The organism is Streptomyces sp. NPDC102467, assembly GCF_044765445.1.
Lineage (GTDB): Bacteria > Actinomycetota > Actinomycetes > Streptomycetales > Streptomycetaceae > Streptomyces.
This window is the reverse complement of the sequence record NZ_JBIWKA010000012.1, coordinates 56,410-166,406: the sequence shown is the minus strand read 5'-3', so window position 1 is coordinate 166,406 and position 109,997 is coordinate 56,410. Positions and strand designations below refer to the sequence as shown.

General features: G+C 71.1%; 112 protein-coding genes, 3 pseudogenes and 1 riboswitch (1 of these 116 running past the window's edge). Of the genes and pseudogenes, 48 read left to right on the top strand and 67 right to left on the bottom strand.

The window, feature by feature from the left end:
- The 10 genes and pseudogenes from ACIREE_RS25650 to ACIREE_RS25605 all read right to left on the bottom strand — a co-directional run.
- A protein-coding gene (locus ACIREE_RS25650; RefSeq protein WP_404156528.1) for an FMN-binding glutamate synthase family protein crosses the window boundary here: on the bottom strand, positions 1-143 show its 5' end (the start). 1,444 nt of this gene lie to the left of the window's left edge; the window shows 143 of its 1,587 coding nt (coding positions 1-143); the start codon lies at positions 141-143; its stop codon lies beyond the left edge, outside the window.
- 264 nt (positions 144-407) lie between these two features.
- Positions 408-743, bottom strand: a pseudogene (locus ACIREE_RS25645) (PRC-barrel domain-containing protein); the annotation flags it as partial.
- A 225-nt stretch (positions 744-968) separates the two neighbouring features.
- On the bottom strand, positions 969-2,204 hold the full coding sequence (locus ACIREE_RS25640; protein ID WP_404156525.1) for a Gfo/Idh/MocA family protein: 1,236 nt from the start codon (positions 2,202-2,204) through the stop codon (positions 969-971).
- A 6-nt stretch (positions 2,205-2,210) separates the two neighbouring features.
- Entirely contained in the window at positions 2,211-3,053 is an 843-nt protein-coding gene (locus ACIREE_RS25635; RefSeq protein ID WP_404156522.1) for a carbohydrate ABC transporter permease, read from the bottom strand.
- Complete coding sequence (locus ACIREE_RS25630) at positions 3,046-4,035, bottom strand: carbohydrate ABC transporter permease (RefSeq protein ID WP_404156519.1); 990 nt, start codon at positions 4,033-4,035, stop codon at positions 3,046-3,048. The genes ACIREE_RS25635 and ACIREE_RS25630 overlap by 8 nt, the downstream gene beginning before the upstream one ends.
- Positions 4,035-5,333: an ABC transporter substrate-binding protein gene (locus tag ACIREE_RS25625; RefSeq protein WP_404156516.1), complete on the bottom strand. Its 1,299-nt coding sequence runs from the start codon at positions 5,331-5,333 to the stop codon at positions 4,035-4,037. The genes ACIREE_RS25630 and ACIREE_RS25625 overlap by 1 nt, the downstream gene beginning before the upstream one ends.
- Before the next feature lie 210 nt (positions 5,334-5,543).
- Positions 5,544-6,392, bottom strand: a complete 849-nt coding sequence (locus ACIREE_RS25620; protein ID WP_404156513.1) for a carbohydrate ABC transporter permease — start codon at positions 6,390-6,392, stop codon at positions 5,544-5,546.
- Positions 6,392-7,327, bottom strand: coding sequence for a carbohydrate ABC transporter permease (locus tag ACIREE_RS25615; RefSeq protein ID WP_404156510.1), 936 nt, complete (start codon positions 7,325-7,327; stop codon positions 6,392-6,394). Before ACIREE_RS25615 ends, ACIREE_RS25620 begins: the two co-directional genes overlap by 1 nt.
- Positions 7,324-8,577, bottom strand: a complete 1,254-nt coding sequence (locus ACIREE_RS25610; protein WP_404156507.1) for an ABC transporter substrate-binding protein — start codon at positions 8,575-8,577, stop codon at positions 7,324-7,326. Before ACIREE_RS25610 ends, ACIREE_RS25615 begins: the two co-directional genes overlap by 4 nt.
- Positions 8,578-8,768: 191 nt before the next feature.
- A complete protein-coding gene (locus ACIREE_RS25605; RefSeq protein WP_404156504.1) occupies positions 8,769-9,131 on the bottom strand; it encodes a hypothetical protein in 363 nt (120 codons plus the stop codon).
- Positions 9,132-9,323: 192 nt separating this feature from the next.
- Between ACIREE_RS25605 and ACIREE_RS25600 the strand changes: the two genes are divergently transcribed.
- From ACIREE_RS25600 to ACIREE_RS25585, 4 genes are all read left to right on the top strand, one after another.
- Positions 9,324-9,806 (top strand): flavin reductase family protein, encoded by a 483-nt coding sequence (locus ACIREE_RS25600; protein ID WP_404156501.1) that lies wholly within the window; start codon positions 9,324-9,326, stop codon positions 9,804-9,806.
- A gap of 109 nt (positions 9,807-9,915) precedes the next feature.
- Complete coding sequence (locus tag ACIREE_RS25595; protein ID WP_404156498.1) at positions 9,916-10,476, top strand: 2Fe-2S iron-sulfur cluster-binding protein; 561 nt, start codon at positions 9,916-9,918, stop codon at positions 10,474-10,476.
- Positions 10,473-11,465: an FAD binding domain-containing protein gene (locus ACIREE_RS25590; RefSeq protein WP_404156495.1), complete on the top strand. Its 993-nt coding sequence runs from the start codon at positions 10,473-10,475 to the stop codon at positions 11,463-11,465. Before ACIREE_RS25595 ends, ACIREE_RS25590 begins: the two co-directional genes overlap by 4 nt.
- A 31-nt stretch (positions 11,466-11,496) precedes the next feature.
- Complete coding sequence (locus tag ACIREE_RS25585) at positions 11,497-13,593, top strand: xanthine dehydrogenase family protein molybdopterin-binding subunit (RefSeq protein WP_404156492.1); 2,097 nt, start codon at positions 11,497-11,499, stop codon at positions 13,591-13,593.
- A 13-nt stretch (positions 13,594-13,606) separates the two neighbouring features.
- Here the strand turns inward: ACIREE_RS25585 and ACIREE_RS25580 are convergent, their stop codons facing one another.
- Positions 13,607-14,017: an ATP-binding protein gene (locus tag ACIREE_RS25580; protein WP_404156489.1), complete on the bottom strand. Its 411-nt coding sequence runs from the start codon at positions 14,015-14,017 to the stop codon at positions 13,607-13,609.
- Positions 14,018-14,193: 176 nt separating this feature from the next.
- On the bottom strand, positions 14,194-15,732 hold the full coding sequence (gene proP, locus ACIREE_RS25575; RefSeq protein WP_404156486.1) for a glycine betaine/L-proline transporter ProP: 1,539 nt from the start codon (positions 15,730-15,732) through the stop codon (positions 14,194-14,196).
- A 301-nt stretch (positions 15,733-16,033) separates the two neighbouring features.
- On the opposite strand from proP, the gene ACIREE_RS25570 reads away from it, so the two are divergent.
- The 3 genes from ACIREE_RS25570 to ACIREE_RS25560 all read left to right on the top strand — a co-directional run bounded on the left by ACIREE_RS25570 (position 16,034) and on the right by ACIREE_RS25560 (position 20,950).
- Positions 16,034-16,297: a GlsB/YeaQ/YmgE family stress response membrane protein gene (locus ACIREE_RS25570; protein ID WP_404156483.1), complete on the top strand. Its 264-nt coding sequence runs from the start codon at positions 16,034-16,036 to the stop codon at positions 16,295-16,297.
- 204 nt (positions 16,298-16,501) lie between these two features.
- A complete protein-coding gene (locus ACIREE_RS25565) occupies positions 16,502-19,681 on the top strand; it encodes a discoidin domain-containing protein (RefSeq protein ID WP_404156480.1) in 3,180 nt (1,059 codons plus the stop codon).
- 84 nt (positions 19,682-19,765) lie between these two features.
- Complete coding sequence (locus ACIREE_RS25560) at positions 19,766-20,950, top strand: epoxide hydrolase family protein (protein ID WP_404156477.1); 1,185 nt, start codon at positions 19,766-19,768, stop codon at positions 20,948-20,950.
- Between the two features lie 28 nt (positions 20,951-20,978).
- Here ACIREE_RS25560 and ACIREE_RS25555 read toward each other — a convergent pair whose 3' ends face one another.
- The 7 genes from ACIREE_RS25555 to ACIREE_RS25525 all read right to left on the bottom strand — a co-directional run bounded on the left by ACIREE_RS25555 (position 20,979) and on the right by ACIREE_RS25525 (position 28,035).
- Positions 20,979-21,581: a class F sortase gene (locus tag ACIREE_RS25555; RefSeq protein ID WP_404156475.1), complete on the bottom strand. Its 603-nt coding sequence runs from the start codon at positions 21,579-21,581 to the stop codon at positions 20,979-20,981.
- Positions 21,582-21,658: 77 nt separating this feature from the next.
- The gene (locus ACIREE_RS25550) at positions 21,659-22,036 is read right to left on the bottom strand and encodes a sortase-dependent protein (RefSeq protein ID WP_404156472.1); all 378 of its coding nucleotides are present in this window, start codon (positions 22,034-22,036) and stop codon (positions 21,659-21,661) included.
- A gap of 135 nt (positions 22,037-22,171) precedes the next feature.
- The gene (locus ACIREE_RS25545; RefSeq protein WP_404156469.1) at positions 22,172-24,130 is read right to left on the bottom strand and encodes a sensor histidine kinase; all 1,959 of its coding nucleotides are present in this window, start codon (positions 24,128-24,130) and stop codon (positions 22,172-22,174) included.
- Positions 24,117-24,839 (bottom strand): response regulator transcription factor, encoded by a 723-nt coding sequence (locus ACIREE_RS25540; RefSeq protein ID WP_404156466.1) that lies wholly within the window; start codon positions 24,837-24,839, stop codon positions 24,117-24,119. Before ACIREE_RS25540 ends, ACIREE_RS25545 begins: the two co-directional genes overlap by 14 nt.
- A gap of 30 nt (positions 24,840-24,869) precedes the next feature.
- A complete protein-coding gene (locus ACIREE_RS25535) occupies positions 24,870-25,769 on the bottom strand; it encodes a class I SAM-dependent methyltransferase (RefSeq protein WP_404156463.1) in 900 nt (299 codons plus the stop codon).
- A gap of 96 nt (positions 25,770-25,865) precedes the next feature.
- Positions 25,866-26,561: an alpha/beta hydrolase gene (locus tag ACIREE_RS25530; protein ID WP_404156460.1), complete on the bottom strand. Its 696-nt coding sequence runs from the start codon at positions 26,559-26,561 to the stop codon at positions 25,866-25,868.
- Between the two features lie 61 nt (positions 26,562-26,622).
- Complete coding sequence (locus ACIREE_RS25525; protein ID WP_404156457.1) at positions 26,623-28,035, bottom strand: purine-cytosine permease family protein; 1,413 nt, start codon at positions 28,033-28,035, stop codon at positions 26,623-26,625.
- Positions 28,027-28,127: riboswitch (TPP riboswitch) on the bottom strand. Its footprint overlaps the gene before it by 9 nt.
- A gap of 101 nt (positions 28,128-28,228) precedes the next feature.
- Between ACIREE_RS25525 and ACIREE_RS25520 the strand changes: the two genes are divergently transcribed.
- Positions 28,229-28,930, top strand: coding sequence for an aspartate/glutamate racemase family protein (locus tag ACIREE_RS25520; RefSeq protein WP_404156454.1), 702 nt, complete (start codon positions 28,229-28,231; stop codon positions 28,928-28,930).
- A gap of 73 nt (positions 28,931-29,003) precedes the next feature.
- Here ACIREE_RS25520 and ACIREE_RS25515 read toward each other — a convergent pair whose 3' ends face one another.
- Positions 29,004-29,399, bottom strand: coding sequence for a hypothetical protein (locus tag ACIREE_RS25515; protein ID WP_404156451.1), 396 nt, complete (start codon positions 29,397-29,399; stop codon positions 29,004-29,006).
- Between the two features lie 349 nt (positions 29,400-29,748).
- On the opposite strand from ACIREE_RS25515, the gene ACIREE_RS25510 reads away from it, so the two are divergent.
- Entirely contained in the window at positions 29,749-30,522 is a 774-nt protein-coding gene (locus ACIREE_RS25510) for a DUF4097 family beta strand repeat-containing protein (RefSeq protein WP_404156448.1), read from the top strand.
- On the opposite strand, the gene ACIREE_RS25505 is transcribed toward ACIREE_RS25510, so the two are convergent.
- The 5 genes from ACIREE_RS25505 to ACIREE_RS25485 all read right to left on the bottom strand — a co-directional run bounded on the left by ACIREE_RS25505 (position 30,519) and on the right by ACIREE_RS25485 (position 35,400).
- Complete coding sequence (locus ACIREE_RS25505; protein ID WP_404156446.1) at positions 30,519-31,712, bottom strand: alanine--tRNA ligase-related protein; 1,194 nt, start codon at positions 31,710-31,712, stop codon at positions 30,519-30,521. The two genes, ACIREE_RS25510 and ACIREE_RS25505, sit on opposite strands and share 4 nt — an antisense overlap.
- 270 nt (positions 31,713-31,982) lie before the next feature.
- Positions 31,983-32,246 (bottom strand): GlsB/YeaQ/YmgE family stress response membrane protein, encoded by a 264-nt coding sequence (locus tag ACIREE_RS25500; protein WP_404156444.1) that lies wholly within the window; start codon positions 32,244-32,246, stop codon positions 31,983-31,985.
- A 119-nt stretch (positions 32,247-32,365) separates the two neighbouring features.
- Positions 32,366-32,941 (bottom strand): TerD family protein, encoded by a 576-nt coding sequence (locus ACIREE_RS25495; protein ID WP_404156441.1) that lies wholly within the window; start codon positions 32,939-32,941, stop codon positions 32,366-32,368.
- A 66-nt stretch (positions 32,942-33,007) separates the two neighbouring features.
- Positions 33,008-34,054, bottom strand: coding sequence for a hemolysin family protein (locus tag ACIREE_RS25490; protein ID WP_404156934.1), 1,047 nt, complete (start codon positions 34,052-34,054; stop codon positions 33,008-33,010).
- 5 nt (positions 34,055-34,059) lie between these two features.
- A complete protein-coding gene (locus tag ACIREE_RS25485; protein WP_404156438.1) occupies positions 34,060-35,400 on the bottom strand; it encodes a hemolysin family protein in 1,341 nt (446 codons plus the stop codon).
- A gap of 178 nt (positions 35,401-35,578) precedes the next feature.
- Here ACIREE_RS25485 and ACIREE_RS25480 point away from each other — a divergent pair, with 178 nt between their 5' ends.
- The 6 genes from ACIREE_RS25480 (at position 35,579) to ACIREE_RS25455 (ending at position 41,620) form a co-directional block, all read left to right on the top strand.
- Entirely contained in the window at positions 35,579-36,607 is a 1,029-nt protein-coding gene (locus ACIREE_RS25480; RefSeq protein WP_404156435.1) for a sporulation protein, read from the top strand.
- A 117-nt stretch (positions 36,608-36,724) separates the two neighbouring features.
- Positions 36,725-38,476, top strand: coding sequence for an MFS transporter (locus ACIREE_RS25475; RefSeq protein ID WP_404156432.1), 1,752 nt, complete (start codon positions 36,725-36,727; stop codon positions 38,474-38,476).
- Positions 38,473-39,897 carry an amidase gene (locus ACIREE_RS25470; protein ID WP_404156429.1) on the top strand — a complete coding sequence of 475 codons (1,425 nt, stop codon included), beginning with the start codon at positions 38,473-38,475 and terminating at the stop codon, positions 39,895-39,897. The genes ACIREE_RS25475 and ACIREE_RS25470 overlap by 4 nt, the downstream gene beginning before the upstream one ends.
- A 195-nt stretch (positions 39,898-40,092) precedes the next feature.
- Entirely contained in the window at positions 40,093-40,707 is a 615-nt protein-coding gene (locus ACIREE_RS25465; RefSeq protein WP_404156426.1) for a hypothetical protein, read from the top strand.
- A 103-nt stretch (positions 40,708-40,810) separates the two neighbouring features.
- The gene (locus ACIREE_RS25460; protein WP_370443954.1) at positions 40,811-40,888 is read left to right on the top strand and encodes a 50S ribosomal protein bL37; all 78 of its coding nucleotides are present in this window, start codon (positions 40,811-40,813) and stop codon (positions 40,886-40,888) included.
- A gap of 228 nt (positions 40,889-41,116) precedes the next feature.
- Positions 41,117-41,620: a hypothetical protein gene (locus tag ACIREE_RS25455; RefSeq protein ID WP_404156423.1), complete on the top strand. Its 504-nt coding sequence runs from the start codon at positions 41,117-41,119 to the stop codon at positions 41,618-41,620.
- A gap of 24 nt (positions 41,621-41,644) precedes the next feature.
- On the opposite strand, the gene ACIREE_RS25450 is transcribed toward ACIREE_RS25455, so the two are convergent.
- Positions 41,645-43,687 carry a SpoIIE family protein phosphatase gene (locus ACIREE_RS25450; RefSeq protein WP_404156420.1) on the bottom strand — a complete coding sequence of 681 codons (2,043 nt, stop codon included), beginning with the start codon at positions 43,685-43,687 and terminating at the stop codon, positions 41,645-41,647.
- Between the two features lie 221 nt (positions 43,688-43,908).
- Here ACIREE_RS25450 and ACIREE_RS25445 point away from each other — a divergent pair, with 221 nt between their 5' ends.
- Both ACIREE_RS25445 and ACIREE_RS25440 read left to right on the top strand, forming a co-directional pair.
- Entirely contained in the window at positions 43,909-44,655 is a 747-nt protein-coding gene (locus ACIREE_RS25445; RefSeq protein WP_404156417.1) for a hypothetical protein, read from the top strand.
- Positions 44,656-44,754: 99 nt separating this feature from the next.
- The gene (locus tag ACIREE_RS25440; RefSeq protein WP_404156414.1) at positions 44,755-45,192 is read left to right on the top strand and encodes an SRPBCC family protein; all 438 of its coding nucleotides are present in this window, start codon (positions 44,755-44,757) and stop codon (positions 45,190-45,192) included.
- A 205-nt stretch (positions 45,193-45,397) separates the two neighbouring features.
- Here ACIREE_RS25440 and ACIREE_RS25435 read toward each other — a convergent pair whose 3' ends face one another.
- Genes ACIREE_RS25435 through ACIREE_RS25425 form a run of 3 tightly spaced genes read right to left on the bottom strand, consistent with a single transcriptional unit; the run spans position 45,398 to position 46,748 of the window.
- The gene (locus tag ACIREE_RS25435; protein ID WP_404156412.1) at positions 45,398-45,715 is read right to left on the bottom strand and encodes a hypothetical protein; all 318 of its coding nucleotides are present in this window, start codon (positions 45,713-45,715) and stop codon (positions 45,398-45,400) included.
- A 32-nt stretch (positions 45,716-45,747) separates the two neighbouring features.
- Positions 45,748-46,302, bottom strand: a complete 555-nt coding sequence (locus ACIREE_RS25430; RefSeq protein ID WP_404156409.1) for a DoxX family protein — start codon at positions 46,300-46,302, stop codon at positions 45,748-45,750.
- Between the two features lie 59 nt (positions 46,303-46,361).
- Positions 46,362-46,748 (bottom strand): ATP-binding protein, encoded by a 387-nt coding sequence (locus tag ACIREE_RS25425; RefSeq protein ID WP_404156406.1) that lies wholly within the window; start codon positions 46,746-46,748, stop codon positions 46,362-46,364.
- Between the two features lie 552 nt (positions 46,749-47,300).
- Between ACIREE_RS25425 and ACIREE_RS25420 the strand changes: the two genes are divergently transcribed.
- From ACIREE_RS25420 to ACIREE_RS25405, 4 genes are all read left to right on the top strand, one after another.
- Entirely contained in the window at positions 47,301-47,975 is a 675-nt protein-coding gene (locus ACIREE_RS25420; protein WP_404156403.1) for an NAD(P)H-binding protein, read from the top strand.
- Between the two features lie 120 nt (positions 47,976-48,095).
- Positions 48,096-48,920: an aldo/keto reductase gene (locus tag ACIREE_RS25415; RefSeq protein ID WP_404156401.1), complete on the top strand. Its 825-nt coding sequence runs from the start codon at positions 48,096-48,098 to the stop codon at positions 48,918-48,920.
- Between the two features lie 43 nt (positions 48,921-48,963).
- On the top strand, positions 48,964-49,983 hold the full coding sequence (locus ACIREE_RS25410) for an aldo/keto reductase (RefSeq protein WP_404156398.1): 1,020 nt from the start codon (positions 48,964-48,966) through the stop codon (positions 49,981-49,983).
- Positions 49,980-50,393 (top strand): SRPBCC family protein, encoded by a 414-nt coding sequence (locus tag ACIREE_RS25405; protein WP_404156395.1) that lies wholly within the window; start codon positions 49,980-49,982, stop codon positions 50,391-50,393. The genes ACIREE_RS25410 and ACIREE_RS25405 overlap by 4 nt, the downstream gene beginning before the upstream one ends.
- Before the next feature lie 76 nt (positions 50,394-50,469).
- Here ACIREE_RS25405 and ACIREE_RS25400 read toward each other — a convergent pair whose 3' ends face one another.
- A complete protein-coding gene (locus tag ACIREE_RS25400) occupies positions 50,470-51,489 on the bottom strand; it encodes an aldo/keto reductase (RefSeq protein ID WP_404156392.1) in 1,020 nt (339 codons plus the stop codon).
- Between the two features lie 154 nt (positions 51,490-51,643).
- On the opposite strand from ACIREE_RS25400, the gene ACIREE_RS25395 reads away from it, so the two are divergent.
- Positions 51,644-52,243, top strand: coding sequence for a TetR/AcrR family transcriptional regulator (locus ACIREE_RS25395; protein ID WP_404156389.1), 600 nt, complete (start codon positions 51,644-51,646; stop codon positions 52,241-52,243).
- On the opposite strand, the gene ACIREE_RS25390 is transcribed toward ACIREE_RS25395, so the two are convergent.
- Positions 52,230-52,886, bottom strand: coding sequence for a maleylpyruvate isomerase N-terminal domain-containing protein (locus ACIREE_RS25390; protein ID WP_404156386.1), 657 nt, complete (start codon positions 52,884-52,886; stop codon positions 52,230-52,232). The genes ACIREE_RS25395 and ACIREE_RS25390 overlap by 14 nt on opposite strands.
- A gap of 213 nt (positions 52,887-53,099) precedes the next feature.
- Between ACIREE_RS25390 and ACIREE_RS25385 the strand changes: the two genes are divergently transcribed.
- Complete coding sequence (locus ACIREE_RS25385; protein WP_404156383.1) at positions 53,100-54,464, top strand: FAD-dependent oxidoreductase; 1,365 nt, start codon at positions 53,100-53,102, stop codon at positions 54,462-54,464.
- 78 nt (positions 54,465-54,542) lie between these two features.
- On the opposite strand, the gene ACIREE_RS25380 is transcribed toward ACIREE_RS25385, so the two are convergent.
- The 11 genes from ACIREE_RS25380 to ACIREE_RS25330 all read right to left on the bottom strand — a co-directional run bounded on the left by ACIREE_RS25380 (position 54,543) and on the right by ACIREE_RS25330 (position 61,565).
- Complete coding sequence (locus tag ACIREE_RS25380; RefSeq protein WP_404156381.1) at positions 54,543-54,953, bottom strand: hypothetical protein; 411 nt, start codon at positions 54,951-54,953, stop codon at positions 54,543-54,545.
- Between the two features lie 100 nt (positions 54,954-55,053).
- Complete coding sequence (gene msrA / locus ACIREE_RS25375; protein ID WP_404156378.1) at positions 55,054-55,575, bottom strand: peptide-methionine (S)-S-oxide reductase MsrA; 522 nt, start codon at positions 55,573-55,575, stop codon at positions 55,054-55,056.
- 76 nt (positions 55,576-55,651) lie between these two features.
- Positions 55,652-56,299 carry a bifunctional 4-hydroxy-2-oxoglutarate aldolase/2-dehydro-3-deoxy-phosphogluconate aldolase gene (locus ACIREE_RS25370; RefSeq protein ID WP_404156376.1) on the bottom strand — a complete coding sequence of 216 codons (648 nt, stop codon included), beginning with the start codon at positions 56,297-56,299 and terminating at the stop codon, positions 55,652-55,654.
- Entirely contained in the window at positions 56,296-56,559 is a 264-nt protein-coding gene (locus tag ACIREE_RS25365; RefSeq protein ID WP_404156374.1) for an HPr family phosphocarrier protein, read from the bottom strand. Before ACIREE_RS25365 ends, ACIREE_RS25370 begins: the two co-directional genes overlap by 4 nt.
- Positions 56,556-57,656, bottom strand: a complete 1,101-nt coding sequence (locus tag ACIREE_RS25360) for a DgaE family pyridoxal phosphate-dependent ammonia lyase (RefSeq protein ID WP_404156371.1) — start codon at positions 57,654-57,656, stop codon at positions 56,556-56,558. The genes ACIREE_RS25365 and ACIREE_RS25360 overlap by 4 nt, the downstream gene beginning before the upstream one ends.
- 29 nt (positions 57,657-57,685) lie before the next feature.
- Positions 57,686-58,432, bottom strand: a complete 747-nt coding sequence (locus ACIREE_RS25355) for a DUF4310 family protein (protein WP_404156369.1) — start codon at positions 58,430-58,432, stop codon at positions 57,686-57,688.
- 13 nt (positions 58,433-58,445) lie between these two features.
- On the bottom strand, positions 58,446-59,234 hold the full coding sequence (locus tag ACIREE_RS25350; RefSeq protein WP_404156366.1) for a DUF4311 domain-containing protein: 789 nt from the start codon (positions 59,232-59,234) through the stop codon (positions 58,446-58,448).
- Positions 59,235-59,238: 4 nt separating this feature from the next.
- Positions 59,239-59,574, bottom strand: coding sequence for a DUF4312 family protein (locus ACIREE_RS25345; protein ID WP_404156363.1), 336 nt, complete (start codon positions 59,572-59,574; stop codon positions 59,239-59,241).
- A complete protein-coding gene (locus tag ACIREE_RS25340) occupies positions 59,571-59,939 on the bottom strand; it encodes an SFCGS family glycine-rich protein (RefSeq protein ID WP_404156360.1) in 369 nt (122 codons plus the stop codon). The genes ACIREE_RS25345 and ACIREE_RS25340 overlap by 4 nt, the downstream gene beginning before the upstream one ends.
- Positions 59,940-59,962: 23 nt before the next feature.
- Entirely contained in the window at positions 59,963-60,364 is a 402-nt protein-coding gene (locus tag ACIREE_RS25335; protein WP_404156357.1) for a hypothetical protein, read from the bottom strand.
- Positions 60,365-60,410: 46 nt separating this feature from the next.
- A complete protein-coding gene (locus tag ACIREE_RS25330; RefSeq protein WP_404156354.1) occupies positions 60,411-61,565 on the bottom strand; it encodes an amidohydrolase/deacetylase family metallohydrolase in 1,155 nt (384 codons plus the stop codon).
- A 183-nt stretch (positions 61,566-61,748) separates the two neighbouring features.
- On the opposite strand from ACIREE_RS25330, the gene ACIREE_RS25325 reads away from it, so the two are divergent.
- Positions 61,749-62,495 carry an IclR family transcriptional regulator gene (locus ACIREE_RS25325; protein ID WP_404156351.1) on the top strand — a complete coding sequence of 249 codons (747 nt, stop codon included), beginning with the start codon at positions 61,749-61,751 and terminating at the stop codon, positions 62,493-62,495.
- A gap of 76 nt (positions 62,496-62,571) precedes the next feature.
- On the opposite strand, the gene ACIREE_RS25320 is transcribed toward ACIREE_RS25325, so the two are convergent.
- Positions 62,572-62,799 carry a hypothetical protein gene (locus tag ACIREE_RS25320; protein WP_404156348.1) on the bottom strand — a complete coding sequence of 76 codons (228 nt, stop codon included), beginning with the start codon at positions 62,797-62,799 and terminating at the stop codon, positions 62,572-62,574.
- A 118-nt stretch (positions 62,800-62,917) separates the two neighbouring features.
- On the bottom strand, positions 62,918-63,121 hold the full coding sequence (locus ACIREE_RS25315) for a hypothetical protein (RefSeq protein ID WP_404156346.1): 204 nt from the start codon (positions 63,119-63,121) through the stop codon (positions 62,918-62,920).
- A gap of 111 nt (positions 63,122-63,232) precedes the next feature.
- Here ACIREE_RS25315 and ACIREE_RS25310 point away from each other — a divergent pair, with 111 nt between their 5' ends.
- Entirely contained in the window at positions 63,233-63,709 is a 477-nt protein-coding gene (locus ACIREE_RS25310) for a peroxiredoxin (RefSeq protein WP_404156931.1), read from the top strand.
- A 7-nt stretch (positions 63,710-63,716) separates the two neighbouring features.
- On the opposite strand, the gene ACIREE_RS25305 is transcribed toward ACIREE_RS25310, so the two are convergent.
- From ACIREE_RS25305 to ACIREE_RS25290, 4 genes and pseudogenes are all read right to left on the bottom strand, one after another.
- On the bottom strand, positions 63,717-65,783 hold the full coding sequence (locus ACIREE_RS25305; protein ID WP_404156343.1) for an iron ABC transporter permease: 2,067 nt from the start codon (positions 65,781-65,783) through the stop codon (positions 63,717-63,719).
- 3 nt (positions 65,784-65,786) lie between these two features.
- Complete coding sequence (locus tag ACIREE_RS25300) at positions 65,787-66,761, bottom strand: ABC transporter substrate-binding protein (protein WP_404156340.1); 975 nt, start codon at positions 66,759-66,761, stop codon at positions 65,787-65,789.
- 146 nt (positions 66,762-66,907) lie between these two features.
- Positions 66,908-66,991, bottom strand: a pseudogene (fecE, locus tag ACIREE_RS25295) (Fe(3+) dicitrate ABC transporter ATP-binding protein FecE); the annotation flags it as partial.
- A 90-nt stretch (positions 66,992-67,081) separates the two neighbouring features.
- Positions 67,082-67,534: pseudogene (locus ACIREE_RS25290) on the bottom strand (ABC transporter ATP-binding protein); the annotation flags it as partial.
- Positions 67,535-67,799: 265 nt separating this feature from the next.
- Between ACIREE_RS25290 and ACIREE_RS25285 the strand changes: the two are divergent.
- The 5 genes from ACIREE_RS25285 (at position 67,800) to ACIREE_RS25265 (ending at position 72,910) form a co-directional block, all read left to right on the top strand.
- Complete coding sequence (locus ACIREE_RS25285) at positions 67,800-68,291, top strand: HPP family protein (protein ID WP_404156337.1); 492 nt, start codon at positions 67,800-67,802, stop codon at positions 68,289-68,291.
- 245 nt (positions 68,292-68,536) lie between these two features.
- Positions 68,537-70,201: an ABC-F family ATP-binding cassette domain-containing protein gene (locus ACIREE_RS25280; protein WP_404156334.1), complete on the top strand. Its 1,665-nt coding sequence runs from the start codon at positions 68,537-68,539 to the stop codon at positions 70,199-70,201.
- A 210-nt stretch (positions 70,202-70,411) separates the two neighbouring features.
- Positions 70,412-70,792, top strand: a complete 381-nt coding sequence (locus ACIREE_RS25275; protein WP_404156331.1) for a hypothetical protein — start codon at positions 70,412-70,414, stop codon at positions 70,790-70,792.
- Positions 70,793-70,865: 73 nt separating this feature from the next.
- On the top strand, positions 70,866-71,447 hold the full coding sequence (locus ACIREE_RS25270; RefSeq protein WP_404156329.1) for a carbonic anhydrase: 582 nt from the start codon (positions 70,866-70,868) through the stop codon (positions 71,445-71,447).
- 8 nt (positions 71,448-71,455) lie between these two features.
- Positions 71,456-72,910, top strand: coding sequence for a SulP family inorganic anion transporter (locus ACIREE_RS25265; protein ID WP_404156327.1), 1,455 nt, complete (start codon positions 71,456-71,458; stop codon positions 72,908-72,910).
- Positions 72,911-72,969: 59 nt separating this feature from the next.
- Here ACIREE_RS25265 and ACIREE_RS25260 read toward each other — a convergent pair whose 3' ends face one another.
- The 5 genes from ACIREE_RS25260 to ACIREE_RS25240 form a co-directional block, all read right to left on the bottom strand.
- The gene (locus tag ACIREE_RS25260) at positions 72,970-73,380 is read right to left on the bottom strand and encodes a RidA family protein (protein WP_404156324.1); all 411 of its coding nucleotides are present in this window, start codon (positions 73,378-73,380) and stop codon (positions 72,970-72,972) included.
- A 67-nt stretch (positions 73,381-73,447) separates the two neighbouring features.
- Positions 73,448-74,773, bottom strand: a complete 1,326-nt coding sequence (locus tag ACIREE_RS25255; protein ID WP_404156321.1) for an alpha/beta fold hydrolase — start codon at positions 74,771-74,773, stop codon at positions 73,448-73,450.
- Between the two features lie 196 nt (positions 74,774-74,969).
- Positions 74,970-75,737 carry an NPP1 family protein gene (locus tag ACIREE_RS25250; RefSeq protein ID WP_404156318.1) on the bottom strand — a complete coding sequence of 256 codons (768 nt, stop codon included), beginning with the start codon at positions 75,735-75,737 and terminating at the stop codon, positions 74,970-74,972.
- A gap of 168 nt (positions 75,738-75,905) precedes the next feature.
- Entirely contained in the window at positions 75,906-77,060 is a 1,155-nt protein-coding gene (locus ACIREE_RS25245; protein WP_404156315.1) for a S1 family peptidase, read from the bottom strand.
- Between the two features lie 370 nt (positions 77,061-77,430).
- A complete protein-coding gene (locus ACIREE_RS25240; protein ID WP_404156312.1) occupies positions 77,431-78,264 on the bottom strand; it encodes a Cof-type HAD-IIB family hydrolase in 834 nt (277 codons plus the stop codon).
- 134 nt (positions 78,265-78,398) lie between these two features.
- On the opposite strand from ACIREE_RS25240, the gene ACIREE_RS25235 reads away from it, so the two are divergent.
- From ACIREE_RS25235 to ACIREE_RS25215, 5 genes are all read left to right on the top strand, one after another.
- Positions 78,399-79,211, top strand: coding sequence for an alpha/beta fold hydrolase (locus ACIREE_RS25235; protein WP_404156309.1), 813 nt, complete (start codon positions 78,399-78,401; stop codon positions 79,209-79,211).
- Between the two features lie 9 nt (positions 79,212-79,220).
- Positions 79,221-79,988, top strand: coding sequence for an IclR family transcriptional regulator (locus tag ACIREE_RS25230; RefSeq protein ID WP_404156306.1), 768 nt, complete (start codon positions 79,221-79,223; stop codon positions 79,986-79,988).
- A gap of 94 nt (positions 79,989-80,082) precedes the next feature.
- Complete coding sequence (locus ACIREE_RS25225; RefSeq protein ID WP_404156303.1) at positions 80,083-81,105, top strand: Rieske 2Fe-2S domain-containing protein; 1,023 nt, start codon at positions 80,083-80,085, stop codon at positions 81,103-81,105.
- Positions 81,102-81,284, top strand: a complete 183-nt coding sequence (locus tag ACIREE_RS25220) for a hypothetical protein (protein ID WP_404156300.1) — start codon at positions 81,102-81,104, stop codon at positions 81,282-81,284. The genes ACIREE_RS25225 and ACIREE_RS25220 overlap by 4 nt, the downstream gene beginning before the upstream one ends.
- Positions 81,281-82,198: a PDR/VanB family oxidoreductase gene (locus ACIREE_RS25215; RefSeq protein WP_404156297.1), complete on the top strand. Its 918-nt coding sequence runs from the start codon at positions 81,281-81,283 to the stop codon at positions 82,196-82,198. Before ACIREE_RS25220 ends, ACIREE_RS25215 begins: the two co-directional genes overlap by 4 nt.
- Here the strand turns inward: ACIREE_RS25215 and ACIREE_RS25210 are convergent.
- The 4 genes from ACIREE_RS25210 to ACIREE_RS25195 all read right to left on the bottom strand — a co-directional run bounded on the left by ACIREE_RS25210 (position 82,182) and on the right by ACIREE_RS25195 (position 85,377).
- Positions 82,182-83,705, bottom strand: coding sequence for an MFS transporter (locus ACIREE_RS25210; protein WP_404156295.1), 1,524 nt, complete (start codon positions 83,703-83,705; stop codon positions 82,182-82,184). The genes ACIREE_RS25215 and ACIREE_RS25210 overlap by 17 nt on opposite strands.
- 92 nt (positions 83,706-83,797) lie before the next feature.
- Entirely contained in the window at positions 83,798-84,280 is a 483-nt protein-coding gene (locus tag ACIREE_RS25205) for a GNAT family N-acetyltransferase (protein ID WP_404156291.1), read from the bottom strand.
- Positions 84,281-84,370: 90 nt separating this feature from the next.
- The gene (locus tag ACIREE_RS25200; protein WP_404156288.1) at positions 84,371-84,532 is read right to left on the bottom strand and encodes a hypothetical protein; all 162 of its coding nucleotides are present in this window, start codon (positions 84,530-84,532) and stop codon (positions 84,371-84,373) included.
- 440 nt (positions 84,533-84,972) lie between these two features.
- Positions 84,973-85,377: a tautomerase family protein gene (locus ACIREE_RS25195; RefSeq protein WP_404156285.1), complete on the bottom strand. Its 405-nt coding sequence runs from the start codon at positions 85,375-85,377 to the stop codon at positions 84,973-84,975.
- A gap of 209 nt (positions 85,378-85,586) precedes the next feature.
- Here ACIREE_RS25195 and ACIREE_RS25190 point away from each other — a divergent pair, with 209 nt between their 5' ends.
- Both ACIREE_RS25190 and ACIREE_RS25185 read left to right on the top strand, forming a co-directional pair.
- On the top strand, positions 85,587-85,748 hold the full coding sequence (locus tag ACIREE_RS25190) for a hypothetical protein (RefSeq protein WP_404156282.1): 162 nt from the start codon (positions 85,587-85,589) through the stop codon (positions 85,746-85,748).
- A gap of 389 nt (positions 85,749-86,137) precedes the next feature.
- A complete protein-coding gene (locus ACIREE_RS25185; protein ID WP_404156279.1) occupies positions 86,138-87,013 on the top strand; it encodes an SGNH/GDSL hydrolase family protein in 876 nt (291 codons plus the stop codon).
- A 44-nt stretch (positions 87,014-87,057) separates the two neighbouring features.
- Here ACIREE_RS25185 and ACIREE_RS25180 read toward each other — a convergent pair whose 3' ends face one another.
- Positions 87,058-88,308: an alpha/beta hydrolase family protein gene (locus tag ACIREE_RS25180; RefSeq protein WP_404156276.1), complete on the bottom strand. Its 1,251-nt coding sequence runs from the start codon at positions 88,306-88,308 to the stop codon at positions 87,058-87,060.
- A 201-nt stretch (positions 88,309-88,509) separates the two neighbouring features.
- On the opposite strand from ACIREE_RS25180, the gene ACIREE_RS25175 reads away from it, so the two are divergent.
- On the top strand, positions 88,510-90,135 hold the full coding sequence (locus ACIREE_RS25175) for a penicillin-binding transpeptidase domain-containing protein (RefSeq protein WP_404156273.1): 1,626 nt from the start codon (positions 88,510-88,512) through the stop codon (positions 90,133-90,135).
- Positions 90,136-90,174: 39 nt separating this feature from the next.
- On the opposite strand, the gene ACIREE_RS25170 is transcribed toward ACIREE_RS25175, so the two are convergent.
- From ACIREE_RS25170 to ACIREE_RS25160, 3 genes are all read right to left on the bottom strand, one after another.
- Entirely contained in the window at positions 90,175-91,302 is a 1,128-nt protein-coding gene (locus ACIREE_RS25170; RefSeq protein WP_404156271.1) for a glycoside hydrolase family 88 protein, read from the bottom strand.
- Positions 91,303-91,404: 102 nt separating this feature from the next.
- Positions 91,405-92,010 carry a fibronectin type III domain-containing protein gene (locus ACIREE_RS25165; protein WP_404156268.1) on the bottom strand — a complete coding sequence of 202 codons (606 nt, stop codon included), beginning with the start codon at positions 92,008-92,010 and terminating at the stop codon, positions 91,405-91,407.
- Positions 92,011-92,134: 124 nt separating this feature from the next.
- Entirely contained in the window at positions 92,135-92,743 is a 609-nt protein-coding gene (locus ACIREE_RS25160) for a hypothetical protein (RefSeq protein ID WP_404156265.1), read from the bottom strand.
- 269 nt (positions 92,744-93,012) lie between these two features.
- On the opposite strand from ACIREE_RS25160, the gene ACIREE_RS25155 reads away from it, so the two are divergent.
- The gene (locus ACIREE_RS25155) at positions 93,013-95,193 is read left to right on the top strand and encodes an FUSC family protein (protein ID WP_404156929.1); all 2,181 of its coding nucleotides are present in this window, start codon (positions 93,013-93,015) and stop codon (positions 95,191-95,193) included.
- Positions 95,194-95,202: 9 nt separating this feature from the next.
- Here the strand turns inward: ACIREE_RS25155 and ACIREE_RS25150 are convergent, their stop codons facing one another.
- Both ACIREE_RS25150 and ACIREE_RS25145 read right to left on the bottom strand, forming a co-directional pair.
- A complete protein-coding gene (locus tag ACIREE_RS25150) occupies positions 95,203-96,540 on the bottom strand; it encodes a S28 family serine protease (protein ID WP_404156263.1) in 1,338 nt (445 codons plus the stop codon).
- 213 nt (positions 96,541-96,753) lie between these two features.
- On the bottom strand, positions 96,754-97,251 hold the full coding sequence (locus tag ACIREE_RS25145; protein ID WP_404156260.1) for a peptidylprolyl isomerase: 498 nt from the start codon (positions 97,249-97,251) through the stop codon (positions 96,754-96,756).
- 447 nt (positions 97,252-97,698) lie between these two features.
- Here ACIREE_RS25145 and ACIREE_RS25140 point away from each other — a divergent pair, with 447 nt between their 5' ends.
- The 7 genes from ACIREE_RS25140 to ACIREE_RS25110 all read left to right on the top strand — a co-directional run bounded on the left by ACIREE_RS25140 (position 97,699) and on the right by ACIREE_RS25110 (position 103,283).
- A complete protein-coding gene (locus ACIREE_RS25140) occupies positions 97,699-97,887 on the top strand; it encodes a hypothetical protein (protein WP_404156257.1) in 189 nt (62 codons plus the stop codon).
- Positions 97,888-97,965: 78 nt separating this feature from the next.
- Complete coding sequence (locus tag ACIREE_RS25135) at positions 97,966-98,247, top strand: zinc-ribbon domain-containing protein (RefSeq protein WP_404156254.1); 282 nt, start codon at positions 97,966-97,968, stop codon at positions 98,245-98,247.
- Positions 98,248-98,885: 638 nt separating this feature from the next.
- Complete coding sequence (locus ACIREE_RS25130; RefSeq protein ID WP_404156251.1) at positions 98,886-100,562, top strand: sensor histidine kinase; 1,677 nt, start codon at positions 98,886-98,888, stop codon at positions 100,560-100,562.
- Between the two features lie 103 nt (positions 100,563-100,665).
- Positions 100,666-101,085 carry a roadblock/LC7 domain-containing protein gene (locus ACIREE_RS25125; protein WP_404156248.1) on the top strand — a complete coding sequence of 140 codons (420 nt, stop codon included), beginning with the start codon at positions 100,666-100,668 and terminating at the stop codon, positions 101,083-101,085.
- On the top strand, positions 101,082-101,441 hold the full coding sequence (locus ACIREE_RS25120) for a DUF742 domain-containing protein (protein WP_404156245.1): 360 nt from the start codon (positions 101,082-101,084) through the stop codon (positions 101,439-101,441). Before ACIREE_RS25125 ends, ACIREE_RS25120 begins: the two co-directional genes overlap by 4 nt.
- Positions 101,422-102,036, top strand: a complete 615-nt coding sequence (locus ACIREE_RS25115) for a GTP-binding protein (protein WP_404156242.1) — start codon at positions 101,422-101,424, stop codon at positions 102,034-102,036. Before ACIREE_RS25120 ends, ACIREE_RS25115 begins: the two co-directional genes overlap by 20 nt.
- Complete coding sequence (locus tag ACIREE_RS25110; protein ID WP_404156239.1) at positions 102,033-103,283, top strand: cytochrome P450; 1,251 nt, start codon at positions 102,033-102,035, stop codon at positions 103,281-103,283. Before ACIREE_RS25115 ends, ACIREE_RS25110 begins: the two co-directional genes overlap by 4 nt.
- A gap of 37 nt (positions 103,284-103,320) precedes the next feature.
- Here ACIREE_RS25110 and trpS read toward each other — a convergent pair whose 3' ends face one another.
- The 3 genes from trpS to ACIREE_RS25095 all read right to left on the bottom strand — a co-directional run bounded on the left by trpS (position 103,321) and on the right by ACIREE_RS25095 (position 106,976).
- On the bottom strand, positions 103,321-104,391 hold the full coding sequence (trpS, locus tag ACIREE_RS25105; protein ID WP_404156236.1) for a tryptophan--tRNA ligase: 1,071 nt from the start codon (positions 104,389-104,391) through the stop codon (positions 103,321-103,323).
- A 182-nt stretch (positions 104,392-104,573) separates the two neighbouring features.
- Positions 104,574-105,797 (bottom strand): cytochrome P450, encoded by a 1,224-nt coding sequence (locus tag ACIREE_RS25100; protein ID WP_404156233.1) that lies wholly within the window; start codon positions 105,795-105,797, stop codon positions 104,574-104,576.
- A gap of 138 nt (positions 105,798-105,935) precedes the next feature.
- Positions 105,936-106,976 carry an NAD(P)-dependent alcohol dehydrogenase gene (locus ACIREE_RS25095; protein WP_404156230.1) on the bottom strand — a complete coding sequence of 347 codons (1,041 nt, stop codon included), beginning with the start codon at positions 106,974-106,976 and terminating at the stop codon, positions 105,936-105,938.
- Positions 106,977-107,601: 625 nt separating this feature from the next.
- Here ACIREE_RS25095 and ACIREE_RS25090 point away from each other — a divergent pair.
- Both ACIREE_RS25090 and ACIREE_RS25085 read left to right on the top strand, forming a co-directional pair.
- Positions 107,602-108,870 (top strand): cytochrome P450, encoded by a 1,269-nt coding sequence (locus ACIREE_RS25090; RefSeq protein ID WP_404156927.1) that lies wholly within the window; start codon positions 107,602-107,604, stop codon positions 108,868-108,870.
- A gap of 5 nt (positions 108,871-108,875) precedes the next feature.
- Positions 108,876-109,073, top strand: coding sequence for a ferredoxin (locus tag ACIREE_RS25085; protein WP_404156227.1), 198 nt, complete (start codon positions 108,876-108,878; stop codon positions 109,071-109,073).
- Positions 109,074-109,083: 10 nt separating this feature from the next.
- Here the strand turns inward: ACIREE_RS25085 and ACIREE_RS25080 are convergent, their stop codons facing one another.
- Positions 109,084-109,977, bottom strand: a complete 894-nt coding sequence (locus ACIREE_RS25080; RefSeq protein WP_404156224.1) for a universal stress protein — start codon at positions 109,975-109,977, stop codon at positions 109,084-109,086.
- Positions 109,978-109,997: the final 20 nt, after the last annotated feature.

Sequence of the window (109,997 nt, the reverse complement as noted above, 5' to 3'; positions counted from 1 at the left end):
TGGGCGAGGTCGTACGCGCCGGTCAGCGCCACGGCCAGGAACGGACCCGCGGCGATCCACCACCACGGGGATGCCAGCAGCGCGAGCAGCACGCTGCCCACCGCGCAGGCCATCAGCAGACCCACGGTCGCGAAACGCTTCATGTTCCTCGTCCCACCTGAAATCTCATCCGAAATCTCACCTGCAGACCCACCCGCAGTCCCACCCGCGGTCCCCCTTGGATCCGGCCGGACCTGCGACGGAAAGGGCCGGGCCGCACAGAGCGGCCCGGCCCTCTCTCCTGCCACACATGGGACCGGCCGTCAGATCGTGGGACGGCCGGGCGTCGTCGGCCCCGCACCCGGAGTACCGGGTGCGCCGGTGCCGGGCCCGCCGTGCGTACCGGGGGTGCCGGAAGAGCCGGGAGCGCCGTAGTACGTGCCGACCTGCTCGTGATAGCCGGCGTCGCCCAGGTGCTTTTCCTTGTCGAACTCCGGCGCGCTCTTGATCTCGTCCTTGGTGCGCGCCACCTGGATCGTCTTCGCCTCGGCGTCGATACCCGTGATGGTGCCGGCGGGCAGCAGGACCTCCTTGCCGAAGATCCACACCCCCGTGTCCACCACGATGTACTGCGAACCGACGTCGTTGGAGTGCTTGTCCACCTTGCCGATGCTGCCGTCGGTCGCTTCGACCTTGTAGCCCGTCAGATCGGCGTTCGGAGTGTGACCAGCACTGGCCGGGTAGTTCCAGATGTTCTCGGTCATGGTGGTACCTCCGTACATCAGTCGCTGTCGGTCAGGCGATACAGGGCTGCACCGTGCGTCCTGTCCGGCGACTCCACCCGACTATCCGAGCGACCCGCCTCTAAACGGGTCTGCTCGGACATGGCCGTAATGGCGAGAATTACATCGGAGTTGTGTTTCCCGTACACCTCTGACCGGCACTGTTACGCCTGGGTCGACGGGCCGCCGCGTCCCCGGTGCGGTCGCCTACTTCTGCCCGTTCTCGAACCACTCCGCCAGTTCGGCGCTGACGCGGGGCACCGTGACGGGGCGGCCGTCCGCCCGCAGTGACTCCGTCGCCGCGACGCCCGCGGCGACGGCTTCGCGGGCCGCGACCGGGCTGGTGTCCGTCGCCCCACCGCTGCGGACGAAGCGCAGGAACTCCGCGACCAGCATCGGGTCGGAGCCACCGTGGCCGCCTTCGCCGGGCGGCGGCATCGGGACGACGAGGTCGGCGTCGGCCCGGTATCCGCTGCGCCGCTTCCAGACGCGGACCTCGGCGGTCTCCCCGTGGTCGCCGAAGTTCTCGAGGCGGCCCTCGGTGCCGATGACCGTGTAGTTGCGCCAGTAGTCGGGGGTGTAGTGGCACTGCTGGTAGCTGGCATGCACGCCGCCTTCGAGGCGCATCACCATCATCGACAGGTCCTCGACGTCGACGACGGGGTTGAGCCCGGTCAGGGACAGCGGGGGCCAGTTGTTCTCGGGGTCGTACCAGTCGGGCATGACGGCGCCGGGCGCCTGTCCCGAGCGGTCGGTGATGTCGCCGTAGACGGTGAGCCCGCCGAGCGCGCTGACGCGCTCGGTGTAGGCGCCGGCCAGCCAGTGGATGACGTCCAGGTCGTGGGCGCCCTTCTGCAGGAGGAGGCCGGTGGTGTTACGGCGGTCGGCGTGCCAGTCCTTGAAGTAGAAATCGCCGCCGTGGCCGACGAAGTGCCGGCACCACACGGCCTTGACGTCGCCGATCTCGCCGCGCTTGATGAGGTCGCGCATCACCCGCACCACCGGCATGTGCCGCATGTTGTGGCCTACGTACAGGCGGGCGCCGCCGGTGCGCGCGGCCTCCAGGACGCGGTCGCAGCCCTCGGTGGTGATGGCCAGCGGCTTCTCCACGAAGACGGCGACCCCGGCCTCCAACAGGTCGATCGCGAGGGCCTCGTGGGTGTGGTCGGGGGTGATGACGAAGACGGCGTCCAGCTCTTCGGCGGCGATCATCTCGCGGTGGCCGGGGTAGGTGTGGACGTCGTCGCCGAACCACTCCCTGGCCCTGCCGAACATGTCGGGCGAGGTGTCGGCGACGGCCACCACCGCGGAGCCCTCGCCGGGGTGGTGGGCCTCCAGCGCGAGGGTGGCGCGCAGACCGAGGCCGATGACGCCGAGGCGCAGGTCGCGCGTGGGCGTACTGCTGCCCGCCGGGGTGGTGGAGACGGAGGAGGTGTCGGTCACGCGTACTCAGCCCTTCATGCCGGAGAAAGCGATGCCCTGGATGAACTGGCGCTGCATGGCGACGAACACCACGATCACCGGGAGCGTCGCGAGGAGGGACCCGGCCATCAGCACCGGGTATTCGGTCAGGTGAGCGCCCTGGAGGGAGGCCAGACCGGCCGACAGCGGCATCTTCGCCGGGTCGGTGTTGACGATCAGCGGCCACATCAGGTCGTTCCATGACCAGAGGAACGTGAGGATGCCGAGGGCGAGGAGCCCGGGGCGGGCCAGCGGCAGGGCGATCCGCCAGAAGACGGTGAACGGGTTGGCGCCGTCGAGGCGTGCCGCCTCCTCCAGCTCCTCGGGCAGTCCCATGAAGAACTGGCGCAGCAGGAAGGTGCCGAAGGCGGAGAACATGCCGGGGACCACGAGGGCCTGCATGGAGTCCAGCCAGCCGAGGCTCTGCATGATCTGGTACTGCGGCAGCAGGAAGAGCTGGCCCGGCACCATCAGCACGGCGAGGAAGCCGAGGAAGATCGCCCCGCGCCCGGGGAAGCGGATGCGGGCGAAGGCGTAGGCCGCCATCGAGCAGAGCACCAGTTGGGCCGCGGTGCGCAGCAGCGCCATCACGACGGTGTTGATGAACTGCTGTCCGAACGGGACCCCGTCGAAGACCTTCTTGTAGTTCGAGAAGTCCCAGTGCGAGGGCAGGATCGTCGGCGGTACCTGTACGGACTCGCCGAAGCTCTTGAAAGAGGTGAGCAGCTCCCACACCAGGGGGAAGACAGTAATGACCGCGCCCAGGGTGAGCAGGACATGGGCGGGCCACATCCGGCCCTCGCGGCTCGCGCGCCGCGTCGACTCACGCATAGTGGACCCACCTCTTCTGCAACCGGAACTGAACGGCTGTCAGCGCCATGATCAGGACGAACAGCACACAGACGATGGCCGCTCCGTAGCCGCGCTGGTTGTCGAAGAACGCCTTCTGGAAGAAGAGCATCACGACGGTCTGGCCCTCGCCGTAGGCGGGGTTCTGGAGCGAGTTCTGCGTGTTGGCACCGATGATCAGATACACCAGGTCGAAGACCTGGAGGGACTGGATCACCGAGAGCACGGTGGTGAAGAACAGGGTGGGGCTCAGCAGCGGCAGGGTGACCGAGAAGAACTGCCGCACCCGTCCCGCGCCGTCGAGCGCCGCCGCCTCGTAGTAGTCGCCGGGGATGCTCTGGAGCCCGGCGAGCAGCAGGATCATGTTGTAGCCGACGGTCATCCACACGCCGACGATCGCGACCGCGAAGCGGATGGTGTGCGGGTCGGAGACCCAGTAGGTGCCGTCGATGCCGATCGAGGACAGCGCGTGGTTGAGGATGCCGGCGTCGCCGTTGTAGAGCCAGCGCCAGACCACGGCGACGGCGGCGGGCATGGTGACCACGGGCAGGAAGTAGAGCGTGCGGTACACGCCGGTGCCGCGCAGGCCCTTGATGTTGAGCAGTACGGCGAGCGCCATCGACAGCGGGATGCCGAGCAGCACCAGTCCGGTGTAGATGCCGGTGTTGCCCAGGGAGTGCCAGAACTCCGGGTCGCTCACGAGCGTGCGGTAGTTGGTCAGGCCGATCCAGCTGGTCCCGCCGAAGGCGCCCCACTCGGTGAAGCTGTAGTACAGCGTCTGCACCACGGGCCACAGGTAGAAGACCGTGAGACCGAGACCGGCCGGGGCGATCAGTGCGTAGCCCCACCACTTGTCCCGGTGCCGGAAGCGGCGCTCGCGTCGGCGCAGCGCCCGCTGGTCCAGCGTGTCCGGCCGGCTGCGCTGTGCCGGTACGGCAGTGTCCGTACGCACGTCGAGGCTCATCAGGACCGGCCCTTTCTCTCCTGCGCGAGCAGCAGGTTCATCGCGTCGGTCAGGGAACCGGTGGCGCCCTTGAGGCTCTCGTCGCCGCTCCACGCCTTGGCGAGCCACATCTGTTCCTTGTGCTGCCAGGCCGAGCTGTTGGCGGAGCCGGGGAAGGGCACCGCGTAGTCGAGTGCGTCCAGGTGCACCTGGAGGTCGAAGCGCGGCATTCCGGCGGCCCACGGTTTGGCGGTGCCGTTGCGGGCCGGGATGGCGGTGCCGTACTTGCCTTGGAGCAGCGAGGCACTCTCGCTGCCGAGGAACCTGACGAACTCGCGGGCCAGTTCCGGGTGGGGCGTACGGGCGTAGACGACGTTGGCCAGGCCGTGCAGGACGGTGGCGCGCCGGCGGCCCTTGGGCATCGGCGCGACGTCCACCTTGGCCCGCAGTTCGGGGTCGGCGTAGAACGTCGCCGCGTTGTAGGACGCCTCGTAGGTCATGGCCAGCGTCCCCGACTGGAACATCTGAGTGGGGTCCGTGTCGGTCATCTGCTGCAGGGACGGCGAGGCCCGGTAGCGGTGGATCAGGTCGATCCAGAGCTGCAGCCCTTCCCGGGTGTGCTCGTCGGAGTACCCGGAGTGCCGCTTGTCCTTGGAGATGACCCAACCCCCGGCCTGGGGTATCGAGTTGTAGTAGTTCTCCTGCGCGCGGACCGGGGCTCCGACACCGTAGATGCCGCGTTTGCGGTCGGTGAGCCGCTGGGCGTTGGCGATCAGGTCCTGCCAGGTCCAGGTGTCATCGGGGTAGTCGACCTTGGCCCGGTCGAAGAGCTCTTTGTTGAACCACAGGGCGACGGTGTCGAAGTCCTTCGGAGCTCCGTACTGGGTGCCGTTCCAGCGGTAGAGCGACATCAGGTCCGCGGGGAAGTCGCCGGGCCGCAGCACGGCGTCGGCCCCTTCGGTCTCCAGGGGCAGGAGTTGTCCCGCGTCCGCGTAGAGGCCGAAGTTGGGGCCGTTCATCCAGAAGACGTCCGGGGCGGAGCCGCCGGTGCACGCGGTGCGCAGTTTGGTCCAGTACGTCCCGTTCGGAGTGAGCTGGACATCGACACTGACCCCGGGCCGGGTGCGCTCGAACTCCTTGGCCGCCCGCTTCATGGCGGGCAGCTGGTAGACGTCCCAGACGCCGTAGGTGATGCGGCCGCGCCGGGAGTCGCCGCCGGACGAGGCCGATGGTGACGCGGAGGAACTGCAGCCGGACGCGAGCGGGGCCGCCGCGAGCGTCGTGGCGGCAGCCGCCGTGAGGAGGGAACGTCTGCGCACGCGGGGCCTTCCTGGGTCGGACCGGGGCCACGGCCCCGCCCGCGCGGGAGAAGCCGTGAAGCCACCAGTGGTCGATCCGGGGGGCGCCGCCCCACACCGGAATACCCAGACGCTATTTGCTCGAAGTTGACGCGTCAATGGCTGTTTGAATCAACTTTACGCATTCGATGCCCAGGTCGCGGCGCGATGTCCGGGCAGTCGAACAGCCGCTCAGTCGATTCCCGAGCGCTCCACCCCCGCCACGATCCACCGCTGGAACAGCAGGAACACCACGAGCAGCGGCACGATGGACACCGCGGCCGCGATGAACAGCTCGTGCAGGCGCACCACTTGGGACGTGCTGAACGAGGACAGGGCCACCTGCACCGTCCACGCGTCGCGGTCCTGGCCGATGACCAGCGGCCACAGGAACGCGTTCCAGGCGCCGATGAAGACGATGGTGCCGACCGCCGCGAACACCGGCCGGGCGTTCGGCACCACCACGAGCCAGTACGTGCGCCAGTAGCCGAGCCCGTCGACCCGGGCCGCGTCCTCCAGCTCCCCGGGGAAGCCGAGGAAGTACTGCCGGAAGACGAAACAGGCGAACGCGGAGAACAGCGTCGGGACAATGAGCCCGCGCAGGGTGGAGACCCAGCCGAGCGACGACACCAGGACGAACGTCGGCACGAACGTCACCGCCGCCGGGACCATGAGCGTGCCGAGGATCGCGTAGAAGACCTTGTTCGCGTGCCGGTACGGGATGCGGGCGAGACCGTATCCGGCGAGCGAGGCGAGCAGCAGGGTGCCGAGGGTCGTCGCGACGGCGATGAGCGCCGAGTTGAGGAGGGAGCGCGCGAAGGGGACCGAGGTGTCGCCGAACAGCTCGCGCAGATTGCCCCACTGCACACGCGAGGGGAAGAACGTCCAGTCGGGCGAGGTGATGTCCTGCTCCGTGGCGAGTCCGTTGCGGACGAGCAGGTAGAAGGGGATGAGGAAGAGCGCCGCCAGGGCGATCAACAGGACGAGCCGCACGGCTCGCCCGGCGCGGACGAGGGCGTCGCCCTCCTGGATGGGCGGCATCAGTCCGCCTCCTTCCTGCCGAGGCCGAACCACCGCGCCTGCCCGATCGTCACCACCGCGATGATCAGGGCGAGCAGCACCGCTCCGGCGCTGCCGAGGCCGAGGTTCTGACCCTGGCCGAGGGCCGTGTAGTAGAGGTAGACGAGCGGCGGGCGCGCATAGGGCGGGTAGCCACGGGAGTCGGAGAGCAGGTTGTAGAACTCGTCGAAGGCCTGGAAGGCGTTGATGACGAGCAGCAGCACCACGGCGACGGAGGTGGCGCGCAGCTGGGGGAACGTGATGTGCCGGAACACCTGCCAGCCGGGCCGGGCCCCGTCGACGGCCGCCGCCTCGTACAGCGTCGGGCTGATCCGTTGCAGGCCCGCCAGGAAGAGGATCATGTAGAAGCCCGCCTGGAGCCAGAGCCGTACGGTGACGATGACCAGCCAGTACCAGGGCGGGTCCGTGGTGGACAGCCAGGCGACCGGGTCCGAACCGGCGTACCCGAGCAGCGTGTTGGCGAGCCCGAACCGCACTCCGCTGAAGAGCGACATCTTCCAGATCAGCGCGGCGACGACGTAACTGCAGGCCGCGGGGAGGAAGAAGACCGAGCGGAAGAACGCCTGGGCGCGCTTCAGCCGGTTGACCATCAGGGCGAGCGCGAGCGAGGCGGCGTAGGTCGTCGGCACGATGAACAGGGTGAAGACGCAGAAGGTCAGAAGGCTGCTGCGGAACGCGTCGTCCCGCAGCAGCGCGAGGTAGTTGTCGAGGCCGACGAAACGGTCGGGGGTGACGGTGTTGTGGGCGTCGAAGAAGCTCAGCCAGACACTCCAGCCGAGCGGGACGTACGTGAACAGGCCGAGGCCGAGGACGAAGGGGCCGACGAAGACCCAGAACCACCACGTGCGGCTGCGTTCGGCCCGCCGTCCCGGCGCGTGCGGCTGCGCGGCGCTCACTTGGACGTCACGCGGGCCAGCTCCGCGGACACCTTCCGCACGACTCCCTTCAGTTCGCTCTCCGGGTTCGCGCCGTTCTTGATGACGCGGCTGAGGGCGTCCTGGTACGCGGTCTGGGCCGCCGGGGTCCACAACAGCGGCTGCGCGTAGCCGTGTTCGGTGGTGAAGCGGACGGCGTCGGCCGCCGCGCCGTCCTTGAGCCGGTCCGCCTTCTTCGCGAGCGAGATACGGGCCGGGATGTGGAAGCCGTACCCGAGCGCGAAGTCCTCCTGGTAGTCGGTGCGGTCGATCCACAGCCACTTCAGGTAGTCCTTGCCCGCCTGCTGGTGCGCGCTGCGCGTGGAGACCGCCGCGGAGTACGCGCCGACCGGCACCGACGGAGCGCCGTGCGTGCCGTCCCCGGGGAACGGCAGCACGCCGAAATCGTCGCCGAGTGCCTTCTGGATCGCGGGCAGCGCCCACAGCCCGGACCACTGCATGGCGGTGAGCCCCTGGGTGAACGCCGACGGGTCCGACCAGTCGGTGGGCGCGCCGAGCAGCAGTGACTTGTCGGCGTACAGCTGGTGCAGCTTGCCGAGGGCGCGGGCGGCCGCCGGGTCGTCGAAGCCGACCTTGCCGTCGTCGGTGACGAACGAGAGACCGGCGGCGTAGAGCGGGGTACCGCCGAGCGCGCCGGCTCCCGCGTCGTTGCCGAGGAAGAGGCCCTTGACCTTTTTACTCGTCAACTTCTTTGCCGCGTCGACGAGTTCGTCCAGGGTCCCGGGCGGCCGCACTCCGGCGTCGTCGAGCAGGCTCTTGCGGTAGAAGAGCATCTGCATGTCGATGACCTGCGGGATGCCCCAGATCTTGCCGTCGTACGTCTTCGGGGCGAGCACCGCCGGGTTGAAGTCGTCCTTGACGCCTTCGAAGAGGTCGGTGAGGTCCGCCACCTGCTTGCCCTGGATCTGGTCCAGGGTGGGGCCGTTGACCTCGAAGACGTCGGGGCCGGACTTGGTGAGCAGGGCAGCGGCCGTCTGCTGGTCGTAGTTGCCCGGCCGCCACTGGACGCCGACCCGTGCCTTCTTGTAGGCGCCGGCGTACTTCTTCACGGCCTGCTCGGTGCCCTGCTCGCCGTACTGGTGGTACCACTGCGACAGTTCCGGTCCGCTGCCGGATCCGCCCGCACCGTCGCGGCCCGTGTTGGACCCGCAGGCGGTGAGCAGTCCGAAGGCGGCGCCGGTGGCGAGCAGTCCCCTGCGGCTGATGGTCATGTCGGTTGTCCCCAGTCTCCATCGGCCGGGCGCTCTCGTGTCTGCCCGGCGGTCTCGGTGCGGTGCGAACCTCGTGTGTCTGTCCCGACGGCCCAACGATCAACCCTGCACGGGGTTTTCGACAGAAGTGATACGGGCGTGTGTCACCGTGGGCGGACCGCTCCGGCCCACGGCAGGGCGCCCGGCACGTCTCAGTTCCGCGTGCCGGGGAACCCGGGGTCCTGTGGCCGGCCGAGCACCACCTCCGCCTCGTCCGCGACGAGCCGGACCTCGCGCACGTTCCAGACCCGCCCGGTCATCGGGGTGCCCGCGGCCGTGGTGTGGGCCGCCACGGCCAGGGCGAGGTCGCCCCGGTCGGAGACGAGGAGCTCTGCCTCGGCGGTGACGTCGTCGGAGAAGTGCAGGGCGATGCCGATCGGTACGGGATCGGCGCCGAAGCCCGCCGGATCGGGCAGGTCCCCGATCCGGCAGCGGGCGCCCGCGAAGAGGTGGGTGTGGGCGCACTCGGCCGGGAAGGAGCCGTCGCGTGGGGAGCCGGGGCGCGGATCAGGCATGGGGGACCTCCGGGATGTGAGGGATCCAAAAGATTCAAGGGATGCGAGGGATGCGAGGGATGCGACGAAAGAAGTCTGCCCATCGGCCGGCGCGGTTCGGTCTCGCGGACGCCCCGCCGGCGCGCAGGGGCAGGCACATGGCCGCACATCGCATCACAGGGCAGGGATCCCCGCCCGGGACAGGAGGAAACCGTGGCTGACTTCGACGCTTTCACCGCATTGGCCGACTCCCCCATCCACGTCGTCACCACGGCCGCCCACGGGGAACGCGCGGGCTGCCTGGTCGGCTTCGCCGGCCAGTGCTCCATCGAACCCGTCCGGTTCGTCGTCTGGCTGTCCAAGGTGAATCACACCTACCTCCTCGCCCGGACGGCGCAGACCTTGGTGGTCCACCTTCTCGACCGCCGGCAGCACCGTCTCGCCGAGCGGTTCGGGGCTCTCTGCGGCGCCCGGCACGACAAGTTCGCGGACCTGGACTGGTCCGAGGGGCCGGGCGGGGCGCCTGTCCTGACGGACGCGCTCGCCTCGTTCGCGGGCCACATCCGCGACCGGTTCGACGGTGGCGACCACGTCGCGTTCCTCCTCGACCCGGACCGCATCCGTGCCTCCGCGACGGACCGGGGACCCGCGCTCTCGCTGCAGGACACGCTCGGTATCACCGCCGGACACCCGTAGACGCCGTCTCGACGCCCCCTCTCGGCGTGCCGCTCGGTGCTGTCTGGCACAGGCTGAGTACGCGCCACGTCCATCTCAGCCGACGCGTCACCTGAGGGAGCAGTGCACGATGCCCACCGATGCCTTCCATTCGGAAGTGTCTCTGACGGTCAATGGCAGCCCGTACTGCCTCCCTCTCGACCACCGCGCGACGGTGCTGGACGTCCTGCGCGAGCAGCTCGGTCTCACCGGCGCCAAGAAGGGCTGTGACCACGGCCAGTGCGGCGCCTGCACGGTGCTCGTCGACGGGCGGCGCGCGAACAGCTGCCTCATGCTGGCCGTCGCCCACGAGGGCGCCGACATCACCACGGTCGAGGGGCTGCGCGGCGCGACCGAAAACGACGCCGCCGACGCCGCCGACACCGACGCGCTGCACCCCCTCCAGCAGGCCTTCCTGGAGCGTGACGCCTTCCAATGCGGGTACTGCACGCCGGGGCAGATCTGTTCCGCCGTCGGCGCCATCGCCGAGGCCGCCGCGGGAGACGCCTCCCACGTCACGCTGCCCGGCGCGGCCACCGGCGCGCCCGTGACACTGACCAGGGACGAGATCCGCGAACGGCTCAGCGGCAACCTGTGCCGCTGCGGCGCCTACCCGCACATCGTCGAAGCCGTCGAGGACGTGATCCGATGAAGCCCTTCAGCTTTGTGCGCGCCCGCACCGTGGAGGAAGCGACCGCGGCCCACGCGGGCCGGCCGGGCTCCCGGTATCTGGGAGGCGGCACCAACCTCGTCGACCTGATGAAACTCGGCGTGGAACAGCCGCAGACCCTGATCGCCGTCGACGATCTGCCCCTGGACTCCGTCGACGAACTTCCCGACGGATCCCTTCGCGTGGGCGCCACGGTGAGCAACAGCGGCCTCGCCACCCATCCCCTGGTCCGGGACCGCTACCCCGTGCTGGCGCAGGCCCTGCTCGCCGGTGCGTCGGGCCAGTTGCGGAACATGGCCACGACCGGCGGCAACCTGCTGCAACGCACCCGCTGCCCCTACTTCCAGGACACGGCGAAGCCCTGCAACAAGCGTGAGCCCGGGTCCGGGTGCGGCGCGCGCGACGGTGTGCACCGTGATCACGCGGTCCTCGGCCACTCGGCGCAGTGCATCGCGACGCACCCCTCCGACCTCGCGGTCGCGCTCGCCGCGCTCGACGCCCGGGTGGAACTGCGGGGCGCCGCGGGCCCGCGCTCCCTGCCCGTGACGGAATTCCACCGGCTGCCCGGCGACCGCCCCGACCGTGACACCGAGATCGAGCACGGTGAGCTCATCACCGGAGTTCTGCTGCCTCCCACGGCCGCCGGGCTGCCCTCCGCGTACCGCAAAGCACGCGACCGGGCGTCGTACGCGTTCGCCCTGGCGTCCGTGGCGGTGGTCCTCGACGTGCGGGACGCCGTCGTCCACGATGCCCGTATCGCCTTCGGCGGTCTCGCTCACCGGCCCTGGCGCGCGCTCCGTGCCGAGCAGGAGCTGGTGGGCGGTCCCGCCACCGACGACGCGTTCCGGCGGGCTGTCGACGCCGAACTCGCCGCGGCGCTGCCGCTGCGGGACAACGCCTTCAAGGTTCCTCTCGCCCGCAACCTCGCGTGCGACGTGCTGCGGCGCCTGGCCGGCGCCCCCGCCTCCTGACTCGCCGCCTCCGCCCACAGGGAGAGACAACATGCCGGACACGGTCAGCGCACTCGGTTCGCCCGCCGGGCGCAGGGAAGGCCCCGCCAAGGTGACCGGGACCGCCCGCTACGCGGCGGAACACACGCCCACCGGTTGCGCCTACGCATGGCCGGTCCCGGCCACGGTGGCGCGCGGCAGCGTGACCGGCATCGACGACGCGGAAGCCCTGGCGCTGCCCGGTGTCGTCGCGGTCCTCACCCACCGGAACGCGCCGCGGCTGACCGAGCCGGACGACGCGACGCTCGGCGTGCTGCAGGACGCGCGGGTCCCGCACCGGGGGTGGTACGTCGCTCTCGTCGTCGCCGACACCCTGGAAACGGCGCGCGAGGCGGCCGCCGCCGTGCGGGTCACCTACGCCGAGGAGCCTTTCGAGGTGACCTTGCGCGCCGATCATCCCGATGCCCACGTGCCGGAGGACGAAGACGGCACCTCCGGGGAACACGTGCGCGGCGACGCCGACGCCGCGTTCGCCTCCGCGGCGGTCCATGTCGATGTCCGCTACCGGGTGCCACCCCTGCACAACCACCCCATGGAGCCGCACGCGGCGACCGCCAATTGGCAGGACGGGCGGTTGAGCGTCCACGACTCCAGCCAGGGCAGCACCACGGTGCGCGACACCCTCGCCGCCCTGTTCGCCCTGCCGAAGGAACAGATCACGGTCGTCTCCGAGCACGTCGGCGGTGGCTTCGGCTCCAAGGGGACGCCCCGCCCGCACGTGGTGCTCGCCGCCATGGCTGCCCGGGAGACCGGACGGCCGGTCAAACTCGTCCTTCCGCGGGGGCAGTTGGCTGCGGTGGTCGGCCACCGCTCGCCCACCCTGCACCGCGTGCGGCTCGCCGCCACCGCGGACGGCACGCTGACCTCCGTGGTGCACGAGGTCACCGGGCACACCTCCCGCATCAAGGAGTTCATGGAGACGGGCGCCGCCGCCACGCGCGTCATGTACCCCTCGCAGCACGCCAGGACGACCCACCGTGTGGTGCCCCTGGACGTGCCCACACCCTCCTGGATGCGGGCCCCCGGCGAGGCGCCGGGCATGTACGCGCTGGAGTCCGCGATGGACGAACTCGCCGTCGCCCTGGACATCGACCCCGTCGAACTGCGCCTGCGCAACGACACCGGCACCGAACCGGACAGCTCCAAGCCCTTCAGCAGCAGGCACCTCGCCGAGTGTCTGCGCGAAGGCGCCCGGCGCTTCGGCTGGTCCCAGCGCGACCCGCGGCCCCTCTCACGCGCCGAAGGCACCGTGCTGATCGGCAGCGGCGTGGCGGCGGCGACCTACCCGACGCTCGCCTCGCCGAGCCGGGCGAGCGCCCACGCCCACCCGGACGGCAGCTTCGAGATCCGGGTCAACGCCACCGACATCGGGACGGGCGCCCGTACGGTCCTGGCCCAGGTCGCCGCCGACGCGCTCGGTGTGCCGCTGGACCGGGTGCGTACGGAGATCGGCGACAGCGACCTGCCGGCGGCGCCGCTCGCGGGCGGTTCCTCCGGTACGGCGTCGTGGGGGTGGGCCGTCCACGCGGCCTGTACGCGACTTGCCGAGAGCCTGGCCGAGCGGCAGGGGCAGCCGCTGCCGCCGGAGGGCATCAGCGCGAAGGCCGACACCAAGGGCACGGCCGACGCGGACAGCGACTACGCCCGTCATGCCTTCGGCGCACACTTCGCGGAGGTCGGTGTCGACACCGTGTCCGGCGAGGTCCGGGTACGCCGGCTGCTCGGCGTCTACGCGGCCGGGCGCATCCTCAACCCCCGCACCGCCCGCTCGCAGTTCATCGGGGCGATGACGATGGGTCTCGGGATGGCGCTGACGGAAGGCAGCACGATGGATGCCGCTTTCGGCGACTTCACCGAGAAGGATCTGGCCGCGTACCACGTGCCGGCCCACGCGGACGTGCCCGACATCGAGGCGTACTGGGTCGACGAGGACGATCCCCATATCAACCCCATGGGCAGCAAGGGGATCGGTGAGATCGGCATCGTCGGCACGGCCGCCGCCATCGGCAACGCCGTCCATCACGCCACCGGGGTCAGGCTGCGCGAACTGCCCCTCACACCCGACCGGATCCTGAACGGCGAGGTGTGAGGGACGATCGGCCTCAGGTGATGTACTCCGGCCGGAAACACGCGGTGACGTCCTTGCCGCGCGGGCACGGGTAGGCCCGCCAGGTGTCCGCCAGCGCGTCGATCAGGAGCATGCCGCGCCCGCCGAGCGCCTCGTCGTCCGGCTGCCGCGGCTCGGGCGGGCGCGGCGAGGAGTCGTGCACGGTGACATGCAGGCAGTCGCCGTCCCAGGTCAGCACCAGCTGGGCCGCGCTGCGCGCATGCACGTGCGCGTTGGTGACCAGCTCCGACACGGCCAACAGCACCGCGTCCACCGTGTCAGGCGCGCTCTTCAGCCACCCCAGCGACGCGAGATGGTCGCGGGTCCAGTCCCGGGCCGCCTTCACCCCGCTGCTCACCGGCAGCGAACGGGCCCACCCCACGGCACGCAGGGAGGAATCGTCCATCGTCGTGGCTCCTAGTCTGTCGAGGGTCCCCCTACGTCTGCCCTCGAACCGCGCGATGAGACGACCCCGTCAGGGGTGAGTACCCTCGAACCGCGCGATGAGACGACCCCGTCAGGGGTGAGTACCCTCGAACCGCGCGATGAGACGACCCCGTCAGGGGTGAGTACCGCGCCGCGTCACTCTTTCCGTTCGGGTTTGTTCGAGCGGTCGCGGCCGCCGAGGGGATGCCACAGCCGCAGCCAGACGTCGCGGGCATGCCGGCCGGCCTCCGTACGACTGCGCGCGACGAGCGCGCGGGCCTCGTCGGGGGTCTCCACCATCGGCCCGGATCCGCGCAGCGGACGGCCCGCCGTCTCGTGCAGGAAGAGTGTCGACACGAACCCGATCGCTCCGGCCACCATCAGATAGAACGCCGGCACCAGCGTGTTGCCGGTCGTGTCGACCAGGAACGAGGCGACCAGCGGCGTGGTGCCGCCGAAGAGGGAGACCGAGATGTTGAAGGCGATCGACAGAGCGCCGTAGCGCAGCCGGGTGGGGAACAGGGCCGGCAGGGTGGCCGCCGCCGTCCCTGCGAAGCAGACCAGGAGGAGGCCGAGGATCGCGCAGCCGAAAGCGGGCAGCAGGATGCCGCCTTCCCTGATCAGCAGGAACGCGGGGACGGCGAGGACGATCATCGCGATGCTGCCGCCCATGAACAGGGGGCGTCTGCCCCACCGGTCCGAGCTGCGGCCGACGACGGTGATCGTGAGCACCACCAGCAACATGGTCCCGAGGACCAGGAGTTGTGAGGTGGTGTCGCTCTCCCCCAGCGTCACGGTCATGAAGGTCGGCAGATAGGACGTCACCATGTAGTTCGTGACGTTGTAGAGCAGCACGAGCCCCATGCAGATCAGCACGGCCTGCCAGTGGCGGGTGAAGATCTCCTTGAGCCGGCCCTTTCCGGACTGCCGGGCCTCCTCGACGGGGTCGCCGTCGTCGCCCTCCCCCGTCTGCCGCTCGGCCGCCTCGTTGGCCGCCTCCTTCTGGAACGCGGGGGTCTCCTCCAGCTTCAGCCGCATGTACAGGCCGATGAGGCCGAGCGGTCCTGCGACGTAGAAGGGGATGCGCCAGCCCCAGCTCTCCAGTCCGTCGGAGCCCAGGGTCAGCGTCAGTACGGTGACCAGACCGGAGCCGAGGGAGTAGCCGATGAAGGTGCCGAAGTCGAGCCAGCTGCCGAGGAATCCACGCCGCTGGTCGGGCGCGTACTCGGCGATGTACGTCGTGGCGCCCGCGTATTCGCCGCCGGTGGAGAAGCCCTGGACCAGTCGGCACAGGAGCAGCAGCAGCGGCGCGGCGAAACCGATCGAGGCGTACGACGGCAGGAACCCGACCGCGAAGGTGCTGGCCGCCATCATGATCATGGTCGTGGCCAGGACCTTCTGCCGGCCGATGCGGTCACCGAGCGGTCCGAAGACCAGGCCGCCCAGCGGGCGGACCAGGAACGCCGCGGCGAACGTGGCGAAGGTGGAGACCACCTGGGCACCGGGGGAGCTGGAGGGAAAGAAGACTTTTCCGATCGTGCCCGCCAAATAGGCGTAGACGCCGAAATCGAACCACTCCATGGTGTTGCCGAGTGCGGCGGCGGTCACCGCGCGCCGGACCGTCGGCCGGTCCGACACCGTCACGTCCTCGGGGCTGAGGGATTTCTTGCGCTGCCGCAAAAGAGTGCGCGCCATGCGATCCGTCGCCGACCTGGACGTGCGTGTCGCCTTCGGCTCCCGTACCCGGGGCCGTTTGGGCGTCTCGCGCGGAAAGCCTTTCACCATCAGGCTTTTCTCTCCCTGTGCTGGTGCCGCTCTTGGCCGTCAGCCCTGAAAGTCGTCTCGGCGCAAAATTAAGCCGGGCGCATGGGACCGGCAACTTCTCCGGCGCGGATGACGAAGGGTGAAGAAGACCTTCGTCCCGGTGTACGAGGCCGATACCGGGAAAGCCGGGAAAGGGGGAACACACACTCAGCAGAATGGAAAGGACGAACTCGTGGGCATCATCGCCTGGATCCTGATCGGACTCATCGCGGGAGCGATCGCCAAGGCACTCACTCCGGGCAAGGACCCCGGCGGCTGTCTCGTCACGATGCTGATCGGCATCGTGGGAGGCCTCCTCGGCGGCTGGCTGGGGAAGGTGATCTTCGGCGTCCACTCCATCGACGGCTTCTTCAGCCTGTCCACGTGGATCGCCGCGATCGTCGGTTCGGTGATCGTGCTGCTGATCTACCGCCTGGTGACCGGACGCTCGCGCTGACACAGGTACCTACACGCCGGCAGGCCGTGCAGAACCGCTCATGATGCGGCTTCGCACGGCCTGCGGCATGTCTGCGGCATGTCGGGGGTCAGTACAGCGCGGCGGCCGGGGCGTCGAGCATGCCGTGCCGACGCGCGCCCGCGTGGCGACCTCGTCATCCACCCCTGTCACACCCGTTGACGCATGTTCGTACGCCGACGAAGAATGACCGGCACCCCTTGTGACAACGTTGTCCACAGAGAAAGGCCATGTCCCGTGCCGTTCATACCCCTCCCGGTCGACCGCCGGCGTTTCCTGCAACTCCTCGGCGTCACCGGCGCCGTGGCCGCTCTCCCGGCGGCCGTCGGCACCTCCGTGGCACGGGCGGACGGCCGCGCCGGCACCCCTCCCGACTCCGTCGCCGCCACGTACTACCGCGTCCTGCTCGACCACACGCACTGGTCCGAGACGCAGTGGGACGACGCCAAGGGCTATTACACGGACAAGGACTTCGGATTCGCCGTGGTTCTCGGCAACGCCGTGCTGCTGACGCACGGCACCTACGACAGCGACAAGGCCGGCATCGACCGCGAGACGCTCAAACGCCGCACCCTTGCCACGATCCGCCACTTCGCCGCCTCGAACCGACTGACGGGCGGCGCCCAGTGGGGCCGCAAACTCTTCTTCGACACCACGTTCCAGTCGTACTTCATCCTCGCCGCGCGCCTGCTGTGGGACGACCTGGACGCCACGACACGTACCGCCGTGGACACCATCACCCGTGAACAGGCCGCATATGCAACGGGGTTGGGCACCGGCGACGACCCGGACTCCGGGGACTGGACGCCGAACGGGCTGACCGGCGGCTACGTCGGGGACACCAAGCTCGAGGAGATGGGCCTGTACGCGCAGACGCTCGCGCCCGCGCTGGCCTGGGCCCCTGACGACCGGCGCCGCTCCGCCTGGGCCTCCGCCTACGGCACCTGGTCGCGCAACGAGGCCGGGCTTCCGCCGGCCGACCTCGCCAACCCCGCGCGCGTGGACGGCGTCCCGGTCTCGCGCAACACGGCCCGCAACCTGTACGACACGTTCATCGTCGAGAACCACGGCTCCTTCGGGCCGCACTACCAGGAGGAGTTGTGGCGCACCTCGGGCCGCAACTCCGCGCACTTCCTCGCGGCCGGACAGCCCCTGCCCGAGGTGCTGACCAAGCAGCCCAACGCGCAGCCGCTGTGGCGCACCCTGCTCGGTGTGATGAGCGACGCCGGTGAGCCGCTGATGCCGATGGTGAACGACCGCGAGCACCTGTACGGCCGCGACGTCATCCCGCTGGCCTTCCTCGCCCAGGTGACCGGTGACCGGGCCGCGGCCCGTGCGGAGGAAGAGCTCGCCGCGCGCCTGGAGGCGTACCAGGCGTACCCGCCGGAGTACCGTCTCGCGAAGTTCTCGGGCGAGCCCAAGTACGAGCCCGAGGCCCGCGCCGAAATCGCCATCAGCTATCTGCTGCACGTGTGGGCGGCCGCCGAAGGCCGCCAGGTGAAGCCGCTGACGCGGACCGAACTCTTCACCCGGGCCGCGGGCGTCACCGACTTCGGCACCGGCCCCGGCCTCGTCTCCCACCAGACGCCCGCGGCGTGGGCGGGTGTCGTCACCAAGCCCGGCTTCGTGAAGTTCACGTGGCAACCCGCCCACGACGACTGGCTGTTCCGGCTCAGCGGCGGCACCCCGATGTTCCTGCCCTCGACCGCCGCGAAGGTAGCCACCAGGACGGTGCGCCTGTACGAGTCCGTCCGCGACGGCTTCGACGGCAGCGCGACCGTGCTGCGCCTCGACACCGGCTACGCCGGATACACGACGCTGCCGACGGGCGCCGTCGTCTACGCGAGCACCGGAACTGCCGCCGCCGAGGGGCACCTTGAGGTCCACAACCTGACCATGCCGGGTGTGGCGGGTCTGGACGGCGCCCGCTCCTACCGCTTCGAGGAAGGACAGGTCTCGGTCCGGGCCAAGGACACCGCCACACCCGTCCCCACCACCGGCCGCGTCGACGAACTGACCTTCACCGCCACCGAGGTACGGCACGTCCGCATGCTCGGTGTGCGGCCCGATCCGACGTACGGCTACTCCCTGTACGCCTTCGAGGTCCGCGGCGGGGCCGACGGGACCGACCCGGCCCGCGGTCGTGCGGCGACGGCGTCCTCCGCCGACTCCGGCAAGGGCCCGGCCCTGGCCGTGGACGGCGACGCGGCGAGCCGCTGGGCCGTCGCCAAGGCCGAACGCGCCCGCGCCGACAGCTGGTGGGCCGTGGACCTCGGCTCCGCCCAGGAGATCGACGGCGTCACCCTGCGCTGGGAGGCGGCCGCCGGCCGCGCCTACCGCGTCCAGGGCTCGGCCGACGGCGAGCACTGGAACGACCTCGCGGCCTGGCCGACGCCGGCGGTGAGCAGCCGCGGCGGATGGCTCGACATCGACGGCCGGGCCGGGCTGGTCGTCCGCGGCGGCGAACACCCGATCGCGGTCTACGACGACACGATCGTGCTGGCCGACGGACCGGCCGGGCCCGTTCTGGTCGAGGGCCTTCCCGGTGCCTCGGCCACGACGCTGCGTGCCCTCGCGCGCCAGGCGGCTCCCCGCGCGGACGACGACGCCGTGCGCGCCGCGCTCACCGACGATCACCTGAGCCTGTTCAACCTGTCGGACCGTTCGGTGACCACACAGGTCGACGTGGCGCAGACGGGCGCGCGCAGGACGGTCTTCGAGGGCGTGCAGACGGTGACCCGGGACGGTATCGCCTACACGACCGAACTCGACGCCGCCGCGGCCCGACTGCTCGCTCCCCGGTTCTCCCTCACCGCCTTGTCGGGGCGGACGGTGCCCACGGGGCTGCGCGTCGAGGTCGTCGACGGTGCGACGCTGCGCCTCTCGGGCCCGGCCTGCCGCCTGCGCGTCGAGGCGCAAGGGCACAGCGCCGTCGCGACGGTACGGTCCGGTCGGGCGACGACGGTCACCCTGCGAGGCGCCGCCCGCCACCCGCACGACGATCTGGCGCTCGGCAGGAACGTCTTCCCGACCACTCCCCTGCCTGCGGGCATGTCCGACCCGGCCGCCGCGGTCGACGGCGATCAGGACACGGCGTGGACCCCGGGCCCCGACGGCCGTCTCGTCGTCGACCTCGGGGCGGAGCGAGCGCTACGGACCGTAGAGGCCGAGTGGAACCACGGCGACGCCCCCGCGGCGCAGGTCGAGTTGAGCCGGGACGGCATCGCGTACCGGAGCGCGGGCAGCGTCGGCGGTCATGGCCGCGTGCGCCACCTCGCCGTCACCGGCACGGCTCGCTACATCTCCTTCAAGGTTGCCGGGGCGGCCCGGTCCGGCACGCGGCTCGTCCGGCTGTCCGTGCAGTGACCGATCCCGCTCCTGTCGGTCCGCGCGCCTCGGGTGCGCGGACCCCGACGGGTGGTTCTCTCCCTCGGGGTTAGCATGCGTCGCATGCCGGACGCACTGCCTCTCCCGACGCCGTTCACCCCGCGGACCGCACCCGCCGCGATCGAGGATCTGCGCGCACGGCTGCGCGCGACGAACTGGCCGGACGCGCCCGAGGACGCCGGGTGGTCGCTGGGCACCGACATCGCCTACCTCCGCGAGCTGGTCGCCTACTGGGCGGACGGCTTCGACTGGTCGGCTCAGGAGGCTGCCCTCGCCCGGCTGCCCCACTTCCGTGTCCGGCTCGGCGGCCTGGGCATCCACTACGTGCACGCACGGGCTGTCGCGCCGACCGGCCCCGTCCTGCCGCTGGTTCTCAACCATGGCTGGCCGGACTCGTTCTGGCGCTACTCGAAGGTCGTCCCACTCCTGACGGATCCCGGGGCACACGGCGCCGACCCCGCCGACGCGTTCGACGTGGTGGTGCCCGACATGCCGGGCTACGGCTACTCCGACCGCCCCACGGGGCCCCCGCTCAACTCGATCGCTGTCGCCGGACTGTGGGCCGAGCTCATGGAGGTACTCGGTTACGAGCGCTTCGGTACCGCGGGCGGCGACGTCGGCAGCCACGTGAGCCGCTACCTCGCGCTCGACCATCCCGAGCGCGTCGTGGCCGTCCACCGCATGGACGGGGGCCTGCCCGCCTTCACCGGGGACCCGGCCGAGCTCACTCCGGAGGAGCGTGCCTGGTTCCAGGACGTCGGCGTCTGGGGCGGGAGCGAGGGCGCTTACGCCGCCATGCACCGCACCAAGCCGCAGACCGCCGCCGTCGGACTCACCGACTCGCCTGCCGGACTCGCCGCGTGGATCGTCGAGAAGCTCCGGTCATGGAGCGACTGCGACGGCGATGTCGAGCGCAGCTTCACGAAGGACGAGATCCTCACGAACGTCACGCTCTACTGGTTCACCCGCACCATCGGCTCGTCGATGCGGATGTACCACGCGAACGGCGCGATCGACCCCGCGCAGCTGGCCCGCAGGGTCGAGGTGCCGTCCGGCTTCTCGCTCTTCCGCGGTGACATCGTCCGCCCGCCGCGCGCCTGGCTGGAGCGCATGACCAACCTCGTCCACCTCACCGAACCCGCCCGCGGCGGCCACTTCGCGCCCTTCGAGGAACCCGAGCTCTACGCGCAGGAACTGCGGGCGTTCTTCCGCCCCTACCGGACGGTGGGAGCGGGGACAGCAGGCTGAGGTCGGCGCCTCCCTGAGAAACCGGGGCTCAGGGGCGCGCGAGTTCGGCGTACACGATGAGGTTGTCGACGGGGTGGCCCTGCGGGTCGAACGCGCCGTCGCAGGTGATCAGGCGCAGGGCTCGATCGTTCGTCGACCCGTAGACCTTCTGCGTCGGGAAGGCTTTCTTGCTGACCGACTCGGTGGCCGTGACGGTGAAGTGGGCCGTGCTTCCACGGGAGTTGCGTACGGCGATGTCCGCGCCCTTGTGGAGCTCGCGCAGGTCGTGGAAGACGGCTTTGCCGAACCTCGTGTCGTTGTGCCCGATGATCACTGCCGCGCCGCGTTCGCCCGGCACCGCTCCTCCCGTGTACCAGCCGGCGGTCATGCCCTGCTGTGCGGGCGGGACCTCGACCGTGCCGTCCTGGTTCAGGCCGAGCGGGAGGAGTGCGCTGTCGACGCCGATGGAGGTGATGGTCACCCGGTCGGGGTCGGTGGACACGGTGCGCTCGGGCGCGGGGGCACGGCTGACGGGTGCGGTGGTGCCGGCGTCGCCGCTGATCCGGGCGCCGCTGCCCGATGAGCACGCGGTGAGCGAGGCGAGGAGGACGAGCACGGGCAGAGCGACCGCACGCCACGTCGGCTGGTGCACAAGAAACTCCAGGTGCAGGAAGGAGGGACGGCGCCGCCCGGGGGACGGGCGGCGCCATGAAGAGGCAACCGGCTTGCTCAGTGCTGCGACGAACGGCGGCGCAGCACGATCGTGCCCGCGCCCGCGAGGAGCGCCGCCGCGGAGAGCGAACCGACGAGCGCGGTGGAGGTGGACGTGCCGTCGGACGCCGGGCGTTCGCCCGCGGCGACCCCGCCGCGCGGCGCCTCCGCGGCGGCGGCGGCACGCTTGCGCGCCGCGGCGCGGTCCCGCGCCGGAGCGGGGCTCTGGTCGGCCTTCCCCGCGGCGGCGCGGTCGCTCGGCACCGGCGTGGGCGTGGAGTCGGAGGCGAGCGCGGTACCGGTCGGGACCAGCACCCCGGCGGCCACCGCGGCGGCGACAGCGGCGGTGCGCAGGGACAGCCGGTGGGCCGGCCTGTGGGACAGTCGGTGGGACATGGTGGTGACTCCAATGCCTGGTCGCTCACGGCCGGTCGGCCGGGAGACGCCGATCGCCGGGCGGCAGCCCTTGATCGACGGAGTCAGGCTCGCGTGGAGGTGTGAAGAAGCTGTCAGACCGCTGTGGTCATCCCATCAGGACGGGTCCGCGGCGGCGCGGCCCGCGAGCGGCAGCCGCAGCGCGAACACCGATCCCTCGCCCTCCGTGCTGGCCGCCGTCGCCGAACCGCCGTGCGCCTGCGCGAGTTTGCGTACGATCGACAGGCCGAGGCCGCTGCCTCCGGTACGCCGGTTGCGGGACTTCTCCGCGCGCCAGAAACGGTCGAACACGTGCGGCAGGTCCGCGGCGGGGATGCCGCTTCCGGTGTCGGCGACCTCCACCACGACCTCGTCACCCGAGTCGGTCACGTATGCCCGCAGGGTGACCGTGCCGTCCGGGTCCGTGTGACGTATCGCGTTGGACACCAGATTGGCGACCGCCTGCCGCAGCCGTACCGGGTCCGCCGTCAACTGCGGTACGGGCGTGCCTGATTGTGTGACGGACAAGGTCACGCCGACGGTCTCGGCGCGCACCTGGTGGGCCGCCGCGACCTGGCCGAGCAGCTCCTCCACGTCCACCGCCCGCGGGTGCAGGCGCAGCGCGTCCGCGTCCGCCGCCGCCAGATCCTGGAGGTCGTCGATGAGGTGCTGCAGTTGCAGGGCCTCTTCGAGGAGCGACTCGATGAACGCCGGATCGGGGTCGGCGACTCCGTCCTGCGCGGCCTCCAGCCAACCGCGGATGGTGCTCAGCGGCGTACGCAGCTCATGCGCGACGTCGCTCACCATCGCCTTGCGCTGTTCTTCCAGCCGCGCCCGGTGCGCCGACATGTCGTTGAAGGCCGCCGCGAGCCTGCCGATCTCGTTGTCCGTGGTCACCGGCACCGGCTGCGTCTCCTGGCCGTCCTTCAGCCGCTGGGCCGCGCCGGTCAGTGCGTACAGCGGTCGCACCAGGCGGGTACCGGCGATCACGGACGCCCCGACGGTCAGGGCGAGGACGAGAGCGGCGACGCCGGCGATCTTCGCCGTGTTCAGGGGAGACAGGTCGAATCCGGGGACGGTGGCGCCACCCTGGTCGCCGATGAACAGGAGCGCGGGTGCGGCGACGTACGAGGTGAGCTGTTCGCGACGGGCCGTACTCACGCAGGAGGCGACCGCGCGGTCGTCCTCGACCTCGGTCTCGGCCGGAACCGGGATCGGCGCCGCGTCGCGGGCCGCCGCGGCCTTCTGGGCCCTTTGATCCAGTACCGGGCGCGGTCCTTGCTGCCAGGTGAGGTCGAGGGCGAGCTCGACGCTGTGGTGGTCCTGCCGCTTGAGGCAGGAGTTGGTGAGGCGGCTCAGGGAGGTGAGCGCCTTGCCCTCGGTCGTCGTCGGCTCGTCGAGGGCGCCCGTCGCGCAGGTGAGGTATCCCCGCTCGGCGGCGCCGGAACCGACGGCCTCCACCCGGGGACGCCCGCTGGGACCGACCACGATGTCGGCGGTGATCCCGACCGCGCGCAGGCATGACGTGTTCCGCTCGGCGAGGTTGTGCAGCGTCGACCGCTCGGCGGCGGGGAGCCGGAACGGGCCGACCGCGCGTGCGTCGATCCGGTCGCTCGTCGCGGTCCGGGTCGTCGCGGTTCGGGTCGTCGCGGTCGGCGTCCCCGTCCCGCCCGAGGCGAGCGCCGTGTCCACGGTCAGCGGGTCGACGGTCGCGGAGGCCTGCGCGGGCAGCGTGTCCGGTGTGGTGTGCCCCGCCGAGTCGGCGAGCGGAGCGCGCGCCTGGGTCGTCACGGTGATGTGGCGTCCGGTGGAGCGGGCCAGGTCGCGCACGGTCGTTTCGACCCCGTCCCACCGGGGGTGCGTCGCGGCGTACCCGAGAAGGGTGTCGTAGATCCTCGTGTCGTCGGCGAGGTTCTGGCCCTGCTCCTGCTTGATGGCGCCGGACGTGGTCTGCACGGCGAGCCAGGCCGTCGCCGCCACGGAACAGGTGGCGACCAGGACGGAGACGGCCAGCAGCCGTCCGCGCAGGCTCTTGCGCAACGGCGGCCGGTCGGCGGCAGTCCTACGCCGACGCATCGCGGGCGCCCTTCGCCGGGTCCATCAGCTTGTAGCCGACGCCGAACACGGTGAGCAGGCGGACCGGGCGGCGCGGTTCCGGTTCGATCTTCTTGCGGAGGTTCATGACGTGCACGTCGACCGTGCGGTCGCCTATGTACCGGTCGAATCCGTGCAGTTCGGCGAGGAGCAGCTGACGGCTGAAGACCCGGCCGGGTTCGGCGGCCATCGCCGCGAGCAGCCGGAACTCGCCCGGCGTGCACTCCACCGAGGCACCGTCGACCGACACCTCGTGCCGGTCGGGATCGACGACCAGCGAGCCGACCCTGAACTCCGGGGAGCCGGGCGCGGCATGACCGCCGCGGTGGGTGCGGCGCAACAAGGTACGGACCCGGGCCATCAACTCGCGCGGGCTGTACGGCTTCGTCATGTAGTCGTCGGCCCCCAGATCGAGGCCGAGCAGCAGATCGTCCTCGGTGCTGCGGGCCGTCAGCATCAGCACCGGAATCTCCCGCGCCTCCGCCCGCAGCACCCGCACCACGTCCAGGCCGTCGGCCCGGGGCATCATCACATCGAGGACGAGGAGGTCGGGTTCCCTGTACCGGATCTCCTCGATGGCCTGCCGCCCGTCCCGTACGACGGTGACGGCGTGGCCTTCCCGCTCCAGATAGCGGCGGACCAATTCGGCCTGTTTCTCGTCGTCTTCGGCGACCATGACATTTGCGCACACCTCGCAGAGCGTAAGCGAGACGCGCTGCGGTCAGGAACCGGCTCCGGCGGGGCGGCGGGCGATCCACAGCTGTCGCGTCGAGCGCACCTCGAGGTCGGCGCGGTGGCGCACGTCCTGCGCGCCGCCGTCCAGGAGGGTGTCGAGCGCCTTGAGGTCGGCGGCTTCGACGAGGCCGTCGACAGCGTCGCGGATGCGGCGCAGGGTGAGGTACGCATAGCGTCCGGCTCTCTCGCGCAGCGGGCTGTCGGCGGCGGCCGGGCGCAGTTGCCCGGTCTGTTCGTACGCGATGTCGAAACCGGCCGCCGCCAGTCTGGTGCCCCAGTCGGATCCCAGGTGGGGCACCTGTTCGGCGTGGAGCGAAGTGAGCGCCGTACGGCATCGGGCTTCCAGGCCCGGCCGGTCGGGCACCGCGTCGTCGGGCAGGAAGTAGGGCATCCCGTCCAGCTCGGCGACGGCGAGGAGCCCGCCGGGGCGCAGCGCGGCGAAGATGACGTCCATGGCCGCGGCGGGGTCGTCCAGGTGGTGCAGGGAGGCCGAGGCCCAGACGAGATCCGCGTCGCTGACGCCCGGGAGGCTCTTCCCCGCGTCGGCCCGCACCGGGTGCACGCGCGCGGCGAGGTTCTTGCCGGCGGCGGTCCGGGTCAGCTGTTCCAGCATGGGGGCGGAGCTGTCGACGGCGGTGACCCGGGCGTCGGGGAACTGCCGCAGCAGGGCGAAGGTGCCGGTACCGCTGCCGGCGCCGAGGTCCACGATGTGCCGGACGCCGCCTTCCGACAGGTCCGCGATCTTGCGGTGCACGGAGTCGAGGTAGGGCGCGAACATCTCCGCATCGAGGTCCAGGATCTCGACGAGGTCGTCCGGGGGCTGTTCCATGCCGTGGGCGTGGGCGTGGGAATCACGGTCGTGACCTGCGGATACGTGGTGCGTCATGAGATCAACGGTACGTACGTACGCCCGCAACGCATAATATTTTGCTTATAACGCAAGAAGGTTCCCCTGCCTGAGGCCCGGCGCGCAAAGTCCGGGTCACGACGTGCCGGCGAGCTCGACGAGGTGCCCGGCCGTTCCGGCAGGGTCGACCAGCTGGTGCAGGTGGGCGCCGGGCTGGTGGGCCACACGCCAGCCGCGGTCGCGCGCTTCGGCGGCCAGGTCCTCGTACGGCGGGCCGAACAGGAGGTAGGAGCACGGGTGGTCGTCCCAGCAGTCGGGGACCGGGATGTGCTGCTCGTAGTAGGACAGCGGCAGCATGGGCTGCTCCTCGACGACCGTCCGCCGTACCGCCGGATCGGCGAACATGGGGGCAACGTCCGCCTCGTCCCACCAGTCGGTCCAGCGCGGCAGCCTGCCGTTCACCGCCTTGGGGCGGAGAAACTCCAGCAGTTCGGGCGAGGCGACCGGGGTCGGCCCGGTCCGGGCCGGCAGCGCCGCGTCGACGAAGATCGAGCCGGTCACGCGGCGGTCGAGGCCCGAGCGGATCGCCGGGAGGAACAGGCCCGCGTTGCTGTGCGCCACCAGCACGACGGGGTCGGCGGCGGGGAGCTGCCGCAGATCGTCGCGGACGGCATCGACGACGCCGGGCCAGAACGGCGGCGCCCCCGCGCCGACGTGCACCAGGGACGGCACCCGTACCCGGTATCCCGCCGCGGTCAGCTGCGCGGCCACGGGGTGCCAGGTCGAGGGGCCCACCGACGGACTGTGTACGAGGACGAAGACCGGCTGCATGGGACGAGCGTGCCGACCGGGCCGTGGAAGCCGCGACCGACTTGGCCGACAGCAGAACGGCTCAAACCACCGCTCGCCGCAGCCTGATCGGCGCGTAGACGACGAGCGCGGTGCCGAAAGCGACGTAGTAGCCGAGGTCCGCGCCGTGGAGCGCTTCGGCCACGGGGCCGACGTAGAGGCTCGTGTTCATGAACGGGACAGTGGCGGCGAACGCCGCAAGGAACGCCAACAGGGCGGGCAGGAGCGGCTGTTGACGCCTCTGCTCCTCAGCGAGGTCGAGGGGGGCGCCGCGTCGCGCGCGGGCCCGGGCCAGCCAGTCGACGAGGACGACCGCGACGAAGCCGGGGATCCAGTACCCCACGAACAGGAGGACGTTCTGGAAGCGGGCGGCGGTGTCGGCGGCATGCATCCACAGCACCAGCGGGTACCCGAGGAGCGCGGCGAGTCCGGCGGCGAGCGGGCGTGGCAGGCGGGCGCCGATCACCTGGAGAGCCAGTGAACCGCTGTAGTCGTTCATCGCGTTGCTGCACAGCGCGGCCAGCGCCACGGCGAGGAGCCCGAGGGAGCCGATCACCCCGCCGCCGAGCAGCGTGTCGACGCCCTGCGCGGTCTGGTCGGTGAAGACCGAAGCGCCCCAGAGTCCGAGCGCCTGCACGGCGGTGAAGGAGACGACGACGCCCGCCAGCGTGCACCAGAACATGCGGGCCCGAGAGGTGGCGCGTGGCAGGTAGCGGCTGAAGTCGCTGGCGTACGGCGCCCAGGAGATGGCCAGACTCAGCGCGATGGTGGTCGTCAGGGCGAACGCGCCGAGACGGTCGGCGCCCTGCGCGCTCCCGTGGCCCGCGGGGGTGACGCCGGCGTGCGCCAGACGCAGCGCCAGGGCCCAGAAGGCGACCGCGAGGACGGCCGTCATCCACTTCTGCAGGCGGTGGATCGCCTCATAGCCCAGCGCGCCGAACGCACCCTGGGCGGCCATCATCACCAGTGCCCCCAGCCAGAACGGCCAGCCGCAGAGCCGGGCGAGCGCGTCTCCGCCGAACAGGCCGATGAGCGCGTCCCAGGCGATGGACGACAGCCATTGCAGAACGCCGGGTACCACGACTGCCCGGCCGAACGCCAGCCTCGCCAGGGGCAGTTGGCCCGCCCCGGTGCGGCTGCCCCACGTGCCGAGGTACGCGGTGGGCACGGCGCCGAGCAGGGTACCCAGGACCACGGCGGCCAGCGCGGTGGCGAAGTCCAGGCCCAGAGCGACGCCGACCGTACCGGTGAAGACTCCGCTCATCGTCAGGTTCGGCGCGAACCACACGGTGAAGAGCCGTCCGGCGCCGCCGTACCGGTGGTCCTCCGGGACGGGGGCGATCCCCCGCGCTTCCGGCCGCCAGTCCCCCGGCGCGGCGGGCATCCGCCCGTCGAAGGCGCCCGCGCCGTGCCGCTCGGCGGCTCGCGGGTCCGTGGAAGCGTGCGACATCGACATCGCTGACATCCCTCCGCCAGTGTTAACTGGTTCAGGTTCTACGGGTGTGATCTCAGCCCCGTCGCTGTCGCGGGGCACCCCGTGTCGGGCAGTACCGGTGCGAACAGTAGCCGCTCCGTCGGTGTGCGGTGGCGGCGCCCCCTCGTGCGGGCTCTGCGTGCGGGCTTCCCGCCGCCGCGCATAGGGTCGTGCGATGAAGACCATCGGGTTGATCGGCGGAATGAGCTGGGAGTCGACCGCGGAGTACTACCGGCTGCTGAACGAGCTGACCCGGGAGCGGTTGGGCGGACTGCACTCGGCGCGATGCGTGGTGTACTCCGTGGACTTCGCGGAGATCGAGCGGTTGCAGATCGAGGGCGGCTGGGAGCAGGCCGGTGAGATTCTCGCCGCGGCCGCCAGGTCCCTGGAGGCGGCCGGCGCCGACCTGCTGCTCCTGTGCACCAACACGATGCACAAGGTCGCCGATCAGGTGCAGGCGGCCACGGCCGTCCCCCTGATCCATCTGGCCGACGCGACGGCCGACGCCGTACGCGCGGCCGGTGTCCAGCGGGTCGGCCTGCTCGGCACCGCGTTCACGATGGAGCAGGAGTTCTACCGCGGCCGCCTCGAACAGGGCGGGCTCGACGTGCTCGTCCCCGACGACGCCGGGCGGGCGCTCGTCCACCGGGTGATCTACGAGGAGTTGTGCCTCGGCGAGGTGCTCGACGCGTCACGCGTCGCGTACCAGGACGTCATCGCCCGGCTCGTCGACGCCGGCGCTGAGGGGATCGTCCTGGGCTGTACCGAGATCGAGCTGCTGATCGGTGCCGGGGACAGTCCGGTCCCCGTGTTCCCCACGGCACGGCTGCACGCCGAAGCCGCCGTGCGGGCCGCGTCGGGCGACGGCGCGCCCTGAGCTCCTGTCCTTGAACGGCCCCGGCGGCCCCGGGGCAAAACCCTGTCCGTACGGACGGCCGGTGTCTCCCGGTTCAGGAAGCCGGCTCCCCCAGCTCTTCCGGAGCCGAGGCCCAGCAGGCCTCGATGGCGTCCGTGACGGTGTCGTGCAGGCCGCCCGCAAGCCGGCCCGCGCCCTCGGCGTGCAGCGCGGGGCGCGTGGCGGGGCTCGCGACGACGGCCAGGAAGCCTTCGTCCGGCAACGCCTCCGCGTCCAGGCTCGTCCGGACGAACTGCCGGACCCCGCCGGGCTCACAGCGCCCGGCTCCCCCGAAGTCGACCACGAAAAGCCGCTGCCCGGTGCCTGTCATGCGCGCCAGCAGGCCGCACAGTTCGGTGGCGGCGACGCCGTCGAACTCTCCGACGACCTCGACGACCAGGACGCCCCCGGCTTCCCAACGCGCCGGGAAACTCGCCCGCGCTCGCTCCATCCTCGACCCCTCAGCCCTGCGGGCCGCGCACCTGTCGCAGCCCGTGTGCGGTGCGCCTACCCAGGGCCCGGCGAGGCACGCCTCCCCTTCCTTCGGGCCGGATATCGGTGAACAGCAGCACCAAGAGGCGACAAAAGCGGCTTCCCACGTTTCGTCCGCACCGTGCAGGGGACTTCGTGCGGCGGCGGCTTACGCCCGAGTCCTTCCCGGGAGGGTTCGGCAGTGAGCTCGCCGCCCCGCTCTCCGCCGATCCGGCGGAGAGCGGGGTCCTTCACGGGTTGTTGCGGTGAGCCCACCGCGCCCGTCGCTCGGTGGGCTTGCCGGGCGCGGTACGGGGCAATCGAGCGGCATGAAGGCAGCGACGAAGAGATCTGCCCGGTACGTGGCCGTCGGGCTGGCGACGATCCCTCTCCTGGCGGCGTGCGGCGGGGCCGGCGGCGACGGTCGAACGCCCGCGGACGGTGCCGGGTCTGCGGCTTCGAACCTACGGCTGACCATCACCACGGACAACGGGGTGCGCCTGCGGCCCGCGGACGACGACCAGGTGGGCGTCGACCCGGCGGTGGCCCATCACTGGTCCCGGCAGGGCCGTACCCAGGTCCTGGATCTGTCGTGCAAGGGCCGCGACCATCCGGACCGGGAGTGCCCCCGCATGCCGGAGATCGACGTCCCCGCCGGCACGTCCGTGACGGTCACCGCCCGCAACGCCGGCATCGACGTCGCCGGAGTGAGCGGCCCTCTCGACCTGACCACCGTCAACGGCGATGTGGCGTTGGCCGGTTCGGGCCGGGGCGACGCCACGGTGCGGCTCGTCACCCGCAACGGCTCGGTGCGCGCGACAGCCGTACACGCCGCGGCACTGCGGGCCCGTACGGTCAACGGCGACGTCACACTCGGCTCCGCCACCGCCCCGCGCCGGCTCTCCGCGCGGACCGTCAACGGCTCGGTGGACGTCTCCGTTCCGCACGACTCTCCCGCCTACCGGGTGACCGCGGCCACGGACAACGGCCGTCCGATGATCACGGTCCCGGACGGTGGCGAGAACACCGGCCGGTCCGGCCAGACCGACCGGACCATGGAACTCACCACGGTGAACGGCGACGTGCGGGCCGCCCGCGACTAGGACATCTCCGAAATCTCCGGCTCGGGCCGGGGCCGCAGGCTCAGCACCAGTTCCCGGGGCAGACCGTGCGTGTCGTGCAGATAGTGCAGGTCCTCTTCGTCCAGCGTGCCCTGGAAGCGAGGACGGGCGAGCACCTGCCGCCCCCGCCGGAGCAGCCCGCCGAACCGGCGTTCCTCGTCGAGGAGCACCCTGCGCACCTCGTCCGGGTCCGTGGTCTGACGGAAGTGGTCCAGCGTGTGCGACACCAACTCGGCCGGGAGATCGCCGAGTTGACGCGAGGGGTCGTCACGCCACAGGACCGTCAGGGCGCGGCGCACCAGTCGTCGCAGCACATAGCCGCGGCCCGTGTTGCCCGGCCGCACGCCGTCCCCGATCACCACCACGGCCGAGCGCAGGTGATCGCAGACGAGGCGCAATGACGGTTCGTCGAGGTCCCACAGGCCGGGCACCCGGCGGCGCCACGGGGTGAAGACGTCGCCCTCGAACACCGAGTTCTTGCCCTGGAGCAGTGAGGCCAGCCGCTCCAGGCCGAGCCCGGTGTCGACGTTGCGCTGCGGCAGGGGCACCAGCGATCCGTCGGGAAGGCGGCGGTGCCGCATCATCACGTGGTTCCACACCTCGACCCAGCGGTCGTCGCGGGTGGGCGTCGACTGCGGCGGTGTGTCACCGGTCCAGATGAAGATCTCCGAGTCGGGGCCGCACGGGCCGGTCGGCCCGTTGGACCACCAGTTGTCCTCGACGGTGCGTTCCACCGGAACCCCGTGCCGCTGCCACATCTGCTCGGCGGCCGTGTCCGGGCCCACCTGCTCGTCGCCGCCGAAGACGGTGGCGTGGATCAGGCCAGGATCGACGCCGAACCCTTCGGTGAGCAGCCCGTATCCCCAGTCGAGGCTCTGGGGGCCTTCGTAGTCGCCGAGCGACCAGGTGCCGAGCATCTCGAAGACCGTCAGATGGGTGGGGTCGCCGACCTCCTCCAGGTCGGTGGTCCGCAGACAGCGCTGCACGTTGACCAGCCGCCTCCCCAGCTCGTGCGGCCGGCCCTCCAGGTACGGGGTGAGGGGGTGCATGCCGGACGTGGTGAAGAGGACGGGGTCGCCGGGCGGCGGGAGCAGCGTGGATCCGCTGATGCGGTGGTGGCCGCGCTCCTCGTAGTACTCGACGAACGTTCGGATGACGTCTTCGGTGTTCATGGGGGTGGCTCCTTCGCGACTGCGCGGGGAGGCACCGGACACGGGTCCGCACGATCACCGGAAACCGTACTGAAGGCTGAGGAACTGCCACGGAACCATCGGCGGGCCGTCTCCGGTCGCCGAGGGAAGAATGAAATACGTCAGGCGGCGGCAACCGGCGAGCTGGTCGCTCGCGCGGTTGCGGTGCTGCTTGGGCCGATGACGTTCATACGGACCAGGGTAACGCGGCCCACTCGGGAACACACCTGCTTTATAAGGCGTCTCACAGGGTCAGCGGCGGCCCTTGAGCCGCTCGATCCCCACGACGCCCAGAGCCGCCAGGCCGATCTGGATGGCCAGTTCGATCCAGTCGATGCCCCGGGTGTCGGCGACGTCGAACGCGACGGCGATGGCCGTGCCGATGAGCGCCGCGACGATGCCGACCAGGATCGTCCACAGCACTCCGATGTGCTGGCGGCCTGGGATGACGAGACGTCCGAAAACGCCGATCACGATGCCGATCACGATCGCGGTGAAGATGCCTGAGATCTCCATGTCTGCACGCCTTCCGTTGGCGAGGCAACTCTTCTGCGGAGCGGGACAGGTGAAGTCGGTCAGGTGTCACGTTCCCCGGCCGGAGGCCTTTGCGCTAGGCCTCCGGCCGGAGGACGTCGTCAGACGTTGACGCCGTAGTCCTGGGCGATTCCGCGCAGCCCCGACGCGTAACCCTGGCCGACGGCACGGAACTTCCACTCGTCATTGTTCCGGTACAGCTCGCCGAAGACCATGGCAGTCTCGGTCGAGGCGTCCTCGGAGAGGTCGTAGCGGGCGATCTCCTGGTTGTCGGCCTGGTTCACCACGCGGATGAACGCGTTGCGGACCTGGCCGAAGCTCTGGCCGCGGCTCTCCGCGTCGTGGATGGAGACCGGGAAGACGACCTTGTCGACGTGCGCGGGCACGGCCGCCAGGTTCACCTTGACCGACTCGTCGTCGCCCTCGCCCTCACCGGTGAGGTTGTCGCCGGTGTGCTCGACGGAGCCGTCCGAGCTGGTGAGGTTGTTGTAGAAGACGAAGTCGCGGTCGGACAGAACCCTGCCGTCCGCACCGCACAGCAGCGCCGAGGCGTCGAGGTCGTAATCCGCACCGGTGGTCGTGCGAACGTCCCAGCCCAGGCCGACCAGGACTGCGGTCAGGCCGGGCGCCTGCTTGCTGAGAGAGACATTGCCACCCTTGGCCAGGGAAACACCCACGGAAACTTCCTCCACATGTACGAGCCGGTCGGGTCGCCCCCCATTGTTCCATTACTTGCGCAATATCTAAAGCTTGATCGTCGCGCCGCGTACAGGGGGCACCGCGGGCCCGACCAGTTCCGACAGCACGTCCTCCATCGTCACGAAACCGATGACCGTTCCCCGGTCGCCGATGACGGCGGCGAGATGGCTCCCCTGGGCGCGCAGCGCGGTGAGCGTGTCGTCGAGCGGCGTGTCGATACGGACCCGGGTCAGCGGGTGCGGTGCCGCGCGCGGGAAGGGCAGGTCCCGGTCGGCGAGTCCGAGCGTGTCCTTGATGTGGAGGTAGCCGAGCAGTTCCGTCCCGCCCTTCTCGGTGACCGGGAAGCGGGAGAACCCGGCGCCCGCCGCGACGCGCTCCAGCTCCGCTGGGGTGATCTCCGCCGACACCGTACGCATACGCTGCGCGGGCACGACGATCTCACCGACGGGGCGTGTCCCCAACTCCAGTGCGTCCCGCAGCCGTTCGCCGTCGGCGGCGGACAGCAGACCGGCCGCGCTGGAGTCGAGCACCATACGTGCCAGCTGGTCGTCGGTGAACACGGCGTCGACCTCGTCCTTCGGCTCCACCTTCAGCAGCCGCAGGAGAGTGTTCGCGAAGGAGTTGATGCCGAAGACGAACGGCTTGAGCACGCGCGTGACGGCGACCAGGGCAGGACCGAGCAGCAGCGCGGTGCGTACGGGCGCGGCCAGCGCGATGTTCTTGGGGACCATTTCACCGAACAGCATGTGTGCGTACGTCGCCACGGTCAGGGCGATGACGAACGAGATCGGGTGCACGAGCGCGTGCGGCACCTGGACGGCTTCGAAGCCCGGTTCCAGGAGGTGCGCGATGGCGGGCTCGGCGACCGCGCCGAGGACCAACGACGAGACGGTGATGCCCAGTTGGGCCGTGGCCAGCATCGCGGAGATGTGTTCCAGGGCCCACAGGGTGGAGCGGGCCCGCTTGTCGCCTCCCTGAGCGCGCGGTTCGATCTGGCTGCGCCGTACGGAGATCAGCGAGAACTCGGCGCCGACGAAGAACGCGTTGCTGAGCAGCGTGAGCGCGCCGATGGCGAGCTGCAGGACGGACATCGTACTCATCGGGCGTCCTCCATCAACTGCTCAGCGGTGCCTGCCGGTTCGGGTGCGGTGATCCGGACCCGGTCGGCGCGGTGGTGGTCGACATCGAGCACGGCGAGCTGCCAGCCGTCGAGGTCGACCGTGTCGCCCCGGGCGGGGATGCGGGCGAGCCGGGAGGCGACAAGCCCGGCCACCGTCTCGTACGGGCCGTCGGGCGCGGCCAGTCCTATCGCGGCGAGCTGATCGATGCGGACGCCGCCGTCGGCATCCCATCTGGCCCGGCCGTCCGGGGCCGGGCCGGCGGGCTGCAGATCGGGCGTCTCGGCGGGGTCGTGCTCGTCCCGCACCTCTCCCACGACCTCCTCCACGATGTCCTCGACGGTGGCGACTCCGGCCGTGCCCCCGTACTCGTCGATGACGACGGCCATGGTCCGGGCCTCCCGCAGCCGCCGCAGAAGCCGGTCGGCGGGCAAGCTGTCCGGCACGAGCAGCGGCGGCGTGGCCAACTCGGTGACCGGGGTGAGCAGGCGCTTCTCGGGCTCCAGGGCGAGGGCGTCGCGGATGTGGACGGTGCCGATGACGTCGTCGAGGCTGTCACGGTAGACGGGGAAGCGGGACAGGCCGGTGGCGTGCGCGAGGTTCGCGGCATCGGCGGCCGTGGCGTGCGCCTCCAGTGCCTGTACGTCGACGCGGGGCGTCATGACGTTCTCGGCGCTCAGCTCGCCCAAATGCAGGGTGCGCACGAACAGTTCGGCCGAGTCGGCCTCCAGCGCGCCCGCGGCGGCGGAGTGCCGGGCGAGCGCGACGAGCTCTTCGGGGGTGCGTGCGGAGGCCAACTCCTCGGCGGGCTCCAGGCCGAAGCGGCGGACGAACCGGTTCGCCGTGTTGTTCAGGTGCCGGATGAACGGGCCGAACGCCGCCGTGAAGCCGCGCTGCGGCCCCGCGACGACCTTGGCCACGGCGACCGGACGGGCGATGGCCCAGTTCTTCGGCACCAGTTCACCCACGACCATGAGGATCACCGTGGACAGGGCCACGCCGAGCACGGAGGCGACCGACGGCGCGGCGCCGCCCAGACCGGCCGCCTCCAGGGGACCGCGCAGCAGCACGGCGAGCGAGGGCTCGGCGAGCATGCCGATCACCAACGACGTGACGGTTATGCCCAGTTGGGCGCCGGACAACTGGAACGTCAGGCGGCGCACGGCTTTCAGCGCCCCACCGGCGCCCCGCTCCCCCGCCTGCGCCGCACGCTCCAGATCGGCACGTTCGACGGTCGTCAGGGAGAACTCGGCCGCCACGAAGAGGGCGCACGCGAGGGTGAGGAGCAGTGCGAGCATCAGCAGCAGGATCTCGGTCACGACCCACTTTTCTCGTTCGGGGGATCGGCTGATCCCTGGCCGTCATCAGGCAACATATGCTTCTACGCGCCTGTAGAACGAAGGGCGCGGCACCGGTGTTCCCGACGCCCGCAAGCATCGCCGGAACTCTCGTGATCCCCGTACGCACTCAAGCGCAGACAAAGGAGTGAGCGCCTCGATGGTGTTCAAACGACTGCTCGGCTCGCTCGGCGTGGGCGGCCCCACCGTCGACACCGTCCTCGTCCCCGGGGCCACCGCGCCCGGCGGCACCCTTTCCGGTCAGGTCCATCTCAAGGGCGGCAGCGGTGACTTCGTCGTCGAACACCTCACGCTGGAGCTCGTCGCCCGCGCGGAGGCCGAGACCGACGAGGACGGGGCGGGCGAGAGCCACGGCGTCGTGGTCTTCGACCGGTTCGTGGTCGGCGGCGGGTTCCGGCTGACCGAGGGCGCCGAGCACAGCGTGCCGTTCAGCGTGGTGCTTCCCTGGGAGACGCCGATCACCGAGTTGTACGGGCAGCAGCTCGGCATCGTCCTCGGTCTGCGCACGGAACTCTCGGTCGCCGGAGCCAAGGACCAGGGCGACCTGGACCAGCTCGCCGTCGGCCCGCTTCCCGTACAGGAAGCCATCCTCGAAGCCTTCGGACAGCTCGGCTTCGGCTTCACTTCCGCCGATCTCGAATACGGCCGGATCGGTGGGACCGGCCAGCACCTCCCCTTCTACCAGGAGATCGAGCTGGCCCCACCGCCCCAGTACGCGCACGACGTAGCCGAGATCGAGGTGACCTTCCTCGCCACGCCCGGCGGCATGGAGGTCGTCCTGGAAGCGGACAAGCGCGGCGGCCTCTTCTCCTCAGGGGATGACGCGGTCACCCGGTTCACCGTCTCCCACGACGGCGTCCCGCACCAGGACTGGAACACGCTCGTTGACGGCTGGGTACGGCAGTTGATCGAGCACCGGTCCGCCTACGGCAGCCATGCCGCGTACGGGCAGAGCCACGGCGGCTACTACGAGGACCATCAGCACCATGACAGCGGCCACCGCTCCGGACCCGGCATGGGCACGGTCGTCGCCGCGGGCGCGGCCGGGCTCGCCGTGGGCGTCGTCGGGGGCATGGTCGCCGCCGAAGTCGTCGACGAGGTCGGGGACTTCTTCGAGGGGGAGGACACAGACGAAGGCGACTCAGGCGACGAGGGCGACGAGGACTGAGCGTTCGGCGCCGCACAAAGTTCTGTCCGACCCCTTCTGCGTACCGACTGGTCGGTACTAGCCTCGCGCCGGCGAGCACGCGCTGTGGCGTGCGGCTGACCAGCACTGGGAGGCAAGGTGTCGATTTCGCCACCGGCGACGACAGGGCCCCGCACGACAACGGCACCCTCGGCGCTGCGGGACCTGGGCAGACGACGGCTCGACCGCTACCCCGAACGCGGCGCGAGGTATTGGTACTTGGGCATCGTCGTGCTCGTCACGATCGTTCTCTACTACCAGCTGTACATTCAGTACGCGGTGTCGACTGCCATCATCGGCGAGTACGACATGACGTTCCTGTACTTCGTGTACATCTCGGTGGCCGCCAACGCGGTGGGCGCGTTCTCCTCGCTGGTGGCCGGCCTCGCCGACCGCTGGGGCCGGGCGAACATCGTGGTCTACGGTCTCCTGGCGGTCGGCCTGCTCACCACGTTCGCGCTGCCGAACGCGCCCGGCAAGGTGAGCTATCTGCTCGTCTACTCGGCCGTCGCGCTGGTCGAGGGCATGATCCTGGTGGCCACCCCGGCGCTCATCCGTGACTTCTCGCCGCAGCTGGGCCGCGCCTCGGCCATGGGCTACTGGACCATGGGCCCGATCATCGGCAGCCTCGTGGTCACCGCCGTCACCTCGCGCACGTACGGCGGCGGCACCACCTGGCAGGACGAGATCCGCTTCGCCGGGATCAGCGGCCTGGTCCTGTTCGTGGTCGCCCTGTTCGGGCTGCGGGAGCTCGCCCCTGCGCTCCGCGACCAGATCATGGTGAGCCTGCGCGACCGTGCGCTGGTCGAGGCACGGGCCAAGGGGATCGACACGGACACGGCGCTGGGCGGCCAGTGGCGGCAGATGCTGCGCCTCGACGTCATCGGCTCCGCCGTCGCGATCAGTCTCTACCTGCTTCTCTACTACGCCGCGGTCGGCAACTTCGTGCTCTACTTCGCGACGACCTTCGGCTACTCGGCGCAGCGCGCGAACGCGCTCCTCAACTGGTACTGGGGAGCGAACGCGATCTCTCTCGTCGTCGCGGGCCTGCTCTCCGACCGGCTGCGCGTCCGCAAGCCGTTCATGCTGCTCGGCGGGCTCGGATCCATCGGCTTCACCCTGTGGTTCACCCTGCGGGCCACGGAAGCGCACACCGGCTACTACACGTTCGCCATGATCGTCGCGGGCATCGGCGTGACCAGCGGCATCGCCTACTCCCCCTGGATGGCGAGCTTCACCGAGACCGTAGAACGGCACAACCCGGCCGCCACCGCGACGGGCCTCGCCATCTGGGGCTGGACCGTCCGCATCACGGTGGCCCTGTCCGCCGCCTTCATCCCCCTCGTGGTGAACACCGTGACCCCGCTGATCGAGCACGGCCCCGCGGTCGAGCAGGCCTCGGTCCGGGCGGCCCCGGCGCTCGCGGTGACGGAGGCACACCCGAAGCTCTTCGAGGAACTCGGCGCCTACGCCCCGGACAAGGTGCCCGCCTCCCTGCTCGCCCGCGCGGAGAAGGAGGTCGGCGCCGAGCAGCTGCGTACCGTGCAGAAGGCGGCTCCGCAGCTGAAGATCCTGCGGGAGCACGGGGCCGAGGTGGCGCGAGCCAGTGCCGACAACCCGGGCAAGTGGCAGACGTGGTGGTGGGTGTGTCTGGGCGGGCAGGTGCTGTTCCTGCCGTTCGTCTTCGTCATGACCGGACGCTGGCGGACACGCGACGCCCGCCGCGATCTCGAGGCCCACGAGGAGGCTGTGGCCCGGCAGGTCGCCGAGCTGCGGGACGGCGCCGACAGCGCCGGCAACGCGGTCAGCGCGGACCGCACGGACGGCGCACAGGAAGGACGTACCGCATGAGCGGCCCCACCCGGCTCCACGAACTCACGGCGCTCGAACAGGCCGCCGCCGTCCGCAAGGGTGAGGTGGGCGTCGTGGAACTCGTACGCCATCACCTCGCTCGCGTCGAGCAGTTCGACGAGCGCTACGGCGCCTTCGTGACGCGGACACCCGAGGCCGCACTGTCGGAGGCGGCCGCTCTCCAGGACCGGCTCCACGGGTCGGCGTTGTGCGGCGTGCCGACCGCGGTCAAGGACCTCGTGGACACGGCCGGTGTCCCGACCACGTACGGGTCGAAGGCCTTCGCCGACCATGTGCCCACCGTCGACGCGCACAGCGTGACCCGGATGCGCGCGGCGGGCACGATCAGCCTCGGCAAGACCAACACACCTGAGTTCGGGTGCTGTTGCTACACCGACAACGATCTCGTGGGCCCGGCCCGCAACCCCTGGGACCCGGAACTCTCCGCCGGGGGATCCAGCGGCGGGGCCGCGGTCGCCGTCGCGCTCGGCCTGGTCCCCGTCGCACACGCCAGTGACGGCGGCGGTTCCATCCGGATCCCGGCGAGCGTCTGCGGCCTGTTCGGCATCAAACCCTCCCGCGGTCGCGTCAGTTCGGGCCCGGCCGGCGCCGAGGTCACGGGTCTTTCCGTACAAGGACCGCTGTCGCGCACGGTGCGGGACGCGGCGGCTCTGCTCGACGTGCTGGCCGGCCCCGAGCCGGGCGATCCCCATGGGGCGGCGCCGCTGCCGGACGGCGAGACGTTCCTCGGCCACGCCGACCGCTCCCCCGGCAGGCTGCGTATCGGCCGGTACGCGACACCCGCCGCCGAGGGCCTGACGGTGGACCCTGCGTGCCTCGCGGCCTGGGAGCACGCGTCACGGCTGCTGGAGGAGCTCGGGCACGTCGTGGAGGACATGCCGACGCCGTTCGGTCCCGAGATCACCGAGCATTTCGTGACGGCGTGGAGCGTGCAGTCGCTCGGGCATCCGTTGGACGCCGGGCGGGAGGCACTGCTGCGGCCGGTGACCCGGGCCTGGCGGGAGTACGGGCGCGGGGTGTCGGGCGAGCAGTTCGCGGCGGCCGTCACCGGGATGCAGCGCGCGGCGCGGCGCGCGATCGTGGCGACGCGGCCGTACGACGTCGTGCTCACCCCCACGCTGGCGACGCTGCCGCGAGCCGTCGAGTACTTCGACGAATCGGGCGACCCGCTGGTCAACCTGCACCGGCAGAGCGCGTTCAGCGCCTTCACCAGCCCGTACAACATGACGGGCCAGCCGGCCGTCGGTCTCCCCCTGTACTGGACCGAGGGAGACCACCTCCCTGTCGGCGTCTCGCTGGTCGGCCGCCCCGCCGACGAGGCCACCCTGATCGCCCTCAGCGCCCAGCTGGAGGAAGCCGCTCCCTGGCGCGACCGGTACGCGCGGCTGCCGGTGTCGTGAGGACGGGCGGTGCCGTGAGAACGGCCGGTGGACCCGGACGTCGATATTCCGTGACACACCGAACGGGTCTGTGACGCGCCGGAGGACAACGGTCCACAGGCTCCGCGGGTCGTATGTGATGTGGACGGCGCCTCACCCGGCGCCGCTCCGTCAGGGTTCGAACAAGCGGACCCGCGCGACGACTTGGGGGAGATCATGGCGATGAGCCGACAGACGAAGGTGCGGGGAGCGGCGGTTGCCGTGGCGATGGCAGCGGCGGGAGCGGCCGTCACCGTGCAGCCCGCCGCGGCCGCCGCCGACGGCCCCCGCTTCCTGGCACCGGCCGAGCTGCCGCCCCACCCCGCCTCGAAGTGGTTCGCGGGACCGGTGACGGCCGGACAGCCGGACCCGCTGCCGTTGTGTGTGGGAGAGGCGCTGCCGTCCACGTCGGTGCACCGCGTCTTCCGTACGGACTACGACACGGGCGCGCTACAGGTGACGGTGGTCGAGCGGAGCACGCAGCGGGCGAAGGCCTTCGCGGCGCTGCTGCGCGAGAAGCTCGACGCCTGCGCCACGACGGTGATGAACGAGCAGCCCGACATCACCGCGACCCAGAAGTACTACGGGCGGGTGGCCGTCGAGGACGGCGCGTACGTCTACGGGGTCCACACCGAGTCGACGGGGGGCGCCTCCGATATCAACCTCTTCTCGGTCGGGCGGGACGGCACGGCGGTGACGGTCGTCCAGTGGGGTCAACTGGGCGGTTACGAGGGTGCGCCGGTCGCCAGCTTCAAGAAGACGACCGCGACGGCGGTGCGCAAACTGCAGTGACGTAGCCCACACCATGAGGCGTGTGTGACCGGGTAGGCGGGAGCGAGCTCGCCTGGACAGGTCCAGGGAGAACCACAAGAAGCACCGACCCTGGGAGGTAGCGATGTCCTCGAAGCGACGCCGTAAGAAGAAGGCCCGCCGCAAGAACGGCGCCAACCACGGCAGCCGTCCCCAGTCCTAGGGGCGCGCAGTCGAGGCGGGGCGGCACATTACGTGCCGCCCCGCCCCTTTTTTTCTCGCATATTTTTCTATTGCGCGCACAACCATTTCAACCCCACCGCTCTCCCCTGCCCGGCGGCAACAAAGACAAAGTTTCTTTGGATTTACTGGAACTGGCTCGGCGAATTGCGCATCTTAAGCTGTGTCCAAGCAAACACGCAGTAGACGCAGTACGGGGAAGGCACATCAGATGCGCAAAAACATTCGCACCCGTTTCATCGCCGCCGGAGGCGTCGCCGCCGCTCTGACGCTGGCGGCCGTCACTCCCGCGCTGGCCGGACCGACCAGCAGCGGGACGCAGAGCGTCGCGGCGGCCGCTACCGCCCCGCAAGGCGATCCGCGCAGCACCACGAACCGTGTCAGCAATTTCTATGGCGCATACATCGACGCCGTGTGGGACAACGAGGACGCGGGGTCCGCCGCCGACGCCAAGGCACTTCGCGCTTTCTATCTGTCCGCCGCCGCACAGAAGAAGGTCGCCGCTTTCGAGGCGCGGGAACACGCGGACGGAATCCTCTTCGCGCAGAACGTTCCGGTGAAGTGGGCGGTGACGTACACGGGGTCGGGGGCCGGGCATTCCACGGCGCTGGTGACGCTCACGTGGAGCGACGGAAAGAATCCCGAAATCACCAAGATCAAGGTCCAGTCCGATCTGGCCACCCGGAAGATCACGGACCTGGCGCCGGCCGAGTGACCGCCTCAGCCCCGGGGAAGGTCCCTAGTCCGGCACGACGAAGTCGCACCATACGGCCTTGCCCTCGCCCCGGGGTTCGACTCCCCAGCGCGACGCGATCGCCTCCACCATGAGCAGTCCGCGGCCGGAGGTGGCGGTCTCCCCCGGAGACTTTCTGCGGGGGCGGGTGCTGGAGCGGTCCTTCACCCACAGGCGGACCCGGCACGGCGGGCCGGAGAGCACCTCAAGGGTGAGGATGGCGCCTCCCTCGGTGTGGAGCAGGGCGTTGACGAGGAGTTCGCCCGCCGCGACTTCGACATCGTCGGCCACCGCCCCGAGGCCCCACTGTGCGAGGTGTTCCCGCAGCGCGGCCCGCGTGTCCGCGAGCCCTTCGGGGTCGGCCTGGTGGACGTACCGGTGGATACGCGGCTCCTGCGGTGTCCCGGGATCGGGGAGTCGCCGCAGCACCAGGAGCGCCACATCGTCACTGCTGCCCCAGCGCTCCCACAGTGCGCGTGAGAGGTGGTCCGCCAGTTCCTCGGCCGGCTCGGGGCCTGCGCGCAGCACCTCCGCCAGATTCTGGATACCGGTGTCGAGGTCGAGACCGGAGTCCTCCACGAGCCCGTCCGTGCACAGCACCAGGGTCTCGCCCGGCACGAGGTCGAGCCGTACTTCGGGGTAGTCCTCCATGCCGAAGTCGGTGGCCAGTCCCAGCGGGAGCCCGCCACGGACCCGCGGCACGCCGACCTGGCCGTCGACGTGCCGCACGAGGGGCGGCAGATGTCCGGCCCGCACCGCGCGCACGATGCCGGTGGCGGGGTCGAACTGGGCGTAGGTACAGGTGGCGAAGCGCTCGGTGTCCAGCTCGGCCAGGAACCGGGAGGCGCGGGAGAGCACCGTCGCGGGCGCGTGTCCCTCGCCGGCGAAGGCGCGCAGGGCGATGCGCAGCTGCCCCATGATGGCCGCGGCATGGGTGTCGTGTCCCTGTACGTCGCCGACGACCACGCCGATGCGCCCGCGGGGCAGGGTGATGACGTCGTAGAAGTCGCCGCCGACGTCACGTCCGCCCCAGGCGGCGTGGTAGCGCACGGCGACCTCGGCGTCCGCGACCTCGGGAATGCCGCGCGGCAACATCGTGGCCTGCAGGCTCTTGGCGAGGTCCCGTTCCTCGTCGAACAGCATGGCGCGCTGCAGCGACTGGGCGACGATGCCGGAGAGACCGATGCAGAGGTTGCGGTCCGCGTCGGTGAATTCCTTGCGGCCGCGGTAGAAGAGCGCGAGCCCGCCGATGGCGCGGTCCTGCGCGACCAGGGGCAAGAACGCCGCCGAGTCCAGCTTCATCTGTTCCATGTAGGGCCCGAGACGGGTGAAGTTCCGGGCCCGCGTGGGCAATGAGCCGACGAAGCGGGGCCGGCGGGTCATGACGGCTTCGGCCAGCGGCAGAGAGGAGTCGACTTTGTGCAGCTTGAGTTCGTCGAGGGCCTGCATCGTCTGTCCCACGAGGGCGATCAGCTTCAGGTGATCGCCCTCGACGAGACCCAGCACGAGGCCGTCGGCGGCGAACCGGTCGAGGCCGCTCGCCCCGGAGAGCACGGCCACCACGTCGTCGACGGTGACAGCGCGGGAAAGCGCGTCCGTGGTGCCCTGCACCATGAGGGCGATGCCCTGGCGGCGCTCGTCCCTGGGCTCGACGGCCGCGAGCTCCGCTCCGTCGTCCGCGGCCGTACGGATCACGCCCACGGCGCGTACGGGCCGCCCTTCCGTGTCGCGCAGGATGCGTCCACGGACGTGGTCGAGGTGGAGTGTGCCGTCGCGGCGGCGGAGCCGGAAGTAGACGCCGTAGCAGTCGGCGCCGGAGGTGATCGCCTCCGTGACGGCGAAGGTGATCCGCACCATCTCCTCGGAGGGCACGCGCTCCTGCAGCGAGGCGACGGTGCCGCCGAACTCGCCGGGAAGCAGGTCGAACAGCTCGAGAGCACTCGCGTCGAGGCTGACCTCTCCGCTGTCCAGATCCCAGTCGAAACTGCCCGTGCCGGTCAGGGACATGCGCTGTTCCGGACCGATGGATGACTTCCTGGCTGGTGTCATGGCTGTCTCCGGTACCCCGTTCGGCCACCATAAGCGCCGCGTACGCGAAGTGCGCGGCCACCTTGCTCCCCACGCGCCTCAGCCGACCCGCCCGGCCCAGAAAGTGGATATCGCCCTTCCGGTGATGCGCCGGACACATGGGGTAATCGGGGTTTTCCGCGGCCCCGACGGCCGGGGAACGAGCGGAGGACACCAGGTGTCCTCAGGAAGGAGCAGGGCTCATGAGGGGCGGTAGAGGGATGACGGCCGCGGTCGCCGGGGCGGCCTTGGTGGCTCTCGCGGGATGCGGTGGCAGCGGATCGGGCGACGACAAGCCCTTCGCGGGCAAGAGCGCCGACGAGATCGCAGCCGACGCGGTCAAGGCCACCCAGCAGGCCGACTCGATGCACGTGAAGGGGACCGTGCGGCAGTCCGCCGGGGCCACGGTCACCGTCGACCTGTCGGTCGACCAGCGCAAGAACTGTGACGGCACCATCAAGACCCAGGGCGCCTCCGCGGACGTACGGCACACGAACGGCACCATGTACCTGCGCGGCGACAAGACGTACTGGCAGAACGCCCTCAAGGGGCAGCCCGGCGGCGACAAGATCGTCCCGAAGGTCTCGGACAAATGGGTGAAGGCACCTGCCGACGACTCGATGACGCAAGGTCTGTGCGACAAGCAGGGACTCACCTCGTCCATGGACGAGGACAAGTCGGAGCGCAACGGCATGAAGAAGGGCTCGACGACCACCGTCGACGGCACCGAGGCGATCCGGCTGACCAAGAAGACCTCCGGCGGCGAGACGCTCACCCTGTACGTGGCCACCAAGGGCAAGCCCTACATCCTGCGGACCACGTCCAGCGGCGGCAAGGACCCCAACACCGCGACCTTCAGCGACTACGGGAAGCCGGTTCAGCCGCAGAAGCCGGCGTCCGGCGAGACCGTCGACCTCAAGGAGCTCGCGGCGTCCGCGCAGAAGGCCTGACTCGGGCCGGCGTGCTCCGGCCCCGAAGGGGTAACGGAGCCCCGTGCTGCACGGGCCCGAGGAGCCCGTGGCCACCCCCGTCCCAGGAAAGAGGTGCGCATGTCCGCGTCCCTGCTCGAGTCCGTCGATCTCCAGGCCCCGGTCTCCGTCGCCTGGGAGCTGTGGAGCGATGTGTCCCGGTGGCCGTCCTTCCTCAGCCACGTACGTCTGGTCGAGCCGATGGATGAGCGACGTTTCGCGTGGCAGCTGGAGCTGCCCGGCGCGGAGAAGAACTTCGTCGCCGAACTCACGGAGGTGGTTCCCGAGAACCGGATCGCCTGGCACACCGTCGAGGGGGTGGAGCACGCCGGAGTGGTGACGTTCCACCGCCTCGGTGACACCACGAGCCGGGTGACGCTCCAGATCGAGTACGACCCCAAGGGCTTCGTGGAACATGTCGGTGCCCTCACCAATCTCGACTCCACGCTGGCCAACTACGACCTCGGCGAGTTCCAGAAGCTCGCCGAGGCGACCGCCGCCCAGCGGCTGCGGGGCTGAGAGCCCGTATGTGAGACGACGGCGCGGCGCCCGTCCCCCTCGGGGGGCGGGCGCCGCGGTGTGTCAGCGTGCGTCGGGCCCGTGCTCCTCGTCCGGAGGACTCATAGGCCCGCGGGTACCGCGCACCGTGGCGGCCCGCCCGCACATCACCCGGTCGGCGAACGCCGCGTGCGCGGAGCCGCGGCGAGGCGGCTCCGCGACGGTGTCATGCGGGGTTGTCGATACCGGTGACGGCCGGCGGGCCCAGCGGAGCCTCGTCCTCGCTGAAGCCCGCGGCGCGCAGCGCGTCCGCGGCCGTGCGCTCGGCCTTGTGCTGGGCCTCTTCGCCCGCGCCCGCGGTCACTTCCAGGCGCATGCTGAAGGTGTTGTCGTCGTTGACGGTGAGCAGGTCGAGGTCCTCCTCGCGGCCCAGCTCCGTCTGGTTCGGGTCGGCCGGGCGCAGGCGTTTGGCGATGTCGGCCCGCGCGCGCTCGTCCGCCTCGCGCAGGAACGTGCCCGGGATGGTGATGACGAATGTGGTCACGAGAGAAGCCTTCCTAGTCTCGGCGGCCCGCCTCAGAGGTGCTCGGCGACGGCCTGTCGTGCGGTGGACGGAAGCGCGCGAACGGCGTCGGACGCTCCTCGCAGTGTCTGTGCGGCCTCCCGCTGCGCTCGTCCCGCGGTCTTGCGTCCGGTCGCCGCGGCGCCTCGGGTGCGGTAGGCCACCGACGGCTTTCCGTGCGTATCGGCCGCGGCGATGAGCAGTCCGCCGAGCAGGGAGAGGTTCTTCATGAACTGCGTCCGCTGCCGCGCGCGCTGCTCGGGATCCTTCTCCTTCCACCAGGCGTGACCGGCGATCGTCGTCGGCACCAGGGAGCCGGCGAGCGCGAGGGATGCGACGCGTGGCCACTTCCCGGCCGCCAGCAGCACCCCCGCTCCGACCTGCACGGCCGCGTTGATCCTGACCAGTTGTTCGGGGTCCTCGGGGAGTCGCGGTACGCGTGCCGCCACGGGCACCGCCACCGGCTCCGCGGCGGGCGCGACGCGCGCCGGATCGCGGAGCGTGGACAGCCCGCCGGTGACGAAGACCGAAGCGAGCATCGGACGTGCGGCTTTCCTCAGTACGGTCATGCCCGCACGCCTTCCCCCGGTTCACCCGGTCACTCCGTGTCGCTGTCGTCGTTGTCGGGTCAGAGGGGAAGCACCGCGGTGATGGTCTTCCCGCCGCGGTGCGGATGTACGTCGACCCGGTCCGCGAGCCGGCGCACCAGAGGCCAGCCGAACCCTCCCGGGCGGGTCGCGTCGTCGGGTCCGCGACGCGGCGTCGCCGGGCTGTGGTCACGTACCGACACCTCCACCGTCCCGGGGCCGGTCCGTAGCCGGAAGCCGGCCAGGCCTCCCGCGTGCCGTACGGCGTTGGTCACGAGCTCGGAGACCACGAGCAGGACGTCCTGGGCGGCGACGCTGTCGTCGGGCGCGGCGTCCCGCAGAAATCTGCGGGCCAGATCCCTCGCGCGGGCCGCGGTGTCCGAGCCGGCGCCGAACAGCGACTCGCCGCTCTCCTCACATGCGTGCACGATGCCCAACCTCCGGTACGCGTTTCCTTCGTGCTGCACGAGTACCCCGAAAACCGGGCACTCGCCTGTTCCGGTCGGCCTCAGGCCGCCGTGGTGTGATGCTCGGAGGCGGCCGCTCGGTGGCGTCCCGCGCGTCCTCCTCCGGGAACGAGGCGCAGATGCCACACGCGTCGGCCGGTCGCCGGTCGCGCCTCCTCGTTCAGCAGGTCTTCGATCCGATCCATGGCGATCATCAGGAGTCCCATGGCCGGCAAGAGCAAAAGAGCGACAACTAGCATCGGCAGCGTCCTCCTCGCGGCGTCTCTTCTCGACTGCCCCTGAGCGTCATCTCCACCGTCCCGATGATGTGAAGAATCCGCAACGCCCTCTTCACGGCTTTTCATCCGCTTCGATCCGCCGTCGGCCGCCGCCTGGGGCACGAGCGTCCGGGCTCCTCTCCGGCGCCGCTGGACCACTCGGGTGAGGCGACGCGCGGCCGCGCCGGGCGGGGCTGGGCAGGGACCGGTGCAGGATGGGAGACCCGCACGCCCCCCGACCACGAACGGACCCCCTGTGCACGTTCTCCTCTTCGGCGCCTCCGGCATGATCGGCCAGGGCGTGCTGCGCGTCTGTCTGGACGATCCCCGGGTCACCTCCGTGCGGGCCGTCGTGCGCGCGCCGCTCGGCGTCGCGCATCCGAAGCTGCGCGAGCTCGCGCACGAGGACTTCACCGACTTCTCCGCACTGGCCGCCGAGTTCGCCGGGATCGATGCCTGCTTCTTCTGCCTGGGCGTCTCGTCGGCGGGGCGCGGGCAGGACGAGTACCGGCTCATCACGCACGACTACACGCTCGCGGCCGCGCGCGCCCTGCCGGCGAACCCGGAGCTGACCTTCACCTACGTCTCGGGCGAGGGAACCGACAGCACCGAGAAGGGACGTTCCGCGTGGGCGCGGGTGAAGGGACGCACCGAGAACGAGCTGCTCGCGATGGACTTCCACGGCTACATGTTCCGTCCCGGCTACATCCAGCCCTCGCACGGTGAGCGTTCCAGGACGCGGTGGTACCGGTGGATGTACGCCGCAGGGTCGTGGCTGTACCCGGTGCTCCGTCGGCTGGCGCCGAAGCATGTGACGACGACGGAGAACCTCGGGAAGGCGATGCTCGAGGTCGCCGGCCGACGCGGCGCGGGCGAGCACATCCTCCACAGTCCGGACATCAACCGGCTGGCGACGGTCACCACACCCTGAGGCACACGCCACTACCCCGCGTTTGCAATTAACCCGCGTGTGCAATTATTGTGGTCGCTCGTAAGGCCCCCTCGCATTGTCGCGGCACGGCACGACCGCAAGAGACCAAGGGACGACCACATGTCCAGCATCCCCACCGTCACCCTCAACAACGGCGTCACCATGCCGCAGCTCGGCTTCGGCGTCTTCCAGGTCCCCGACGAGGAGACCACAGCCGCCGTGGCCACCGCCCTCGACGCCGGCTACCGCAGCATCGACACCGCCGCGATCTACGGCAACGAGCGCGGCGTGGGCCGGGCGCTCGCCGACTCCGGTATCGCCCGCGACGAACTGTTCGTCACCACCAAGCTGTGGAACGCCGACCAGGGCCACGATGCCACGCTCGCCGCCTTCGAGACCTCCCTGGACAAGCTGGGCCTCGACCACGTCGACCTGTACCTCATCCACTGGCCGACCCCGGCCCGTGACCTCTACCTCGACACCTGGCGCGCCCTGGAGAAGCTGCTCGCCGACGGGCGCACCCGCGCCATCGGCGTCTCCAACTTCCAGCCCGCCCACCTCGATCGCCTGCTTTCCGGCGCCTCCGTCGTCCCGGCCGTCAACCAGATCGAGCTCCACCCGGGCCTGCAGCAGCGGGAGTTGCGCGAATTCCACGCCCGGCACGGCATCGCCACCGAGGCCTGGAGCCCGCTCGCCCAGGGCGCCGTCCTCGGGGACGACGCCGTCGCCACGATCGCCGCGCGGCACGGCAAGAGCCCGGCCCAGGTGGTCCTGCGCTGGCACCTGCAGATCGGCAACGTGGTGATCCCCAAGTCGGTCACCGAGGCCCGGATCCGCGAGAACCTCGACGTCTTCGACTTCGAGCTCAGCACGCAGGAGCTCGACGCCCTCGCCGCCGCGGACCGCGGTCTGCGCACGGGCCCGGACCCCGACACCCTCAACTGACCCCCCGACACCCCCCCCACGCAGTACGGATTGAGGCACCACCATGAGCATTCGCTCCCTGCTGCCGGGCCGCATCGGCTTCGGCACCGCACCGCTCGGCAACATGTTCCGCGCGATCCCCGACGAAGAGGCCGCCGCGACCGTGCAGGCGGCCTGGGACCAGGGCATCCGCTACTTCGACACCGCGCCCCTGTACGGCGCGGGCCTCGCGGAGATCCGCCTCGGCGACGTCCTTTCCCAGCAGCCGCGCGACGCGTACGTGCTGTCCACGAAGGTCGGCCGGGTCATCCTCGACGAGGTCGAGGACCCCGCGAGCCGTGAACTCGGTGAGAAGGGCGCCCTGTTCGAGCACGGCCGCCCCAACAAGATCGTCAACGACTACAGCGCCGACGCGACGCTGCGCTCCGTCGAGGACAGCCTCAAGCGCCTGAAGACGGACCGCCTCGACATCGTCTGGGTGCACGACGTCGCCCAGGACTTCTACGGCGACGAGTGGGTGAACGTGTACGAGAGCGCCCGCACCGGCGCGTTCCGTGCCCTCACCCGGCTCCGCGAGGAGGGCGTCATCAAGGCCTGGGGCCTCGGCGTCAACAAGGTCGAGCCGCTGGAGATGACCCTGGACCTGGACGAGCCGCGCCCCGACGCGTTCCTGCTCGCCGGCCGCTACACCCTGCTCGACCACGAGCGCGCCCTGCAGCGCCTGCTGCCCGCTGCCGCGGAGAGCGACGTCGACATCGTCGTCGGCGGGCCCTACAGCTCCGGCATCCTCGCGGGCGGCAGCCACTTCGAGTACGCCGAGGCGCCCGCCCACATCGTGGAGAAGGTCGGCCTGATCAAGGCTCTCGCCGAGGAGCACGGCATCGGCATCAAGTCCGCCGCGCTCCAGTTCGTGCTCGCGCACCCGGCCGTCGCCGCGGTCATCCCCGGCGCGACGCGGCCCGCCCGTATCGCCGAGGACCTCGGCGCGCTCGCCCAGGACGTCCCGTACGCCTTCTGGAAGTCCCTGCGCGACCGCAACGTCATCGCGCACCAGGCGCCGGTGCCCGTGAAGGATGCGTCGTGACCGCGGCATCCGTCACCCTCGACGTACCGCGCGACGCCGACCATGTGTGGCAACTCATCGGCGGCTTCGGCTCGTTGCCCGACTGGCTGCCGTACATCACGGAGAGCCTGCCGAGCGAGGGCGGCCGCGTACGGACCCTGACGAACGCCGAGGGCGGGGTCATCGTCGAACGCCTCGAAGCCTTCGACGAGGCGGACCGCGCGTACAGCTACTCGATCGAGCGGGCCCCGTTCCCCGTCCGGCAGTACCGGTCGACCCTGCGGGTCGTCGACCGGGGCGCGGACGGGTCGCGGGTGGAGTGGTCGGGCACGTTCACCCCTGACGGCGTCACCGACGCCGAGGCGAGCGCCCTCTTCGAGACCATCTACCGTGACGGGCTGGCGGCTCTGGCAAGGACGCTGGCCGGCTGATCGGCCGACCCGCCGGAGTCGAGGGGCCAGGACATCCTGGCCCCTCTCGCTGTCGGCACTCCCCCGCCCGGCGCGGTCAGCGGCGCCGGAGCGACGCGTCGAGCAGAGCGGGCGGCGTGTCGGACTTCTCCTCAGGGGCGAGGTCGGTACCGGGAGCGACGATCTCGTCGATCGCGTCGAGCACGTCGGCGGAGAGCACGGTGTCCGCCGCGGCGAGCTGCGCGTGCAGGTGGTCCATCGTGCGGGGGCCGATGAGCGCACCGGTCACAGCGGGGTGTGCGGTCACGAAACCGAGCGCGAGCTGAATCATCGTCAGGCCCGCCTCGTCGGCGACCCCGGCGAGGCGCTCGACGGCGTCGAGCCTGGCGCGGTTGGCCGGGACGGCGAGATCGAAGCGCTGCGGCATGAATGCCGAGCGGCTGGTGGCGACGTCCCGGCCCGCGCGGACCGCGCCCGACAGCCAGCCCGACGCCAAGGGGCTCCACACCAGCACCCCCAGCCCGTACTCCTCGGTCACCGGCAGGACGTGGGACTCGATCCCGCGCTGCAGGACCGAATAACTGGGCTGTTCGGTGACGTAGCGGCTCAGGTGGTGCTCCCGGGCAGCCCACTGCGCCTGCACGACGCGGTACGCGGGGAAGGTGGAGGAGCCGAAGTACCGGATCTTGCCCGCGCGTTGCAGGTCGGTCAGTGCCGACAGTGTCTCCTCGTCGCCGGTGGCGGGGTCCCAGCGGTGGATCTGGAAGAGGTCCACGTGGTCGACGCCGAGGCGGCGCAGACTGTTGTCCAGCTCGGTGACGAGCCAGCGGCGCGAGCCGCCCCGGTGGTTGCGCTCGTCGCCCATCGGCAGGCCCGCCTTCGTGGCCAGCACGAGGTCGTCGCGGCGGCCGGCGATCGCCTTGCCGACCATCTCCTCCGACTCGCCGCCGCTGTACGCGTCGGCGGTGTCGATGAGGTTGATCCCGCCGTCGAGCGCGGCATCGACGAGGGCGGTGACCTCGTCCTGAGTGGTGCGCCCGATCGCGCCGAAGTTCATCGCGCCGAGCGCGAGAGAGCTGACCTGTACACCGGTGCGGCCCAAGGTGCGGTACTGCATGAGGACATTCCTCCATGGCGAAGGAGGGCACGACTTGGTCGTCGGGCCCCTGATCTGACATCATCGATTAAACGGAACGTTGCTCCGCTAACGATACGGAGCCGTGTTCCGTTTAGCAAGGTGATGCGTTTCCCGTGGTGGAGAGGACGGCGCGGTGCAGGACAGCGACGACAGGGCAGGGCAGGCGGCCCGGCCCAAGCGGGCGGACGCGCGGCGCAACGAGGAGACGCTGCTCGACGCCGCCGCCGCGGCCTTCGTGGCCTCGGGGGTGGAGGTTCCGGTGCGCGCCATCGCCGCCAGGGCCGGGGTCGGGATGGGCACGATCTACCGCCACTTCCCGACCCGGGCGGACCTCATCATCGCCGTGTACCGGCACCAGATCGAGGCCTTGGCCGAGGCCGGCCCCTCCCTCTTGGCGAGCTCCCCGAGTCCGCATGCCGCACTGGGCCGTTGGGTCGACCTCTTCGTCGACTTCCTGGTGACGAAGCACGGGCTCGCCGGCGTGCTGCGGTCCGACGACACCGGCTTCGACGCGCTGCACGCCCACTTCCTCGACCGGCTCCTGCCCGTCTGCGCCGAGCTGCTCGAAGCCGCGGCGGCCGCCGGCGAGATCAGCCCGGGCATGGACGCCTATCCCCTGATGCGTGGCGTCGGCAACCTCTGCATCGGCGCGGACAGTGACGAGCGCTACGACGCGCGCCGACTGGTGGAACTCCTCATCACGGGACTACGGATCGGCCTCAGCCAAGAATGAGCGGGAGGCGCGCCGCGAACGCGCCGAGCGCGGCCGCCTGCGCATCGGTCGGCGCGCGGCGTCCCGTACCGATCAGCAGTGCCTGCGTGTCGGAGAACGAGGCCGGGAACGCGGCGCCGCCGATCTTCTCCAGCGAGGCGCGGGCCGCAGCGAGGGTCTCGGCGGGCGGACGCGGGGCGGACGGCAGATGGGCGACGAGGTCGAGGTGGTGCAGGGTCCATTCGAGGACGTACGCCGAGAGGTAGTCGCCGACGGTAAGCACCTCGTCCTGCGTGCTGACGCAGGCGGCGGGGTCGGCGAGTTCGGCGGCGCGGCCCGCGGCGGAGCCGACATCGTCGAGGTGGAACGTGAGCCACCGCGGCTCGCCGTACGCCGCGGCCAGCCGGGGGATCAGCGCGTCGAGCGGGTCGTCACCGGTCGGAGGTTCGGCGGCGAGCTCCCAGTAGGTGGCCGCATCCACGGTCGGTGCGGTGTCGGCGGGTGTGACCAGGGTGATCAGAACGTCCTGGGCGTCGATGACCAGGTGACACACCAGGTCCCGCACGAGCCAGCCGGCACAGCCGGACGGCTGCTCGAAGTCGGCGTCGCGGAGACCGGCGACCGCCGCACGCAGAGCCGTCCATGAGCACGAGAAGAGATGCACGTCGGCACGGTAGGCCCGGGACGACGGCCCGGACAAGCACATTCCGCGCCGCCGGAGCACCGGGATCAGAGCGAGACGGAGGTGCCAAGCCCCCCTTTGGTCGCTCATAAGTCAGCCTTATGAGCCCATAGATCGGACCCGCCTGCAAACTAAGGCTTGCCTTACTTTAAGATTGTTCGGAGTACTCCGCTTTCCTTCGAAGGGAACCTGAACATGCCTCGCCCTCTGCGGGTCGCCATTGTCGGAGCGGGCCCCGCCGGCATCTACGCCGCCGACGCTCTGCTGAAGTCCGCAGTGGCCGCCGAACCCGGCGTGTCCATCGACCTGTTCGAGCGCATGCCCGCTCCCTTCGGCCTGATCCGCTACGGCGTGGCGCCCGACCACCCGCGCATCAAGGGCATCGTCACCGCCCTGCACCAGGTCCTCGACAAGCCGCAGATCCGCCTCTTCGGCAACGTCGACTACCCCCGCGACATCGACCTCGACGAGCTGCGCAGCTTCTACGACGCCGTCGTCTTCTCGACCGGAGCCACCGCGGACCGGGCCATGGGCATCCCGGGCCTCGAACTCGACGGTTCCTACGGCGCGGCGGACTTCGTCTCCTGGTACGACGGTCACCCCGATGTGCCCAGGACCTGGCCGCTGGACGCGGAGAAGGTCGCCGTCCTCGGCGTCGGCAACGTCGCGCTCGACGTCGCCCGCATCCTGGCCAAGACCGCGGAAGAGCTGCTGCCGACCGAGATCCCGCCGAACGTGCACGCCGGCCTGGCGGCCAACAAGGCCCGCGAGATCCACGTGTTCGGCCGGCGCGGACCGGCACAGGCGAAGTTCAGCCCGATGGAGCTGCGGGAGCTCGACCACTCCCCCACCATCGAGGTCATCGTCAACCCCGAGGACATCGACTACGACGACGGCTCCATCGCGACGCGCCGCGCCAACAAGCAGGCCGACATGGTCGCGAAGACCCTGGAGAACTGGGCGATCCGCGATGTCGGCACGCGCCCGCACAAGCTGTTCCTGCACTTCTTCGAGTCGCCCACCGAGATCCTCGGCGAGGACGGCAAGGTCGTCGGGCTGCGCACCGAGCGCACGGAGCTCGACGGCACCGGCAACGTCAAGGGGACCGGCGCCTTCACCGACTGGGACGTCACCTCGGTCTACCGCGCCGTGGGCTACCTCTCGGACGAGCTGCCCAAGCTTCCCTGGGACGTCGCGTCCGGCACCGTTCCCGACGAGGGCGGCCGCGTGATCCAGGAGACCGGCGAGCACCTGCGGTCCACGTACGTCACGGGATGGATCCGGCGCGGTCCGATCGGTCTCATCGGCCACACCAAGGGCGACGCCAACGAGACCGTCGCCAACCTGCTGGACGACCACGCCCACGGCCGTCTGCACACCCCCGCGGCCCCGGCCCCGGAGGCCGTCGACGCCTTCCTCGGCGAGCGCGGTGTCCGTTACACCACGTGGGACGGCTGGCACCGGCTCGACGCCGCGGAGAAGGCCCTCGGTGAACCGCACGGCCGCGAGCGCGTCAAGATCGTCGAGCGCGACGGGATGCTCGACGCGAGTGGTGCCTGAGCGCCCGTCTCAGTAGAACCGGGAAAGTCCCTGCCGCGGATCGCGGCAGGGACTTTCCCGTCTGTCGGCCGGACCGCCTCAGGCCGGTTCGTCGAACGGCGTCACGCGGCGGTACGCGGCCCGCGCATGCAGCACCCGGCCCGTGATCGTCCCCACGAGCGCCGCGGCGAAGAGGCATGCCATCCAGCCGGGGTCCCGGTGTCCGGCCCAGGAGAGTTCGCCGGTCGGCTCGGTGCCGAGGACGTTCAGGCAGGTCCAGCAGAGGAGTGCGGTGCCCGGGGCCGCCGTGAAGCGGCCCCGCATGCCGAGGAGCCCGGCCAGCAGCGAGAGGACCATCAGCGCGAAGCCCGTACGGTCGAGGAAACCGAGCACGCTCAAGAGGCCCACGAGCGCGAACGCGCCCAGGTACGCGGCGGTCCAGATGAGCGGTGTCGCCCAGGGTTCCGGGACCTGCCGCACTCCTCGGCCGATCCGTCTCCACTCCACCATTGCCGGCTCCCTCCCGCGCACCCCCTCCGATCGGGGCACATCGGCCGGCCCCCTCCAACGGCTGCCCCGCAGAACGCTACCGCCCGCGGGAGCGGCGGGGTCAACCGGCCGTCGGCTGTGCCCGCTTGGGCAGCTTCCAGTTCGGCCGGGGGAAGTGGCAGGTGTAGCCGTCCGGGTAGCGCTCCAGGTAGTCCTGGTGCTCCGGCTCGGCCTGCCAGAAGTCGCCCAGCGGCTCCACCTCGGTGACGACCTTGCCCGGCCACAGCCCACTGGCGTCGACGTCGGCGATGGTGTCCAGGGCAACGGCGCGCTGCGCCTCGTCGGCGTAGTAGATGGCCGAGCGGTAGCTGCGGCCGATGTCGTTGCCCTGGCGGTCCCTGGTCGTCGGGTCGTGGATCTGGAAGAAGAACTCCAGCTGGTCCCGGTAACTGGTGACCGACGGGTCGAAGACGATCTCGATCGCCTCGGCGTGGTCGCCGTGGTTACGGTACGTGGCGTTCGGGGTGTCGCCGCCGCTGTAGCCGACGCGCGTGGACACCACTCCCGCCTGCTTGCGGATCAGGTCCTCCATACCCCAGAAGCAGCCCCCGGCCAGCACGGCCTTCTCGGTTCCCACGGTCATGCGAAACTCCCTGCCCACGTTGGTTCGTCCGTTCCATTGTGCTGTCGGACGGCGCAGGGTGTAACGCTCGGCGGGGTCAGCCGATTCCCTCGATCCCCTCCTTGAGCCGGGCCACGTTCGCCCGTACGTCGCCCTTGCTCAGGTCGCTGCCGATGCTGACGGTGAAGGCGCCGGCCGCCAGCCACTGCGCCGCGTTGTCGACCGTGACACCCCCGGTCGCCGCGATATGGGCACCGGGCAGGACCGAGAGCACCGACTTCAGGTAGGCGATGCCGCCGACGTGGGCGGGGAACAGCTTGGCCACACCGCGGTCGGCCGCCGTGCGCAGTTCGCTCGGGGTGAGACCGCCCTCGATCAGAAGCCGTCCCGCGGCGTCCGCGACGGGCCGCACTTCAGGCACCTGGAAGGGGCTGACGAGGAACTGCGCCCCGGCCGCCAGGGCCCGTTCGGCGATATCGGCCGAGTTGACGGTGCCCAGGCCCAGCGTGACCTGGGGCGCCTCGCGCGACCACGTCTCCACGAGTTTCTCCCAGCCGGGGGTGGTCGCGGTGAACTCGAAGGCGGTGATGCCGCAGTCGACGAGGGTACGGGCCACGCGGTCGGCGGTATCGGCGTCGGCCTCGCGGACGGTCGGGGTGACGCGGGCCAGGCCGAGACGTGCGATGACGTCGGCGGGGGCGGGGCTCATCGGGGTCTCCGGGAGGGTGGGTGCGCTGTCGGTCATGCCGGGGCCGCGATCCGGGCCAGCTCGTCCAGGACGGACTCGGCGTCGGTGCCACTGGCGCGCAGCACGATGGCGTCGCCGCAGCGGATGTTGAGGGTCATCAGGGACAGCACGCTGCGCGCGGGGACCTCGTGGCCGTCCTCACGGGCGACGGTGATCTCGGCCGCGCTGCGGGCGGCGGTCTGGGCGAACGCGGCGGCCGGACGGGCGTGCAGCCCGGCTTCCTCGGTGACGACCAGGCGGCGTTCGACGACGGTCATCGGCCTTCTCCCTCGAGCAGTGCGGTCAGCTGTCCCACGAGGCGCTCTTCCTCGTCGGGGCGCAGGGGGCGCGGGTCGATAAAGAGGCGGCCGGTGAGGGCGTGGTGGTCGCGCAGATGGATGCCGTGGGCGGCGAGTTCGGCGGCGAGGCGACTCGCGTCACGGCCGGCCTGCTCGGGGTCCACCGTGAGTTCGGTGCGGTGGATGGCGCGGCCCGCCTCGTCGGCGACGACCCGGGTGGTGATGCCGGGCAGCGCGGCGAGGCGGTCCGCGAGCTTCTCCATCCGTTCGCGGTGGTCGACGGGGGCGTCGGTCCCGTACTCGCGCAGCGCCTGGACCAGGCCGAACAGGGTCTCCTTGCCGACCTTCATCGGGCGGGCGATGCCGCCGTACTGGGCGCGGCAGGCGGTCATGAGCGCGGCGCTGCCGCAGATCATTCCGGAGGTGGGGCCGCCCACCGCCTTGCCGCCGCTGTAGATCACGAGGTCGGCGCCGGTGGCGGGCCAGTGCCGCAGGTCCCCTTCGGCGGCGGCGTCGACGATGACCGGGATGCCGTGGCGCCGGCCCACCTCGACGGTCTCCGCGAGGGTGACCATGCCCTTCTGCACGGCGTGGTGCGACTGGACGTAGAGGAGTGCCGCGGTGCGCGGGCCGATGGCGCCTGACAGGTGCGCGGCGGTGACCTTGTTCGCGGCGCCGACCTCGACGGGGCGGCCGCCGCCGAGGGCGACCAACTGCCGGACGGGCGCGCCGAAGTGGACGGAGTGGCCGCGCGGCAGGATCACCTCGCACGGTGCGTCGCCGGGGTCGGGAAGTGCCTCGATACGGGTCAGGTCGGTGCCCGCGATCACGGCGGCGACCGCGATGGCGACGCCGGACGCGGCGCCGGTGGTGGGGCAGCCGTCCTCGGTGCCGGTGGCGCGGGCGATCTCGCGGCCGACGGCGATGATCAAGTCGTCCATGACGACGTGTTGGCGGGCCGCGTCGCCCATCGCGGCGATGACGCCGTCGCTGAGGACGCTGCCGCCGAGCGCTGTCATCTTTCCGCTGGCGTTGATGGCGGGCGGGACGCCGAGGGTCTGGTGGAGAGTGTGCACGCTGTTTCCTTGAACTGGGGTGGGGGCGCTCACTTGCCGGAGATGGGGAAGAAGAAGCCGGCGAGCATCGCGCCGATGATGGCGCCGCCGGTCAGCGGCTTCTTCCACTTGTAGAAGAGGGCCGCGCCGATGGTGGAGCCGAGGCCCACGGGCAGCGAAGCGGTGGCGGCGGAGATGATGACGAGCGGGCCCAGATAGCGGCCGGCCGAGTTGCCCGCGCCCATCATCACGTCGGCGCCGAACGTCGAGGTGCCACCTGTGGAGTTCACGGTGGCGCGGCGGATGACGACGATCGTGATGCCGATGAGCCCGCCGATCAGGGCGCCCACGGGAAGCGCGAGCCAGAAGTGCTGGAGCGGCGCGGTGAAGCCCGCGCCGAGGAACATGGCGGGGATGCCGATGCCGACGCCGGTCTGCAGGGAGCCGCCGATGTCGAGGATGCCGACCATCGGGCCCTCGATGATGCGGGCGAACAGGAATCCGGCGCCGAATGCCGCGGCGGCACCGTAACTGCCGTTCTCCATACCGGCCTTGAGCATGGAGGCGACGGCGACGTCGCTGAACACGCCGGTGTGGTAGACGTAATAGAGGTGTGTACCGGTGAAGATGCCGGCGGCCAGGCAGGCCACGAAAAGGGGGAAGGCCCACTCCGCGAGCCAGAAGCTGCCCTCGCCCGGCACCTTGCTGAGGAAGCCGCCCTTGGCCGGCTGTGTGCCGGAGTTCTGCTCGGGTACGCCACCCGCCGCGGCGGGCGCTGTCGTTGATGAGTCGGTCATGTCGGGGCCTGCCTCACTGGGGCTTGGTGCCGGTCGCGTCGTGGAACTGCAGGAGCCAGTGCGGGATGTCGACCTTCATCTGTGTGAGCAGGGTGAGGTCGGAGCCGCGCAGGATCGCGCTGGCCGCGAAGAGCACGATCACCACGCCGGCCAGGGCCTTGGTGACCTTGGTCCAGCCCAGGTCGTCGACGCCCTTGGCGATGACGATGCCGAGCACGATGCCGGGCACCGCGTTGCCCATCACGAGGTGGCCGAGGCCGCCGAGGACGGTGCCCCAGGCTCCGGCGCGGCGGCCCGCGTCGACGGCGGCCATCCAGAAGATGATCGGCATGACGGGGTTGATCAGCCACTCCGACGCCGGTCCGAGCACCTTGGCCGCGACGTCCTGGAGGGAGTGCGGGATCGAGGCGGCGGTCGTGTTGAGGAGGGTGACCAGGACCATGCCGACGACGGTGCCGGTTATCGCCATCCGCCGCGGGTTGTGCAGCGTCGCGTCGAGGTTGCGATTCTTGATCATCGCAACCGACGCCGCCCAGTGCGGCACGATGCGGTGATCCACGTCGGAGGTCAGGGCGCCGGTGCCGACCGCGCTCGACCAGGCGTTGAAGAGGAAGCCGAGGCCGAAGGAGAAGTGGGCGACGGGGTCGTTCTGGCAGGCGTTGAGTTCGCCGAGGGTGCGGAAGGCGCCCATGCCCTGGACCTTCGGCGCGTGGAACATCCGGGCCACGCCCGCGCTCGCGCCGAAGCCGATCAGGCCGCCGATGACCAGGGATTCCAGCAGGACGGTGAGTGTGTCGTTCATCGGGTCACCTCATGTGCAGCGCGTGCTGGAGCGGTGAGAGCCGCTCCTCGCGCAGTGCGAAGTCGAGGGTGTCCAGGTCGAGTGAGGCCACCTGCACGTCGATGCGCAGCGTGATCTCGAAGCGCCGGCGGGTGCGGGGGAAGAGCAGGCCGAGGAACCGTTCGGTCCAGCGGTGTTCCACCGCGGAGACGACCTCGAGGTCCAGGGGTTCGACGCGGAACGAGACGCCGTCGGTGCGCTTGCCGACGGCGGACTGCACCTGGCCGATGGCCGTGGCGAACGCCTTCTCCTTGGTGGGTCCCGACCCGGTGAGCCGCAGGGTGTGCCGGGTCTGGTTCACGAGGCCTCCTTGCCCAGCTTCTTGAGCAGCGCCTGGGTGACCTTGAAGCCGAGCTCCTCGCTGTCGAGGAAGCCGAAGCCGAGGACGGTGCGGCCCTGTTCGACGGCGGTCACGCCGGCCTGTGCGGAGCGCATGCCGAACTCGATGTCGTGCCCGTACTTGGCCTTGGCGGTGACCGCTCCGGCGCCGCCGCTGCCGCAGAAGGAGATGCCGAGGTCCGCGCCTTCGGCGGCCATCACGTCGCCCACCTTCATGTCGGCGCCGGGGCCGGGGATGAGGACGGGCTCGCCGCCCGCGGCGCGGATGCCGTCGGCGACCGCCTGGCCCTTGCCGAGCCGGTGTCCGATCACGATCTTGACTGTCATGGCGGTGCTCCCTGAGGGGTCGGTCATGCCTGCGCGGTGGGCTGGTGCTGGTGCTGGAGCTGTGCCGCCGCCTCGAAGTGCAGGGCGAGCAGCAGGACTTCGGTGTCCCGGGCGGGGAAGTCGCGCGGGGTGCAGTAGGTGTCGATGAGCGAGCGGACGGCGGCCATCCGGCCGGGGGCCACTTCGGCGGCGAGCTGGTCGTCGAGCGCGTCGAGGTGCTCGGCGGTACGGACCCGGCGGACGAAGGCGAGCGCGTGCACGGCGAGGGCGAGGGAACGCGTCTCGTCGAAGGCGATGCCGCACGTCTCGGCGTAGACCTGGGCGAGCGGGAGGAACGCCGTCAGGTCCGTCCGGTCCTCGTCGGTGACGGGGCGGGAGGTGTCCTCGACGGCCGTCGCGAGCCGCTCGATCAGGGGGCTGGTCATGCACGGGCCTTTCGGTGGTTCGGTTCGGTGGGGCGTGGTGCGTGCGTTACGGGGCCTGGAGGGTTCGCGGGGTTCCGGCGCGTACGACGGCGACCTCCTGGAGCCGGCTGGTGCCGGTGCGGGTGGCGCCGTCGGCGTCGGTCAGCGTCGTGGTCTCCTCGGTGTGGCGCAGCAGCGTCAGATCGGCCGCCGACCCGGGCCGCAAGGTGCCCAACTCCCCGTCCATGCCCAGGACTTGGGCGGCGTGCAGGGTCGAGCAGCGGATCACCTGCTGCGGGGTGAGACCCAGCGCGAGCAGTTTGGTGAGGGTGGTGACCAGGGAGTGCACGGGGCCGTCGACGTTGCGATTGTGCAGATCGGTGCTGATGGTGTGCGGGGTGAAGCCGGCGGCGAGTGCCCGCTCGGCGGTGGCGAAGCTGAGGCTGGCACTGCCGTGGCCGACGTCGAGGCGGACACCGCGCGCGACGGCGGCGCGTGCCTGCCGCTCGCTGCCGAACAGGCCGCCGGGTTTGCCGTGGAAGGCGTGCGTGACGACGTCGCCCTCCCCCAGCAGGTCGAGTACGTCGCCGAGGTGCGGGGGTTCGTTGCCGACATGGACCATCACGGGCACGCCCACCCGGGCCGCCACCCGCTTCGCGGCCTTCAGGGGTGCGAGGCCGCTGTCGCCGAGCACCGAGGCACTCATCCGTATTTTGATGCCGCGGGCTCGTCCGGAGTGCGCGCGCAGCACCTTCTCCGTGGCCGCCTCGTCGATGTCGTCCGGGCCGTGCGAGAGCTCCTGGCGTCCGTGCACGAGCCCGTGCCTGGAGATGTTGAGCCAGCTCAGTACGCGGGTGGTGGCCGGTCCGACAACGTTTTCCGTGAAGTCGTCCCAGGCGTCGCTGCCACAGCTGCCCGCGTCGACCACGGTGGTGACGCCCTGGTCGACGCCGATCGCGTCCACGGGGACGCCGAGGTCGGTGCCGGGCGCGTAGACGTGGGTGTGCAGATCGATGAGGCCCGGCGCGACGAGGAGTCCGGTGGCGTCCAGGCGCTCCGCTCCGGCGAGGGAGCCCGGGGCGCCGACCGCCGCGATCCGGCCGTCGACGACGGCGATATCTCCCGGTACGGGCTCCGGCCGCAGTGGATCGGCCAACAGCCCGCCCGTGACCACGAGATCGAATCGTTGCGGGCCCACGGAGGAAGATCCGCGCACAGCCATGGACGGCCGCCTTTCACGAGCATGAGAGTGGTGTCTGTGAAGCCGCCGGTGCGACGACCGGCCGGTTTCGCACCACGAAGAGAACCGGAGAAGCTGAGAATCCCGAGCGCGTTCCGTAGCGTAGAATGGTGTTCCGCCGTACGGACCGATTGGCAACATAGCCCGCTTCTCCTCGGAGGGTCAATGGAACCGAGCAAGCCCGCGAATTCCGTCGTCAAGGCGCTACGGGTGCTGCACGCGGTGGCCCGCGCCGACGGGCCGCACCGGCTGGGCGACATCGCGGAGCGCTCAGGCGTCTCCAAGGCCTCCACCCACCGGGTTCTGGCCACCTTGGTCGAGGAGGGGTACGCCGCACCCGACGGCGAGGGCCGCTACGGATGCGGCGTCCAGCTGCGCGCACTGGCCGCACAGGTGCTCGCCGACGACGCGGTCGGCATCGACGCCGTGCTGCGCGCCCTGCAGCAGCGGCTCGGGCAGGCCGTCCACCTGGCCGTGCTCAGCGGCGACCACGCGACGTACACGCACAAGGTCGACCCGGGCCACGCGTACCGCATCGCCACCGACGTCGGCACGCCCCTCCCCCTGCACGCCACGGCTTCGGGCAAGGCCCTCCTTGCCCACCTGCCACCCGGCGAAGTGGCCGACATCCTGGGCCGCACGGGGCTCCCGGCGCGCACGCCCCGCACCCACACCGACCCCGCCGCCCTGGCCGACGAGCTGGCGAACATCCGCGAGGCGGGGTACGCCACGGACTACGAAGAGGCGGACGAGTCCATCTGCTCGCTCGCCGCGCCGGTGCTCGACGCCGACGGCACCGCGGTCGGCGCCGTATCGGTCTCGTCCCTCACCTTCCTCGTCGCGGAAGGGCAGTTGGCCGCGTTCGCACCGGCGGTCAAGCAGGCGGCGCAGGACGTTTCCCGCAGGTTGTGACTGAGGGCCCTTGGCAAAAAAGGGATGCGGCCCCTCCCGAGAGAGGCCGCATCCCGCGGTACCGCGCGCTCCACCCTCAGAGGATGTGGATGCGCTCCAGTTCGCCGTCCGCGCCACGGATCATCAGCTCGTGCCCCTTGGCCCGCTCGCGCTCGACGAACCCCAGGAGGAGCACAGCGCGGTTGATGACGTCCGCCTTGCTCACGCTCCCGCTCTCGGCCAGCTCATTGACCGCGAAGACGGCCGGGGGCGCCAGCGTGACCGAAAGGCGTTCGCTGGGCGGGTGTTCCGGATGTCCTGCCATGAATGTGGCCTCCAGTTCTGCGCGTCCGTCCGACCGAGTGAACCACAGGCGCATCGGATACGCACCACATATGCACCACTCTGCCGGTGATGGCGATGCGGCCGGAGGAGGTCATCCATCATCCGTCGTCCGCCGCACCCGGCAGCCGGGTATCACCGTCGGACCAGTGGTTGATCCAGCCGCAAGCACCGCACGCGTAACGGCCGTTGACCCCGGCGACGACCGTGCCGCACCCTCCGCACTGCTTCTCCGTGACCTGCTGACCGGCCAGGAACTCCGCCGCGGCCGCCGCTGTCTCCACGTTCTGATCATGCGAGTTCATGGCCCGCGCCTACCCACTGGAGCGCTGAGTCAACAACCACTACCGCCGAGTAGGATCCCGCGTGTCCTGTTCCGCCCGGTACCAGCGTCGTCGGGAGCCCCCGTGTCACCCATCTCCTCGTCTCCCCGCATCCAAGTCGGTTCAGTCGTAGAGGACTTCACCCTGCCCGACGAGACGGGCACCCCCACGTCCCTGTCCTCGCTGCTCGGCGAGGGCCCCGTGGTGGTGTTCTTCTACCCGGCCGCGATGACACCGGGCTGCACCGCCGAGGCCTGCCACTTCCGGGACCTGGCCGCCGAGTTCGCGGCGGTCGGCGCCCGGCCCGTGGGCATCAGCTCGGACGCCGTGGAGCGGCAGCGGGAGTTCGCCGGGCAGCACACGCTCGGGTTTCCGCTGCTCTCCGATCCCGAGGGCGCGGTGCGCGGGCAGTTCGGGGTGGCCCGTGGGTTCGGCCCCCTGCCGACCAAGCGGGCCACCTTCGTCATCGGGACCGACCGTCGCGTCCTCTCCGTCGTGCGCAGCGAATTCCGGATGAGCGCGCACGCGGACCGGGCGCTGGCGGCACTGCGCGCGGCCGACGCCCGGTGAGCGCCTCTCAGCGCCGGCTGCGGACCAGCAGATAGACGAAGTACGGCGTTCCGATGAGTGCCGTCATCAGTCCGGCGCCGAGCTGGGCCGGCGCGATGACGGTCCGGCCCAGCAGGTCGGAAGCGCACACGAGCGTCGCCCCGAGCAGCATCGCGACGGGGACGACCCGCACGTGCCGGCGGCCCACCAGGGCGCGGGCCGCGTGCGGCGCGACGAGCCCGACGAAGCCGATCGTGCCGGCGGCGGCCACCGCCGTGGCGCTGAGCAGGACGCTCAGCACGAGGAAGCCGAGCCGGCCGCGCCCGAGGTCCAGGCCGAGCAGGCGCGGGGTGTCCTCGTCGAGGGAGACCAGGTCGAGTTCCCGGCGCCGGGCGACCGTCACGACGGTGGCGATCACGAGCACGGCGGCGACGGGCAGGATGTCGGGGAAGGTGCGCCCGTACGTCGAACCCGACAGCCAGATCAGCGCCTTGGTGGCGCTGAACCGGTCGGTAAGCACGATCACCAGGCTGATCAGCGCGGTCGTGCCGGTGGCGACGCCGATGCCGATCAGGACGAGCCGGCTCTGCTGGAAGCCGCCCTTCGCGGCGAGCCCGAACACGAGCGCGGAGCTGACGAAGGCGCCCACGAGCGCCACGCCCGCGATGCCCCATGACCCGGTACCGGGCGCGGACGTGACGAGCAGGACGGCGCCGAGCGCGGCTCCGCCCGAGACACCGAGGACGCCGGGTTCCGCCAGCGGGTTGCGGGTCACGGACTGCACGAGTGTGCCGGAGAGGGCGAGCGCGGCGCCCGCGCACAGGGCCGCGAGGACGCGGGGCACGCGGGTGTCGAGTACGAAGCTGACGGCCTGGCCGGCCTGCCCGCTCGCCCAGTTGACCACGTCGCCGAGGAGCAGGGTGCTGTCGCCGACGAGAACGGCGGCGACGGTCGCGCCGACCAGGACGGCCGCGAGGACGATCACGGTGACGGTGAACACGGCCCGGCTCGGGATGCGCAGCTTGTCCTGCGCCGCGGCGGTGTCGCCGTCGCGCATCCGCACGGCCATGACGACGAGGAAGACGGCACCGACGACGCTGGTGACGACGCCTGTGGGCACGGTCACCGCCGTCTCGGCCGAGGTCACCGTACGCAGCAGGACATCGGCACCGAGCACGAGAGCCGCGCCGACCAGCCCCGCGACGGGGATCCGGATGCGGTGGCGTACGAGCGAGCGGACGCGGCGCGCGAGCGGCCGGACGAGGGCCGGCGCGCACAGTCCTACGAAGCCGATGGGTCCCGCGAGCGTCACCGCCGCCGCGGACAGCAGCGAGGCGAGGACGACGGCGGTGATCCGGGTGCCGCGGACCGGGACGCCCAGGCCGCTCGCCGCCTCGTCCCCCAGGGCCAGTGCGTCGACCCGGCGGGACAGGAGCACGAGCCCGACGAGGGCGGCCAGTACGACGGGGCCCATGCGGACGACCCCGTCGAAGCCGTTCTGGCTGATGCTGCCCTGCGCCCACTGGTAGAGCCCGTCGGTGGCTTCCGGGAACAGGAGCAGCAGCGCCTCGGTGATGGCGTTGAGGCCGAGGGTGAGGGCGCTGCCTGCGAGGACGAGGCGGACGGAGCCTGCGCCGCGTCCGGCGAGGGTGAGGACGATCGCGGCCGCGGCGAGCGCGCCGACGAACGCCACCGACGAGGACGCGAGCAGCGGCAGGCTGACGCCGCTGACGGTGAGCACGCCGAGGGCGAGGTACGAACCGGCGTTGACAGCGAGGGTGTCCGGCGCGGCGAGCACGTTGCGGCTGACCGCTTGCAGCACGGCGCCGGCCGCGCCGAGCGCGACGCCGACGAGAATCCCGGCGGCCATGCGGGGCAGTCGGGAGGCGACGACCACGGAGGCGTCGCCCTGTTCGGCCCGGCCTATGAGGGCCTTCCACACCTGGCTCGCGCCGACGGAGGCGGTGCCCTGGGTGATGTCGACGACGGCGAGGACGACGACGAGAAGGATGAGCCCGACCGTCACCGCGGCCGCGCCCGAGGGGGACGAGGCCGTGCGCTCGGACGTGGCGGCGGGGGTGGCGGTGACGGTCATGGCCTACTTCGTGAGAGTGCTGACGACAGCGTCGATGTACTGCTCCATCGACTTCGGTCCACCGAACATCCAGATGCCGTCGGGGAGCCGGTCCACGTCACCGGACTCGACGAACGGCAGCGACTTCCAGACGGAGTTTCCTGCGAGATCCTTGGTGAAGACGTCGGTCTCGGACTTGTTGGCGATGTAGACGAACCGCACGTCGTCGCCGAGCCCGGTGAGCCCCTCCACGTCGGTGGTGGCGAGGCCGTAGGCCTTGTCGCCCTTGAGCTTCCAGGCGTTCTTCAGGCCGAGGGCCTCGTTGACGGTGCCGATCTGGGAACCGCTGGTGTAGCCGCGTACGGACACCTGGTTGGAGGCGGAGTACCCGTCGGCGGAGGCGATCCTCGAGCCGTCGGCTCCGGCCTTCTTCAGGGCCGCCCGGCCTTCGGTGACCTTGGCCTCGTAGGACGCCTTGACGGTCTTGGCCGCGCTCTCCTTGCCGGTGGCCTGCGCGATGACGTCGAGCGTCTTGTTCATCTGCCCGATCTGGTCGGCGCCGTTGGCGGCCTTGACCTGGACGACGGGGGCGATCTTCTTCATCTGCTTGATCGCGGACGCCGACAGGTCGGTCGTGGCGACGATGAGGTCGGGGGTGAGCCCGGCGATCGTGTCCATGCTGGGCTCGCCGCGGGTGCCTATGTCCTTGGGCGAGTTCGTCAGCGGGGCAGCGGTGTCCCACGCCTTGTAGCCCTTGACGTCGGCGACACCGACGGGGTCGACGCCGAGTGTGACCAGGGACTCGACGACGTTCCACTCGGTGCCGACGACCTTGGTGGCCGCGCGGTCCAGGGTGACCTTGGCGCCGTTGGCGTCGGTGACGGTGATCTGCCGGGACTTGTCGGCGGTGGCGTCCTTGGCGGGCTCGGACGTGCCGCAGCCGGTCAGGACGAGAGCGGCGGCGGTGCCGGCGGCCGCGGCGAGGAGGAGGCTTCTCATGACGTGCTGTGGAGCCTTTCGCTTCTGCTGTGGTGGCGGCCTATCGCGCGTGTGCGCAGTCGGCCGGTGAGGGGGTCTGTGTCGACGTCGATGCGGATGCCGTACGTCTCGGAGAGGCGCTCCGGGAGCAGGACGTCCTCGGGCGGTCCGTCGGCGATGATGCGCCCGGCGCTGAGCAGGGCGATGCGGTCGGCGACGGCCGCGGCCTGGTCGAGGTCGTGCAGGACGACGCCGACCGCGATGCCGTCGTCGTCCGCGAGGTCGCGCATGAGATCGAGGAGTTCGACCTGGTAGCGCAGGTCGAGGTACGTGGTGGGCTCGTCGAGCAGGAGCACGCCGGTCTGCTGGGCGAGGCAGCCCGCGAGCCACACCCGCTGCAACTGGCCGCCGGAGAGCTGGTCGACACCGCGGTCGGCGAGTTCGGCCACGCCGGTCATGACGAGCACGCGGTCCACGACCGCGGCGCAGTCGGGGTCCGTACGGCCCCAGCGGCCGCGGTACGGATAGCGCCCGAACTCCACGACGTCGCGGACGGTGAGCCCGCCAGGCGTGGGGCGGCCTTGGGTCAACAGAGCGACACGGCGTGCGAATTGACGGGCCGTCAGGTCGAAACCGTCGGCGACGTCGGCCGTTCCGGGGTCGAGGGTCAGGGTGCCCGTACGGGCACCCTGCAGCCGCGCGATCGTGCGCAGCAAGGTCGACTTGCCGCTGCCGTTGGGGCCGACGAGGGCGGTCACTTCGCCGGGCCTGAGGGCGAGGGCCGCGTCGTGCACGACGTCGACGCCGTCGTACGACACGGTCACTTGCGCGGCCGACAGCTCGTGACCGCGCGGACGTGGGGCGCTGCCAGCGCGTTCACCAGTTCTCACGGCGTGAAGGTTAGCCTAACCTTATCTGGCGCGGAACCATCCCCCTTGGGCTTGAACCCGCCCCGTCGTCCACCGAACTCCGAAGCCTTGCCTCAGAGGCATCTGATTCACCCGTAAATCAACATTCTGTTTATGCTCGGGGTCCTGCCCAGCCCTGCCCGGAGCATCGATGACCCCGCCCCCGTCCACCGCCGCCGAACGACCGCACCCCCTGCACGTCCTGCGGGCCACCGTCTTCGCGATCGGCGCCCTCCTCCTGCTGGTCGGCGTCGGCGTCCTGCTGCGGCAACCGCTGCTGATCCCTCCGCTGGCGGCCAGTGCGGCCCTGGTGCACGGCGCGCCCGGGCTGCCGATCTCCCAGCCGCGCAACCTCGTCGGCGGTCAACTGATATCCGCCGCCCTCGGGTTCGCGACGCTCGCGGTGACCGGGAGCAACGGCTGGGGGGCCGCTGTCGCAGCGGGCCTCTCCCTGGGCGCCATGATGCTGACCCACCTCTCGCACTCCCCCGCCGCGGCGACCGCCGCGATCGTGGTGCTGCAGGCCCCGCACCCGGTCCCGTTCCTGCCCCTGCTGGCACTCGCGACCGTGCTGCTGGTGCTGATCGGCCTGCTGCCGGGCCGAGTCGGCGGCCACCCGGTGCGGTATCCGGTCTCCTGGTGAGCGCCCGCACGACTGCGCCGGAGCTCCCTGTGCTGCTACGGTTTTTCGGACCTTCCGCGTTGAGTTGAGGAGACAGAACATGGCGGGCGACGACGACATCTCCGGGTGACACCCGGACCTGACAGGCCATCGGCCGGTGCCACGGAGCACCGCCGTCATGGCCCTCACAGTCGTCCCCTTTTCCTGTTCTGCCTGTTCCGGGCGGCCCGCCGGGCCCGCCCGCCTCTCACCCGAGGTCTCTGACGATGCCCGAACCTGCCCTGCTCGCCCACGATCTCGTCCGGACCCTGGGCGCCCGACGCGTCCTCGACGGCGTCTCCCTCACCGCCTCCCCCGGCCATCGCATCGGACTGATCGGCGAGAACGGTGTCGGCAAGTCGACTCTGCTGCGACTCCTCGCCGGGGTGGACACACCCGACGCGGGCACCGTCGAACGCCCCCGTGACCTCGGCTTCCTCCACCAGGAGATGCCCTACGACGCCGCGCAGACCCTCGCCGACGTCCTGACCGACGCGCTCCGCGAGGCCCGCGCCGATCTCGCGGAGCTCGAACGCCTCGGCGCTCTCCTCGCCCGGACCGCCGAGGACCGTCCCGACTACGCGGAGCTGCTCGACTCGTACGGGCAGCGGCTCGAACGTGCGCAGGCGCGCGAAGTCTGGGACGCCGACCGGCGCGCCGCGATGGTCCTGGCCGGGCTGGGACTCGACGGGATCTCGCGCACCCGGACCCTGCGGTCCCTCTCGGGCGGGCAGCGGGGCCGGCTTGCACTGGTGGCGCTCCTCGTGCGGCGCCCCTCGGCACTGCTCCTGGACGAGCCCACCAACCACCTCGACGACAGCGCCGCCCTCTTCCTCGAGGAGCAGCTGCGCGCGCTGCCGGGCGCCGTGGTGCTGGCCAGTCACGACCGGGCCTTCCTCGACGCCGTCTGCACGGACCTGATCGATCTCGATCCGGCCCTGGACGGTCCCGTGCGATTCGGCGGGAACTACAGCTCCTACCTGGCGCAGCAACGAGCCGGGCGCGTGCGCTGGGAGCGGCGGTACGCCGAGGAGCAGCAGGAACTGGAGGAGTTGCGGACCTCGGCCCGGGTGACCGCACACCGCGTCGCCCCCGACCGGGGGCCGCGCGACAGCGAGAAGATGGGGTACGGCCTGCGGGCGGGGCGGGTGCAGAGCCAGATCGCCCGCCGGGTGCGCAACGCCGCGCGACGCCTCGACGAGCTGGAGCGCCGGCAGGTCGCCGAGCCGCCGCGTCCGCTGCGGTTCCGGCCGGTCGCACTCGGCGCGCCGCCGCAGGATGCGCAGGATGCCTCCGACACTTCGCACGCTTCGGACGCCGACGACGCACTTGTCGTCTTGCGCGACGTGCGCGTGCCGGGCCGTCTGGATCTGGCCCGGCTCGACGTGTCGCCCACCGACCGGCTCCTGGTCACCGGGGCCAACGGCAGCGGCAAGTCGACGCTGCTGGCCGTCCTCGCCGGCCGGCTGCCTGCAGAGGGCGAGGTGCGTCGACGCGCGGGCGTCACGGTCGGGCTGCTCGCCCAGGACTCGGAGTTCGCGCACCCGGAGCGGACCGCACGGGACACGTACACGCGGGCGCTCGGCCTGGAACGGGCCGACGCCGTGCCGCTGCGCTCCCTCGGCCTGTTGCGGGAGAGCGATCTGGGCAAACCGGTGGGCCATCTCTCCGTGGGACAGCGGCGGCGGCTCGCGCTCGCCCTGCTCGTGGCGAGCCCGCCCGAGCTGCTGCTCCTCGACGAGCCGACGAACCATTTGTCCCCGCGTCTGTGCGACGAGTTGGAGGACGCCCTGGGCTCGGGCCCCGGCGCGATCGTCGTCGCCAGCCACGACCGGTGGCTGCGCGGGCGCTGGCAGGGACGTGCCCTCCGGCTGGAGACGGGCGGGCGCTGACCGGAGAGGTCCGGCACCGGTGGGGCGCGGTGCGCCACCGCGCCCCACCGGTGCCGTTCGCGCCAATCGACCGCACTTTTCACGCTTCCTTCGCGCCGAAACGTCCTGTTAACCCAGCGATCACCTTTGCACAGCTAATCTTCCTCTTGACCATCGGTTGACCAACCGTTGGTCTCGTCTTGAATTATGGACATCCGGGAGGAGGGCCGCGTGTTCCGAGGTGGGAAGGGACGCACCTGGGTGACCCTCGTCATGGCCGCCGTACTGGCCCTGCCCCTGGCCTCTTTCGTACAGGCGTTCACTCCCGCACACGTCTCGAACCCGTGGTCGGTGTCCGCGTCGAGTGCGCACGTCCCGGCGGCCGCCCCCGGGGGCCATACACACCCTCAGGACCCGGTCGAGGTGCTCCGCACCCGGGACCGGCACCGCGCGGCCGCGAGCGGCACCCATCTCCCCTGTCCCACCCCGCTGTCACCGACGCCGCGCCCCTCGACCGTCGTCCCGCCCGGTCCCCTCGGGGACCCGCGCACCCGCCCGAGCAGATCCGTACCGGACCTCACGGCGGCGACCCTTCAGGTCTTCCGCTGCTGACAGGGACATCTCCGTCCCCACTTGTCCTGCCAGCCCGACGCGCCCCACGCGCGCCAGGAGGAATCACCACGACATGCAGCCCCTCATCGACAACGCCCGCACGTTCGGACAACGCCCTGAGGAGTTCGCCCGGCTTGCCGACGGCCAGTCCCCCCAGGTGCTCTTCATCACCTGCTCCGACTCGCGGGTCGTGCCGGCCCTGATCACCGGCGCCCGCCCCGGAGAACTCTTCGAACTGCGCACCGCGGGCAACATCGTGCCCGCCCATTCCACCGGCCGTCCCTGCGGGGAGACCGCCACCATCGAGTACGCCGTCGAGGTGCTCGGCGTCCAGGACATCGTCGTCTGCGGCCACTCGCACTGCGGCGCGGTCGGCGCGCTCGTGCGCGGCGACGATCTCGCGGCGGTGCCCGCCGTGCGCGACTGGCTCGCGCACGCCGCCGAGAGTCCCGCCACCCAGGACCCGTCGGACCCGACCGTCGCGGCAGCGGTCCAACAGCACGTCCTCACCCAGCTGTTGCGGCTGCGCGCCTACCCGTGCGTGCAGCGCCGCCTCGCGGACGGCCGCGTACGCCTGCACGGCTGGTACTACGAAGTCCACACCGGATGCGTACGCCAACACCGCCCCGAAACCGACACCTTCGAGGCGCTGTGAGCACCGCGATGAGCAAATACCCCCATCTCAAAGCGGACTTCACCGCCTCCCTCGTCGTCTTCCTGGTCGCACTCCCGCTGTGCGTGGGCGTGGCCGTCGCCTCGGGTGTACCCGCCGAGCTCGGCCTGGTCACCGGCATCGTCGGAGGCATCGTCGCCGGGCTGATGCGCGGCAGCAGCCTGCAAGTGTCCGGCCCCGCCGCAGGGTTGACCGTGCTCGTGTACGAGGCCGTGGACGAGTTCGGCCTGCCTGTGCTCGGCGTCGTCGTCCTGGCGACCGGCGTGCTCCAGATCGGCATGGGCGTCCTGAAACTGGGCCGCTACTTCCGGGCCATCTCCGTCTCGGTGGTCGAGGGCATGCTGGCCGGCATCGGGCTCGTGCTCATCGCGGGCCAGTTGTACGCCGTCCTGGACGCCAAGGCCCCGGAATCGGGGCTCGGCAAGATAGCCGGGCTGCCCGAGGCCCTGATCGACTCCCTGAGCAGCACCGGATCGCTCGCCTCACTGGCCCTCGGCGCGGGCACCGTCGCCGTCCTGGTCCTGTGGAAGCGACTGCCGGCGCGCGTGCGGGTGGTGCCCGGACCACTGGCCGCCATCGGACTCGCGACCGCCGCGGCCGTCGCTTTCGACGCCCCGGTGGCGACGGTCGAGGTCAACGGCCTGCTCGGATCGATCCAGCCGCCGTCCCTGAGCGCCTTCGGGGAACTCGCGGGTCTCGGCCTGATCGGCACGATCGTGGCGTTCACGCTCATCGCCTCCGCCGAGTCGCTGTTCAGCGCCGCGGCCGTGGACCGGATGCACGACGGGCCCCGGACCGCGTACGACAAGGAACTGGTGGCGCAGGGCGCGGGCAACGCGCTGTGCGGAGTGCTCGGCGCCCTGCCGATGACGGCGGTGATCGTGCGCAGCGCGGCCAACGTCCAGGCCGGGGCACGCACCAAGGCCTCGCGCGTGCTGCACGGCGTCTGGCTCCTGCTGTTCGCGGCCCTGCTGCCGGGCGTCCTCGCGTACATCCCGATCCCGGCGCTCGCGGGTGTGCTGGTGCACGCCGGGGCCAAGCTCATCCCGGTGCGCTCGCTCGTGAACCTGTGGCGCCAGCACCGCGGCGAGGCCGTGATCCTGATCGTCACCGCGGTGTCGATCGTCGCGGTCAGCATGTTCGAGGGCGTGCTCGTCGGCGTCGCCCTGTCCGTCGTCAAGACGGCCTGGGACGCCTCGCACGTGAAGCTGGAGGTCATAGACAAGGGTTCCGGGCCGGTCCAGGCGTACCTGTCGGGCAATGCGACGTTCCTGCGGTTGCCGAAGATCCTCGACAGCCTGGAGGCCCTGCCGAAGAACCGTCCCGTGGAGCTGCACCTGTCCGGGCTGCACCATCTGGACCATGCGTGCCGGACGGCTCTGGAGAGCTGGGCCGAGCGGCACAGTTCCGCCGAGACGGAGCCGGTGAAGGTCACAGCGATGTGACCGGTCGGGCCCAACTGCCGTGTGAGCACGGTAGTTGGGCCCTTCGCTGTACTGCGCGGTCAGTCGTCGAGAACGGCCGCGACCGCCTCGACCTCGACGAGCTGCTCGTGGTAGCCGAGCACCGTGACACCCATCAGGGTGCTCGGTACGTCGTGCTCACCGAAGGCGTCCCTGACCACTTCCCAGGCCGTCACGAGGTCCGCCTGCCGCGTCGACGCGACGAGCACGCGGGTGCTGATGACGTCGTCCAGATCCGCTCCGGCCGCGGCGAGGGCGACCCGCATGTTCTCCACGCACTTCGCCGCCTGACCCGCGTAGTCCCCGATCGCCGCGGTCGCCCCGTCCTTCTCCAACGGGCAGGAACCGGCGAGGAAGACGAGCCGGGCATCGGCCGGCGCGGTCGCCGCGTACGCGTACTCGGCGACGTCGGACAACGCGTCGGAGCGGATGAGGGTGACGGCGCGGACCATGAGTCTGGACATCCCTTCGGGCAGCGGCAACAGGAACGACTGGGCTGGGCCCGGTCATGCTGTCACATCACGGCTGACCGGGCAGGGCCCCGCAGTTGGAGCCGGCCGGCTCGCCGGAAAGGCGGTCGGTCAGCCACGTGACGGCGCTGCCCTGGTCGGTCAGCAGCGGCGCGAAGTGATTGAGCAGCGCGCGCCCCACGTCCGGCAGGACCACCGGCTTGTACGTGACCTGCGCGCCCCGGCCGCACCAGTCGACGGCCAACTGGCGTGCCTGGCCGTGCGGGACGAGGTTGTCGCTGACGCCCGTGGCCACCCGGACGGGACTGGCCGGCTTCATCGTGCCGATCCGCTGTTCGGCGAGGAACGCCTGGAGCTTCGGCTCGGCCTGGATGATCTCGGCGAGGGACTTTCCGTCGGTGGTCCAGGAGGAGCTGCGCGCCGAGTTGTACGCGAGGATGGTGTCGCCGACGCACATCGTCGACAGGTCCTTCAGCGCAGCGCGGCCCTTGTCGCTGAGGTACGCCTCCGCGATCGGCTTCAACTCGGGGTCGGACTGCAGGAACCCGTTCAGGGACCAGCCCAGGGCGCCCGCGAGATCGGTGCCGTCGATGCCCTTCGTCGTCTCCGTCAGGTCGGCGGGCGGCGCCCCCGCGTACGTACCGGAGAGGGTGATGTCGGGCGCGTACGCCGGCTGCAGTTCGGCGGCGGCCGCGGTCGCGCCGCCGCCCTGGCTGTAGCCGAACAGGCCGACGCGCGAACCGGAGGTCACGGTGGCCCCCTTGAGCGCGCGTGCGGCGCGGACGGCGTCGAGTACGGCGTGGGCCTCGTCGAGCCGGTTGACGTAGGTGTGCAGGCGGTCCGTCGCGCCCAGGCCGATGTAGTCGGTGACGACGACCGCGACGCCCTTGGCGAGGAGCCGGTAGATCGCCAGGTCCTCGTAACCCACCGAGACGGTCTGCCCGTTGAGGCTCAGCGGGTGCTCCAGGCCGAGGGAGGCGGCGCACTGGTCGCCCTGCCCCATGGTGCCGGGGGCGAGCGCGACGAGGGGCCGGGGTCCGTCGCCGCGCCATTTCGCCGCGGGCTCGATGTAGGCGCCGGTGACCGCGGCGGGGCTGCCGTTCGCGTCGGTCGTCCGGTACATGATGCGGGTCGCGGTGCCGGGCAGCGGGCCGTGCAGGGTGGGCAGGCTCAGCGCCAGCGGCAGCGGTTCGCTGCGGATCAGCGCGCCGTTGGCGGCGGGCAGTTCGGCGGGCGGGTTGTAGAAGGCGGGGATCGTGACGCCTCGCGAGACCTCGTTCTGCGAGCCGGTCGACGCGAAGGCGGGCACGGCCTGCGCGCCCAGACAGGCGGCGGCGGTGATGGTGGCGGCCAGCAAACGGGTGGGTACGGGCATGGCAAACCTCCTGGGTGCAGGCGGAGTCGGACTCCGGACCTGTCGGCGGACGGCCGTGAATCGGGCAGGCCGACGATGCGTGCGGCCGGTCGTCCCATCGGCCCCACGCGTCGCGGGGACGTTACCGAGCAGTACGTTACTGCCGGTAGCACCCAGGAGGTTACGGTTCAGTAACTTACTGTCGAGACAGCCGCGTTCACGCGTTGACGTCGAAGGGAACGCCGGACGGAAGCGCGGCGGCGAGATGGCCGGCGAAGTTGCCGTCCTTCAGGCCGAAGGTGGCGCTGCCGAAGTCGTACGCACTCAACTTGTCGCGCAGACCGGCCGGATAGCCGTTCCAGCCGACCAGGGTCGGGAACTGCCACGTACCGCGGTGGTTCTCCGGCGGCTCGTCATGGGAGTTCGCCGGACGGAAGCAGTGGGTGCCGATGCCGTCCTTGTGGTACACGACCTTGGGGTGAGTGCCGTCCCAGCGGATCTGGTCGCGGGGGTAGATCTTGAAGGCCCCGTGGGCGGAGGTGGCGACGTACGCGGCCTGGCCGTCGTGCACCCAGACGACGACGTGCTCCCAGTCGTTGCGGTGGCCGCCGAGCCCGCTGCCTGCCACCGCCTGGTCCTTCTCGAAGTACAGGCCGTACATGACGGCGCACCAGCCGTTGTTGCACTTGGAGCGGGCGTAGCCGTTGGTGTTGTCCAGGTCCGATGCGTCGCGGCACTGGCCGTTGAGCGCGCCGCTCGGATTGAGACCGCCGTTGACCGTCCCGTCCGGTCCGATCGCGGGGGTCGGGTAGCAGCCGTCGGTGTCGTAGTCGAACGCGGGCTGGTACGTCTGCTCCGTCGCGTCGGCGTTGGCGGGCAGGGCCCCGGGCGGGGCGGCGAGGGCGGGGCCCGCGAAGCCGACCACGAGGGCGACGGCGCCTGCGGCGGCAAGGGAGGCTCTGCGGATGACTCTGCTTGGATTCACTGTGGTCTCCTGCGTCACTGTGGGGGCATGACATTTCTGTCATGCCCCCGACAGCGGCAAGAGACTCACGCATGCAACGCACGTGAATCACAGGCGAATTGACGGGTGACCGAACAGCGCCCGACCGGCCTGGATCAGGCCGTGGTCAGGGTCAGGCCTCGGTCAGGGTCAGGCCTTGGTCAGGGTCAGGCCGTAGCGGCTCAGGATCTCGTTGATGGGCTGGTACCAGGTCTCGCCGCCGCTGGTGCAGTTGCCCCAGCCGCCCGAGGTGGTGCCCTGCGCCTGGTCGCCGCTGATGAACGAGCCGCCCGAGTCGCCGGGTTCGGCGCACACGTTCGTCTTGGTCATCTGATGCACGGCGCCCTGGCTGTAGTTGACGGTCTCGTTCTTGGCGAGGACGGTGCCGCAGTGCCAGTGCGAGGTGGAACCCGAGCGGCAGATGGAAGCGCCGATCGGGGCCTCGGCGGAGCCGCGCACGAGCTGGTCGGAGACCGTGCCCCAGCCCAGCACCACCGGGACCGTCCACCAGCCGCTGCCGACGTTGACCCACGCGTAGTCGTTGTCCGGGAACGACGAACCCTGGAAGTTCCCGACGTACGTGTTGTCCCAGCCGTTCACCGCCTGCCCCGCGCCGCCGCAGTGGCCGGCCGTGACGAATCCGCCCTGGACGGAGAAGCCTATGGAGCAGCGGACGTTGCCGGTGTAGTACGGGTCACCGCCGACCGTGCCCGCGGCGAGGGTGGTGGGCGTGTGCCGCGTCGACCGCACCGTCACAGGGCCCGCCTTGCGCGCGTCGGCGAGGAAGGCCTTGACATCGTTGTCAGTCTGCCGGGCGCTCTGCACCTCGACGACCACGCGGTTGGTCTTCCAGTCGACGTTCCAACTGCTCACGCCGGTCGGGGCGTCGAGCGCGTCGATGCGCTTCCTGGTGGCGTCGAGCTGCGCGGCGGTGCGGCTGACGAGCCGGACGGTCGCTCCGGTGGCCCGTACGTCCGCGGCCTTGGCGCGGTCGGCCACGGCGACGGTCAGCTCCTGGCTCTTCGGGGTGAACCAGGAACCGGCGTAGGAGGATCCGGCGGCCTTCCGGGCCTTCTTCTCGGTGACGGTCGCCTGCTTCTCGGCGGCCAGCCGCGCCTTCGCCTCGGGCGCGGTGAGGCCGAAGTCGCGCTGCATCGCGGTGAGTACGCCCTCGGACGCGGCGGCGCGCTCGGTCCGCGGGGTGTCCGCACCGGCGGCCTGGGCCGGGAGGAATCCCGCGGTCGCGCAGGCTCCGGTCACCAACAGCGCGGACAGGACGGCACGGATGGGTCTGGTACGTCGCATGGGTCGGCCCTTCGTTGTTCCCGTGTGGTGGGGGTGGAACGTGGGTGGCACATGGTTGGAACCCGGGTGGAACAGCAGAGCTGGGAGCGCTCCCGTGTCGTGTCGGTGGGGAGCCTAGCGATGGATCATGAACAGGTCCATGCCAATGACGTAGTGCGATCCGGGCATTGTCGAACCCATGGGTCCGGTTCGCTGGAGAGCCAACTGCGCTACGAAACACGCGAGTTGGGAGTTCTGTCCGGTACGCGACGCGATCGGGCGGTGTCTTGTTCACCGGTGTTGACAAGTGCGGGGGCAGCCAGAGTTCGCTCCGTGCCGTGTTTCACATCCGCTCTGCCCGGCGGACCCCGTACCGCGCGGCCCGCCCCGGTCATTCCCCGGGCGGCAGTTCCAGGACTCGGCGGATCGTGCGCACGACCCCGTCCTCGGTGTTCGAGGGAGCCTGGTGGCGGGCGCGGCGGCGCACCTCCGGGTGGGCGTCTGCCATGGCGTACGACCAGTCGGCGGCGTCCAGCATCTGCAGGTCGTTGAGGTAGTCGCCGAACACCATGGTCTGGGCCGCGGTGATGCCGAGCTCGCGCTGCAGGCGGCGTACGGCCACACCCTTGTTGGCATCGGGGCTCATGACGTCGACCCAGTGTTCGCTGGAGACCACGACCTGGTGGGAGTCGACGAGGGAGGTCAGTGCCGGGGCCGTGGTCTCCTCGGCGCGGCCGAAGTCGAAGAGGGCGACCTTGATCACGTCGTCGTCGACGGCGGAGGCGTCCTCGACGATCTGATGGCGGTGGTAGTACTTGCGCACCTCCGTCATGAACGCCTCGTCCGACCGCTCCACGTACGCGGACCGTTTGCCGCAGACGACGGCCCCCGCGTCCACCCCGTCGTCCACGAGTCCGCGCACCGCCTTGACGAGCCAGGAGGCGACGGCGGGGTCGAGCGGGTCGGAGCTGAGTTCGGCGCCGCCGCGGACGACATAGGTGCCGTTCTCCGCGATGTACACCATGCCGCCGTCGTCCACGGCGGCGAACTGGTCGGCGAGGGTGGCGTACTGGCGGCCGCTGGCGGGGCAGAAGACGATGCCGCGGCGGTTCAGCTCGGCGAGGAGTGGCCACAGGGAGTCGGGGACGCGTCCGTCGGCGTCCAGGAGGGTGCCGTCCATGTCGGTGACGACGAGGCGGATGTCGGGCCGGTGGTGCGTGTTCACGATCGTTTCGTTCCTCAGTACGGGGCTCATCAGGCTAATGGATCGGGCGTCATCCTCTTGATCGTCCGGCGGGTGCGGCCTACCGTGCCGTGACCGGCCACGCGGTGGACGAACGACCACGTCAGGAGTGCTCGATGGACCAGCTCACGGTGGCCGGCGCCACCTTGCGGTACGACGACCTCGGGCCGTCGGAGGGGGTCGTGGTCGTCCTGGTGCACGGGCACCCGTTCGACCGGACCCTGTGGCGGCCGCAGGCCGAGGCGCTGGCGGCGGCCGGATACCGGGTACTCACGCCGGATCTGCGGGGCTACGGCGCGAGCGATGTCACGCCCGGCAGCGTGCCGCTGTCCCGGTTCGCGGACGACGCCGCCGCCCTTCTCGACCACCTCGGAGTCGAGCGTGCGGTGGTCGGCGGTGTCTCCATGGGCGGGCAGATCGCCATGGAGTTCCATCTGCGCCACCCGCGGCGGACCCGCGCGCTCGTCCTGTCCGACACCTCGGCGCCCGCCGAGACGGCCGAGGGCAAGGTACTGCGCAACCGGCTCGCCGACCGGCTGCTCGCCGAGGGCATGGGCGGGTACGCCGACGAGGTCATCGGCAAGATGCTCGCCGCCTACAACGTGACGGCGTTGCCGGAGGTCGCCGGGCGCGTCCTGGGCATGATGCGCGCCACCGATCCGCGGGGCGCGGCCGCCGCGCTGCGCGGGCGGGCCGAGCGGCCCGACTACCGGGACAGTCTCGCGGCGGCCCGGGTGCCCGCGCTGGTCGTGGTCGGCGCCGACGACGTCTACACGCCGGTCGCCGAGGCCGAGTCGATCGCCCGGCTCGTCCCCGGCGCGACCCTCGCCGTCATCGAGCGGGCCGGACACCTGCCGGGCGCCGAGCGGCCCGAGCAGTTCAACAGCGTGCTGCTGGACTTCCTGCGCACCCACTGCCCGACCCCGTAGGGCAGCTGCGTGAACCGCTCCGCGGCCGACCGCCTCCTCGACGTTCTCGGCGCTTTCGACCAGGCCCATCCGGCGCTCACGCTCACCGAGCTCGCCCACCGGGCCGGTCTGCCGCTGCCCACCGCGCACCGGCTCGTCGGCGCGCTGGCCGGGTGGGGCGCCCTCGAACGGGACGACGCCGGCCGTTACCACGTGGGGCTGCGGCTGTGGGAGATCGCCGCGCTCGCGCCCCGGGGCCTCGGCCTGCGACAGGCCGCACTGCCGTTCCTGGAGGACCTCTACGAGGCGACGCACGAGAACGTACATCTCGCCGTGCGCGACGGCGTAGAGGTCGTCTACATCGAGCGCCTGTCGGGCCGTTCGGCAGTCGGCGTGCACTCGCGGGTGGGCGCGCGCTGGCCGCTGCACGCCACGGGCGTGGGCCTGGTACTGCTCGCCCACGGCGGCCTGGAGCTTCAAGAGCGTTACTCCGCCGACGAGTTGGCGGCGTTCACTCCGTACACGGTCACCGATCCGCAGCGGCTGCGACGGATCCTGGCCGACGTTCGGCGCTGCGGTGTCGCGGTGAGCGACCGTCAGATCACCGACGACGCACTGTCCGTGGCGGCGCCCGTGCGCGGGCCACGCGGTGACGTCGTCGCGGCGGTCTCCGTCGTCGTCCCGGTCACCGGGGCGCGGACACCTGCCCTGATTCCGGCGGTCCAGCTGGCCGGACGCGGCATCTCGCGGGCCCTGGGCTGGCAACCCGTCTCGCCGCGGCCCCCGGCTTCCGCCTGACGGAAGTCCCGTTGTGGCGTTGTGACCCCGGTCATGACTCTGGTGGGCGACGCGCGGCGACGGTGCCGCGCGCGGTGACAGGAGGACGCCTGCCATGACCGCACACTCGGGTCACTCGGCCTTCGCCCGCGACCAGTGGTATGTCGCGGCCTGGGGATCGGAGGTCGGCCGTGAACTGCTCGGCCGTACCGTGCTCGGCGAGCCGATCGCCCTGTACCGCACGGAGGCGGGTGAGCCGGTCGCCCTCGCCGACCGGTGCGTGCACCGCAGGTTCCCGCTGTCGGCGAGCGGACTCGACGGCGACCGGGTGGTGTGCGGCTATCACGGCTTCACGTATGACACGACCGGTACGTGCGTATACGTACCGGGGCAGAAACGTGTTCCGCGTACGGCGCGGGTGAGTTCGTACCCCGTGGCGGAAGTCGACGCGATGGTGTGGGTGTGGCTCGGCGATCCGGCGGCGGCCGACGTCAGCGCGATTCCGCGGGCGCCGCATCTGGCCGAGGACGGCTGGGTCACCGTGCAGGGCATGGAACCGATCGACGCCGACTACATGCTCCTCGTCGACAACCTGATGGACCTGTCGCACGAGACGTATCTGCACGGCGGCTACATCGGTACGCCCGAGGTCGCCGAGACACCCATCACGACGGAGGTCGACGAGGCGGCGGGGATCGTCCGGGTCTCGCGGCACATGCTCGACGCCGAGTGCCCGCCGTTCTACGCCCGTTCCACGGGGATCGAGGGGCGGATCCAGCGCCTCCAGGACATCGAGTACCACGCGCCCTGCCTGTATCTGCTGCACAGCCGCATCAGCCCGGCGGGCGCCGACGCCCCGGTGTTCCGTACGGAGATCACATACGCCATCACGCCGTCGGCGCCCGGCAAGGTCTACGACTTCTGGGCGGTCTCACGGAACTTCGCGGTGGAGGACGAGGAAGTCACCACGTTCCTGCGGGACTTCAACCACACGGTGGTCATGCAGGACGTGAACGCGCTCAATCTGCTGCAGCGCACCCTGGACACCGAACCCGCCGGGTATCAGGAGCTCAGCATCAACATCGACACCGGTGGTCTCGCGGCCCGCCGCATCCTCGGAAAACTGGCCGCCGGATGAGCGGCCAGGTCTTCCGCGTCGAGTGGCTGCCCGGCACCGACGTGCTCAGTGGCCGCTGCCATTGCGGCGCGCTGCACTCAGGCCAGGACCCGGTCGAGATGTGGGAGTGGATGCTCGCCCACCCCGATCACCCCGGCACGAACCATCACCCCGCCACGGAAGAGGGCCGCGCCTCGTGACCGATCCGCTCGACACGCTCGACCTCGTCGTCGCCGAACGTCGCCAGGAAGCCGTCGGCGTCGTCTCCCTGATCCTGCGCCGCCCGGACGGCGCGCCCCTGCCCGGCTGGGAGCCGGGCGCGCACGTCGATCTGCTCCTGAGCGAGGGTGGGGAACGGCAGTACTCGCTGTGCGGGGGTGACGAGCGCTCCTGGCGGATCGCCGTGCTGCGGGAGCCCGGCGGCCGGGGCGGCTCGGCCCACGTGCACGACGCACTGCGCCTTGGCAGCAGTGTGTCGGTGCGCGGCCCGCGCAATCACTTCCGGCTCGAACCCGCGCCCGCGTACCGGTTCGTCGCGGGCGGTATCGGCATCACCCCGATCGTGCCGATGCTGGCGGCGGCCACGGAGTGGTCCCTTTTCTACGGTGGCCGGTCCCGCGGTTCCATGGCGTTCGCCGAGGAGTTGACCGCCCGGCACCCGGCCGATCGGCTCCATCTGTGCGAGGGGCCTCTCGATCTGGCGTCCCAGCTCGCCGGGCTGCGCCCCGGTGAACTCGTCTACGCCTGCGGCCCCGAGTCGCTCCTGACCGCGGTCGAGGCGCTGGTGCCGCCCGAGGCGCTGCGCACCGAGCGGTTCACTCCGACGGTGACCGACACCGGCGGGGACACGCCCTTCGAGGTCGAACTGGCCCGGTCGGGGCGCACGGTGACGGTGCCGGCCGACCGGACGATCCTCGCCACGTTGCGGGACGCCGGGATCGAGGTCCTCTACTCCTGCACCGAAGGCACCTGCGGCACCTGTGAGACCGACGTGCTGGCGGGCGAGGTCGAACACCGCGACAGCGTGCTGAGTCCGCGGGAAAGGGCCTGCAACGACACGTTGATGGTGTGCGTGTCCCGGGCGAAGGGGGCCAGGATCACGCTGGATCTGTGAGGGCGACGGACACGGGCGCGCTCCCCCGCTCGGCCCGGCGCAACAGCGTCGCCGCGACGAGCCCACCGGTCAACACAGCTGCCGCGCCCACGAGTTGCCCTGTTTCGAGGGCCGAGCCGAACGCCCGTGTCACCGTGTGGCGTTCGGCGGCCGAGTCCGCCGCGGCCAGGGCGGCGGGGAGCGAGGCCGCGGCCACCGGGGCGAGCGCGGAGAAGCGGGCGCTGAGTACGGCGCCGAGGACGGCGACGCCCAGGCCGCTGCCGAACTCGGTGACCGTGCCCTCGATGCCCGCGCCGGCGCCCGCCTTCTCGCGCGGGATGGCGCCGAGGACGGCGACGGCCATCGCGGGGTTGGCGAGCGCGCAGCCCACGCCCATCAGGACGAGACCGGCGAGCAGCCCGCCGTATCCGTCCACGACGTGCCCGGCGACGGCGACCGCGGCCAGCCCGCAGGCCAGCAGCGTCATGCCGAGGGCCACGGAGCCCGGGATCCCGAGCCGGGCGGTGAACCGGGCCGACAGGCCGGTGAAGTTGAGCAGGACGACGGTCAGGGCGAACGGCGCGGTGCGCAGCCCCGCCTCCAACGGGCCGTAGCCGAGCACGAACTGGAGCTGCTGCGTCAGCAGGAACAGGGCGCCGCCGCTGCCGAACGTGATGAGCAGCGCCCCGAACACGGCCCCGGTGAAGGTCCGGTCGCGGAAGAAACTCATGTCCAGCATCGGGTGCGGGAAGCGGCGCTCCCAGCCGACGAAGGCGGCCAGCGCGCAGCCGCCGAGGCCGACGCCCGTGATGACGTGGCGCGAGGTCCAGCCGTGATCGGGCCCCGCGACGACGGCGTACACGAGCGCGGCCATGGCGACCGTCGACAGCAGGGCGCCGAGCAGGTCGGGGCGGTGGCTCTGCCCGGCCCTGCTCTCCGGCACGAGGACGGCGACGGCGCACAGACCGAGGACGACCACGGGCAGGTTGACGAGGAAGAGAGCGCCCCACCAGAAGTGGTCGAGGAGAACACCGCCGACGAGCGGCCCCGCGGCGAAGCCGAGGGCGTTGACCGCGGCCCAGATGCCGATGGCGCGGACCCGTTCGTCCTCGTCGAAGACCTGCATGGCGACGGCCAGTGTGGTGGTCAGCAGCAGGGCGCCGCCGATGCCCATGCCCGCGCGGGCGGCGGTCAACTGGCCGGCACTCTGGGCGAGTCCGGCCGCGAGAGATCCGGCGCCGAAGAGCGCGAGGCCGGCAAGGAGCAGCCGCTTGCGGCCGTAGCGGTCGGCGGCGGCGCCCGCGGTGAGCAGGAGGCCGGCCTGCACGAGGACGTACGCGTTGATGATCCACTGGATGTCCGCCGTGGTCGCACCGAGATCGTCGGTGAGGGTGGGGACGGCCACGTTCAGGATCGTGTTGTCGAGGATGACGACGAGTTGCGCGAGGCAGATCACGCCGAGGATCAGCCAGCGGCGCGGGTCGCGGGGCAGGGCGGGCGGCTGCTCGGCGGCGGGCGTCGCCGTCATGCGGGCTCCTTCATGGACAGGCGCGGGAAACACCGGGACACCCCGCGAGTTAGGTAACCCTAACCCGACGGGGCGTCCCCGGTGGAACCGCCCTACAGCGCCCGGTGCATGATGTGCAGCCCGACCCGGCCGTGGCGCGGGTGGTCGTAGGCGTCCGGCACCGTGCCGAGAATCGTGAAGCCGAGCGAAGTCCACAGACGTACGGCCGGATTGGTCTCCACGACCGCGTTGAAGACCATGGCGCGGTAGCCGTCCGCCCCGGCCTCGGCCAGCACGTGCTCGGCCAGGGCGCGGCCGTACCCGTGACCGGCCCGCGCGGGGTCCACCATGAACCCGGCGTTGGCGACGGCCGCCGCCGGGCCGCCGTAGTTGGCCTTGACGTACGCCGTGGCGACGATCGCCCCGGCGTCGTCCGTCACGACGAACACCCGTCGGCCCGGCCCCGTCCACAGCGCTCGGGCCTCGGGCTCGGTGGTGTCCGGGTCCCAGGTGTACGTCTCGCCGGCCCGGACGATCCGCTGCCAGAACGGCCAGACCCGTTCCCAGTCACCGTCCCGGGCATCTCTGATCTTCATGCGCCCGAGTCTGGCACGGGGCCGTGGACCGGCCGTCGGCGAAGGTCGGCAGCGCGAGAGTGTCGGGCGCACTCCGTTCTCGACTCCCCACTACCCCCACCCGGAGATGGTGGTCGCGATCTGGTTGACCCCGTTGCTGATGGCCTGCCCGAACGCGCTGGGAGCGATGAGCACACCGAGCACCAGCATGATCGCCATCACGAGAGCCGTGTCGCCCCGCTTTCTCGGGCCGACCGGGCGACGCAGCAGCATGAAGGCGATGATCGCTAGTATCAACGTGACGCTGACTGTGACCATTTGACGGCCCTCCCCTGTCCACCGCGGGGCCCCCGCTTCTACCTTTCTTATGTAGCGGGAACGCGGATGGGTGTCCGGGGGTTGTACACCATTGGCCCGAAGCGGCCCAGGGCGCGGGCGCCGCCAGGATGTCTGCCTGCTCGCCCGCAACTCCGGTGCGGGTACGGACCACATCCCCATGCCGATGCGCTCGCCCCGGTAGCGAAGACTCTCCCGTGGAACCCCGTCCTCGACATGCCACCTCGCCCCTTCGCCGACCCGTCGATGAGGGCACGGGCGGCGCGGGCCACCAAGTCCCCTCCCTCCGCCGCGGGTTCCAGCCAGCGGCCCCTCGGCGATGCACCGCTCGACACCGCGTACCTCGTCATATCTCCGCGTCACCGGGCTCCGCGGTGCTACAACTCGGCGCGGCCGTCGCCGAGCTGATACTGCGCCAGCCCATGGCCGAACGACCAGTCGATCGACGCGTTCTCGGTGAGAGTGATGAGGATGTTGCGAGGCTCCGTACCGGCGTACTCGTGAGCGAGCTCGGCGATCCGTCGGTACAGCGCCCTTTTCGTATCCGGCGTGCGGCCCGCGCGCAGGGTGATCCCGATGAACACCACGTCGTCGTCGCGCCGTACGCCGAGGTACTGGCCGTAGCGCAGGACACTGCGGTCGCCGTCGTGCCGGGCGAGTATCTGAAAGAGGTCGTCCGGCGGCGATCCAATGGTGTCCGCGAGCGCGTCGTGCACGGCGCGCCCCAGCGCGTGGAGCCGATCGCTGTCGGCGTTCAGGGCGTCGATCCTGACCAGGGGCATGGGCGTACTCCTTTGACGGCGAACAGCGAACAGCGAACAGCGATCTGCGATCTGCGATCTGCGAACAGCGCTCGAACACTCCGTACATACTAGTAGGTACAATTTCGTGCCACCCCGGCTGGCCCCGGCGCGTCGGCGACGCGTAGGGTCCCCCTTTGTCCCGAACCCCCAGGTGGCCCCCACGCCACAAAGACCAGGAGCCTCGCACCGTGCCCGCACCGTCCACCGCCCCGGCGCCCATTTACGACCGTCTCGTCGACGAGCACGGCGACGTCCTCGCTGACGTACGCGAAGCGGCGCAGCACGCCGAGCGCACCGCGGAGGATGTGCTCGACTTCGGCCGCGCACACGACGCCCCGCAGGCGAGCTGAGCAGAGCCCCCCCAGTCCCCCCCCACACCGTCACGCAGCGCCTGCCGCACCGGCCCGGCGCGCGGGGGTGAGCTCCGCGGCCACGCCCCGCCGCGGAACGCGGCGCTCCTCGCCACCATGAGACACGGCACCGGGCGCGACCGTGGCGGATGTCGCTGTTGCCGAAATGCCCTAGTTCGCTCCCTCTCGCGCGCGTCGCGAGGCTCCGGCGCCCGCGCGTCAGACGCCCCGGCCCCTCGGCCTCCCCAGGTCATGACCGCAGGCCACCACCCCGTGCACGCCTATTGACTCATATTCGAACTCGTCGGTAGCTTCAACTATCAGCGCTGAACACCCCTGTCTCACACGGAACTTGGCCATGGGCCGAGCGGGTTTCGAAGGAGCAACAGATGGCGATTCGCGCGTTCTGGAAGCGCCTCGCGGCGGTAGCCGTGGCGACGGGGGCGGCGGCCCTCGGGCTCGGCGTCCCGGCACAGGCCGCACCGCAGCCTCTCCCCTATGTCGCGCTGGGCGACAGCTACAGCGCCGCTTCCGGGGTGCTCCCCCTCGATTCCAGCGCGAGCCTGCTGTGTGCCCGCTCCACCGCCAACTACCCGCACGTCGTTGCCAAGCGCACCGGCGCCGTCCTGAAGGACGTGACCTGCGGCGGAGCCCAGACGAAGGACTTCGCCGGGTCGCAGTACCCCGGCGTGGCCCCGCAACTGGACGCGCTCGGCACGGACACCCGCCTGGTGACCATGACGATCGGGGGCAACGACAACAGCACCTTCATCAACACGATCCTGTCCTGCGCGACGGCCGGGATCGCCTCGGCCGGGCAGGGACATCCGTGTTCATCCCTGTACGGGAGCAAGTTCGCCGACGAGATCGACACCAAGACGTACCCGGCGGTGAAGGCGGCCCTGGAGGCGACCAGGAGCAAGGCGCCGCAGGCCCGCGTCGCGATCCTCGGCTACCCGTGGATCATGCCGGCCAAGGCGCAGACGGGTTGCTTCCTGAAGATGCCGATCGCGTCCGGCGACGTACCGTACGTGCGCGACATCCAGACCCACCTCAACCGTGCGGTACAGCGGGCCGCGGCGGAGACCGGGGCGACATACGTCGATCTGTCCCGGGCGTCCGAGGGGCACGACGCGTGCCAGGCGAGCGGGGTGCGCTGGGTGGAGCCGGCGCTGTTCGGCACGAACTTCGTGCCGGTGCACCCGAACGCGCTCGGTGAGTCGGCGATGGCGGACCTCACGATCGACGCGCTCGGTCTGGGCTGACGGCGCCCCCACAGCCCCCTCTGCGAGTACGGCCCCAACAGCGCCTAGACGAAGCCGACTTCGGGGAATCGGGCCGAGGGGCCGTCGAGGAGACCGCCGTCCCGGCCTCGGAGGTGGCGGTCGAAGAAGGCGGTCAGGTAAGCCCGTTGAGCCGCGACCGCGCGGGCCGTGGGGACCGTGCCGACCCAGCCGGTCAGCGTCTCGGCGGGCAGCCCGAGGCGGCCGGCGATCTGCGGGAGCAGCGTCGCCGCGTCGGTGTATGTCGCGTGCTGCGAGCCCTTGAGGGTCAGGTCGCGGCGCCAACCGGTGCTGTGCCGCCACAGTTCACGCCAGGACGGCACGTTGGTGCGGTCGTTGCCGTCGCTGCCCATCAGCAGCACCGGCCGGTCCGTGCCCTGGGCCGACACGGTGGAGAAGTGACCCTCGTCGTGGTCGTCCTGGACGTAGGCGAGGACGCCGTCGAGGTCGGCCGCGGCGGTGATCCGCCGGTCGTCGTGGAGTGCCTGGACGGCGGCGAAACCGCCCGCGGACTGGCCGAACGCGCCGATCGGCGCCCGGTCGAGGCGCCCGTCGCCGAAGGCCCGCGTCACGGTGTCGACGACGAAGCGAAGGTCGCCGAAGCGGACCGCGGAGGTCTTCTTCAGGAGCGCGGTCACCGCCGCGCTCCCTTCCTGCTGCGCCGCGGTGAACTCCTGTGGCAGCCGGCTCGTGACCACGCGTCCGTCCGGGAACTCGACGGCCGACACGTCGTAGGGATGGTCGATCGCGATCACCACGTAGCCCCACGAGGCGAGTTCGTCGGTCAGGGTGGTGCCCAGCGTGCGCGGGTCGAGGACGCCGGGCGAGTACAGGACCACCGGGTGCGGTGCGCCGCGGTCCAGCGGCGCGCGGGCGTGGGCGAAGGTGCGCGTGGCGGCCCAGTCGACGCGGCCCGCGGGCAGCCCCTCGAAGTTGTTGAGCCCGTCGAAGCCCGCCGCTTCCCGCGCCGTCATCTGAGCGGCGCGGCGATACCCGGTCACTGAGCGGGCCGGGTAGCGCACATCCACCATCAACTCCCGTACGGGGCCTGCCGTCCAGGGGTCGCGGCGGGAGCGGTCCACCAGGTGCAGCGCCCTCGTCCCTACGGAGAAGGGGCCCGTCGGGGCAGGCAGCCGCAGCCGTACGCGGTCCGCAGAGGGGGTTCGCGTGGTGGCGGCCGCGGCGGGTGTCGCGGTGAGCGCCAACAGGGCGGAGCCCACGGCGAGTACGGAGCGTCGGGAGGGCCTGCCGGGTGCGGTGATCTCGTGATCGTCCATGGCCCAAGCCTGGCCGGGAGGGGGTGGGCCGCACCATCCGGCAGGCCCGCCACGGCGTCTGGGGGGCATCCCCCAGACGACGTCCACGGGCCCCGACAAGGACGGGGACAGCCCCTGAACGGCGCACTCCGACAGGGAGCCGGGCCGCTGCCCGCCCTACTGTGAGGCGTCGGGACGAACCAGCGGCAGGGCGGAGGCCCCGTGGGCGGCGAGCGCAGGAGACGGCACGTCTGGATCGCGGGCGCGGTCTCGCTCGGGCTCGCCGGTGCCGGGATCGGCGCCTGGTCCGCCTTCGGCGGCGAGGAGGCCCCGCGGACCGGACCGCTGTCGGCGTCGGAGGTCCGCTCGGCGGCGAACGGCTTCCTCGGCGCGTGGACGGACGGCGACACCGGCGCCGCCGCGGACCGCACGGACGACGCGCGGGTGGCCGGCGCCGCACTGCGCGACTACAAGGAGCGCGCCCACCTCACGGCACGGGAACTGCGGCCGGACGCGCCTGCCGGGCCGCGGGTGCCGTTCTCGGTGCGGGCCGAATTCGCTTACGAAGGTGCCCGCGCGCCCCTGACGTACCACTCCGCGCTCACGGTGGTGCGCCGGGCCGGGGACGGGAAACCCGTGGTGCGCTGGGAGCCCCGGGTGCTGCACCCGGGGCTCGGGCAGGGGAAGCGGCTGATGGTGCGGCGGGCCTCAGCCGCGCCGCTTCTCGCCGTCGACCGGGCCGGGCAGGCGCTGGACAGCCGGGCGCTCCCCTCGCTCGGCTCCGTCGTGGACGGACTGCGGCGGACCTACGGGAAGGCGGCGGGCGGCAGACCGGGCGTCGAGCTGCGCCTCGTGCCGCGGGCCGCGGCCGGCGCGGACGCGGAGCCGCCGAACGGCACGGCGTTGCTGTCCGTGCCGGAGGGTGCGCCCGGGCGGCTGCGGACCACGCTCGACGCGCGGGTGCAGAAGGCGGCCGAGCGGGAGGTCGCCCGGCGCACCGACGCCTCGATCGTGGTGCTCAAGCCGTCGACCGGGGAGATCCTCGCGGTCGCCAACTCCCGTGCGGGCGGCCCGGACACGGCCTTGGAGGGGCGGCTCGCGCCCGGCTCGACGATGAAGATGATCACCGGGTCGCTGCTTCTGGAGAAGAAGCTGGCCGACCCGGACAAGCCGCACCCGTGCCCGAAGACCGCCTCGTACGGCGGCTGGCAGTTCCACAACGTCGACGACTTCGACATTCCCGGCGGCACCTTCCGCGCCGACTTCGCGGCGTCCTGCAACACCGCTTTCATCACGCAGGCGGGCAAGCTGGCCGACGAGGACTTGTCCCGGCAGGCCCGGGACGTCTTCGGCATCGGCGCGCACTGGTCGGTCGGCGTCGCCGCGTTCGCCGGGGCCGTGCCGGTCGAGCACGCCGCGTCGAAGGCGGCCTCGATGATCGGTCAGGGCGCGGTCCGGATGAACCCGCTGACCATGGCTTCGGTCGTCTCGACGGCCAGGACCGGGCAGTTCAGGCAGCCGTACCTCGTCGCGCCGTCCGTCGACCACCGCACGCTCGCGTCGGCGCGGCGGGACCTGGCCCCCGCCGCGCACGCGCAGTTGCGGGACCTGCTGCACACGACCGCCGCATCGGGCTCGGCGGCGGGTTCCATGGTGGGGCTGAGCGGGGACATCGGGGCGAAGACCGGTTCGGCGGAGGTCGTGGGGCAGAAGGAACCCAACGGCTGGTTCGCGGCCTGGCACGGTGACCTCGCCGCGTCCGCCGTGATGCTGCGCGGCGGCCGGGGCGGGGAGTCGTCGGGCCCGCTCGTGGCGGCCGTTCTGAAGGCGGCGGACGGGGGACGGTGACCGGCCGACGGCCCCGGCCCCCACCCGCTTTCCGTTACGTCACCCGGTCAGCGCGGCGAGCTCCGTGCCGGCCAGGAGGAAACCGCCCACGCCGAAGTCGGCCGTGCTGTCGTACGTGATCGGCTGGCTGGACTCGGGCCGGTCCCCGACCTTCTGGACGTAGCCGAGGAACCCGTCGGGGTGCACAGCCGTGCCGACGAGGCCGTGCCAGGCACGCGCCGCGACGGGCAGCAGCGCCGCCCGGCCGACGAGCCCGGCGCGGATCGCGTACGCGGTGCCGTACAGGAAGAAACTGGTGCCGCTCGTCTCGGGTCCGGGAAGGTGCGCGGGGTCGGCGAGGTTCACGTTCCAGAAGCCGTCGGGGCGCTGGACGGCGGCCACCGCGTTGACCAGGCGGGTGAGCGTGGCGCGGTATTCGGGGACGTCCGGATGTGAGCCCGCCAGCGCCTTCAGGGTTTTGGCGTGGCCGCCCGCGACCCAGCCGTTGCCGCGCGACCACAGGACCGGCTTGCCGGAGGGGGCGACGATGCCGCCGGGCAGAAAGCGTTTGTCGCGGTACCAGAGGCCGGTCGTGTCGTCGTAGAGGCCGGGGCCGCCCTCGGTGTGCTTGGCATGGGCGTAGAGGCGGTGCAGCTTCTGCGCGTACGCGGGATCGCCGCGCAGGGCGCCGAGGCGGGCGAACGGCGGCATCGCCATGTGCAGGGCGTCGTCCCACCACCAGTCGTCGTTCTTGTCGGGCTGGTCGGTGAAGGTCATGCGGTGCAGATTGGCCTCGAGGGCGGTGAGCTTGGCCGCTTCGGGCTCGGCCTCGTACAGGTCGAGGTAGGCCTGGGCCGCGCACTGGTTGTCGGCGTGACGGGTGGTCTCGCCGCCGTTGAGGGCGTAGTCGTGCTGCTCCGCCCAGTTCCGCGCGTAGGCGAGGTAGCGGGCGTCACCGGTCAGGCGACGCAGGGCGAGCAGGCCGCTGAAGAAGGTGGCGTTGGCCCAGAGGTTGTCGCCCGGGTCGGTGTGGGCGCCGATCCAGTGGTCGGCGACGCGGCGCAGGACCGCGACGATCGCGGCGCGGGGCGGCAGCGCGGCAGGGCGCGGGGCGGCGTGAGCGAGGGGGGCGAGCGCGGCCGTCGCCGTGAGGGCGGCGCCGCCGGCGAGGAAGTGGCGTCTGCGCATGTGGGGGCCTTCTCTCGGGTGCGGGTACGGGTTCGGAAGCAGGTACAGGTGCGGGTTCGGGAGCAGGTACGGGTGCGGGTGCAAGTACGAGCCGGGTGCGGTTCAGCCTGTTCCAGTCGTCCGGTGGACGACATCGGAGCTCGGTCCGTGGCGGAACGCCCGGATGCGGTATCGCGCGTGCCGCTCGTCGGGCAGCGTGGTCAGGCCAACGGTGTCGATGTCCGGGCCGACAACGGCGACGACGCGCCAGGCGCCGGCGCCGCGCGGGCGGTCCTCCAGGAGGAAGCCCTGTTCGTCGGTGGAGCGGTCGGACCAGTGGAACTCGATGCCGTCGGCGGCGCGGACGGCGGCCTTGACCTGGTCGGGCGCGGCCGCGGCCGTGCCGGTGGCAGCCGGGTCCGGGTCCGGGCGGCCCGTGGTCCGGGGCCGGGCCCAGGGCCGGTCGTCCTCGCTCTGCCGGTAGCGGGGCAGGTCGACGGCGACGGGCCGGGACGCGAGGCCGTAGTAGGGGCGCAGGCGGTAGTAGAAGGTGGTGTGCGGGATCAGGTCCCGGTGGTGGAAGGTCGTGCGGTCCGGGGGCAGGTACTGGAGCAGGGTGTACGGGCCGTGGGGCGAGGTGGCGAACTCCAGGGCCTGGCCCGCCGCCCGGCTGTCGCCGGTCCGCCAGGTCAGGTCGGTGTCGACGGGCGAGACGCGGGTGGCGGTCAACTCGCTCGCATCCCGCGCCGGCCCGCGTCCGTGGGTGGGCCCGGCACAGCCGGTCGGGCAGATGAGGCACAGCAGAACGAGTGGGAGCCACAGGTGCGGGCGGCGGGCCGGGACCACGGGCGGCCTACTTGTGCCAGAGCGTGACGTTGCTCCAGGTCACCGAGATCGGCCCGGCGCCGCTGCTGGTGCGGTAGGCGCCGAACTTGTCGTAGTAGCTCCCCGAGGCGCTGGAGACGGTGTTGCGCAGCGAGCCGTTGATGTAGGTGCGGTGGGTCCTGCCGACCTCGTTGACGGTGTTCACCCGGACGGTCGCACCGACCGTGGCCGCTCCGGAGTCCACGGTGGCGCCGCCCTCGACGCTGTAGAGGCGGCCGCCGCGTTCGGCGGCGAGCATGAAGAACGGGCCCTGGTCGCCACTGGTGTCGCGGAAGGTCTGCTTCAGGCTGACGCGGCTGCCACCCATTCTGTTGATCTTGAAGTAACCCTCGAACTGGTGGGTGCCGCCGGTGTAGGTGGCGTACCGGCGATCGGCTCTCTGCTCGCCGCTGCCGTCGGAGCAGCTGAGGATGAACGTCAGGCCGTTGACGTCACCGCAGCCGCGCTCCTGGGTCGTGTACGACGGGGAATCGGAGGTCCAGCCGCCGGGCTCGACCTCGGCGTGGGCGTAGGGGGCCGCCATGAGCAGCGCCCCGGTCGCCGCTGTCGTCAAGTAGACGCGTCGCTTCATCGACATGTGTGCCTCACATCCTGTGGGGGGTCAACTCGGCCCGATGGAGCCGCGATTCAGGTCTGTGAACACCGCGTATCAATATGAACCACGGCAGGAGCAGTAAAGGACTAGGCCATGCTCACGTCAAGGCCTGGTTCGCATCCTCGTATGCTCGGGGGCAGGAACGACGAATCGATCTTGGAGCGACGCAGGTGACCCAGGTGGCACGACGGCCGACCCCGACCCGGACGTGGGACCGCTTCGTGGCGTCCGACCCGGGGCTGCTGCGGCTGATGGCCGGACTGCGGACCATCACCGCGATCGGCCTGGCCCTCGCCGTGCTCGGCCTGCTCGGGACCCCCGTCACGTACATGGTGGCGGGCGCGATGGCGGCGATGGTCGGCACGTTCGCGATCCGCGAGAAGACCGTGCGCGGACAGGCGGTCACCCTCGCGTTCAGCCTGCCGGTGGCGCTCACGGCGATGGCGCTCGGCGCCCTGCTGCACAGCCGGGTGATCGCCGGCGACCTGTTCTTCATCGCGCTCATCTTCGGCGCGGTCTACTGTCGCAGATTCGGCGACCGGGGCACGGCGCTCGGGCTCATCGGTTTCCAGGTCTACTTCGTGTCCCTGTTCGTGAACGCGACGGTGGATCAACTGCCGCGCCTCTTCGGTACGTTGGCGATCGCCTTCGCGTGCAGCGCGGCGGCCCGTTTCCTGTTCGTGCCGGAGACACCGCAGCGGGTGCTCGGGCGGCTGCGCGAGGCGTTCCGGGCGCGGCTCGCCCAGCTCGTGACCGCGCAGACCCGGCTCCTCGACGCTCCCCCCGAGGAGCTCGACGGCCTCCTCGACGACCTGCGCCGGAACACGGCGCGGCTGCACGAGACGGCGCTGATGATTCAGGCCCGCCTGGAGGACGGCACCCGGGACGAAGCCACGGCCGCGCTGATCCAGCGCCGTGTCGCGGACGCCGAGGTCGCCGCCGAGCGCCTCGGCATGCTGCTCCTGAACGCCCGCAGCGCCGAGCGCGCCGACACGCTGACGCTGCACCTGCCGGGCGCGCCGGTGCCCGCGGCGGGCGCGCTGCTGCCCCGTGAGGACGAGGCGACGGCCACGCTCCGCCGCGACCTGGGCGCTCTGCACCTGATGGTGGCGCGCCCCGCCGACGCGAACCGGGGCACCGCCGTCGCCCATGTACGCAACCGGCTGCTCGGCTACCGCGACGAGGAGGCCATCCCGCCGGGTGCGACGCTCGCCGCACAGGACGTGTTCCGCGGTATCGGTGAGGCGGCCCGCGCCGTCATGGGTCTCAGGCTCGCCCTCGACGGGCCGCAGGACGAGTCCGACGACTCCCCCGCCACGACGCGTTCGCGCGAGGAGTTCGACGCGGAGGACGTGTCCATAACGGCGGAGAAGGAGGCGCCCGCGAAGGAGGAGGCGGCGGAGCCCACCGGTCTGCGGCGGCCCACGACACGCGCTGCCTTTCAGGTCGCCGTCGGCTCGGCCCTCGCCATCGTCGGTGGCGAGTTCCTGTCCACCCAGCGCTGGTACTGGGCGGTGCTGACCTGCTGGGTCGTCTTCCTGAACACGGCGTCCACGGGTGAGATCGTCGTGAAGGGCTACCGGCGGCTGCTGGGCACGGTGCTCGGTGTCGTCGCGGGTGTGGCGCTGGCCGGGGCCGTGGGCAACCACACCTGGCTCGCGTTCGTGCTCGTCCTGCTGTGCGTGTTCGCGATGTTCTTCACCGCTCCCCTGTCGTACGCGCTGATGTCGTTCTTCGTGACGGCGATGCTGGGCCTGCTGTACACACTCCTGAACACCTACAGCGTCGACGTGCTCGTGCTGCGCATCGAGGAGACGGCGCTGGGCGCGGCGTGCGGCATCTTCGCGGCGATCCTGGTGCTGCCGGTGCGGACCGACCACCGTACCGACGAACTGCTCGGCACCGTTCTGGAGCGGCTCGGAGAGGTCGTGGCGGGCGCGGTGGAACAGCTCAGTGGCGGCCCGGCCATGGACCTCCTCGACAAGGCGCGGGAGCTGGACACGGCGCTCGACGATCTGCGGGCGTCCATCCAGCCGCTGACCCATCCGATCACGCCGCTGCGCGAGCGGCGCCAGACCGCCCGCTACCTGGTGGCGCTCCTGGAGACGTCGGCCTACCACGCGCGGTCGCTGGCGGCGACCGCCGAACTCGTGCCCTACAGCAAGCGGGTCGGCGCCGATCCGCGCCTGGGCCGGGCCGCGCGCCGCATCGCCCACAACATCGACGTGCTCGTCGCGCACGTGACCGAGACGGACACGACGGGCAGCGTCGAATCGGGCGCGAGCATCGCGGCCATGCTGGAGACCGACGGCCTGGGTGTTCCGGCCGCGAACACCGTCACGTTCCGCGTCCTGCGTCACCTGCAGCGTCTCGACGAGGGCATCACGGGTCTGGCCAGGCCGCTGGACGTACCGGTGGGGCCGCGCAAGTAGGCCGCGCGGCTACTGCCCGGCCCACCGCTCGATGGTCGCGGTGGCCGCGTCCCGCTCGTCGGCCGGGAGCGCGGAGATCCGGGCGTTGTGGTTGGAGGCGGGCACCACGTACTTGTACGAGTCGCGCTTGCCGGGGGTGAACTGCTCGGCGCTCCACGGGTCGTTCTGCCCGTACACGAACAGCATGCGCCGCGACTCCGTCCGCACCCATTTGTCGACGCCCTTGACGACGGCGCCGTCGTAGCCGGTGCGCATGTCGGCGGGGAGCACCGAGTTCGGCTGGTAGATGTCCGGGTAGTGGCGCACGCCCTTGAGGTTCTTGAACGCCAGGTCGGCCCAGCCGAGTTGGGCCGCGGCCTGCCGGTAATAGGGGCCGGATCCGTTGGCGCCGAGCGTGGAATCCTCGTAGAGGGAGAGGCCGTGGTCGAGCGACCACTGGTACAGGGCGTCGTCGGAGACGGTCTTCGCGTCGGGCACGGTGGGACAGTTGTCGATCGTGCCGGACTGCCAGAAGTTCCACACCTGGTCGAGGACGGCGAACTCGTAGGCGCGGTCGGTGGTGCCGAGCGTGTTCGTGAAGGTGTAGCCGGCGTCGTCGGCGGTCTTCTCGAACTTGGGCAGGAGCGCGTCCCGCCGTACGAGCATCTCGCGCTGGACGGCGGCGAGCGCGTCGCGGCACTCCTTCGTGCCGACGGTCTTGAAGAAGCGGTCGTACGTACTGTCGTCCTTGTTGTTCGCGTCGTTCGGGGCGACGTAGGCGACGACGCCGTCGTAGTCCTGGGGGTAGAAGCGGTAGTGGTAGGTGGCGGTCATGCCGCCCTTGCTGCCACCGGTGGCGAGCCACTTCGAGGACTTCTCGTACAGCGGTCTGACGGCCCGCACGATGGCGTGTTCGTCGGCGGCCTCCTGCTGGACGGTCATCTTCTGCCACGGGGTGGCGCCGGCCGGCACGGACGGACCGAAGAAACGGTGCTCGACGCTGAGCTGGTTGGCGTCGAGGATCGTGGTGGGTTCGCGGGTGGCCGAGGACAGTCCGTAGCCGCCGGTGTAGAGGACGACCGGCTTCGCCGTCGACTTGTGCCAGAGCGTGAACCGCTGCTGGAAGGTGCCCGCCCGGGGCCTGTCGTGATCGATCGGCTGGGTGATCGACAGGGAGACGAGCGGGAAGCCTTCCTTGTCCGTGACGCCGGTGACGGTGACGCCGGGTATCGCGCGCAGCTGGTCCTCGAAGTTCGCGGACGAGGCGGACGCAGTGGTCGAGGCGGTCGCCGGTGCCGCGGTGACGGCCAGGGCTCCTGCCGTGAGGGCGGCGGACAACAGCAGCGTGGGCAGGGTGCGCAGACGCACGAAGGCCTCCCGGGTCGGGGCGGATCAGGGGGAACGGTGAGGTGGATCACCGTTCGGTGCCCGAGACCTTAGCCCGCGGCGCCTGCCGGGGAGTTGGGGTTCGCGTCTTACTGTCCTGTTACTGTCCGGCCGACCGACCCGCGGGAGCCCGGTGACGGCAAAAGCCGGGGCCCCCGCCTCTGTGGCGGGGGCCCCGGCTGCGTTCGGGATCGATCAGAGCTGGCCGGACGCGGAGATCGTGATCTTGGCCGAGGTGGCACCGCTGCGCGAGCCGAGGGACTCGATCTTCTTCACGAGCTCCAGGCTCGTCTCGTCCGCGACCTCGCCGAAGACGACGTGCTTGCCGTCGAGCCAGTCGGTGACGATGGTCGTGATGAAGAACTGCGAGCCGTTGGTGTTCGGGCCCGCGTTGGCCATCGAGAGCAGGCCCGGCTTGGTGTGCTTGAGCGTGAAGTTCTCGTCGGCGAACTTGTCGCCGTAGATGCTCTTGCCGCCCGTGCCGTTACCGGCGGTGAAGTCGCCGCCCTGCAGCATGAACTGCGGGATGACGCGGTGGAAGGACGAGCCGGCGTAGCCGAAGCCCTGCTCGCCCGTGCACAGCGCGCGGAAGTTCTCCGCGGTCTTCGGGACGACGTCCTCGAAGAGGTTGAACGTGATCCGCCCGGCGGGCTCGTCGTTGATCGTGATGTCGAAGTAGGTCTTGATTGCCATGCCGCAATCCTTGCATCACGGCCCCCGGATCGCCGACTCGGCCCGGCTGCTCGGCCGAATCCGCACGTTCCGTTACCAGGCGCTTGCACAACGCGACATGTTCCTCACGCCCGCGTGCTGGCAGACGGCGAGCCGGTCCCGGGCCTTGTACTCCGTCGCGCAGCGGGCGCGTCCGTACCGGTCGAGGCGGGCCCGCCAGAGCTGGTGGAGCCTGCCGGGCGCAGCGGCGTAGGTGAGCAGTTTCTCTCCCTGAGCATCATGGGCATCGCGAGTGATTGATCTGCATGGCGGCGCTGATCCAGATCGGCAAGGTGCCGGTGGCCACGGTGCGGGAGGTGCTCGGGCACGCTGCCGCAGCCGCCGGAGGCCCCGGCCGACGATAGTTACCGCGCGCTGATCAGCACCGTCGCGACCGTCGCCCGGATCGGCTACCCCTTCGATCCCGAGATGCTCATTGTCTTCGCGCGGCACATGGAGGAGACGGCACGGCTCGACATGGACCAGCTCGACGCGTACGAAGGCGACACCGCGAAGGCCGAGGCGGCCGTGGCGGCGGCCGTGCTCCTCGATCCGGTGCTCCTGGCGCTGCGCCACCTCGCACAGGAGGAGCATTCGACGCGTCGATACGGCTTGTGAGGGCGATGTGCGCGCTGCCTACGATGGCGCCCTGGCCCCGGACTCTCGGCGGTGGCCATGGACCGGGAGGGACCAGGAATGATCATCTTCGGCACGCGGGGCTACGCCTTCCAGCTGGCGATACTCACATTCGTCTGCGGCAACTGCGGGAACCCCTCAGCTCACACGCTGCGCAAGTACGTCACGAAGTTCACGCTGTTCTTCGTCCCGCTGTTCCCGATCTCGACGAAGTTCCGTACGCAGTGCACGTTCTGCGGCATCGAGCACCAAGTACCCAAGGAGCACGCCGAGGCGATGCTCGCGCAGCCCGCCGCACCGCAGGGTGGCGCCGCGCAGCAGCCCCACCATCACCAGGGCTGAAGCTCCGGCGGGGCCTACGCCGCCACGACATGAGAAGGCCCCGACGCCTCACAAGGGGGGGAGAGGAGGCGGCGGGGCCACAGGCTCGAGCGCCCGGGGGGGTGGGCTGCTTGAGCTGCTCTCCCTGCTGGTGCCCGGGATCCGCCGAGGCATGCATGCCTTATGCCAACTTTCTTTGGGGAGTTCGCCGGAATACCCCTCGCTTCGCCCTGACGCCCGGTGACGGCTCGGCGATCCACGGGTCCCGCTGCGAGGAAGTCAGCCGTCACAAGCCGGCCGACGATGGCTGAAATCTTTCGTTCGTCAGAGGGGTGAGGCGGTCGGGGACGGAGATCCTGGCTGTCGTACGGGGCGCGCGGACCCGTGAACAGCGCCCCGGAACTCCGTATTTCCTTGACCCAGGGGGATCGTTCCCGCGCTAGCACAATCCGGCCAGGTGACAGCGAGTTCACGACGAAGTTGCCGGTGAGGCGTACTGCCCTACTTGTCCGGCCTTCCGGGCGCGCGGCATGGCTAGCATGAACGTTCAAGCGGTCCGGAAGATCAGCGTCCCCTTCGATGCCCGCTGACCGGATCCGCGGCCGACACGACTGGTCGGCTCATCGCTTCCCGCACTCAAGGACCGAGGGACCCGCGGAATGTCAGTGCCTGCACCCCCCAGCCCGCACGCGATGGCCAAGGCAGGGCGCTCCTCGCTCGGCGCGGCGCTCGCCGTGCTCGTGGTGGCGGCTGCCGCCGCCGGCGCGGCGGCGGCGCTCGCCCCGTCGGCCGCCCGCACCTGGGCCGTGTGGACGGCCGTGATCGCGTGGGCGTGCCTGGCCCTCGCCGTCATGACGGGCGCCGTCATGGTCGGCCGCGCCCGGCGCACCGCCGCCCGCGCCCGGCAGGAACTGGCCCAGGCCCAGGGCCGGTTGACGCAGCAGTCGGCGGAGGCGGCGCAGCTGGTGAACGTGACGCTGCCCGGCATCGTGCGACAACTGCGCGAGACGGCGAGCGCGGGTCCGTCGACGGCACCGTCCGACCCCCTGCTGCGCCGCATCATGGAGGAGTTCACGGCGACCGTCGAGGCCTCGGTGCGGGAAGCCGTGCACGCCGCGGCGGAGCGCGACGCGGCCCGGGGCGAACTGGAGCGCGGCGCCAAGCAGATGGAACGCCTCAACGCCGAAACCCTCCCCGCCGCCGTGGCTCGGCTGCGCGAGGGCTCGTCCGCCGATACCGTCCTCGCGGAACTGCCCTGGCCCGAGAGCCCCTTGCTGAGGCTTCCCGCCGAGGGGTTCGTCCGCGAACTCGCGCTCAGCGAACGGCGCGCGGCCGCCGCCCAGGCCGCCTCGGCCAAGGCGCTCAGCCGGGTCCAGGCGAAGTCCGTGAGCATGCTGGCCGACCTGCGCGGCATGCAGGAACGGCACAGCGAAGAGGTCTTCGGTGATCTCCTGCGCCTGGATCACTCGACGTCCCAGCTCGGCCTGATGACCGACCGCCTCGCTCTCCTCATGGGCGGCCGTTCCAGCCGCGCCTGGAACAAGCCGATCGTGATGGAGAGCGTGCTGCGCGGCGCCGTCGGCCGGATCGCCGCCTACCAGCGGGTGCGGCTGCACTGCGCCACGGACGCGGCGATCGCCGGGTTCGCGGCCGAGGGCGTGATGCACCTGCTGGCCGAGCTGATGGACAACGCCGCCAACTTCTCGCCGCCCATCGACGAGGTGCACGTCTACGTCGAGGAGCGCTCCGCCGGGCTCGTCGTCACCATCGAGGACAGCGGCCTGAAGATGGCCTCCGCGGCCATGCGCCGCGCGGAGCAGGCGGTGTCCGGGCAGGTCACCGACCTGGCCTCGCTGCAGGGCACCCGGCTGGGACTCGCCGTCGTCGGCCGGCTCGCCGCGAAGTACCGCATCGACGTGAACTACCGCCCGTCCTCGCGCGGCGGCACCGGCGTCGTGGTCCTGCTGCCGCCCCAGCTCCTCGCCCAGCAGCGGGACATCGTGCAGTCCCTGCCGGTCCCCGCGCCGCGCCCGGAGCCGGCTCCGGCACCTGCTCAGGCGGAGGCGCCCGCCCAGGCGCCCGCCTCCGCGCCTGCCGAGATGCACGAGCGGGCCGAGCCCGCCGAGCCCGGCCTGCCCCAGCCCGCTCCTTCGTCGGAGGCCACCCCGAACGGGCTGCCGGTGCGCCCGCCGGGCCGCACCATGGCCGCTGCCGAACAGCTCCGCGAGCGACCTGCCGCCGCGCCCCGGCCCGCTCAGCCCGGCCGGGACGCGGGCTCCCGCTTCGGCGCCTTCCACCGCGGCCGCAAGGCCAGGGACGACGACCGGCCCGAGTAGGCCGTGGCACGTCCCGAGGATCCCCGACCCCCGCTCAACACCGTGAGATTGGAGGCACGGGCGGTGTCCGGCAGCGCCGGACGAATCCCCGCCCGACCCCACCATGCAGACCACTGACACCAGTCTGACCTGGCTCCTGGAGAGCCTGCTGGAGCGCACCCCCGGCACTCGTCACGCCCTCGTCCTGTCCCGGGACGGGCTGAAGTTGTGCTGGAGCGAGCACCTGACGCTCGACCAGGCGGACCAGCTCGCGGCGATCTGCTCCGGCATCCAGGCCCTCGCGCAGGGCGCGTCGGTGGAGTTCGGCGACGGGTCCGGCGGCGTACGGCATTCCATGACCGAGTTCCACGGCGGGCTGCTCTTCATCGTGGACGCGGGCGAGGGCGCTCACCTGGCGGTCGTCGCGAACGAGGACGCCGATCCGGGTGTGGTCGGCCACCAGATGACGGAGCTGGTGGAGCAGATCGGGGAGCACCTGCGGGCCGCGCCGCGCCAGTCGCCCGCCGGGGGCGGCGCCTCGTGACGCGCCGGCCGGTGGACACCGGCGATCCGGACCGGCTCTACACCGTCACCGGCGGCCGCAGCCGCACCGACGACACCTCGTTCGACCTGGTGACGCTGATCGTCAGCGAGTGCGAGCCGGTCGCGGGGATGCAGTCCGAGCACGTACGGATCCTCGAACTGTGCCGGCAGCCGGCGGCCCTCGTGGAGGTCGCCGCCGAGCTGAAGCTGCCGATCACCGTCGTGCGGATCCTGCTCGGTGATCTGCTGGCCGGCGGCAAGATCACGGCACGCCATCCGCGCTCGGCCGCCGCCGTCGCGGAACTCCCCGATTCCGACCTTCTCAAGGAGGTGCTCCATGGGCTCCGCAACCTCTGAACTGCCCGCACGCACGCCGCTCGGCGCCCTCGCGGACACCGGCCTGAAGATCGTCGTGGTCGGCGGGTTCGGGGTCGGCAAGACCACCCTCGTCCGCTCCGTCAGCGAGATCCGGCCACTCAACACCGAAGAGGTGATGACGCAGGCCGGAGTGGGCGTCGACGAGACGACGGGCGTGGCGGCGAAGACGACGACCACGGTCGCCTTCGACTTCGGCCGTATCAGCCTCAACGACCGCATGGTGCTGTACTTGTTCGGCGCGCCGGGCCAGGAGCGGTTCTGGTTCCTGTGGGACCGGCTCTTCTCCGGGACACTGGGGGCGGTCGTCCTCGTCGACACGCGCCGGATGAACGACTCCTGGTACGCGATCGACCGCCTGGAGCACCACGGCACGCCGTTCGTGGTGGCGGTCAACCGGTTCGACGACGAGCCCGTGCGCCACTCGCTCGACGAGATCCGGCAGGCCCTCGCGCTGCCGGAGCACGTGCCGATGGTCGACTGCGACGCCCGCGTCAGATCGTCCGGCAAGGACGTCCTGATCACCCTCGTGGACCACCTCTACTCAATGGCCATGGCCCAGGAGACGACACCGTGACCGAGCAGAGCCCGACTCCCCCGGCCGGCTGCCCCGCGCACGCGGGTGCGGTCCCGCTCAGCGGCCTGGAGTACCAGCAGACGCCTTCGCAGCTGTACCGCTCGCTGCGCCGGGACCACGGCACGGTCGCGCCGGTGCTGCTCGACGGCGACATCCCCGCGTGGCTGGTTCTCGGCTACTCCGAGGTCAGCTACGTGACGGCGCACGACGAGCTGTTCGCGCGGGACTCGCGGCGCTGGAACCAGTGGGAGCACATCCCCGAGGACTGGCCGCTGCTGCCGTTCGTCGGCTATCAGCCCTCGGTGCTGTTCGCGGAGGGCGCGGAGCACCAGCGGCGGGCGGGGGTGATCACGCACGCGCTGGAGCAGGTCGACCAGTTCGAGCTGGCCCGTGACTGCGGGCTGATCGCCGACCGGCTGATCTCCGGGTTCGCGGGCAGCGGTCAGGCCGAGCTGATGGACGCGTTCGCGCACGCCCTGGCGATGATCGCGGCGGTCCAGATGTGCGGGATGCCCCACTCGGGCACGGACACCCAGGACCTGGTGGACGACCTGAAGATCTCGCTGGACGCGGCCGAGGGCGACGACCCGGTGGCCGCGTACGTGCGCGTCGGCGAGCGGATCCAGAAGCTGGTCAAGGAGAAGCGGGAGCGGCCCGGCGCCGACGTCACCTCCCGGATGATCCAGGACCCGGCGGGTCTGACCGACGAGGAGATCGTGCAGGACCTGATCTCGGTGATCGCCGCGGCCCAGCAGCCGACGGCGAACTGGATCTGCAACACCCTGCGCCTGCTGCTGACGGACGAGCGGTTCGCCCTGAACGTGTCGGGCGGTCGGCTCAGTGTCGGCGAGGCGCTGAACGAGGTGCTGTGGCTCGACACGCCGACGCAGAACTTCATCGGCCGCTGGGCGGTGCGCGACACGCAGCTGGGCGGTCGGCAGATCCGGGCGGGCGACTGCCTGGTGCTGGGGCTGGCGGCCGCGAACACGGACCCGCAGATCTGGCCGGAGTCCCATGTGGGTGCGGAGAACGCGGCGCACCTGTCGTTCAGCAACGGCGAGCACCGCTGCCCCTACCCCGCTCCCCTGCTGGCCGACGTGATCGCGCGCACGGCCGTGGAGACGCTGCTGGACCGGCTGCCCGACCTCGTCCTGGCCGTGGACCCGGCGGAGCTGAAGTGGCGCCCGTCGATCTGGATGCGCGGCCTCACGTCGCTGCCGGTCAGTTTCACGCCCGTCGTGCAGTGAAGGGCTGTGCACCCGCCGCGCGGGTGCACAGCCCCCTTCAGTAGTCGGAGTTCATGGCGGCGCGCACGTCCTTCAAGGTCGCCTCGGCGATCGCATCGGCCCGCTCGTTGCCCGCTCGCAGGACGTCCCTGACCAGGCGGCGGTCCTGGGCGTAGGCGGCGCGGCGGGCGCGGATGGGAGCCAGGTACGCGTTGACGGCCTCGGTGACGCGCCGCTTGAGGGCGGCTGCGCCGCCGGCGCCGATCTCCTCGGCCACCTGCCGCGGGTCGCCGCCCTCGCAGAGCGCGGCGAGCAAAACGAGCGAGGAGACCTCGGGGCGGGCAGCCGGGTCGTACGTGATGTGGCGCTCGGCGTCGGTCTTGGCGCCGCGGACGAGCCGGGCGGTCTCGTCGGCGTCGGCGGACAGGGCGATGGCGTTGCCGCGGCTCTTGCTCATCTTCGTGCCGTCCGTGCCGAGCAGCAGCGGCGCTGCGGACAGCAGTGCCTCGGGCAACGGGAAGACCGGATTCCCGGCGCCGTAGCGCTCGTTGAAGCGGCGGGCGACGGTGCGGGTGACCTCCAGGTGGGGCAGCTGGTCCTGGCCGACCGGCACGAGGTTCGCCTTGCAGAAGAGGATGTCGGCGGCCTGGTGCACGGGGTAGGTGAACATCAGGCCGCTGACGGCCGCCTGCCGGGAGTGGGCGATCTCGTCCTTCACCGTGGGGTTGCGGTTGAGCTCGGCCACGGAGACGAGACTGAGGAACGGCAGCAACAGCTGGTTGAGCGCGGGTACGGCGCTGTGCGCGAAGATCGTGGACCGGTCCGGGTCGATGCCGATGGCGAGATGGTCGAGGACCAGTTCCTCGACGTGCTCGGTGAGGTTCTCGGCGACATCGCGGTCGGTGAGGACCTGGTAGTCGGCCACGAGGACGAACGTCTCGACGCCGAGGTCCTGGAGTCTGACGCGGTTGTGCAGGGTGCCGAAGTAGTGGCCGAGATGGAGCCGTCCGGTGGGGCGGTCGCCCGTAAGGACCCGGAAGCGGCCCGGCTCCTTGAGGATCAGCTTCTCCAGCTCGGCGCTGCGTGTCCGCGCGGCGGAGGTGCCCAGGGTGTCGATGGTGGTGCTCATGATCTCTCCCAGTGGTCATGCGCGCCCTCGGGACGGCATGACTTCCAGGGGAAGAGGAAAGGGCCGTCCGGGGACGGCCCTTGTTCGTACATGGCTGCGGCCGCCTCTAAGTGAGGCGCCACCAGCTCGAACACGAGAAACGAAGCATGCTACGAGCCTAGCACCGCGGCCCGTCGCACCGCTCAGGCCCGCGTCGGGGTGAACACCACCGGCAGCGACTGCGGTCCGCGGGTGAACACGCCCTCCTCCACGGGGTCGAAGCCGTCGGCGAGGCGGACGTCCGGCATGGCGTCGAGCAGCTGGTTCACCCCGATCTCCACTTCCGCCTTGGCGAGCAGCGCGCCGACGCAGAAGTGCCGGCCGAGGGCGAAGGCGAGGTGGTCCGCGGCGGCGGAGAACGCCGTCGTGGCCGTCAGGTCGCCGCGGAAGAGGTCGAAGCGGTCGGGGTCCTTGTAGCGGTCCTCGTCGCGGTTGGCGGCGCCGATGAGGCAGGTGACGGTCGCCCCGGCCGGAATGGTCCCTCCCGATACCTCTACGTCGACCGCGGCCTGACGCATGATCATGTGGACGGGCGGCGTGTAGCGCAGCGTCTCGGCGAAGGCCCGCGGGATCAGTGAGCGGTCCTCGCGCACGGCGGCCAACTGCTCCGGGTTCACCAGCAGGTTGGCGAAGATGCTGGCGATGGCCTTGTCGGTGGTCTCGCCGCCGGCGGCGAGCAGCAGACTGCAGAACGCCTTGATGTCCTCGTCGCTCATCCGTACGCCGTCGACCTCGGCGGCGCACAGCGTCGAGAGCAGGTCGTCGCCGAGGTTCTCGCGGCGCGCCTGGATGATCGGGATCATGTACTCGGCGAACTCGACGCGGGTGCGCTCCCCCGCCGCCGCGACCTCCTGGTCCCCCGCCAGGTTCCCGAGGAAGGCGATGACGGCGGTGTACCAGCCGTGGAAGCGCGCGTGGTCGGCCTTGTCGAGACCGAGCATGTCCGCGATGACGTTGACCGGGAAGCGGGTGGCGTAGTCGGCGACGATGTCGGCGGAGCCGGTGGCGCGGAAGGTGTCTATCAGCGCGCGGGAGTTGCTCTCGATGACCGGCAGGAACTTCTCCTGCAGATCGCTGCCGCGGAAGGCCGGGGCGACCAGCGCGCGGCGCACCGAGTGCTCCCTGCCGCTGAGCTGGAGGATCGTCTTGCCGTGGACGGGCTCCAGCTGCCAGTCGTAGTTGTCGGTGGTGAACTGCGTTTTTTTGTCCTTGAAGACGCGTTCCACATCGGCGTACCGCGAGACGATCCAGCTCTGTGTCGGTTCGTGCCAGAAGAGGGGCGCGGACTCACGCATCGCGCGGTACGCGGGGTACGGGTTCGCGGCGAACTCCGGCGAAAGGATGTCGGGGACCTGCGCGGTGGACATGGTGCTCCCTGAGTGGGTGACGGACGATCCGCCCTCAAGGTTATTGATCACCCGTCACCCGGAACAGCCCCCTCCACCCCGACAGTTGAGAACTGCACGAAAAGCATGGCCGAGAACGGCCATCTCCCCTGGCCGATGTCAGCCGTTGGGCAGGATCACCGCACGCCCGTTGATCTTGCCGTCGTGCAGCCGCTCGTACGCGAGGGGCGCGTCGTCGAGCGAGTACGTCTCGGTGTGCACGGAGACGGCCCCGGCGCGGGCGAGGTCGAGGACCTCGATGAGCTCGCCGCGGCTGCCCCAGTACGGGGCGGTGACGCTGACCTCGAAGTTCTGCTGCCCGAAGCCGACCGGCAGCGTGCCGCCGCCGATGCCGACGATGGTGACGTCGCCCTCGATGGCGGCGACGGCGCCGGCGGTCTCGACGGTGGGCTGGACGCCGACGAAGTCGAAGACGGCCTCGGCGCCGCGTCCGCCGGTCAGCTCCTTGACCTTCCCAGCGGCCTCGGCGTTCGACAGGATCGCCTCGTGCGCGCCGACGGTACGGGCGAGGGCGAGCTTGTCCTCGGAGACGTCGAGGGCGATGACACGGGCCGCGGTCATGGCGCGCAGCAGCTGGATGGCGACGTGGCCGAGGCCACCCGTGCCGATGACGACGGCGGTCGAGCCGGGCACGAGCTTGGGCAGCGAGCGCTTGATGGCGTGGTACGGGGTGAGGCCCGCGTCGGTCAGCGGAACGGTGGCGACGGGGTCGAGGCCGTTGATCGGCACGAGGTGCCGCGAGTCGTCGACGATCATGTATTCGGCCATGGAGCCGGGGGCGCCGAGTCCGGGCGGGCGGATGCCGAGCTCGTCGGCGCGCAGGCAGTAGTTCTCCTTGCCCTGCGCACAGGCGGCACAGGTGCCGCAGCCCCAGGGCCCGTAGACGGCGACGGAGTCACCCTCCTCGATGCCGCTCACGCCCGCACCCAGCCCGGCGACGGTGCCGACGCCCTCGTGGCCGAGGGTCAGCGGCAGCTCGTACGGGAAGCCCTCCGCGGGCCAGCTCATCACCGCGATGTCGGAGTGGCAGACGCCGGCGGCGGTGACCTTCAGGAGGACCTCTCCGGGGCCGGGCTCCGGATCGGGAACGGTGACGACCTCGGGTGCTGCCCCGACGGTCCGGTACTGAAGTGCCTTCATGGCTCGACTCCTTCGTCGCTCTCGCGGACCCCCGCGACTCCACCGTAACTCGCTCGCGTCCCAATGGGACACATGTCTCGACGGGACATTCGTCAGAAGACAAAAAGGACCCCGACCGTACGGGGGAGAACGGTCGGGGCCTTGGTTCAAAGTTTAACAGCGAACCAACCGTGCTCCGTACGCCACTCCCGTTCCGGCCGCGTGAGGTAGAACACATCACCTCAACAGCCGCATTTGCCACACCCTGCGACGTTCACAAGGTGCCAAAGACCGGCAATCCCCGCCACTCGGGCGTGGCGCGTGACGGGGGGACGCAGCGGCACTCCGTACGGACGGCATGATTCCGGTCGCTCTGCCGAACGGTTCCGGCCGTCCGCGGGGCCCGCCCACAGCTGCGGGACAGCCCCGGCACCGCTCCGAACTGAGGGAATGCGGACAGGATCGAAGACGTACGAAAGGCCCCGGCCAGATACCTCGTCTGTAGGAAGTGGCCGGTCTTGCCGTGGACCCGGTAGATGCCTGGGGCATCCAATGGTGGTGGAGCCCGGAACGGACAGCTCCGCGCGCACGCAGCTCCGCACGCACGCACCAGCACTGCGAGGGGATCCCATCCATGACGGAATCCATGACCGAATCCACGACGGAATCGGCCCGCCAGGACCTCCACCCCACCCTTACCGCCTCCGCCTCCGCCTCCGCCTCCGCCTCCGAGACTCCGGTCCCCTTTCCCCAGGACCGAGGCTGCCCCTACCACCCGCCCACCGCCTACGCGCCGCTGCGCGAGACGGGCCCGCTCGGCCGGGTCACTCTCTTCGACGGCCGTCCGGCCCGGATCGTCACCGGGCACACCCTGGCCCGTGAACTGCTGGCCGACCCGCGGCTGTCCAGCAACCGGCAGCTGCCCGGTTTCCCGGTGACGACCGAGCGACTCGCGAAATTGCAGGCGCGGCGTGTGGCGCTGCTCGGCGTCGACGATCCCGAGCACAACGCCCAGCGCCGCATGCTGATCCCGAGCTTCTCGGTGAAGCGGATCGCCGCGCTGCGGCCGCAGATCCAGCAGACCGTCGACCGGCTGCTCGACGCGATGGAGCGGCAGGGACCGCCGGCCGAGCTCGTCGGGGCGTTCGCGCTGCCGGTGCCGTCGATGGTGATCTGTGCGCTGCTGGGTGTCCCGTACGCCGACCACGAGTTCTTCGAGGAGCGCTCCCGGATACTGCTGCGCGGCCCCGCGGCGGCCGACGTGGAGCGGGCGCGGATCGAACTCGAGTCGTATCTCGGCGAGTTGATCGATCGCAAGCGGCGCGAGCCGGGCGAAGGACTGCTGGACGAGCTGATCCACCGGGAGGCGGGGGACGGGCCGCCCGACCGCGAGCAGCTGATCGCGTTCGCGGTGATCCTGCTCATCGCCGGGCACGAGACGACGGCGAACATGATCTCGCTGGGCACGTTCACGCTGCTGCGCCATCCCGAGCAGCTCGCCGCGCTGCGCTCCGGGGAGACGACGACGGCCGTGGTCGTGGAGGAGCTGCTGCGGTACCTGTCGATCGCGGACGGGATGCTGCGGGTGGCGCTCGAGGACATCGAGGTGGCCGGGGAGACGATCCGGGCCGGTGAGGGCGTGGTGTTCTCGACCTCGCTCATCAACCGGGACGAGACCGCGTTCGCGGAGCCCGAGGCCCTCGACTGGGACCGCTCCGCGCGGCACCATCTCGCGTTCGGCTTCGGCATCCACCAGTGCCTGGGCCAGAACCTCGCCCGCGCCGAACTGGACATCGCGCTGCGCACCCTCTTCGAGCGGCTGCCCGCGCTCCGGCTCGCGGCCCCCGCCGAGGAGATCCCGTTCAAGCCCGGCGACACGATCCAGGGCATGCTCGAACTGCCCGTGGCGTGGTGAGCCCCATGGGGATCGAGATCGACAAGGAGCGCTGTGTGGGCGCGGGCATGTGTGCGCTGACGGCGCCGGACGTGTTCACTCAGGACGACGACGGCTTCAGCGAGGTGCTCCCCGGCGCGGACGAGCGGGCCGCGGAGCACCCGATGGTGAAGGAGGCGGTGCGGGCCTGTCCGGTGGGGGCGGTGTCGCTCACCGGGCCGTGACACCCGGCCTTCAGATGCGCGGCTCTCCCGGCACCACCGGCACCACGGTCACCGGGCACGGCGCGTGGTGCAGCACCGCGTGGGCGACCGAGCCGATCCGGGCGCCCACGGCGGTGCGACGGGCGCGCCGTCCGACGACGAGCAGCTGAGCCCGCGGGGCGAGCGAGAGCAGCACTTGCCCCGCGCTGCCGATCTCGACGTGCTCGGTGACGGGCACGTCGGGGAACCGCTCGCGCCACGGGGCGAGAGCCTCGCCGAGCGCCTTCTTCTCGTACGGTTCCATGCCGCCGGACTCGTCGAGGAGTTCGAGCGAGGCGGGACTGTACGCGAACACCGGCGGCAGGCTCCAGGCGCGCACCGCCCGGACACTCGCGCCGCGGGCCGCCGCCGTGCGGAAGGCGAACTCGAGCGCGGCGGCGCTGTCCAGCGGATCGCCCTCCTGCCCGACGACCACCTCGCGCCCGGCCGCCTCGGCGGCGGCCCGGTCGTCCGAGCGGACCAGCACCACGGGCCGCTCGGTGCGGGCGATGACCTGTTGGCCGACCGAGCCGAGCAGGAAGCCGACGAGCGGGCCGTGGCCGCGCGAGCCGAGGGCGAGGAGTTCCGCGTCGCGGGCCGCGGCGAGGAGCGCCTCGACGGCGCCGTCCTCGGCGAGGACGTCGGTGGTGACCGCGAGTCCCGGGTGCCGCCCGGCGATCTGCTGTTCGGTCCCCGCCAGGAGGTCCCGGGCCCACCGCGCCCGCGCGTCCTCGTCGGCGGCCAGCGCCAGCGTCTCGGGAACCGGCGTCCCCACATGCACCAGGCGCAGCGGCCGTTCCCGCCGCACCGCCTCGCGTGCCGCCCAGGCGGCCGCGGCCGCGCTCTCTGGTGATCCGTCCACTCCCGCGGTGATCGGCCGGGTCATGGGGCCTCCTCGTGGTCCGT

Bases quoted from the DNA above. Each gene is read 5' to 3' on its own strand.
- ACIREE_RS25635 (WP_404156522.1), bottom strand. From the start codon at position 3,053: ATGCGTGAGTCGACGCGGCGCGCGAGCCGCGAGGGCCGGATGTGGCCC.
- ACIREE_RS25630 (WP_404156519.1), bottom strand. From the start codon at position 4,035: ATGAGCCTCGACGTGCGTACGGACACTGCCGTACCGGCACAGCGCAGC.
- ACIREE_RS25620 (WP_404156513.1), bottom strand. From the start codon at position 6,392: ATGCCGCCCATCCAGGAGGGCGACGCCCTCGTCCGCGCCGGGCGAGCC.
- ACIREE_RS25610 (WP_404156507.1), bottom strand. From the start codon at position 8,577: ATGACCATCAGCCGCAGGGGACTGCTCGCCACCGGCGCCGCCTTCGGA.
- ACIREE_RS25605 (WP_404156504.1), bottom strand. From the start codon at position 9,131: ATGCCTGATCCGCGCCCCGGCTCCCCACGCGACGGCTCCTTCCCGGCC.
- ACIREE_RS25595 (WP_404156498.1), top strand. From the start codon at position 9,916: ATGCCCACCGATGCCTTCCATTCGGAAGTGTCTCTGACGGTCAATGGC.
- ACIREE_RS25590 (WP_404156495.1), top strand. From the start codon at position 10,473: ATGAAGCCCTTCAGCTTTGTGCGCGCCCGCACCGTGGAGGAAGCGACC.
- ACIREE_RS25585 (WP_404156492.1), top strand. From the start codon at position 11,497: ATGCCGGACACGGTCAGCGCACTCGGTTCGCCCGCCGGGCGCAGGGAA.
- ACIREE_RS25580 (WP_404156489.1), bottom strand. From the start codon at position 14,017: ATGGACGATTCCTCCCTGCGTGCCGTGGGGTGGGCCCGTTCGCTGCCG.
- proP (WP_404156486.1), bottom strand. From the start codon at position 15,732: ATGGCGCGCACTCTTTTGCGGCAGCGCAAGAAATCCCTCAGCCCCGAG.
- ACIREE_RS25565 (WP_404156480.1), top strand. From the start codon at position 16,502: ATGACCGGCACCCCTTGTGACAACGTTGTCCACAGAGAAAGGCCATGT.
- ACIREE_RS25560 (WP_404156477.1), top strand. From the start codon at position 19,766: ATGCCGGACGCACTGCCTCTCCCGACGCCGTTCACCCCGCGGACCGCA.
- ACIREE_RS25550 (WP_404156472.1), bottom strand. From the start codon at position 22,036: ATGTCCCACCGACTGTCCCACAGGCCGGCCCACCGGCTGTCCCTGCGC.
- ACIREE_RS25545 (WP_404156469.1), bottom strand. From the start codon at position 24,130: ATGCGTCGGCGTAGGACTGCCGCCGACCGGCCGCCGTTGCGCAAGAGC.
- ACIREE_RS25535 (WP_404156463.1), bottom strand. From the start codon at position 25,769: ATGACGCACCACGTATCCGCAGGTCACGACCGTGATTCCCACGCCCAC.
- ACIREE_RS25530 (WP_404156460.1), bottom strand. From the start codon at position 26,561: ATGCAGCCGGTCTTCGTCCTCGTACACAGTCCGTCGGTGGGCCCCTCG.
- ACIREE_RS25525 (WP_404156457.1), bottom strand. From the start codon at position 28,035: ATGTCGATGTCGCACGCTTCCACGGACCCGCGAGCCGCCGAGCGGCAC.
- ACIREE_RS25520 (WP_404156454.1), top strand. From the start codon at position 28,229: ATGAAGACCATCGGGTTGATCGGCGGAATGAGCTGGGAGTCGACCGCG.
- ACIREE_RS25515 (WP_404156451.1), bottom strand. From the start codon at position 29,399: ATGGAGCGAGCGCGGGCGAGTTTCCCGGCGCGTTGGGAAGCCGGGGGC.
- ACIREE_RS25510 (WP_404156448.1), top strand. From the start codon at position 29,749: ATGAAGGCAGCGACGAAGAGATCTGCCCGGTACGTGGCCGTCGGGCTG.
- ACIREE_RS25505 (WP_404156446.1), bottom strand. From the start codon at position 31,712: ATGAACACCGAAGACGTCATCCGAACGTTCGTCGAGTACTACGAGGAG.
- ACIREE_RS25500 (WP_404156444.1), bottom strand. From the start codon at position 32,246: ATGGAGATCTCAGGCATCTTCACCGCGATCGTGATCGGCATCGTGATC.
- ACIREE_RS25490 (WP_404156934.1), bottom strand. From the start codon at position 34,054: ATGTCCGTCCTGCAGCTCGCCATCGGCGCGCTCACGCTGCTCAGCAAC.
- ACIREE_RS25480 (WP_404156435.1), top strand. From the start codon at position 35,579: ATGGTGTTCAAACGACTGCTCGGCTCGCTCGGCGTGGGCGGCCCCACC.
- ACIREE_RS25470 (WP_404156429.1), top strand. From the start codon at position 38,473: ATGAGCGGCCCCACCCGGCTCCACGAACTCACGGCGCTCGAACAGGCC.
- ACIREE_RS25465 (WP_404156426.1), top strand. From the start codon at position 40,093: ATGGCGATGAGCCGACAGACGAAGGTGCGGGGAGCGGCGGTTGCCGTG.
- ACIREE_RS25460 (WP_370443954.1), top strand. From the start codon at position 40,811: ATGTCCTCGAAGCGACGCCGTAAGAAGAAGGCCCGCCGCAAGAACGGC.
- ACIREE_RS25455 (WP_404156423.1), top strand. From the start codon at position 41,117: ATGCGCAAAAACATTCGCACCCGTTTCATCGCCGCCGGAGGCGTCGCC.
- ACIREE_RS25450 (WP_404156420.1), bottom strand. From the start codon at position 43,687: ATGACACCAGCCAGGAAGTCATCCATCGGTCCGGAACAGCGCATGTCC.
- ACIREE_RS25445 (WP_404156417.1), top strand. From the start codon at position 43,909: ATGAGGGGCGGTAGAGGGATGACGGCCGCGGTCGCCGGGGCGGCCTTG.
- ACIREE_RS25440 (WP_404156414.1), top strand. From the start codon at position 44,755: ATGTCCGCGTCCCTGCTCGAGTCCGTCGATCTCCAGGCCCCGGTCTCC.
- ACIREE_RS25430 (WP_404156409.1), bottom strand. From the start codon at position 46,302: ATGACCGTACTGAGGAAAGCCGCACGTCCGATGCTCGCTTCGGTCTTC.
- ACIREE_RS25415 (WP_404156401.1), top strand. From the start codon at position 48,096: ATGTCCAGCATCCCCACCGTCACCCTCAACAACGGCGTCACCATGCCG.
- ACIREE_RS25410 (WP_404156398.1), top strand. From the start codon at position 48,964: ATGAGCATTCGCTCCCTGCTGCCGGGCCGCATCGGCTTCGGCACCGCA.
- ACIREE_RS25400 (WP_404156392.1), bottom strand. From the start codon at position 51,489: ATGCAGTACCGCACCTTGGGCCGCACCGGTGTACAGGTCAGCTCTCTC.
- ACIREE_RS25385 (WP_404156383.1), top strand. From the start codon at position 53,100: ATGCCTCGCCCTCTGCGGGTCGCCATTGTCGGAGCGGGCCCCGCCGGC.
- ACIREE_RS25380 (WP_404156381.1), bottom strand. From the start codon at position 54,953: ATGGTGGAGTGGAGACGGATCGGCCGAGGAGTGCGGCAGGTCCCGGAA.
- msrA (WP_404156378.1), bottom strand. From the start codon at position 55,575: ATGACCGTGGGAACCGAGAAGGCCGTGCTGGCCGGGGGCTGCTTCTGG.
- ACIREE_RS25370 (WP_404156376.1), bottom strand. From the start codon at position 56,299: ATGACCGACAGCGCACCCACCCTCCCGGAGACCCCGATGAGCCCCGCC.
- ACIREE_RS25365 (WP_404156374.1), bottom strand. From the start codon at position 56,559: ATGACCGTCGTCGAACGCCGCCTGGTCGTCACCGAGGAAGCCGGGCTG.
- ACIREE_RS25355 (WP_404156369.1), bottom strand. From the start codon at position 58,432: ATGACCGACTCATCAACGACAGCGCCCGCCGCGGCGGGTGGCGTACCC.
- ACIREE_RS25350 (WP_404156366.1), bottom strand. From the start codon at position 59,234: ATGAACGACACACTCACCGTCCTGCTGGAATCCCTGGTCATCGGCGGC.
- ACIREE_RS25340 (WP_404156360.1), bottom strand. From the start codon at position 59,939: ATGACAGTCAAGATCGTGATCGGACACCGGCTCGGCAAGGGCCAGGCG.
- ACIREE_RS25335 (WP_404156357.1), bottom strand. From the start codon at position 60,364: ATGACCAGCCCCCTGATCGAGCGGCTCGCGACGGCCGTCGAGGACACC.
- ACIREE_RS25330 (WP_404156354.1), bottom strand. From the start codon at position 61,565: ATGGCTGTGCGCGGATCTTCCTCCGTGGGCCCGCAACGATTCGATCTC.
- ACIREE_RS25325 (WP_404156351.1), top strand. From the start codon at position 61,749: ATGGAACCGAGCAAGCCCGCGAATTCCGTCGTCAAGGCGCTACGGGTG.
- ACIREE_RS25320 (WP_404156348.1), bottom strand. From the start codon at position 62,799: ATGGCAGGACATCCGGAACACCCGCCCAGCGAACGCCTTTCGGTCACG.
- ACIREE_RS25315 (WP_404156346.1), bottom strand. From the start codon at position 63,121: ATGAACTCGCATGATCAGAACGTGGAGACAGCGGCGGCCGCGGCGGAG.
- ACIREE_RS25305 (WP_404156343.1), bottom strand. From the start codon at position 65,783: ATGACCGTCACCGCCACCCCCGCCGCCACGTCCGAGCGCACGGCCTCG.
- ACIREE_RS25300 (WP_404156340.1), bottom strand. From the start codon at position 66,761: ATGAGAAGCCTCCTCCTCGCCGCGGCCGCCGGCACCGCCGCCGCTCTC.
- ACIREE_RS25285 (WP_404156337.1), top strand. From the start codon at position 67,800: ATGACCCCGCCCCCGTCCACCGCCGCCGAACGACCGCACCCCCTGCAC.
- ACIREE_RS25280 (WP_404156334.1), top strand. From the start codon at position 68,537: ATGCCCGAACCTGCCCTGCTCGCCCACGATCTCGTCCGGACCCTGGGC.
- ACIREE_RS25270 (WP_404156329.1), top strand. From the start codon at position 70,866: ATGCAGCCCCTCATCGACAACGCCCGCACGTTCGGACAACGCCCTGAG.
- ACIREE_RS25265 (WP_404156327.1), top strand. From the start codon at position 71,456: ATGAGCAAATACCCCCATCTCAAAGCGGACTTCACCGCCTCCCTCGTC.
- ACIREE_RS25260 (WP_404156324.1), bottom strand. From the start codon at position 73,380: ATGGTCCGCGCCGTCACCCTCATCCGCTCCGACGCGTTGTCCGACGTC.
- ACIREE_RS25255 (WP_404156321.1), bottom strand. From the start codon at position 74,773: ATGCCCGTACCCACCCGTTTGCTGGCCGCCACCATCACCGCCGCCGCC.
- ACIREE_RS25245 (WP_404156315.1), bottom strand. From the start codon at position 77,060: ATGCGACGTACCAGACCCATCCGTGCCGTCCTGTCCGCGCTGTTGGTG.
- ACIREE_RS25235 (WP_404156309.1), top strand. From the start codon at position 78,399: ATGGACCAGCTCACGGTGGCCGGCGCCACCTTGCGGTACGACGACCTC.
- ACIREE_RS25225 (WP_404156303.1), top strand. From the start codon at position 80,083: ATGACCGCACACTCGGGTCACTCGGCCTTCGCCCGCGACCAGTGGTAT.
- ACIREE_RS25220 (WP_404156300.1), top strand. From the start codon at position 81,102: ATGAGCGGCCAGGTCTTCCGCGTCGAGTGGCTGCCCGGCACCGACGTG.
- ACIREE_RS25210 (WP_404156295.1), bottom strand. From the start codon at position 83,705: ATGACGGCGACGCCCGCCGCCGAGCAGCCGCCCGCCCTGCCCCGCGAC.
- ACIREE_RS25205 (WP_404156291.1), bottom strand. From the start codon at position 84,280: ATGAAGATCAGAGATGCCCGGGACGGTGACTGGGAACGGGTCTGGCCG.
- ACIREE_RS25200 (WP_404156288.1), bottom strand. From the start codon at position 84,532: ATGCTGCTGCGTCGCCCGGTCGGCCCGAGAAAGCGGGGCGACACGGCT.
- ACIREE_RS25195 (WP_404156285.1), bottom strand. From the start codon at position 85,377: ATGCCCCTGGTCAGGATCGACGCCCTGAACGCCGACAGCGATCGGCTC.
- ACIREE_RS25185 (WP_404156279.1), top strand. From the start codon at position 86,138: ATGGCGATTCGCGCGTTCTGGAAGCGCCTCGCGGCGGTAGCCGTGGCG.
- ACIREE_RS25180 (WP_404156276.1), bottom strand. From the start codon at position 88,308: ATGGACGATCACGAGATCACCGCACCCGGCAGGCCCTCCCGACGCTCC.
- ACIREE_RS25170 (WP_404156271.1), bottom strand. From the start codon at position 91,302: ATGCGCAGACGCCACTTCCTCGCCGGCGGCGCCGCCCTCACGGCGACG.
- ACIREE_RS25160 (WP_404156265.1), bottom strand. From the start codon at position 92,743: ATGTCGATGAAGCGACGCGTCTACTTGACGACAGCGGCGACCGGGGCG.
- ACIREE_RS25155 (WP_404156929.1), top strand. From the start codon at position 93,013: ATGGCCGGACTGCGGACCATCACCGCGATCGGCCTGGCCCTCGCCGTG.
- ACIREE_RS25145 (WP_404156260.1), bottom strand. From the start codon at position 97,251: ATGGCAATCAAGACCTACTTCGACATCACGATCAACGACGAGCCCGCC.
- ACIREE_RS25140 (WP_404156257.1), top strand. From the start codon at position 97,699: ATGCTCATTGTCTTCGCGCGGCACATGGAGGAGACGGCACGGCTCGAC.
- ACIREE_RS25135 (WP_404156254.1), top strand. From the start codon at position 97,966: ATGATCATCTTCGGCACGCGGGGCTACGCCTTCCAGCTGGCGATACTC.
- ACIREE_RS25130 (WP_404156251.1), top strand. From the start codon at position 98,886: ATGTCAGTGCCTGCACCCCCCAGCCCGCACGCGATGGCCAAGGCAGGG.
- ACIREE_RS25125 (WP_404156248.1), top strand. From the start codon at position 100,666: ATGCAGACCACTGACACCAGTCTGACCTGGCTCCTGGAGAGCCTGCTG.
- ACIREE_RS25115 (WP_404156242.1), top strand. From the start codon at position 101,422: ATGGGCTCCGCAACCTCTGAACTGCCCGCACGCACGCCGCTCGGCGCC.
- trpS (WP_404156236.1), bottom strand. From the start codon at position 104,391: ATGAGCACCACCATCGACACCCTGGGCACCTCCGCCGCGCGGACACGC.
- ACIREE_RS25100 (WP_404156233.1), bottom strand. From the start codon at position 105,797: ATGTCCACCGCGCAGGTCCCCGACATCCTTTCGCCGGAGTTCGCCGCG.
- ACIREE_RS25095 (WP_404156230.1), bottom strand. From the start codon at position 106,976: ATGAAGGCACTTCAGTACCGGACCGTCGGGGCAGCACCCGAGGTCGTC.
- ACIREE_RS25090 (WP_404156927.1), top strand. From the start codon at position 107,602: ATGACCGAATCCACGACGGAATCGGCCCGCCAGGACCTCCACCCCACC.
- ACIREE_RS25085 (WP_404156227.1), top strand. From the start codon at position 108,876: ATGGGGATCGAGATCGACAAGGAGCGCTGTGTGGGCGCGGGCATGTGT.
- ACIREE_RS25080 (WP_404156224.1), bottom strand. From the start codon at position 109,977: ATGACCCGGCCGATCACCGCGGGAGTGGACGGATCACCAGAGAGCGCG.